Source organism: Thermomonas mangrovi (assembly GCF_028201335.1).
In the GTDB taxonomy this organism is placed as follows: domain Bacteria; phylum Pseudomonadota; class Gammaproteobacteria; order Xanthomonadales; family Xanthomonadaceae; genus Thermomonas; species Thermomonas mangrovi.
This window is the reverse complement of the sequence record NZ_JAPEVV010000003.1, coordinates 55,429-169,731: the sequence shown is the minus strand read 5'-3', so window position 1 is coordinate 169,731 and position 114,303 is coordinate 55,429. Positions and strand designations below refer to the sequence as shown.

Genomic DNA, 114,303 nt, shown 5'->3' with positions numbered 1-114,303 from the left:
CGCTGGCGCAGCGGCCGCTATGCGTTGGTGTTGAGTGACGTGCACATGCCGCGCATGGACGGCTACCAGCTGGCCCGCGCGATCCGCGAGGAAGAGGGCGCGCGCGGATCGGCACGCACGCCGATCGTCGCCCTCACCGCATCCGCGTTGAAGGGCGAGGCCGAACGCTGCCTCGCCGCGGGCATGGACGACTACATGGCCAAGCCGGTCGGCCTGCAGACCATGGGCGCCTGCCTGCAGCGCTGGCTGCCGCATACCGTCGGCGCCGCGCCCGCGACCGATGCCGACGGTGCGGCGATCCAGGCCAGCAACAACGCGCGCGCGGCCGCCGCCGAGCTGCCGCAGCTGGCGCATGCGCCGATTCTCGACCCGGCGGTGCTCGACGACCTCACCGGCGGCGACGCGACGGAGGCCCGCTTGTTGCTCGAGGATTTCCTGGGCAGCACGCGCGAAGACCTGGCCCTGCTCGAGGACCTGCGCGCCGCCGGCGACCTGCCCGGGCTGACCCGCCAGGCCCACAAGGTCAAGGGCGCCGCGCGACTGGTCGGCGCGGTGGAGCTGGCCGAACGCGCTGCGGCGCTGGAGGCTGCGGGTCGCCATGGCGAATGGGCCGCCATCCTGCCGGCGGCCGTCGATGTCGCGACCGCCGCCGAATCCCTCCGCTTGCACGTGGCCGGGCGCTGGCCCGCGCCCTGAACGCGGCCGGCGCGCCTCGCTCCCGGCTGCGTGTACGCTAGCGGCAGCCCACGACGGAGTCCGCGCATGAAGACCTGGCTGGTGGCCTGTTCCAAGGGCGGCGTCGGCAAGACCACGATCGCCACCCATCTCGCGGCGGAGGCCGCGGCCGGCGGGCTGCGCACCGCGCTGGTGGACGCCGACCCGCAAGGCTCCGCGACCCGCTGGTGCGAACGCCGCGCCGGGATGGCCTCGGCGGTGCTGCCGGTGGACGGCACCCGCAAGTCCTGGCGCAAGCACCTGCCCGATGACACCCAGCGGGTGGTGGTCGACACCCCCGCCGGCGCGATGGAGCGCGAGCTGGAGCCGTTCCTCGACGTCGCCGACGCGCTGGTGGTGCCGGTGCAGCCCTCCGCGCTCGACATCGAGGCCGCGGTGCGCTTCCTCGAGTCGGTGGGCCGGCATCCCCGCGTGCGCAAGGGCAAGCTGCGGCTGGGCCTGGTCGGCAACCGCCTGAAGCCGCATACCAATGCCAGCCAGCAGGCGATGGAGGTCCTCCGCAGTTGGCCGTTCCCGCTGGTCGCGCAGTTGCGCGACAGCCAGGCCTACGTGGTCCTCACCGGCCTCGGCAAGAGCCTGTTCGACTACCACTCGGCGCAGGTGCGCGAGCACCAGGCCGACTGGGAGCCGTTGCTGCACTGGCTGGACAAGCGCGGCTGAGCGCCGGCCGCACGCGATCGACCTGATCCACACGACCCGCAAGACCCACACAAGGACCCCGAATGCGCGACCTGATCCTGCTCCGCCATGCCCATGCCGACGCCGCCGGCGCGGGCCAGCCAGACCTCGACCGCCCGCTGTCCGCCACCGGGCGCGAGGAAGCGCGCGCGGCCGGCGACTGGCTGCGCGAGCACGGGCTGCTGCCGGACCGCGTGCTGTGCTCGCCGTCTGCGCGGACCCGCGAGACGCTGGCGGCGCTAGGCGACATCGGGGGCGCGCCGGCCACGCTGGAACCGGCGATCTACGAGGCCAGCCCCGGCACCCTGGCGGCGCTGGTCGATACGCAGCGCGATGCCGAGTGCCTGTTGCTGGTCGGCCACAACCCCGGCCTGGAGCAACTCGCCGCGCTGATGCACAGCGGGCAGTCGGGCGACTACCGCGGGATGCCGCCGGGCGGCATCGCGGTGCTGCGCCTGCCGGTGGACGCCGCGATCGAACCCGGGATCGCGGCGCTCACCCAATTCTGGTGGCCCTGACCACCCCGGCGGCTCACGGATGAGCCTGTTTCGCCTGCGCGCGGCGCTTGCGGTGGCCGTGCTGTTGCTGGTCAGCGGTTGCGCCAGCCTGGGGCCCGCGCAACGCGCCGCCGGCGCCCAGGTGGCGATCGATGCCCGCGCCACCGCGATCGACTGCAACGCCGCCGACGCCTGCGCCCAGGCCAGCCCGCTGCGCGAGCTCGATGCGCGCGCCTTCGCCGAATCCACGCCGTCAGCGCCGCGCCATTACGTGCGCATCCTCGACGAAGGCCCGGATGCGCTGGTCGCCCGCCTGGCGATGATCCGCAGCGCGCGCCGCAGCATCGACCTGCAGACCTACATCTTCGACGAGGACGACGCCGGCTGGCTGGTGCTGCGCGAACTGCAGGCGGCCGCAGCGCGGGGTGTGCGCGTGCGCCTGTTGCTGGACCAGCTGGCTGCGCTGGAAAAGGTGGAAACGGTGGCCGCGGTCGCGTCCCTGCATGCCGGGCTGGAACTGCGCATCTACAACCCGGTGCTGGACCGCGTGCGCCTGTCGATGCCGATGTACGCGGTGGCCTCGGCCTGCTGCTGGCGGCAGCTCAACCGGCGCATGCACAGCAAGCTGCTGCTGGTCGACGACGCCATCGCGGTCACCGGCGGCCGCAACTACCAGGACGACTATTACGACTGGGGCGAAGGCTACAACTTCCGCGACCGCGACCTGCTGGTCGCCGGCCCGGTGGCGCGCGAGATGGCCGCCAACTTCGCCGCGTTCTGGGCCTCGCCGCGCAGCGTGCCCGCCGAGCGCCTGGGCGACGTCGCCCGCACCCTGCGCGCGCAGGGCGCCCCGCGCCTGCAGCCGCCGGCCTACCGGCGGCCGGAGCGGGTCGCGGCCCTGGCCACCCTTGCCGACGATCCCGTGCAGGTGCGCGAGCGGCTGGTGGCCCCCGCGCTGGCGGTCGCCGGCGTGTCCTTCATCGCCGATGGCCCGGCCAAGCACCGCGACGATGCCCCCGCGGCGCAGGTGGATCCGGCCAGCGATGCGCTGCGCACGCTGATCGCCGACGCCCGCGGCGAAGTCCTGCTGCAGACGCCCTACCTGGTGCTGTCGAAGCCGGCGCAACGCCTGTTCCGCAGCCTGCACAAGCAGCCGGCGGCGCCGCGGGTGCGGGTCTCGACCAACAGCCTGGCCTCGACGGACGCCTTCATCGCCTACGCGATCTCGTACAAGTACAAGCGGCGCTACCTGCGCGACTTCGGCTTCGAGATCCACGAATTCAAGCCGTTCCCGGCGGATGCACCGATCGCCCTCGATGCCACCGGCCTCGACCTCGATGCCGCCGAGGCGGAGACCGCCGTGCCCACCCGCCGGCCCAGCCTGCGCGAACGGCGGCTGGCCAAGCGCGGCCTGCGCACGGCCCCCGACAGCGAAAGCGCGCGGCATTCGCCGTTCTCCTCGGGCGGCATGCCGGTGCGGCTGGAGCGCGCCGGGATGCGCCTGGGCCTGCACGCGAAGTCGATGGTGGTCGACGAGCGGGTCGGGGTGGTCGGCACCCACAATTTCGATCCGCGCGGCGACACCCTCAACACCGAGAGCGCGGTGGTGGTCGACGATCCCGCGTTCGCCCGCGCGCTGGCCGGGAGCATCCGCCGCGACATGGCCCCGGGCAACGCCTGGACGATCGGGCGCCGCGATTCGTCGCCGATCCTGCCGGGCATCGAGTTCACCCTCGCGCGGATTTCCGAGCGCATGCCGATCTTCGACCTGTGGCCGGTGAAGTACGCGACCAGTTACCAGTTCGTGCCCGGCCCGGGCTGCGAGAGTCCGCCGTCGCCGTTCGACAAGGACTTCCGCCGCTGCCATCAGCCGGTCGGCGACTTCCCCGAGGTCGACCTCGGCCTGAAGTGGCTGGGGGTGCGCGTGTTCACCGCGTTCGGCTCGGGCCTGTCGCCGATCCTCTAGCCCGTGCCGCGCGGGCCGCGGATGGGCCCCCGGTCCGATTGACGGCCACCCGCCCGCGCCCTAGGCTGCCGGTCTCACTTTTCGCGCGCCAGGACGCCGACCATGTCGATCACCCTGAACTTCGAGCTCAACGACCGCGACCTCGCGCATTTCCAGGCGGCCATGGAGCGCTCGCGCAAGTCCGCCGAGGGCAAGAGCGAGGCGGACATCATCAATGCCGCGACCGCCCTGCTCGACGATGCGCAGAAGGTACACATCCCGGACTTCATCAAGGCCCGCCTGCTGCGCCTGGACGACATGATCGCGATGGTCCGCGACCAGGGCTGGTCGCTGCCCGAGGCCGACAAGCAGCGCGTGCTGTCTTCGCTGGTCTACTTCGCCGACCCGCAGGACGTGATCCCGGACCATGTCGAGGTGCTGGGCTTCCTCGACGACGCGGTGATGATCGAACTGTCGGTGCGCGAGCTGAAGCACGAGCTGGACGCGTACGACGACTTCTGCGATTTCCGCGAGCACGAAGCCAAGCGCCGCGGCGTGGACCCGGCCGAGGTCGGCCGCGCGGACTGGCTGGACGGCCGCCGCGAGGAGCTGATGGAGCGCATGCACCACCGTCGCGCCCGCGACTTCGGCCATGGCTACGGCGACAGCAGCGGCTACGCCCGCGAGGGTGGCCTGCGTGGCGGTTACGCCGGGCGCGGCTGGCGCCCCGGCGTGTTCAAGTGGTGAGGTCGGATGGCGCTTGAGCCGGCCCCGGGTTGGCCGGAGGGCACCAGCCTCGACACCCTGAACGCGCGTTCCGACGGGACCCTGATGGCGTCCCTCGGGATCGTCTTCACCGAACTCGGCGACGGCTACCTGCGCGCGACCATGCCGGTCGATGCGCGCACCCACCAGCCTTACGGGCTGCTGCACGGCGGTGCTTCGGTCGCGCTCGCCGAAACCCTCGGCAGCAGCGCCGGCATGTTGATGGCCGGTGGCCATGCGGTGGTCGGCCTGGAGATCAATGCCAACCACCTGCGCGCGGTGCGCAGCGGCCTGGTGACCGGCACCGCGCGACCGCTGCACCTCGGGCGCAGCACCCAGGTGTGGGAGATCGCGATCGAGGACGCGGCCGGCAACCCGGTCTGCATCAGCCGCCTGACCCTGGCGGTGCTGCCGCGGCCGCCGGCGTCCGGCGCCGCGCCGGCCGCCTAGGCTGACCGCTCTAACCCTCGTCCGCTAAGGTGGCCGCATGAGCGCGACGTCCCCCGCCGAGCCGCTGCTGCGCGCCCTGCGCTACCTCTACCGCCTGCCGATGCTGGCCTGGCACGTGCTGGTGCACCTGCCGGTGGTGATGGTGCTGATGGTGCGTGGCGGCGCGCCGGCGCATGCGGCGATCCGCTGGTGGGCGCGCGGCCTGCTGCGGGTGTTCGGGATGCGCGTCGAGCGGCAGGGCACGCCGCTCGCGGGCGGCACCCTGTTCGTGGCCAACCACATCAGCTGGATCGACATCATCGCCCTGCATTCGCAGCACATGATGGGCTTCATCGCGAAGTCGGAGATCCGCGACTGGCCCTTGGTCGGCTGGCTGACCGCGCAGGCGGAGACGATCTTCCTGCGCCGCGGCAACGCCGATTCGCTGGGCCAGGTGATGGGTGAGATGCGCGAGCGCCTGCGCGCCGGGCGCGCGGTCGCCGCCTTCCCCGAGGGCGGCACCCGCGACGGCACCGCGCTCGGCGTGTTCCATGCGCGCATCTTCACCGCCGCGGTCGAAGCCGATGCGCCGGTGCAGCCGGTGGCGCTGTGCTACGGCACCGGGTGCGAGGCGCAGCCGATCGTCGCCTTCGCCCCGCGCGAGAGCTTCATGGCCAACTTCGTGCGCCTGCTCGGCGAGCCTGCGCGCCCCGCTCGCGTGTGCTTCCTGGAGCCGATCCTGCACGCCGAGCACGCCGGCCGCCGCGGGATCGCGCATACCGCGCGCGAGCGGGTGGCGCAGGCGATGGCCGTGGCATGAGCCTGCGCCGCAGTGCGTTCGCGCCGCCCGCGGCGCTGCGCGGGCCGCATGTGCAGTCGGTGCTGTCGTCGAGTCCGCTGCGCGCGCTGCAGGCCCGTCGCCGCCTGCGGCAGGCACCGGCCCGCCATGAGTCGGTGGTGCTCGACCTGGCTGGCGGCATCCGCTTGCAGGGCGTGGCCAGCATGCCCGACGGACGCGAGCCGCGGGCGCTGGTGCTGCTCCTGCACGGATGGGAAGGCAGCGCCGATTCCAACTACATGCGCCTGACCGCGGCGCGCCTGCTGCAGGCCGGTGCGGCGGTGTTCCGCCTGAATTTCCGCGACCACGGCGCCTCGCACCACCTCAACGAAGGCCTGTTCCATTCCAACCGCATCGACGAGGTGGTCGAAGCCGCGCAGCGGGTCGCGCAACGCTGGCCGCAGTGGCCGCTGTCGGTGGCCGGCTATTCGCTCGGCGGCAACTTCGCGCTGCGCCTTGGCCTGCGGGCGCGCTCGGCGGGCTTGCCATTGCAGCGCGTGGCCGCGGTCTGCCCGGTGCTGGACCCGGCGCGGACGATGCGGCAGATGGAGGACGGCCTGCCGATCTACCTGCGCTACTTCGAGCACAAGTGGCGCCGTTCGCTGGCGCGCAAGCGCGCGCTGTTCCCGCAGGCACACGGCTTCGCCGACGAGGTCCTGCGCTTGCGGATGCGCGCGCTCACCGAATGGATGGTGCTGCGGCACACCGACTTCGCGACCATCGACGACTATTTCGAGGGCTACTCGGTGGCCGGCGGGCGCCTGCGCGCGCTGCCGGTGCCGGCCGACATCCTGATGGCCGCGGACGACCCGGTGATCCCGGTCGCGGATTTCGCGGCGATCGCCGAGTACCCGGCGGTGGACCTCGAACTGGCGGACCACGGCGGCCACTGCGGCTTCATCGAACGCGCGAGCCTGGACGGTTACGCGGAGCGCTGGGTGGCCGCGCGCCTGCTCGACCGCGACTGAGCCGACGCGCACAGGCGACCGACGCGATCGTCGCGATCGTAGAATCGCGGCACGCCACGACAGGAGAGTCCCCATGCGCATCCGCAGCGACAGTTTCGGCCACCGCGAGCCGATCCCGGCCGAATTCGCGATGGGCGCGCCCGGCGGGTTCGGCGGCAACCGCAACCCGCACCTGGCCTGGGACGAGGTGCCCGCAGGCACGCGCGCGTTCGTCCTGCTGTGCATCGATCCCGATGCGCCCACCGACGGCGCGCTGGTCGCTGATGCCGGCACCCCGATCCCGGTCGAGCATCCGCGTGGCGACTTCGTGCACTGGGTGGTCGCCGACCTGCCGGCCGACCTGCGCGAGATCGCCGCCGGCAGCTGCAGCGACGGCATCAGCGCCGGCGGCAAGCCGGCGGGCGCGGACGCGGGCGGGGTGCGCGGGCTCAACGACTACACCGGCTGGTTCGCCGGCGATGCGGCGATGGGCGGGCAGTACTTCGGCTACGACGGACCGTATCCGCCGGCCCATGACCTGCGCGAGCACCGTTACTTCTTCCGCCTCTTCGCGCTGGACGTCGCCGGCCTCGGGTTGCCGCCGGGCTTCACCGCGGGCGACGCCTTCCGTGCCATGCACGGCCACGTGCTGGCCGAAGCCGCGCTGTACGGGACCTACACGCTGAACCGCTGAGCCGGCGTTCAGCGGCGCTCGATGGCCGACTCCACCACCATGTCCAGCACGAAGGCCTGCGACGGTGCATCGGCCGGCGGGTCCTTGATCTCGTAGCGATCCACGCGCAGCACGTTGCGTACGCCGGGCTCGTGGGTGTAACCCTCGATGGTCGCGTAGAAGTTGCCGAACGGCCCCGGGTCGCCGACCTTGAGGCCCTTGTCGTCGTACTTGAGTTCGCGCACCTGCAGGCACTGCATGTCCGGGATCAGCGGGTGGTTGCACGCCGCGGTCTGCGCCGCCACTTCGAGGAAGATGCGCTCGCCGGGACCGCCGTAGCGCGTTTCCGGCGTCGGCGTGCCGGCGAACGTGAGTTGGTCGCCCGCGGCGTTGCGCAGGGTGAGCCCGGGGGCATCGCCGGCGACCAGGCCCATCGCCAGCGGCCCCTGCAGGCGCGCGCCGGCTTCGCGGTCCAGCGCCATCAGCTTGGGATCGACGCAGGCCATCATCGTCGAGGCCAGGCGCTCCACCGTCAGCGTGCCCGCGCTGGTCGCGTAGTGGCCCATCATCCGGTTGCAGGTGTTGGCGACCGCGATGCGCCCGTCGCGGAAGTCCAGCTGCAGGGGCAGCTCGGTGCGCGCGAACAGGGCATCGATGCGCTTGCCGGACGCATCGGTCGCGTCCTGCAGGCGCCAGTGGAAGCGCGGCAGCTCCGCGGCCAGGTCGGGGGCCTGCGGTGCCGGCGGCGGCGTGGGGGCGTTCGGCGGCGGTGGCGGGGCCACGTCGGTGGCGGCCTGGCGGGCGGGGCAAGCGGCCAGCAGCAGGGGCAGCGCAAGCAGCAAGAGTCGCTTCATCGGAGGAGCCTCCCGTGGATGGCCCATGCAACGGGGCGAATCGTTACGCCCGCGTGAACGCTCAGGCGTTGGCCGGCAGCAACAGCAGCAGGGCGATGCCGAACAGCAGCCGGTAGATCGCGAACGCGGTGAAGCGATGGCTCTGGATGTAGCGCAGCAGCCACTTCACCGATACGAAGGCGGTGACCGCGGAAGCGACGAAGGCGACGCCGAGCGAGGCCCAGTCCTCCTCGCCGATGCCGCCGTGGCGCGCCAGCGACAGCAGTTCGTAGCCGGTCGCGGCGAACATCGTGGGGATGCCGACCACGAAGGCGAATTCGGTCGCCGCGGCGCGGCTGGTGGTGCCGGCCAGCAGGGCGACGAAGATGGTGGCGGCGGAACGCGACGTGCCCGGGAACACGCCGGCGACGACCTGCGCCACGCCGACCAGGAGCGCGGTGGTCCAGGAGATCGCCGTGCGCTCGCCCTCGCGCGCGGCGCGGCGCGCGGCCAGCTGCTCGGCGATGACCATCCAGAACGCACCGATGATCAGCGCCCAGGCGATCGGGCGCACGGTGTCGGGCAATTCCCAGCCGAGCTGCTTGACCAGCAGCCCGCCCGCGGCGGTGACCGCGAACGCGGCCAGCAGCTTGAAGGCGTAGTCGCGCGACTGCGCGGGCGTGGCGGTGATGCCCAGCGGGTCGTAGGGCGAGGGCGCGTCGTGGCCGGCGAACGCGACCAGCATCCCCCACAGTCGCTTCCAGTAGATCAGCACCACCGCGAGGATGGCGCCGGCCTGGATCGCCACGTTGAACAGGTCGCTGCGGTGCCCCAGCCAGCGCTCGGCGATCAGCAGGTGGCCGGTGCTGGAGATCGGCAGGAACTCGGTGATCCCTTCGATGATGCCGAGCAGCAGCGCGGCGAGCAGGTCGTTCATGCGGGCGGGCCGTCCCTGGGATGCGGCAGGATAGCGCAGCCCGCGAATGCATCAATCTGGTGCAATGCCGTCTTATTTAGCACCGTATCGGCGCAAAAATGCTGCAATGCACGATGCGAATCTAATCAAATCAATGGCTTGGGTGTTGGCACGGAGGTTGCATTAGGGAATGCATCGCCACCCCTATTCCGTCGGAGCCACCCATGTCGTTCGAACACGTCGAGAAACTCATCAAGGACAACAAGGTCGAGTACGTCGACCTGCGCTTCGTCGACATGCGCGGCGTCGAGCAGCACGTCACCTTCCCCGCGAGCATCGTCGAGCCCGCCCTGTTCGAGGACGGCAAGATGTTCGACGGCTCCTCGATCGCCGGCTGGAAGGGCATCAACGAATCCGACATGGTCCTGCTGCCGGACGCGTCCACCGCCTACCTCGATCCGTTCTACGCGGACCCGACCCTGGTGCTGACCTGCGACATCCTCGACCCGGCCACCATGCAGGGCTACAACCGCTGCCCGCGCGGCGTCGCCAAGCGCGCCGAGGCCTACCTCAAGGCCAGCGGCATCGCCGAGCAGGCGTTCTTCGGCCCGGAGCCGGAGTTCTTCATCTTCGACGGCGTGCGCTTCGGCAACGACATGGGCCACACGTTCTTCAAGATCGATTCCGAGGAAGCCGCGTGGAACACCGGCGCCAAGGTCGAGGGCGGCAACAGCGGCTACCGCCCGGGCGTGAAGGGCGGCTATTTCCCGGTCCCGCCGACCGATTCGCTGCACGACCTGCGCGCGGAGATGTGCAAGACGCTCGAGCAGGTCGGCATCGAGGTCGAGGTCCACCACCACGAAGTCGCCACCGCCGGCCAGTGCGAGATCGGCACCAAGTTCAACACCCTGGTGAAGAAGGCCGACGAACTGTTGGCGATGAAGTACATCATCAAGAACGTCGCCTACCGCAACGGCAAGACCGCGACCTTCATGCCCAAGCCGATCGTCGGCGACAACGGCAGCGGCATGCACGTGCACCAGTCGCTGGCCAAGGGCGGCCAGAACCTGTTCTCCGGCGACGGCTACGGCGGCCTGTCGCAGCTGGCGTTGTGGTACATCGGCGGCATCTTCAAGCACGCCAAGGCGATCAACGCGTTCGCCAACTCCGGCACCAACAGCTACAAGCGCCTGGTCCCGGGCTTCGAGGCACCGGTGATGCTGGCCTACTCGGCGCGCAACCGCTCGGCCTCGTGCCGCATCCCGTGGGTGTCGAACCCGAAGGCGCGCCGCATCGAGATCCGCTTCCCCGACCCGATCCAGTCGGGCTACCTGACCTTCGCCGCGCTGATGATGGCCGGCCTGGACGGCATCAAGAACCAGATCGACCCGGGCGCGCCCAGCGACAAGGATCTGTACGACCTGCCGCCGGAGGAAGAGAAGAACATCCCGCAGGTCTGCCACAGCCTGGACCAGGCGCTGGAAGCGCTGGACAAGGACCGCGACTTCCTCAAGGCCGGCGGCGTGTTCACCGACGACTTCATCGACGGCTACATCGCGCTGAAGATGCAGGAGGTCACCAAGTTCCGCGCGGCGACCCACCCGCTCGAATACCAGATGTACTACGCGATCTGACACCAGGGGCAGGCCCGGCCTCGCGCGCCGCGGGGCACGGGCGATCCACGCGCCACGGAACGGCGGCCACCACAACAGGGACGAGAGGCGCATGGCACGGCCCGCGGGAACGGGCCGATGCCGCCGGTCGCGACGCGGCCGGGCGGGACCACGCGACACGCAAGTGCGGCACCAATGACCGGGGAGGGCTTTCATCTCGATGAGGAGCCTGCGTCATGTCGTCCGATATCCGTTCCATGGGGGAACGCCGCAAGGGCGTGCAGCGCACGCTCGCGGCCCTGTTCTGCGGCTGCATGGCCGTGGCCACCAGCGCGCACGCCGGCACCACCGGTAGCGTCGCGCTGACCAGCGACTACGTCTTCCGCGGCGTGTCGCAGACCGATGGCAAGCCCGCGCTGCAAGGCGGGATCGAATTCGCCTCCGAAGGCGGGTTCTACGCGGGGGCCTGGGGCAGCAACGTGAGCTGGCTCTCCGACCTGTCGACCACCGCCGCGCCGATCTCCAGCAGCCTGGAGCTCGACGTCTACGGCGGCTATCGCGGCAAGTTCTCGGATGCGGTCAGCTACGACGTCGGCCTGCTGTACTACGCCTATCCCGGCGATTTCCCTGGCGGCTTCAACAGCGCCGACACCGCCGAGGTCTATGCCGGCCTGACCGTCGCCGCCAGCGACAAGCTCAGCCTCGGCGCGAAGTACTCGCATGCGGTGACCGACCTGTTCGGCTACGTCGATTCGAGCGGCAGCGGCTATCTCGACCTCAACGCCACGCTCGCCCTCGACGGCGGCTGGAGCCTTGCCGCGCATGCCGGCAAGCAGTGGATCGACGGCAACGGCGCGTTCGAATACAGCGACTGGAAGCTGGGCGTGACCAAGGCCTTCGACAACGGCTTCTCGGTCGCCGCGGCGTGGACCGACACCGACGCCGACGACGCGCTCTACACCAACCCGTTCGGCCACCGCATCGCGGACGGCACGTTCGCGCTCACCGTGACCAAGGCGTTCTGACCGAGGAGGCTGCATGAAACTGATCACCGCCATCATCCGGCCGTTCAAGCTCGACGAAGTGCGCGAGGCGCTCGGCGAGGTCGGCGTGTCCGGCCTCACCGTCACCGAGGTCAAGGGCTTCGGGCGGCAGAAGGGCCACACCGAGCTGTACCGCGGCGCCGAATACGTCGTCGACTTCCTGCCCAAGCTCAAGATCGAGACCGCGGTCACCGCGGAGATGTTCGATGCCGCGCTCGAGGCGATCAGCCGCGCCGCCGGCACCGGCAAGGTCGGCGACGGCAAGGTGTTCGTCATCGACCTCGACCAGGTCATCCGCATCCGCACCGGGGAGCTCGACGCCGATGCGCTCTGACCACATCCAGGAGGTTCCGATGAAGACCCGTTCCCGCGCCGGGTGGCCTGCCCGGCTGCATGCCCTGCTGCTGGTCGCGGCGTTCGCGGTGGCGGCATTCGCGACGCCCGCGCTGGCGCAGGTCGCGCCGGCTCCGGAGGCGACCCCCGCCGAGACCACGACGGAGGCTGCCGCGCCCGCCGTCGTCGAGGCTGCGCCCGCCGAATCGCCCGCCGCCGCCGTCGCCGAAGCAGAACCGCCCGCGCCCACGATCAGCAAGCCCGACACCGTCTGGGTGCTGGTCTCGGCGGCGCTGGTGATCTTCATGACCCTGCCGGGGCTGGCGTTGTTCTACGGCGGCCTGGTGCGGTCGAAGAACGTGCTGTCGATCCTGATCCAGAACCTCGCGGTGTTCTCGCTGGTGGCGGTGCTGTGGGCGCTGTACGGCTACAGCCTGGCGTTCACCGAGGGCAATGCGTTCATCGGCGGCACCGACCGGTTGTTCGCCGCCGGACTGGATGCCGCCTCGATCGGCGCGACCTTCACCAAGGGCGTGTACATCCCCGAGCTGGCGTTCTTCGTGTTCCAGGGCGCGTTCGCGTGCATCACCTGCGCGCTGGTCGTCGGCGCGTTCGCCGAACGCGTGAAGTTCGCCGGGGTGATGCTGTTCACCGTGCTGTGGTTCACCTTCGCCTACCTTCCGGTCGCGCACATGGTCTGGTTCTTCCCCGGCCCCGATGCGTTCACCAGCACCGACGCGGTGCCCGGCGTGCTCGCGAAGTCGGGCTACCTGTGGGCCAAGGGCGCGCTGGACTTTGCCGGCGGCACGGTGGTCCACATCAATGCCGCGGTGGCCGGGCTGGTGGGCGCCTACGTGATCGGCAAGCGCACCGGCTACGGCCGCGAGGCGATCAAGCCGCACAACCTCACCCAGACCATGGTCGGCGCCTCGATCCTTTGGGTCGGCTGGTTCGGCTTCAACGCAGGCTCGGCGCTGGAAGCCGGCGGGGTGGCGGCGATCGCCTTCGTCAACACCTTCCTCGCGACGGCCGCGGCGGTGGTGGCCTGGTCGGCGGTCGAGTGGATCACCAAGGGCAAGCCGTCGTTGCTCGGCGCGGCCTCGGGCGCGGTGGGCGGACTGGTGGTGATCACCCCGGCGGCCGGCCTGGTCGGCCTCAACGGCGCGCTGGCGATGGGCGCGATCGCCGGCGTGGCCTGCCTGTGGGGCGTGAGCGGGCTGAAGAAGCTGCTCGGCGCCGACGACAGCCTGGACGTGTTCGGTGTGCATGGCGTCGGCGGCATCAGCGGCGCGCTGCTCACCGGCGTGTTCGCGGCGCCCGCGCTGGGTGGCGCCGGGATCTGGGACTACGTCACCGAGACCGCGTCGAGCGAATACGCGATCGGCGCGCAGGTGTGGATCCAGGCGCAGGCGGTGCTCATCACAGTCGGCATCTCCGCTGTGGTCGCGCTGGTCGCCTACCTCATCGTGAAGGCGACCGTCGGCCTGCGGGTCAGCGTGGAAGCCGAGCGCGAGGGCCTGGACATCACCTCGCACGGCGAAGCCGCGTACGAGGCCTAAGCATGGTTTGAAGTCACCGGGTCTCCCTCCCCTCCGGCGACGCGCGGGCAGCGGCAACGCTGCCCGCTTTTTTTCTTGCATCGCCGGCGAGTTGCGGCTGCAATGCAGGCATGGACACTCGATCGCGTTCCTGCTTGCCGCTGGCGTTCGCCGCCCTCGTCCTGCTGCTCTCGGCATGCGCGCATGCCCCGCAACGCAATCCGCTCGCCGAATGGGTGCCGTCGCCGAACTTCGATGCGCGCCGGCCGCAACTCATCGTGCTGCACGCCACCGAGCAGCAGTCGGCCGCGGAAAGCCTGCACACGCTGCGCACGCGCAACAGCAAGGGGCCGGTGAGCGCGCACTACCTGGTCGGCGACGATGGCCGCATCTACCAGCTGGTCGCCGACGGCGACCGCGCCTGGCAGGCCGGCGCTGGCTGTTGGGGCACGATGACCGAACTGAACTCGGCGTCGATCGGCATCGAGATCGACAACGCCCGCGGCGAGCCCTACACCGAGCCACAGCTGGCTGCCCTGCTGCGCCTGCTCGATGACCTGACCACGCGCCTGGCGATCCCGAAATCGCAGGTGATCGGCCATTCCGACCTCGCGCCACGGCGCAAGGTCGATCCCGGCGCGCAGTTCCCCTGGCAACGCCTGGCCGAGGCCGGCTACGGGCTGTGGCCGCGCGGTCCGTTGGTGGACCCGCCGGCGGGGTTCGATCCCTGGCTGGCGATGGCCGCGATCGGGTACCCGCTCGACGATCGCGCCGCGGCGGTGCGCGCCTTCCATCGCCACTACCGCGCCCGCGACGACGGCGACGACCCGCAGGCCGCCTTCGACGCGGAGGACCTGCGCATCCTGCATGCATTGGCGCGCCAGCGGGTCGGCGAGCCCATGCCGTGAGTCGTTGCGATCGGACTTGCCGCTCCCCATGGCGGGGTCGATGAGTCGTCCCGCTCGCCGCTTCATGATTGCCTGCGCGGCGCGCACCGGCAGCACGATGTTGGTGCGCACCTTGCGTACGCATCCCGGGTTGCTGGTGCATGGCGAAGTCTGGGGCGCGCGCATGGTCGGCGTGGATGGCCCGTTGGCCGGTTTGGCGCCCGCGGATCGCGATGCGCTGGAGGTGCAGCGTTTCCGGGACCCTGCGGCGGCGATGGCGCGCTTCGCCGAGGCGCATGGCGCCGAAGCCGTCGGGTTCAAGCTGAAATACGACGAATTGGTGCGCTCGGAATGGCGCCAGGTGCGCGCGCTGGTCGAAGCCGACATCGACCTGCGCATCGTGTTCCTCGACCGGCGCGACCTGCTCCGTCGGTACCTCTCGCATCAAATCGTGTTGCGCCACACCGGGGTGACCAACGTGCCCGCGGGCGGGACGCCGCCGGCGATCCAGCCGTTCGCCATCGACATCCCGGACCTGCTGCGCGATGTCGCGGAGACGAGGCGTCGCACCCGTGAGTTCGCGGCGGCATTCGCGCGGCATCCCTCGATCCGGATCGCCTACGAAGACCTGGCGGCGGCGCCGCAGTCGGTCTGCGATCGGGTGGCGGCGTTCCTGGATGTCGCGCCTGCGCCGGTGCAGGTGGCGACCGAGCGGATCGTGCGCGAACCGCCGGAGATGCTGGTGCTGAACCACGGCGAGGTCATCGCCGCCTTGGCGGAGTCAGGCGAAGGCGTGCCCGCCACGGGAGGTCCCCACGCCTGACTTCGATGGCGTGGTGTGGTTTGCTGCCGGGCGACCGATCAGCCGCGCCCGGGTACCAGCATCGGATAGGGATTGAGCGCGGCGCCCTCCCACCAACGCGCCTCCGGGCCCAGCGCGAACACCGCGAAATGCAGGTGCGGGGCCGAGGGATCGGCATTGCCGGTCGCGCCCACGTAGCCCAGCACCTGGCCGCGACGCAAGGCCTGGCCTTCGGCGATGCCGTCGGCATAGCGCTGCAGGTGGGCGTAGTAGTACGCCCGCGTCCGCGCCGGATTGAACTGGTAGAGGGTGATGCCGCCGCGGTCGCTCAGGAACAGCTTCTCGATGCGGCCGTCGGCCACCGCCAGCACCGGCGTGCCGGCGGGCGCCATGATGTCGATGGCGTCATGGCGGCGGCCTTCCGAGCGGGCATCGTTGAAGGTGTCGTGCAGGGCCGCGGCGGCGATGCCCTGTACCGGGATCAGCAGGCTGCCGGTGGCGTCGGTGGTCGTCGCCGGCAACACGGCCGGGGATTCGGCCGGCGATGCGGGCGATGGGGGCACGGGCGGCGTTTCGATGGGCGCCACGGCGCTGGCAGGGGCGGCCCCGTCGGCCGCCGCGGCGTCGGTCCCGGGCGTTGGCGTTGGCGCGATGCCGGTGGCCGCGGGTGTGCGCGTCAGCACGAAGTACACCACGTTCGCGCCGACCAGCACGCCCAGCACGAACAGCAGCGCGCCGCGCAAGACCCCCCCGCGTGGGCGGCGAACGTCGCGCATCCTCACTCTCACTCCCGGAAGGTGACCGGGGTGCCGACCTCGACCGCGGTGGCGACCGCCTGCGCGGCGAAGTTGGTGAGGCGCACGCAGCCGCTGCTCTGGGTGCGGCTGATCTGCCCGGGCTCCGGCGTGCCGTGGATCCCGTAATGCGGCTTGTCGATGCCCATCCAGACGATGCCGACCGGCCCGTTGGGGCCCGGTGGCAGGGTCGCCGGCTTGGCATCCTTGGGCTGGCCGACCAGCAGGTCGGGGTTGTAGCGGTAATCCGGATCCTGCACCACCGAGGTGAGCTTCCAGTCGCCGATCGGCAGCGGGAAGCGGCTGGAGCCGGTGGAGGCCGGGAACTGCGCGATGACCTTGCCATCGCCGTCGAGCAGTTGCAGGGTTGCATCCGACTTGTCGACGACGATGCGGCTCGCCTTGGGCAATTGCTGTGCGGGCCGGGTGTATGGCACCACCAGCGTGGTCCCCGCCTTGGCGAAATCGGCATCCGGGTTGAGCGCGCGAATGAGGTCAGGCTTGCTGTTGAAGCGCTCGCCGAGCATTTCACCGATGTCCTGGTAGACCAGGCGCTGCATCTTCGCCTTGTCCTCGACCTTGCCCGGCGTGGGCAGGTAGGGGCCGTCGATGTCGGCCTGGGTCAGGGTGTAGGTCACCAGCACCGGCGCGCTGTCCTGGTTCAGTGCCTGCCACGTGGCCGCGTCGAGGCTGCCGGTCACCGGCAGTCCCTGTTGCTGCTGGTAGCCGCGCACGGCCTTGGCGAGGTTGCTGCCGGACAGGCCGTCGATCTCGCCGGACGAGTAATGCGCACGCAGCAGCAGGACCTGCGCGCGGAGGATGCCGGCCTTGCCGGTGGTGGTCGGGGCCGCGTTCTCGTCGCGACCTTCCGCCGCCAGCGGGGCATGCGCCTCGTCCATCGGCGCGAGCGCGCTGCCATCGGGGCCGGTGCCCCAGGCGCGCACCGGTTGCGGGCCGAGCACGGGTTGCGCGCTTTCGGTGGCCGCCACCGGAGGGGGCGTCGCAGGCGCCGGAGCCGCGGCAGGTGCAGGCGCGGGGTCGGCCGGCGGCGGGGTCGGCTGGGCGGTGCAGGCGGCGAGGGCGATGGCGGTGGCGAGGGCGCTCGGCCAACGTGCGTGTCGGGTCGGGGTCATGCCGGTCATCCGGGGGAGAGGGCCGCATCCTCTCCAGCCGGGGGCGGAGGCCGCGTGAAGCAGCGCGATGGCGTTTGCACTAAATTAGTGCAATGCGCGTGGAATCCCCGTCCCAAGCCGTGCTCGACGAGCTCGCGACCCCGGTGCTGTGGCTCGACGCCGCAGGCGCCATCGCCGGCGCCAACGTGGCCGCGACCGACTGGCTCGGGGTCGGGCTGCGTCGGTTGCTGGGGCTGGCGGCGGGCTCGCTGGAACGCGACGGCGCGCTGCTGGCGGCGGCGCTGGCGCAGCAGCAGGACGGCCCGACCCGCCTGCGCCGGATCGGCCTGGCCTTCCCGTCCAGCGAGCGCCTGCAGTTCGCCGACCTGTGGCTGGTGCCGCGCGCGGACGGCGGGCACTGGCTGGAGGCGCATCCGGTCGATGAATTCCCGGGCGACGATCCGGCGCTCTCGCTGCCCTCGGCGATGAACGCCTCGCTGCGCGGCCTGGCCCACGAGTTGCGCAACCCGCTGGCCGGCATCAAGGGCGCTGCCCAGCTGCTCGCGCGCCGCGGCGACGAGGAAGCGCGCGAACTCACCGGGCTGATCGAGGCCGAGGTCGAGCGCCTGGCCGCGCTGGTCGACCGCCTGCTGGCGCCGACCCCGCCGCGCGCGTTCGAGCCGCTCAACATCCACGCGGTGCTGGAGCGCGTGCTGCGCCTGGCCGAGGCCGACGCCGGCTGGGCGGTGCGCCTGCAGCGCGACTACGATCCCTCGCTGCCCGAACTCACCGGCGATGCCGACCGCCTCACCCAGGCGGTGTGGAACCTGGTGCGCAACGCGATCGAGGCCGGTGCCGGCAGCGTGCAGTTGCGCACCCGCATCGAGCACGGTGCGCGGATCGGCGACGACCTGCTGCCGCGCGCGTTGCGCCTGGACATCGCCGACGATGGCCGCGGGGTGCCGCCGGAATTGGCCGAACGCGTGTTCCTGCCGCTGGTCAGCGGGCGCGCCGAAGGCAGTGGCCTGGGCCTGGCGCTGGCCCAGCAGGTGGCGCGCGAGCACCGCGGCTCGCTGGTCTATCGCTCGCGCCCGGGGCATACCGTGTTCACCCTGCTGCTGCCGTTGCCGGCGGCGCATGCCGAGGAGGCGCGCGATGAGTGACGGTGCCCGCGTCTGGGTGGTCGACGACGACCGCTCGGTGCGCTTCGTGCTGGCCGCCGCGCTGCGCGAGGCCGGCTTCGCGGTGACCGCGTTCGCCGCCGCCGGCGAGGCGCTGGACGCGCTGGGTCGCGAGGCGCCGCCGGCGCTGGTGGTCACCGACGTGCGCATGCCCGGCGACAGTGGCCTGCAGCTGCTGGACAAGCTCAAGGCCGCGCATCCGGCGCTGCCGGTGGTGGTGATGTCGGCGCATACCGACGTCGCCAGCACCGCCGGTGCATTCCGCGGCGGTGCCCACGAATTCCTGTCCAAGCCGTTCGACCTGGACGACGCGGTGGCGGTGGTGCGGCGCGCGTTGCCGCGGGTGCCGGCGCAGGCGGCGGCGCCCGCGAGCGAGGCCGTCGACGACGCGCCGGCGCTGGCCGGCGAGACCCCGGCGATGCGGGCCCTGTTCCGCGCGATCGGACGCCTCGCGCAGGCGCCGCTGTCGGTGCTCATCACCGGCGAGACCGGCACCGGCAAGGAGCTGGTGGCGCGCGCGCTGCATCGCGAGTCGCCGCGCGCCGCGCGCCCGTTCGTCGCGCTGAACACCGCCGCGATCCCCGCCGAACTCCTCGAGAGCGAATTGTTCGGGCACGAGGCCGGCGCGTTCACCGGCGCGCAGAAGCGCCTGGTCGGCCGCTTCGAGCAGGCCGACGGCGGCACCCTGTTCCTCGACGAGATCGGCGACATGCCGGCCGCGCTGCAGACCCGGCTGTTGCGGGTGCTGGCCGAAGGCGAGTTCTTCCGCGTCGGCGGCCGCGAGTTGATCCGCGTCGACGTGCGGGTGATCGCGGCCACCCACCAGCCGCTGGAGGCGCTGGTCGCGCAGGGCCGCTTCCGCGCCGACCTGCTGCACCGCCTCGACGTGGTCCGCCTGCAGCTGCCGCCGTTGCGCGAGCGCCGCGAGGACATCCCGCTGCTGGCGCAGCGCTTCCTCGCCGCTGCGGCACGCCGCCTGCAACTGCCGCCGAAGCGGTTGTCGAAGGAGGCGCTCGCGCGCCTGCAGGCGCATGCCTGGCCGGGCAACGTGCGCGAGCTGGAGAACCTGTGCTGGCGGCTGGCGGCGTTGGCGCCGGGCGAGGTGGTGGTCGCGGCGGACCTCGCCGGCGCCTTGCCGGTGGGCATCGCCCCCGACGACGACGGCGCCGACTGGAAACACGCGTTGGCGGCGTGGACGCGGCGCAAGCTGGAGGCCGGCACCCCCGAGCTGCATGCGCATGCCCGCCAGGCCTTCGACGCGGTGGTCCTGGGCGCGGCGCTCGACCACGCCGGCGGCCAGCGCGGCGATGCCGCGGCGGCGCTGGGGCTCGGGCGCAACACGGTGACCCGCAAGCTGGGGCCCTCGCGCCGGGGTCGTTGAGCCTTCATCCCGCCTGAAGCCGTCCTGCGCGATCCTGCCCGCCACCGTCCCCGGAGACCCGACCGATGACCTACCGTCCGCTGGCCTTCACGATCCTGTCTGCCTCGACCCTGCTGCTCGCGGCCTGCGCCGCCGCCCCGCAACGGAGTGCCGCGCCCGCTGCGCCCGTCGCCAAGCGCCAGGCCAGCGAAGCGGCGGTCAACCTGGCCTCCGCCTCCGGCAGCCTGGTCAGCGGCCGGCTGGTGCTGGTGCCGATGGGCGATGGCCTGCACCTGCGCGGCGAGGTCGGCGGGCTGGTGCCGGGCAGCCGGCACGGCTTCCACATCCACGAGAAGGGCGACTGCAGCGCCGCCGACGCCAGCAGCGCCGGCGGCCACTTCAACCCCACGGGCCAGCCGCACGGGCGGGCCGGGCAGGGCGCGCACCACGCCGGCGATGCCGACAACCTGGTCGCCGACGCCAAGGGCGTGGCGCGGGTCGATGCCCACCTGGGTGGCCTCAGCCTCGGCAACGGCGCCGCCAACGACGTCGCCGGCCGCGCGGTGATCGTGCACGCCGCCGCCGACGACTACAGCAGCCAGCCGGCCGGTAATGCGGGCGCGCGGGTGGCCTGCGGGGTGATCCAGGTCACCCGCTGAGCGGGCTCAGCGCAGGCAGTCGTCCTTGCCGTCGGCACAGTGCACGAAGTTGACGTCGATGCCGTGCGCGCCGAGCACCGCGGCGAACTGCCGCTGGCGCGCCTGGAACAGCGCGAAGCCGCGTTCGAGCCTGGCGGCATCGGCTTCCGCTGGCGCGTTGCGCGCATGCCAGGCCACCGGGTCCATCAGCGCGATGCGCACCTCGCCGTCGCCGTAACGCGCCAGCGGTTCCGGCGCGCTGTCCAGCCACGCTTCGGCATCGGGCTCGAGCAGGGCGGCTTCCAGCAGCGTCCACAACGGCGCCAGGCCGGCGTTCTCGTACTGCAGCGCAGTCATCGCCAGCAGGTCGTGCAGGCTCAGCAGGCGGGCGTGCTCGATGCTGGCGCCCAGGCCATCCTGCAGCGCCAGCGCGAGCCCGGCGCTGGCCATGCCACGGTCCAGCAACTCGGCCTCCAGCACCGTCGCCACCGCCTCGACGCCTTCGCCCTGCAGCACGAAGGGCAGCACCCGCAGGCCGCCGCCGGCGAGCGCGGGATCGCAGTGCAAGGGCAACGGCACCTCGCCCGCGGCATCCGCGCCGAAGCCGATCGCGCGCGCGCCCTGTCCACGCCCCGGCGCGCGCTGCAGCAGTTCCTGCACGCGGCGGTGCACGGGCCAACCCGGGCGCAGCGCCTCGGCCGGATCGAAATGCGCGCCGAGCAGGGCCAGGTCGCAGCCCGCCGCCGCCGGCGCCAGCGCGACCAGGTCGCGGCCGAGCAGTTCGGCGACGTCGCCCGCGCGCGCCACCGCCAGCGCGGCCTCGCGCGGCGGCTGGCCGTCGCGCAGTTCCAGCGCGATGACGCCGTGGAAGATCGGCTCGGGGGTGGACGGCATGTGGAGTCCGGACTCTGGATGGCGGCGCTACACTCGGATTATCGATGAAACGCGCCCGCACGCGGGCCACCACGAGGTGATCCATGCAGCATGGTCGTCCTGTCGCCATCCTCGGCGGCGTCCGCATCCCGTTCTGCCGGCAGAACACGGCCTACGCCGACGTCGGCAACCTCGGCATGTCGGTGCGCACGCTGGGCGCGCTGGTCGAGGCCTACGGCCTGCACGGCCAGCAGCTCGGCGAAGTCGCGATGGGCGCGGTGATCAAGCATTCGTCCGACTGGAACCTCGGCCGCGAGGCCGCGCTGTCCTCCGGACTGTCGCCGCTGACCCCCGGCATCACCCTGCAGCGCGCCTGCGGCACCTCGCTGGACACCATCGTCCACATCGCCGGCAAGATCGCGACCGGGCAGATCGAGGTGGGCATCGGCGGCGGCTCGGACACCACCTCCGACGTGCCGATCGTGTACGGCCAGTCGCTGCGCCGGCGCCTGCTGCAGGCCGCGGCGGGCAAGACCTTCGGCCAGAAGCTGGCGGCGTTCAAGGGCTTCCGCCCGTCCGAGCTGAAGCCGGATTTCCCCGGCGTGGCCGAGCCGCGCACCGGCAAGTCGATGGGCCAGCACTGCGAGGACATGGCGAAGGAGTGGAACATCTCCCGCGATTCGCAGGACGCGCTGGCCGCGGCCTCGCACCACAAGCTCGCCGCCGCCTACGAGCGCGGTTTCTTCGAGGATTTGGTGGTGCCGTTCCGCGGGGTCTCGCGCGACAACATCCTGCGCCCCGACACCAGCATCGAGAAGCTCGCGACGCTGAAGCCGGCGTTCGACAAGACCTCCGGCAAGGGCACGCTGACCGCCGGCAATTCCACCCCGCTGACCGATGGCGCCGCGGCCTGCCTTCTGGCCACCGACGACTGGGCTGCCGCGCATGGCCACGAGGTGCTCTGCCACCTGGTCGACGCGCAGGCGGCGGCGGTCGACTTCGTGCATGGCGAGGGCCTGCTGATGGCCCCGACCGTGGCGGTCGCGGAGATGCTCAAGCGCAACAACCTCTCGCTGCAGGACTTCGACTTCTACGAGATCCACGAAGCCTTCGCCGCGCAGGTGCTGTGCACGCTGCGCGCATGGGAGGACGAGGCCTACTGCAAGCACCGCCTCGGCCTGGACGCGCCGCTGGGCCGCATCGACCCGGCGAAGATCAATCCGAACGGGTCGTCGCTCGCGGCCGGGCATCCGTTCGCCGCGACCGGCGCGCGCATCGTCGCCACCGCCGCCAAGGAACTGCAGCAGCGCGGCAAGGGCCGCTGCCTGGTCAGCATCTGCACCGCCGGCGGCATGGGCGTGGTGGCGATCCTCGAACGCTGATTTCGATCCGCGCAGGCAAGACGCCGCGTCGCGGCGACGCGGCGTTGCTGCATGCGGACGTCGCGAACGTTCAGGGCTTCAACGTCTTCCCGAAGAGTTCGTGGATGCGGCGGTATTCGTCGTACCACGCGTCCGGATGGGTGAAGCCGTGCCGCTCCAGCGGGTATGGCGCCAGTTCCCACTTGTCCTTGCGCAGCTCGATCAGCTTCTGCGCCAGCATCACCGAATCCTTGAAGAACACGTTGTCGTCGATCATCCCGTGGGCGATCAGCAGGTGGTCCTGCAGCGCCTGCGGGAACTCGATCGGCGAGGAGCGCGCGTAGGCCTCGGGGTCGAGCTCCGGCGTGTTGAGGATGTTGCTGGTGTATTCGTGGTTGTACTGCGACCAGTCGCTGACCGGGCGCAGCGCCGCGCCGGCCTTGAACGTGCCGGGCGCCTTGAACAGCGCGACGAAGGTCATGAAGCCGCCGTAGCTGCCGCCGTAGATGCCGACGCGGTCGCGGTCCACCTGCCGGTTGGCCACCGCCCAGTCGATGCCGTCGAGGTAATCCTCGAGCTCCGGCTTGCCCATCCAGCGATAGATCGCGGTGCGCCAGTCGCGGCCATAGCCTTCGCTGGCGCGGTAGTCGAGGTCGAGCACCATGTAGCCCTGGGCGACCAGCAGGTTGTGGAACATCTGCTCGCGGAAGTACTCGGGCCAGCGCAGTTCGGCGTTCTGCAGGTAGCCGGCGCCGTGCACGAACATCACCAACGGGTACTTCCTGCCCGGCTCGGGATTCGCGGGGCCGTAGAACTTGCCCCAGATGGTCCCGGCGCCGTGCCGGCTCGGCACCTGCACCGACTGCGGCTGGATCCAGTCGCGCGCCTTGAAGTCGGCGCTGCGGGTGTCGGTGAGCGCGCGCGCCGGCCCGCCCGCTGCCTCCACCACCGACAGCTGCGGCGGCAGGTAGGCCGCGGAGTGGCGCACCAGCAGGCGGCTGCCGTCCGGCGACAGCGCGAAGTTCTCCACGCCGTCCAGCGCGGTGAGCTCGCGCACCTCGCCGCCGCCCGCGGGCACGCTGCAGACCTCGTAGTCGATCGGGCGCGCGCGGTTGCAGGCGAAGTAGAAGCGGCTGCCGTCGCGCGCCGGCACCACCTGCGAGGTTTCCCAGCGGCCGTCGGTGAGCTGGGTGCGGCGGCCACCATCGAGCTTGCTTGCATCCAGCGTGTACAGGTGCGACCAGCCGCTTTCCTCCGAGAGGTACCAGAGCGTCCGGCCGTCGCGCAGCCAGCCGAATTCGTTGAAGCCCCAGTTGATCCACGCCGGGTCGGTGAGGCGGTGGCGGGGTTGCAGCGCGCCGGCCGCGGTGTCGACGGTGGCGATCCAGCGGTCCTTGTTGTCGATCGCGCGCACCATCACCGCGGCAGTGCGGCCGTCCGCGGTCCAAAGCAGGGTCGGCGCGTCGCCGTTGTCGCCACTGGTCGCCACCTGCACCGCGCGGTTGCCCTTCAGCGGCTCCTTGCCGGCGGCCTTGCGCAGCGCGGCCAGCGGATCGCTGGCGATGCCCGGCAACGGATCGAACTTGAGCTCGCGGACCTTGCCGGTGGCGACGTCGGCCAGCCATAACGCCTGCGGCTGCGGATCCGCGCGGCCGACGCGGGTGCGCACGTCCTCGAATTCCTCGTAGCCGGATTCGGTGACGTACATCGGCATCTTGCCGCCGCGGCCGGTGTCGGCGCCCTTGGCGGTGGTCGCGACCAGCAGCCAGCGGCCGTCGGGGGACAGCGCGCTGTCGACGATCTCGACCTTGCCGCCGAGGTAGATCGGCGCCGGCGCGCGGGTCGCGTCGGCCTGGCGCCAGGCCTCGGCCTGCTGGCGCGCCGCATCGCGGCGGGCGCGGTCGTCCTTGAGGGTGGCGATCAGGCGCAGCTGGCGGTCGCGCAGGTCGTCGGCGGGTGGCGGCGTGCCCGGTGCGTCCTCGGCCTTCGGCAGCGCGGCCTGCACCACCAGCCGCCCATCCCAGCGATACCACGCCGCGCCCGCGCGCCAGGCCAGGGCGCCATCGCTGCCCCACTGCAGGCGGCCGGCGCGCTCGCCGCCGCGGGTCAGCGGGAGCAGGGCGCCGGTGCGCAGGTCGCGCACGAACACGTCGCCATTGCGGACGAAGGCGCTGCGCACGCCACTGCCGTCGATCACCGCGCCGGCGTCGTCGAGGTCGGCGCGGGCGCTGCCATCCAGCAGCACCGGGGTGCCGCCGCCGGCATCCACCTGCCAGGTGTCGCGGATGCTGCCGCCGGCGCGCTTCAGCGTGTACTGGGCAGCCTTGCCGTCCCAGCGCCACCACATCGCCTCGACCGGCGGCCCGATCCAGTCCGGATCGGCCATCGCCTGCGCCAGGGTGATCGGTTCGGCGGCGCGGGCCGCGGTCGTGGTCAGCAGCAGGGCGAAGGCGAGCGGGGCGAGGCGCATGGCGGATCCGGTGGCGAAGAACCGCGGCAGCCTAGCAGGGCGGCGCTGGCGCGCCCGTGCCATCGGATGGGCGCGGCGGTTCCGCTACCTGCCGCTTTCCCGCACAATCCGGGCATTCCTCGCGGACGGCGCGATGCTGGCACACGTCTACAAGAGCCTGAAAAAGGCCGACACCTACGTCTACCTCGCCGCGCGCGACGATTTCGCGCGCCTGCCGCCCCCGCTGCAAGCGCAGCTCGGCCGCCTGCAGTTCGTGCTCGAGGTCGACCTGGTGCCGGGGCGCACGCTGGCCCGCGCCGATCCCGGCGTGGTGCGCGGCAACCTCGCCGAGCGCGGCTTCCACGTGCAGTTCCCGCCGACCATGGCGGACCCGATGCTCGACGACTGGGGCACCGATGCCTGAGCCCCGTCGCGGTCAAGGCCTGGCATGGCTGCTGGCGGGCATGGCGCTGGCCGCGGGCACCTGGTTCGACGTGGGCAGCGCCGGCCCGCTGGCCTGGCTGGCGCAGGCGCCGGCCGCGCTCGGCATCGCCCTGTTGCACGGTAGCGCCAGCCCGGGGCGCCGCTGGCGCGACCTCGGCGTGCTTGCGCTCGCGTGGGCACTGGCCTTCATCGTGGCGACCGCGCTGGCCTTCCTGCCGCTGCGTGCATTGCTGGCCGGACCCGGCTTGGGCGCGGTACTGGCGCTGAGCGGGGTGGCCGCGGCGGCCTTGCTGGTGGCGTGGCGACAATGGCCGTTCTGGCATGCACTGGAGCGCGAAGGCGGACCGCTGGGCGTGCGCTGGCAGGGGCAGGCGGCGCACGAGCGTGCGGCGTGGAGCGGCTTGCAGGTGGCGGTGCCGGTGCTGCTGCTCTTGGGCGGCGGCATCGCGCTTGCCTGGCCCGGCCTGTTGCAGGGCCAGGCGCGCGCCATCGCGGCTGCGGCCTATGCACTGCTGGTGCCGCTGGGGCATGCGCTGTTGCAGACCGCGCCTGCGCGCCTGCTGCTGCATGGCCTGCCGGTGCGCGAGATGCCCGGGCCGGCGCGCGAGGAGGCACGGCATGAGGTCGCGCCGGCCGTCGAGATCCCGATGCCGGCCCCGCTCGCCGATGCCGCCCCGTCGGTCGATGTCCCTGCCCTGACCGCCGAGCTGTATGCCGCCGCGCGCAGTGGTCGCGTCGAACGTGCGTTGCAGGCGCTGGAGGCGGGCGCCGACCCGTCTGCCGAGCCCCCCGCGGGAGAGAAGGACCGTCGCAGCCTGCCGGTGCTCGCCGCGATCCTGCCGGACCTGCGCCTGTTGCGCGCGCTGATCGCGCGCGGCGTCGACCTCAATGCCGCGCATGCGCAGGCCACGCCGTTGTTGGCCGCCACCCGCGACAGCTGGCACGGCCGCCCCGAGGCGGTGATGACCCTGCTCGCCAACGGCGCCGATCCGCGCGCGACCGATGCCGAGGGCAATACCCCGCTGCACCACGCCGCGCGCAGCTCCGACCCGGGCGTCGCCGCGCTGTTGCGCGATGCCGGCGCCGACATGGAGGCATTGAACGCGGATGGCCTGTCGCCGCTCGGCGTCGCCTGCGCCTCCGGCAACTGGCGGCTGGCCCGCTTCCTGCTCGAGCGCGGCGCGAAGACCGAGCCGGTCGGCGGGCAGCCCGCGTTGCTCGCTGCCGCCGGTACCGAGGACGACGATGCCGCGGGCGTCCAGCTCCTGCTCCGGCACAAGGCGCGGGTGGATGCACGCGATGCGCGTGGCCGCAGCGCGCTGCACGAAGCCGCCGCCGCCGGCCATGCCGGCATCGGCGCGGCCCTGCTCGATGCCGGCGCGGACGTCCATGCGCGCGATGCGGCGGGGCGCACGCCGCTGCTGGATGCCGCCCATGGCGCCTCCTTGCCGGCGCTCGACGTGCTGTTGGCCGCCGGGGCGGATCCGCAGGCTGCGGATGGCGCCGGCGCGAATGCCTTGCACCTTGCGTGCGCCGCCGATGTCCCTTCGGTCGGGCTGGTTCGACGCCTGCGCGAGCTCGGCGTCGATCCGCACGTCCAGGATGCGGATGGCCGCAGCGCCATCGACCTCGCGGCAGGCGCGGGGCGCTGGGCACTGGTGTCGCTGCTGGATCCGACCCGACCGTTGCCGGTTGCGGTGGGCGATGACGATGCGGTCGTGGCCGATCGCCCGCCGCTGCTGTTGCTGCGTGAGTGCCTGCTGGCGGGCACGGGCGATGCCCGTTCGCTCGCGCCCCTGGTTGCCCGGGCCGGCCTGGACAGCCTGCTGGTGGATGCAGAGGTCGCCGCGGACCCGGCGCGCATCGAGTGGTTGTTGCGGCACGGCGCGCACCCCGAAGCGCGGGTGCCCGGGCATCCCAGTCCGGTCGTGGCCGCGATGGCGCTCGGCAACGCCGGTCTCCCGTTCCTGGGGCGACTGTTCGCGCATGGCGGCTCACCGGCCGGTCGCAGCGGACTGGCGACCTTCCTGGCGGCATGCACGCCCGCGCAGGCTGCGAGCGCGGAGCCCTTCGCGCTCGAGCTGGTGGAGCGCGGGGCGGATCCATTCGGCGCATCCGCTGCCGGCGAACCGCCGCTGGTGCTCGCGGTACGCCTGGGCTGGCCGCGGCTGCTCGAACGCTTGCTCGGACTCGGCGTCGACCTGGATGCCTGCGATGGGCGTGGCATGACCGCGCTCCACCACGCGGCCGCGCTGGGGCGCGAGGAGGCGTTGAAGCGCCTCGTGGCCGCGGGTGCGGCATGCGACCGTCGTGCGGCGGACGGGCAGACGCCCCTCGGCCTCGCGCTGGCGGCCGGGCGTCGCGACCTCGCCGCGTGGCTGGACTGGCGCGGTTGGCGCCTGCCCGGGCGCCCCCTGCAGGCCACCGATGTGCCGGCGGCCGCGATCGTCGGCGATGCCGAGGCGGTGCGTCGCCTGCTGGACCTGGGGCTGCCGGTGAACGCGGTGGACAGCCAGGGCTGCAGCGCCCTGCTGCGCGCGGCCGGCGGCGGCCATCGTGCCCTGGTCGAGCTGCTGCTGGCGCGCGGCGCGGATCCCGCGCTCGCCGCGAACACCGGCGCCACCCCGCTGTCGGCGGCGGTCAGCATGCGCCAGCTGGAGATCGTGGAGCGCTTGCTGGACGCCGGCGCGGGACTGGAACAGCGCCTGCCGGGCGACGTCACCGTGCTGATGCTGGCGGCGGCGCTCGGCCTGCCGGAACTCGCCGCGCGCCTGCTTGCCGCGGGCGCCGACCTGCACGCGCACGATGCGCAGGGCCTGACCCCGCTGCACTGCGCGGCGTTGTACGGCTTCACCGCGCGCGAGCGCCCCCGCCTGGTCGCCCTGCTCGACACCCTGCTGCTGGCCGGCGCGGATCCGCAGGCGGTCGCCGGCAACGGCCTGACCCCGTTGCTGCTGCTGCTCGGCGCGCGTGCGGAACCCGGCACGCCGAGCACGGAGGACGTGCTGCTCGCCGGACTCGAACGCCTGCTCGACGAGGGCGTGCGCCTCGATGCGCGCGACGGCCGCGGCTTCGGGCCGTTGCACCTGGCCGCGCTGCACGGCCTGATGCGCACCGCGCAGGCCCTGCTGCGCGCGGGCGCCGACGCCAATGCGCGCGACACCCTCAACCGCACCCCGCGCGACATCGCGGTCATGCGCGGCTATGTCGACCTCGCCGCCGAACTGGTGCCCTCGGGCACGACCCCGCCGCAGGTGTCGATGGCGCGCTTCCTGCGCGATTAGCGCAGGAAGCATATCGGGCACGGACTGCGCGATTAGCGCAGGAAGCACATCAGGCGAGCACTGCGCGATTAGCGCAGGAAGCATATCGGGCACGGACTGCGCGGCCGGCGCGGGACAACGGGCCTCGCGCGCAGCGACCGGGCTTCAATCGCGGCGGTCGACGATCCGCCCCAGCGCGCCCTCGCCGGCATCCGCCTCGAACAGCTCGGCCAGCTCCCGGCGCGCGTCCTGCGCGCTTTGCAGGAGCGCGTCCTCGTCGTCCTGCAACAGGCGCTGCGCTTCCATCAGGCGGTCGTCGAAGGCGCGGAACCGCAGCGCGCGCGCCTCGGCCTGCGCGGGGTCCATGCCCAGCGCGACCAGCACGTCGCGGCCCATCTCCAGGCTGCTGCCGAACAGCTCGCGCCACGCGCGTGCGCCAAGGTCGGTCAGCTGCCACGCGTGGCGGCGGTCGCGCGCGCGCGCGAACACCACCGCATCCGGGTAGTGGCTGCGCAGCAGGCCGACCAGCCGCAGGCTGGCCTCGACGTCGTCCAGCGCCACCACGAACAGCTTCACGCCGGCGGCGCCGGCGGAGCGCAGGAGATCCAGCCGGGTTGGGTCGCCGTAATAGATCTGGTTGCCGAAGCGGCGCACGAAGTCGACCTGCTCGACATCGGGATCGATCGCGATGAACGGGATCTTCTGCGCCCACAGCAGGCGCGCCACGATCTGCCCGAAGCGCCCGAAGCCGGCCACCATCACGTGCGGGTGCTCGTCGGGGATGCGGTCGTAGTCGCGCGAGGGCTTGCCGCCCGGCTTCGGCGCCAGCCGCGAGATCAGCAACAGCAGCAAGGGCGTCGCGGCCATCGACAGGCCGACGATCGCCACCAGGCGATCGCGCTGCGGTGCTTCCAGCAGGCCCGCCTTGGCCGCCTCGCCGAACACCACGAAGGCGAATTCGCCGCCCAGCGCCAGGGTGCCGGCCAGCAGCAGGCTGCCGCGCAGGTCCAGCCGCCCCGGGCGCAGGCCGAGCCCCAGCAGCAGGGCGAACTTCACCGCCAGCAACAGGCCGGTGCCGGCGAGGATCGCCAGCGGTTCGGCGGCCACGCGCTGCAGGTCGATGCTCATGCCCACCGCCATGAAGAACAGGCCGAGCAGCAGGCCCTCGAACGGCTGGATCTGCGATTCCAGCTCGTGGCGGAATTCCGATTCCGCCAGCAGCACGCCGGCCAGGAACGCGCCGAGGCCCGCGCTCAGCCCGGCCAGCTGCATCAGCCAGGCGCTGCCCAGCACCACCAGCAGCGCGGCGGCGGTGAACACCTCGGGCATGCCGGTGCGCGCGATCACCCGGAACACGTGGCGCAACAGGTAGCGACCGCCGAGCACCAGCGCCGCGATCGCGGCCACCGCCTTCGCCACCGCCAGCCAGCCGTTGCCATCGCCGGTGCCGGCATGCGCGCCGAGCAGCGGGATCGCGGCCAGCAGCGGGATCGCCGCGAGGTCCTGGAACAGCAGGATGGCGAACGCGAGGCGGCCGTGTTCGGCGGTCAGCTCCTTGCGCTCGGACAGCAGTTGCAGGCCGACCGCGGTGGACGACAGCGCCAGCCCCAGGCCGACCACCAGCGCGGCCTTCCACGCGAGGCCCGCGCCCATCGACAGCAGCGCCAGCGCGATCCCCGACAGCAGCACCTGCAGGCCGCCGACCCCGAAGATCGGCCGCCGCATCACCTTCAGGCGCGGCAGCGACAACTCCAGCCCGATCACGAACAGCAGCATCACCACGCCGATCTCGCTGGCCGCCAGCACGCGGTCGGCATCGCGCACCACCGCCAGCGCATGCGGCCCGAGCAGCGCGCCCGCGGCGAGGTAGCCGAGCACCGCGCCCAGCCCGAAGCGCTTGAACACCGGCACCGCGAGCACCGCCGCGAGCAGGAACACCAACGCGAGTTCGAGTCCGCCGCCGTGCATGCCCAGCCTCCGTGAAGGACGTGCAGTATCGACCATTGACGCCTGCGGGCGCGCCACGCATCCTCGGGCCGCACTGGTTCGGGGATGGAACGATGGCCTCACGGAAGATGGCGATGGTGTTGGGCCTGGCGGGCTGTCTGTGGTGGGCGCCGGGCGTGGCGGCGGACGACAAGCGCGTGGTGGCGTTCAACGCCAGCGTGCGCGTGGAAGTCGATGCCGCCGGCAAGCCGGTGAAGGTGGAGGCCCCGGCCGACCTGCCGGAGGCGATCCGCGGCTACATCGAGAAGCGCGTCGCGAGCTGGCAATACCAGCCGGCGAAGCTCCATGGTGCGCCGGCGTCCGCAGTCACCTATGTGCGTGTCGGTGCCTGCGCGATTCCGGTGGCGGAGGGCTACCGTCTGGGCCTGGATTTCAAGGGCAACGGGCCGGCGCTGGTCAATCCGGGGCCGTGGTTCATGCCACCGCCGCGCTATCCCCGGGAGATGCAACGCAGGGGCGCGGAAGGCACCTACATCGTGACGTATGCGATCCAGCCCGACGGCACCACCAAGGTCGCTTCGGTCAAGCCGAGCGAAAGCACCGGCAACCGCTACGCGACGGCCTTTCGCGACGCGCTGACGGAGTGGATCGAGGGACTGCGCTACCAGCCCGAGCAAGTCGGCGGGATCGCGGTAGCAACCGAGATGTCGTTCCCGGTGATCTTCCAGCTGCGCAGTGGTAGTGGCGGCCGCGAGACCCATCGACAGGAACTCGAGTCACGCGCGTTGGCGTCGGAGGAATGCATCGCCGCGTCGATGCCGGGCGGGCCGCTGCCGATCGCGACTGACTCCCCGGTCACGGTCACTCCGGTTTCAGCAAGCTGATCTGCGCGCCGCGCACGGACCACCACGAGGAAGACGCCGAATGTCATCGATCCTGAGCGGTTTGCTGGCCTTGTTGGTGATGGCGGGCGCGCCCGCGCTCGCCGGTGACGGGGTGGACCCAACGGCGGCCGGCGAGGCGGTGCTGACCCTGCGGGTGGATGGGCAGCTGACGATCGATCCCGAAGGCCGCGTATCGGAGTACCGCGTCGAGGGCTCGCTCGATCCGGCCGTGGCGGGAATGTTGCAGCGCGCCGTCCCGGCCTGGCGCTTCAAGCCCATCCTGGTGGACGGCAAGCCGGCCATCGCGACGTCGCCGATGCGGATCACGCTTGCCGCGGAGGAAATGGCCGAAGGCTACCGCGTGAAGGTCGACAACGTGGTCTTCTGGCCGAACACCCCGGAACAGCATGCAGCCGCGGAAGCATCGCGGCTGGCGCACCCCGACATGCGGGTGGCCGGAGAGGCCCCGAGACCCCGCGTCCGGATCCTGTCGAAGACGATGCGCCCGCCCGTCTATCCGCCCGAAATGATGCAGGCGGGCGTGGAGGGCATCGTGCTGCTGTCGCTGCGCTTGCATCCGGACGGGTCGGTTGCGGAAGCCTTCGCGTCGCAATCGAGCCTGCTGAACGTGAAGGGCCGGCCGGAGATCCTCGATCGCGGCCGGATCATGCTGGAGCGCAATGCCGCCACGGCGGCGAAGCGCTGGCGGTTCACGGTCCTCGCGGAGGATGCGGCGACGCTGGCCCCGGGCGACCTCACCGTCCGCGTGCCGGTGGAGTACAGCCTGGGCCCGATGGCCAAAGGCGGGTCGCTGGCGGGGCAATGGCGACATGAGTTCCGCGGCCCGAACCGACCGGCGCCTTGGCTGCCCCCGGAGGAGGCCACCCGCGTCCGCGTCTCGGACCTGTCCGCGCGCGACATCCTCGCAGGGAGCTCCCCCTTCGAGCTCAGCGACCGCAGCGTGATCGGCAAGGCGCTCTGAACCCGCCAGATCCCGAGTGGATGCCGCGAGCGGCGACCGGCTTCGCATTCCATTGCCGTTGCCCCGCATATCGACCAGCGGAGCGAAGGCCATGCGTGGGAATCGGGGTGTCTTCTGCGTCGTATTGCTGGCATTGGCCTGCCTGCCCGCCTTCGCTGGCGACCGCGGCAGCGGGCATTTCCGCAAGGGCGACAAGCGCATCGACATCGCCCATGTCGTGGCGGTCTCCAGCGACGAGGATGCCGACCCCGCGCATGCGCGCACCTACGTCTTCCTCAGCGACGTGCCGCTGGATGCCGCGGCGATCGCCGCCGCGTTCGACCCCAGCCGCGCGGCGGAGGGGCAGTTGGGCGACCGCGCCGCGGGCTATGTGCGGGTCTGCATCGATCCCGACGGCGGCGAGTGCGGCCTGTATTTTTCGCGCAACAACCCCAGCGCGTCCTTCAATACCTCGGGATACGGCGCGTTGACGCTGGAACCGGCGCAACCCGGCCGCATCGCCGGTCGCTGGGTGCTGGCCGAGCCGGACGACTTCTTCGGCGAGACCTACGATTTCGACCTCCGCTTCGATGCGGCGCTGGTGATCCCGCCGGGGCATCCGCTGCCCGTGGATGGCGGCGATCCCGGCAAGGCCTACCGCGCGTGGATCGCGGCGGTGGCCAAGGGCGACGTGCCGGCGTTGCAGACGATGGTCGGTGGCGATTACAACGGCTGGCGCCTCAAGTCCGACACCAGGACGACGTGAAGGCTGCACTCAAGGACCTGCGCGACGGCACGCCGGTGCAGGCCGAGATCCTGCGCGGCCGCCTCGATGGCGACGACGCGGTACTGTGGGTGCAAGGCCGGGATCGCGACGAGATCCTGCGCAGGGGACGCGTGCGGATGCAGCGCGTCGATGGCGACTGGCGCTACATGGAGGCGGACCTGGACAACGTGGAGGAATAGCGCGGCTCAGGCCGGCGCGGACGGGCGTTGCGCCGCGAGCGACTTCTCCACGTGCGCATACAGCGCCACGTCGAGGGCGTTGCGCTCCAGCAGCAAGTCCATCGCGGCATCGTCGAGCGCGGGGTATTCCCCGGGGGTGACGTTCTTCCTCGGCAACGTGCCCTCGGGCCATTGCAGTTCGCCGCACAGGCCGGCAACGAAGCGGTCGAGGCGCTCATGCGTCCCGACCAGGGGGAAGAAGCGCTCGAGGTTGTGCAGGGCGCAGTCCAGCAACCACGAGCCCTGGATGACCTTGCCGACGTCCGGGGCGATCCCCGCGACCATCCGGCACATGTGGTTGTTGGTCATCTCGGTGACGCCGCTGCCCACGAAGCCGGCCAGGGATCGATCGTGGCGGAAATGCGCGGCGAAGGGCGAATCCGCCAGCGAGAGCTGGTAGCGGTAGAGCGAGACGACGCGGGACACCGGCTCGCGCAGGACGATCGCGTAACGGGGTGGCACGCCGAGGAAACGGTGCACGCCGAACGAGAAATGCCCCATCACCACGGGTGGCGACGGGGACGTGCGGAAGCGGGCGATGAAATCCAGGTTCGGGTCGACCAGGGACAGCTGCCGCTCGTAGGCGAAACAGGCATCGGGCGCGACGGCCTGCACCAGGTGCCGCAACGCCGTGCCCGCGGTCTTGGGCACGTGGCACAGCAGCAGCGGGTTCGCAGCCACGGTCGCGCGCGCCTGGGCCGGATCCCGCGGGATCAGCGCTTCATCGAGCTGAAGAACTCGTCGTTCGACTTGGTGTTCTTCATCTTGTCGAGCAGGAATTCCATCGCCGCGATCTCGTCCATCGGGTGCAGCAGCTTGCGCAGGATCCAGATCTTCTGCAGCAGCTCCGGCTCGATCAGCAGGTCCTCGCGACGGGTGCCGGAGAGGTTGACGCCGATCGCCGGGTAGACGCGCTTCTCGGTGATGCGGCGGTCCAGGTGCACTTCCGAGTTGCCGGTGCCCTTGAACTCCTCGTAGATCACCTTGTCCATCGCGCTGCCGGTGTCGACCAGGGCGGTGGCGATGATGGTCAGCGAGCCGCCTTCCTCGACGTTGCGCGCGGCGCCGAAGAAGCGCTTCGGGCGGTGCATCGCGTTGGAGTCGACGCCGCCGGTCAGCACCTTGCCGCTGCTCGGCATCACGTTGTTGTAGGCGCGGGCGAGGCGGGTGATCGAGTCGAGCAGGATCACCACGTCCTTCTTGTGCTCGACCAGGCGCTTGGCGCGCTCGATCACCATCTCGGCGACCTGCACGTGGCGCGCGGCGGGTTCGTCGAAGGTGGAGGAGATGACCTCGCCGCGCACGGTGCGCTGCATCTCGGTCACTTCCTCCGGGCGCTCGTCGATCAGCAGCACGATGAGGTGCACGTCCGGATGGTTGTACGTGATGGCGCTGGCGATCTGCTGCATCATCATCGTCTTGCCGGCCTTGGGCGGGCTGACGATCAGGGCGCGCTGGCCCTTGCCCTGCGGCGCCATCAAATCGAGGATGCGGCCGGTGATGTCCTCGCTCGAGCCGTCGCCGCGCTCAAGCTTGAAGCGCTTGCGCGGGAACAGCGGGGTGAGGTTCTCGAACAGGGTCTTGTTCTTCGACGCCTCGATCGGCTCGCCGTTGATGGTGTCGACGATGTTCAGCGCGAAGTAGCGCTCGCCGTCCTTCGGCCAGCGGATGCGGCCGGAGACATGGTCGCCGGTGCGCAGGTTGAAGCGGCGGATCTGCGACGGCGAGATGTAGGTGTCGTCCGGGCCGGCCAGGTAGCTGGCCTCGGCCGCGCGCAGGAAGCCGAAGCCGTCGGGCAGGATTTCCAGCACGCCGTCGGCCTGCACGCCTTCGCCGTGGCGGGTGAGCACCTTCAGGATCGCGAAGATGATGTCCTGCTTGCGCGCGCGGGCCACGCCCTCGCTGATCTGCAGCTGTTCGGCGATGTCCAGCAGGCGCGGCGCGGGCATGCGCTTGAGGTCGCCCAGCGAATACGCCGGGAAGCCTTCCGGCACCTGCGGGTGCGGGCGCGGCACGAAGGATTCGCCGTTGCCGTTGCCGCCATCGTCGGGCATGCCGCCCTCGCGGTAGCGGTCGCGCTGGCGATCGCGGCGGTTCTTGAAGCGCTCGCGGCGGCTCATGCGGTGGCCCTGGCCACCCTGGTCGCCACCACCGCCGTGGTCGCCGCCACTCTCTTGCGAGGGGCCGGCATCCTGCGGCGGCGGCGGCTGCGACTGCGGCTCGTGTGCAGCCGGGCGGGGCGCTTGCGGCGCCGGTGCCGGTGCCGCGGCGGCAGGCGCGGGTGCCGGGGGTGCGGCGGCAGGCGCGGGCTTGGGATCGTCGAGCGGCGGGATCGCCAGCGCATCCTTGGGCTTGGCCACGCGGGTCTTGCGCACGCGCTTCTCGGCGACTTCGCCGGCGTCGTTGGTCGGGTCTGACAAGGGGAAAACCTCGCTTGCGTTGCGAGCGCCCGCAGGCTGCGGGCGGGATCGTCGGGAGTGGATCAGTCGGGGTGCGGCGCGCCCGAGGGGCGGTGTCACGGCGCCGGGTTCAGCGGGAAACTAGCACTGGCGCGGCGTTGCGCGCAACTGGGCGCGGCGGCGGGGTTCAGCGACGGCCCGCCGGGACGCGTGCCGGCCCCGCTGACGGGGCCGGCGAAGGCGGGGTCAGAGCGCCTTGTCGATCAACTGCGCGAGCTGGGCCTTGCCCACCGCGCCGATCTGCTGGCCATGGATCTGGCCGTCCTTGAACACCAGCAGCATCGGGATCGAGCGCACGCGGAACTTCATCGCGGTGGCCGGGTTCTGGTCGACGTCGACCTTCACGACCTTGGCCTTGCCGGCGTATTCGCCCGCCAGTTGGTCCAGGGCGGGCGCGATCATCTTGCAGGGGCCGCACCAGGGCGCCCAGAAATCGACCAGCACCGGCACGTCGGATTGCAGGACGTGGCTGTCGAAATCGGCATCGGTGGCGTGCAGCACGGAATCGCTCATGGGGGGCTCCGGGAAGGGGGGGCGAAGGCGGCCGGATCGGTCGCCGGGCCCGGGAATGCTAGACTGATGGGGATGCGTCGCGGCTTTTGCAAGCGCGATGCCGTGCCGGGAACGACCAGCCCCGGACTCCTTCCCGGCAGTCTGCGCGGCTGCCCCCGTACACGCAAGCCGCCCGGCCGACGCGCCGGGCCGCTGCCCGACAGGAACGCCTCCGTGTCCGACAAGCCCCTGACCGACGTCACCTTTTCCTCCTTCGACCTGCATCCGGCCCTGCTCGCCGGGCTGGAAGCCGCCGGCTTCACCCGCTGCACCCCGATCCAGGCGCTGACCCTGCCGCTGGCCCTGAATGGCCGCGATGTCGCCGGCCAGGCGCAGACCGGCACCGGCAAGACCCTCGCCTTCCTGGTCGCGGTGATCGACCGCCTGCTCAAGCGCCCGGCGCTGGCCGACCGCAAGCCGGAGGATCCGCGCGCGCTGATCCTGGCGCCGACCCGCGAGCTGGCGATCCAGATCCACAAAGACGCGGTGAAGTTCGCCTCCGACCTCGGCCTGAAGTTCGCGCTGGTCTACGGCGGCGTGGACTACGACAAGCAGCGCGCGCTGCTGCAGGCCGGCGCCGACGTGATCATCGCCACCCCCGGGCGGCTGATCGACTACGTCAAGCAGCACCGCGTGGTGTCGCTGCATGCCTGCGAGATGTGCGTGCTGGACGAGGCCGACCGCATGTTCGACCTCGGCTTCATCAAGGACATCCGCTTCCTGCTGCGGCGGATGCCGGAGCGCACCACCCGCCAGACCCTGCTGTTCTCGGCCACCCTCAGCCACCGCGTGCTCGAGCTCGCGTACGAGCACATGAACGAGCCGGAGAAGCTGGTGGTGGAGGCGGAGACCGTGACCGCCGCGCGCGTCCGCCAGAAGCTCTACTACCCGGCCGACGACGAGAAGATCCCGTTGCTGCTGGGCCTGCTGTCGCGCAGCGAAGGCGCGCGCACCATGGTGTTCGTCAACACCAAGGCGTTCGTCGAGCGCGTCGCCCGCGCGCTGGACCGCGCCGGCTACCGGGTCGGCGTGCTCAGCGGCGACGTGCCGCAGAAGAAGCGCGAATCGCTGCTGAAGAAGTTCCAGGCCGGCCAGCTCGAACTGCTGGTGGCCACCGACGTCGCCGCGCGCGGCCTGCACATCGACGGCGTGAGCCACGTCTACAACTACGACCTGCCGTTCGATGCCGAGGACTACGTGCATCGCATCGGCCGCACCGCGCGCCTTGGCGCGGAGGGCGACGCGATCAGCTTCGCCTGCGAGCGCTACGCGATGTCGCTCCCCGACATCGAGGCCTACATCGAGCAGAAGATCCCCTCCGAACCGGTGACCCAGGCGCTGCTGACGGCGCTGCCGCGCAAGCCGCGCGAGGGCGTGGAAGCCGTTGCCGAGGACGGCGAGAGCATCAGCGAGATCTTCAAGGAAGTGCGCGAGGCGCGCGCTGCCGAGGACGCCAAGCGCGGCGGTGGGCGCAGCGGTGGCGGCGGCCGTGGCCGTGGCGAGCGCAGCGGTCCGCGTGCCCCGCGCAGTGGCGACGGCGCCGGCGAGCGCCGCGAGCGCGGTCCGCGCCCGCCGCGCAAGCCCCGGCCGGAAGGCGAGGCCGCCCAGGCCGCGGCTGCGGCCCCGGCGCAGCCGGCGTCGCCGGTGGTCGATCCCGCGCAGGCCCCGCGAGCCGAGGGCGAACGCCCGGCGCGCAAGCGTCGTCGTCGTCGCGGCGGGCGTCCGGTCGAAGGCGCGGACGCCGCGCGCCAGCCTGCGACCGAGGCCGCCAATCCCGCGTCGTCGTCGCCGTCGGCCGCGCCTGCCGGCGCGCCGTCGTTGCTCACGCGCATCGGCCGTGGCCTGAAGTCGCTGGTCACCCGCGCGCCGCGCGGCCAGCACTGAGCATCGCCCCGTCGACGCAGCGCTGGTCGCCATCGGCGGCGCGCGCGATACTGCCCGCTCGCCCGCCGCACGATCCCCCGCGATGACGGTCCTGCGCTTCGACAACGTCAGCAAGCAGTATCCCGGCGGCCACGCGGCCCTGGCCGGCGTGAGCTTCGCGGTCGAGGCCGGCGAGATGCTGTTCGTGACCGGGCATTCGGGCGCCGGCAAGAGCACCCTGCTGCGCCTGATCCAGCTGGCCGAGCGGCCGAGCCGCGGCGCGGTGCTGTTCGGCGAGCGCAACCTGGCCAAGGTGCGCGGCGGTGGCATCGCCCGCCACCGGCGCGGGCTGGGCGTGGTCTACCAGGACCACCAGTTGCTGATGGACCGCAGCGTGGCCGAGAACGTCGCGCTGCCGCTGGTCCTGCGCGGCATGAAGCGCGCCGAGATCGGCAAGCGCGTGCGCGTGCTGCTGGAGCGCCTGGGCCTGGGCGCGCGCGAACGCGCGCTGCCGTCGCAACTGTCCGCGGGCGAGCAGCAGCGGGTGGGCATTGCGCGGGCGGTGATCGCCGAGCCTGCGATGCTCATCGCCGACGAACCCACCGGCAACCTCGACCCGACCCTGTCCGCCGAGATCATGGCCTTGTTCGCCTCGCTGCCCGAGCGCGGCACCAGCGTGCTGGTGGCCAGCCACGACCTCGGCCTGGTGCGGCGCATGCGCAAGCGCGTGCTGGTGCTCGACCACGGCCAGCTGGCCGACGACATCGCGCCGGAGGACCTGGCCGATGAATGAGAAGGTCGCCGACGTCCACGCCAGCCGTTTCGGCGCCTGGCTGGACCACCACGGCTACAGCATCGTGGCCAGCCTCGGCCGCCTGCTGCGCAAGCCCTGGGCGACCCTGCTGACGATCGGGGTAATGGCGATCGCGCTGGCGCTGCCGCTCGGCCTGTGGGTGGTGCTCGGCAACGTGTCCCGGCTCGGCGGCGAGGTGCAGGCCTCGCGCGACGTCGCGGTCTTCCTCAAGCCGGCGGTCGCGCCCGCCGCCGCGGCGGCGCTGGCCGACACCCTGCGTGCGCGGGGCGATGTCGCCGGTGTCGAGGTGGTGACCCCCGAAGCCGCGCTCGCCCAGTTGCGCGCGCAACCGGACATCGCCGCGGCGATCGACGTGCTCGGCGCGGACGCCGCGCGCGCCGCGCTGCCCTCGGTGTTGCGGGTGGTGCCGCGTGGCGACGAACGACAGCTCGCAGCATCGCTGCGCACCCTCCCCGAGGCCGACCGCGTGCAGCACGATGCGGTCTGGCGGGAGCGGCTGGATGCGTGGCTGCGCTTCGGCGGCCGTGCGGTGCTGGTGCTCGCCGCGCTGCTGGGACTCGGCGCCCTGCTGGTGGTCGGCAACACCGTGCGCCTGGACATCCAGTCGCGGCGCGAGGAAATCGGCGTCCTCCAGCTGCTCGGGGCCAGCGACGGCTTCGTGCGGCGCCCGTTCCTCTACCTTGGCGCCTGGTACGGCTTGGCCGCCGGTGGCCTGGCGTTGGGGGTGCTGACCCTGGCCTGGATGGGCCTGCGCGAGCCGCTGGCCGACCTTGCCGCGCGCTACGGCAGCGATTTCGCCTTGCGCGGGCTGGATCCATTGCATGCGGGGGGCGTGCTGTTGGGCGCCGGCCTGCTGGGCTGGCTGGGCGCGGGCCTGGTGACCGGGCATTACTTGCGGCAAACACGGCCAGGGAAGGGCTGAGATGAGCGCTCAACAGGATCTGCGCCACGTGGTCAGCGATGCACCGAGGGTGATGGTGGTCGATGGCAGCAAGCTGGTGCGCAAGCTCATCGGCGATACCCTGCTCAAGGAATTGCCGGGCGCGCGGGTGGTGGGCTGCGCCGGCATCGAGGAAGCGCGCGCGATCCTCGCCGAGGGCGCGGTGGACCTGGTGACCACGGCGCTGGTGCTGCCGGACGGTGATGGCCTGGCCTTGGCGAGGAGCGTGCGCGAGGCCTCGGGGCAGGCCTACGTGCCGGTCATCGTGGTGTCCGGCAATGCGCAGGAGGCACTCGAAGCGCGCGCCTTCACCGAGGACGTGACCGACTATTTCGACAAGTCGCTGGGCCATGGCGCGCTGGCGGCGTTCATCCGCGGCTACGTCCATCCTGCCCCGATCGAGGGCGCCCGCATCCTCTACGTCGAGGACAGCCGGGTGGTCGCGGTCGCCACCAAGCGGATGCTGGAGCGGCAGGGCATGCAGGTGCTGCACGTGATCAGCGCGGAGGACGCGCTCGAGCACCTGCACCGGTTCCTCGGGCGCAGCGATGGCGACGTCGGCGCCGACCTGGTGCTCACCGATGTTTACCTGAAGGGGTTGCTGAGCGGGCGCGAGCTGCTCAACCAGATCCGCGACGTGTTCCGCTACGGCAAGCGCCGGCTGCCGGTGTTGGTGATGACCGGCGACGACAACCGCGACAACCAGGCCGCGCTGCTGCGCGAGGGTGCCAACGACCTGGTGCTGAAGCCGATCGAGGAACGCCTGCTGGTGACCAAGGCCCTGTACCAGCTGCGGCTGGCGAAGTTGCCGGAGCCGGGATCGCGATGAGGCCTAGCCCCCCATGCCCGGCCTTCGCGGGACATGGCTGACATCCGCCTCGAGTCCAGCTGGAAGGCCCGCGTCGGCGACTGGTTCGCGCGCGACGACATGCGCGCCCTCTCCGCCTTCCTGCGCCAGCGTAAGGCGGCAGGCGCCACCGTCTTCCCGCCCGGCGGCGAGATCTTCGCCGCGTTCGACGCCACCCCGTTCGACGCGGTGAAAGTGGTGATCCTCGGCCAGGACCCGTACCACGGCCCCGGCCAGGCCCACGGGCTGTGCTTCTCGGTGCGCCCGGGCGTTCCGGTGCCGCCGTCGCTGGACAACATCTACAAGGAACTGGCGCGCGACACCGGCTTCGTCCGCCCGGACCATGGCTGCCTGCTGCCGTGGGCGCGCCGCGGCGTGCTCCTGCTGAACAGCGTGCTGACGGTCGAGGCCGGCCAGCCGGGCTCGCACCAGGGCAAGGGCTGGGAGGGCTTCACCGACCACGTGGTCGACGTCCTCAACCGCGAGCGCGAGCACCTGATGTTCCTGCTCTGGGGCAGCTACGCGCAGAAGAAGGGCGGGGTGATCGATGCCCGCCGGCACCGGGTGCTGAAGGCGCCGCATCCCTCGCCGCTGTCGGCCCACCGGGGGTTCCTCGGCTGCGGGCATTTCTCGGCCGCCAACCAGTCCCTGGCCCGCAGCGGGCAGGCGCCGATCGACTGGGCCCTCCCCCCGGCGGGGGCCTTGTCCGGCGCCTGAGGCGCCCCCACGTCGCGTTCATGTGGGCCATGGCCTACTGGGGATCGGGACGCGCCAGCGTTCCACCAGCAGAACACTCGGGAACTTCCGGCGGGTTTAGCAGTCAAAGACGTCGACTGCTAAACTCGTCCACATGAGGCACGCCACCATGTCGTCCAACGCCCTTGTCGCCAACAACCTGCCGATCCCCAGCGCGATGGGCTCGCTGGAGGCCTACATCGGCGCGGTCCACCAGATCCCGGTGCTGTCCGTCGAGGACGAGCAGCGCCTCGCCGTGCGCCTGCGCGAGCACAACGACATCGCCGCCGCGCAGGAACTGATCCTGTCGCACCTGCGCTTCGTGGTGCACGTCGCCCGCGGCTACAGCGGCTACGGCCTGCAGCTCGGCGACTTGATCCAGGAAGGCAACATCGGCCTGATGAAGGCGGTGAAGCGCTTCGACCCGACGGTCGGCGTGCGCCTGGTGAGCTTTGCGGTGCACTGGATCCGCGCCGAGATGCACGAGTTCATCATCAAGAACTGGCGCATCGTGAAGGTGGCCACCACCAAGGCCCAGCGCAAGCTGTTCTTCAACCTGCGCAAGAGCAAGACCCGCCTGGGCTGGCTCAACGCCGAGGAAGTGCGCACCGTCGCCCGCGACCTCAACGTCTCCGAGCACGAGGTGCTGGAGATGGAGGCGCGGCTGTCCGGGCGCGACATCGGCTTCGATGCGCCGGACGACGGCGACGACGACCATGCCCCGCCGGCGCCGGTGAACTACCTGGTCGCCAACAACGACATCGATCCCGCGATGGCCTACGAGTCGGCCAACGACGAGGACACCCAGCTCGACCTGCTGCGCGAAGGCATGGCTCGCCTGGATGCGCGCTCGCGCGACATCATCAAGCGCCGCTGGCTGGACCCGGACAGCAAGGTGACGCTGCAGGAGCTGGCCGACGAGTACGGCGTCTCCGCCGAGCGCATCCGCCAGGTCGAAGCCAACGCGCTGAAGAAGATGAAGGCCTTGTTCGCGGCCTGACCCGCGCAAGCGGTGTTGCGATGCATGACGGCCCGGAGCGATCCGGGCCGTTCGTCTTTTTGCGGTCACCGCAAGAACCGGAGTGCGCGGGATGCGCCGTCGGCGGAAGCTGCGGTCCGCCTTCGAGGATCCGCGCATGGATTACATCGTCTCCGGCTTGCCGCTCGCACCGTTCGCCCCGCTGTTCGGGCTCGACGCCGCCGCGCTGGCGATGCACGGCGCGCGTCGCGTGGTGGCCGACGCCCGGCCCGGCTATCCGTGCCGGGTCAGCCTGGAAGATGCCGCGCCGGGCGAATCGCTGCTCCTGCTCAACTGGCGCCACCTGGATGGCGACACGCCGTACCGCAGCGACGGCCCGATCTTCGTGCGCGAGGCTGCGACGGCCAGTGCGCGGTTCCGCAACGCGATCCCCGGGCAGCAACTCAGCCGGCTGTTGTCGGTGCGTGCCTACGACGGCGACGGCGGGATGCGCGATGCGGACGTGGTCGAGGGCGGCGCGCTGGAGGCGCTGGTCGCGCGCTTCTTCGCCGATCCGGCGGTCGCATTCCTGCACGTGCACAACGCGCGGCGCGGCTGCTATGCCTGCAGGATCGATCGCGGCTGAGGCGCGCGGCCCGTCGCTCGATCGTGCTGGGCTATGCTGCGGCGGACACGCGGAGCACCCCATGGCCGACACCGACACCAGCATCGCCCTGCTGATCGACGCCGACAACGCGCCGGCCGGCAAGATCGAGGCCATCCTCGCCGAGGTCGCGCGGCACGGCGCCGCGCACGTGCGCCGCGCCTACGGCAACTGGACCAAGGCGACCCTGAATGGATGGGAAAAGGCCCTGCATCCCTACGCGATCCAGCCCGTGCAGTTGTACGACTACAGCAAGGGCAAGAACGCGTCGGACATCGCGATGGTGATCGACGCCATGGACCTGCTGGCGTCCGGGCGCATGCAGGCGTTCGCGCTGGTCAGCAGCGATGCCGACTTCACCCCGCTGGTGATGCGCATCCGCAGCGCCGGGCTGAAGGTCTACGGTTTCGGCGAGGCGAAGACGCCGGAGCCCTTCGTCAACGCGTGTTCGCAGTTCACCTACCTGGAGGCCCTGGGCGCGCGGCCCGACCCGGCGGTGCCGGAACAGGCGACGCTGCAGCCGGTGGATGGCCGCAAGCTGCGCGGCGACACCCGGCTGGTGAACATGCTGCGCAGCGCGATCGAATCGGAAGCCGACGACGAGGGCTGGGCCAACCTCGGCGCGGTCGGCAAGCAGGTGCGCAACCAGGCCTCGTTCGACCCGCGCAACCACGGCTATTCGAAGCTGGTGTCGCTGATCGAGGCGATCGGCCTGTTCGAGACCCGCCGCGTCGGCCAGGCAGTCGAGGTGCGCGGCAAGCGCAAGGGCTGAGGCTCAGCCCAGCTTCGCCGCCAGCAGCGCTTCCAGCTTGCGCTGGTCGGCGGCGAACTTGCGGATGCCGTCGGCCAGTTTCTCGGTGGCCATCGCGTCCTCGTTGTGTTGCCAGCGGAATGCGGCTTCGTCGAGCGGGGTGGGCGCTGCGGTGCGGTCGTCGGCATCGACCAGCGCGCGTTCGACGGCATCGTCCGATTGCTCCAGCGCGGCGAGCAGCTCGGGGGAGATGGTCAACCGGTCGCAGCCCGCCAGCGCCAGCACCTCGCCGGTGTTGCGGAAGCTCGCGCCCATCACCACGGTGTCGTAGCCGTGCTGCTTGTAGTGCTGCCAGATGCGCCGCACCGACTGCACGCCGGGATCGTCGGCGGGCGTCGCCGGCGCGGGCATGCCGTTGGCCAGGTGCCAGTCGAGGATGCGGCCGACGAAGGGCGAGATCAGGAACACGCCGGCCTCGGCGCAGGCCACCGCCTGCGCGAACGAGAACAGCAGGGTGAGGTTGCACTGGATGCCTTCGCGCTCCAGCCGTTCGGCGGCGCGGATGCCCTCCCAGGTGCTGGCGATCTTGATCAGCAGGCGCTCGCGGCCGATGCCGGCGTCGGCGTACAGCTGCACCAGACGGCGCGCCTTGGCGATGGTCGCCTCGGTATCGAAGCTCAGCCGCGCATCCACTTCGGTGGACACGCGGCCCGGCACCAGCTTCAGGATCTCGCCGCCGATCGCCACCGCCAGGCGGTCGCCGGCGTCGGCCAGCCTGTCGTCGCCACCCGCGGCCGCGACTGCGGCGTCGAGATGCGCCGCGTACGCCGGCAAGGCGGCGGCCTTGAGCAGCAGCGACGGGTTGGTGGTGGCGTCGATCGGGCGGAAGCGGGCGATCGCCTCGATGTCGCCGGTGTCGGCGACCACCACGGACTGCTGGCGGAGTTGTTCGAGCTGGTTGGCCACGTGCGGGATGTCGGGCGAGGGAACCGCGATTGTCGCCGATGCGCGCGCTCAGTACAGGTCGACCGGATCGACGTCGAGCGACCAGCGCACCTTGCGGGCTTCGGGGGAGGCGTGCAGGCCGGGCACGAGGGCATCGAGCACGGCATGCAGCTGCCGGCGGGCGGCGGCGGAGACCACCAGTTGCAGGCGCTGGTAGCCGGCGCGGCGCGGCATCGGCGCGGGCAGCGGACCATGCAGGACGATGTCGGGATCGGCCTCGGCGAGGCCTGCCGCGGCCCGTTGCAGGAACTGCATCGGCGGGTCCGCCTGCTTCGCCTCCGCCCGCAGCAGGGCAAGGTGGGCGAAGGGCGGAAAGCCGGCGGCTTCGCGCAACGCGAGCTCGCCCTCGGCGAAGGCGTGGTAGCCGCCGTGCACGAGGGTCTGCAGCAGCGGATGCTCGGGATGGTGGGTCTGCAGCAGCACCTCGCCGGGGCGCTCGGCGCGGCCCGCGCGCCCGGCCACCTGCACCAGCAGCTGCGCGAGTTTTTCGCCGCTGCGGAAGTCGGCGGAAAACAGGCCTTCGTCGATGCCGACCACGACCACCAGGGTCAGCCGCGGCAGGTCGTGGCCCTTGGCCAGCATCTGCGTGCCGACCAGGATCCCGGGCGCGTCGCCCAGGCGGTCGAGGTGCGCCTGCAGGGCGTCGCGCTGGCCGGTGCTGCCGCGGTCGATGCGCAGCACCGGGACGTCGCCGAAGCGCGCCTGCAATTCCGCTTCGATGCGCTCGGTGCCGTTGCCCTGCGGTTGCAGGCCGAGGCTGGCGCAATCCGGGCAGGCTTGCGGTGCGGGCCGCCGATGACCGCAGTGGTGGCATTGCAGGCGCCTGCCGTGCGCGTGCACGGTCATCGGCGTCGGCTTGTCGGGCGTGCTGCAGCGCGGGCAATGCGCGCTCCAGCCGCAGTCGTGGCACAGCAGCACCGGCGCGTAGCCGCGGCGGTTGCGGAACACCAGTACCTGGCCGCCGGCATCGATCGCCGCGCGGATCGCGCGCAGCGCCTCGTCCCCGAGGCCGGCCTGCAGCGGCCGCTTGCGCACGTCGACGATGCGCACGCGGGGTGGCGTCGCGTTGCCTGCGCGATGGCGCAGGCGCAGGTGCGCATAGCGCCCGCTGGCCGCGTTGTGCAGGCTCTCCAGCGCGGGCGTGGCGCTGCCCAGCACGATCGGCACGGCGAGCGCGCGGGCGCGCAGGATGGCGAAGTCGCGCGCGTGGTAGCGGATCCCGTCGAACTGCTTGTAGCTGCCGTCGTGCTCCTCGTCGACGACCAGCAGGCCGGCCTCGGGCAGCGGCACGAACACCGCCGAACGCGTGCCCACCACCACCCGCGCCTGGCCGCGCGCCGCCGCCAGCCAGGTCGCGGCGCGCTCGTGGTCGGTGAGCCCGGAGTGCAGCGCATGCACCGGCACCCCGAGCCGCGCGCGGAACCGCGCCAGCGCCTGCGGGGTCAGGCCGATCTCCGGGACCAGCACCAGCGCCTGCTTGCCGCGCGCGAGGCAGTCGGCGATCGCCTGCAGGTAGACCTCGGTCTTGCCGCTGCCGGTGACGCCGTCGAGCAGGAGCGGCACGAAGCCGCGGGCGTCGCGGATCGCGTCGATGGCGGCCTGTTGTTCGTCGTTCGGGCGGAACAGGGCGGCTGCATCGCCCGGCGTGCGTGGGCCGGTGGCAGGGGCGAGTTCCATCTCGATCCGTTCGACCAGCCCGCGATCGCGCAGGCTGCGCATCGTGCTGCGCCAGCCCGGCGCCGCATCGTCCAGCCAGTCTTCGCTGCGCGGCGCGTCGAGCAAGGCGGCCAGCGCCCGGGGCTTGCCGGCGCGCATCGCCGGGAACGCGGTCTCGCCGGCTTCGCTGCGACGCCAGCCGAACGTCGCGGTCTCCGGCAACGGCTCGCCCCGCCGCAACGCGGCCGGCAGCGCGGTGGCCAGCACCTCGCCGACCGGCGCATGCAGGTAGCCGGCCAGCCAGCGCAGGCTGGCCAGCAGCTCGCCCTGCAGCAGCGGCGCGGGATCGGGGAGCGCCAGGGCTTCGCGCAGGTCCACGCCTTCGGCGGCGGGGCCGTGCCCCAGCACCACGCCCACCACGTCGCGCTTGCCGAACGGCACCTGCACGCGCTGGCCGACGGCGACGGCATCGGCCGCCATCCCGCCCGGCGGCAGGTAGTCGAACAGGCGCGGCAGCGGCGTCGGCAAGGCGACGCGCAGCACGTGGACGGGCGCGGGCATGGCGCCAGTCTAGCCGTGCCGCGCACCCGGCGGCCCGCGTTCGCGACTTGCGCGCGCAAACTCGGCGCGGAGGCACGAATCCGCCGTAACCGACTGTGCGCATTGGGAAATCGTCCTTATCCACACAGGTTGTGGATAAGTCTGTGCATGGGGTGTCGGCCGACCTGCGCGGATCCCATGTCCATGCGGCTCCGCGAGGATTGGCGAAAAAAGCGCCAAAAGCATCATCGTCAATTGAATCAATGCGTTAAGCGTGAAACGTGGCGGTCACATGGCGTCAAATCCGCGTGAAACCGGGAGGGATGACGGTTTCTTGACGCCTGTGCACAACCGATTTACCCACAGGCCGCGTGGATGCTCGTGGAGCCGCATTCCGGGCGGGTGTCAAGCGTGAAGATTGCCCGTCGCGGGCCGGGGTGCGGGCTAAGATGGGGCGTGCGACCGCCCGCCCAATGACCGACCCGACCCCGACCCCACCGCAGGATGCGGTGTCCGCCTTCCTGCGCGGCGTGGAGCGGCGTGCCCGCCTGTTCGCCGAGGTCCAGTCGGGATCCGTCGAGGCCGCGGCGCGGGCGATGTCGGTGGTGGCGCGGGTGTTCGCCGGCGATGCGGGCCGCTGGCCGATGACGCACTGGCCGGTGCAGTACTGGCGGCTGCTGCTGGCCACGCCGCAGTTGCGCACGACGGAAGGCGCGCGGACGACGGCGCTGCTGCCCGCGATCGCCCGCCTGCCGCTGGCGACGCGGACGTCGGTGCTGCTGCAACTGGTATCCGGGCTCGACGATGCCGCCATCAGCGAGGTGCTCGGGGAACCCGCGGCCACCTGGCAGGGCCGCATCCGCGACGCGTTGCCGGCCGACCTCGCCGGCCAGCCGGACGTGGCGGCGTGGCGTGGGTGGCAGGCGCAGGTCAAGCAGGCGCTGGCGACTCCGGTGCCCGTCGCCGCGGAGGCGCCGGCATTGCCGGAGGCGACCGTCGCCGTGGCACCCAGCGCACCGCATCGGGTCGATGCGACCCGGCATCGCCACGTCCCCTGGCTGTGGCTCGGCGTGGCGGCTTGCGTCGCCGCCTTTGCCGCGGCGTTCTTCCTGCACCCGGTCGGGCGCGACGTGGTCCAGCGCTGGCTGTCGCCGATCAAGCGCGAAGCCCTGCCGCCCGCCGATGCGCCGGCGGCGCGCTATGACGCCACCGACCTGCGCCTGCATCCCGACCGCGACCTGCTGGCGGCGCCGGCCGAACTTGCCCTGGCCCGCGCATTGCCGTTGCTGGCCTGGCTGCAGGCGACCGCGCCGGCCGGGCTGGCGGTGGCGGCGGGCGAGGTCGCGCCCGTCGCACCCGTCGCGGTCGCGCCGGACACCGAAATGCAGCGCATGCGCGCATGGGATCGCCTGCCGCCGCGCGAACGTGGCCAGCGGCGGGGTGCCTGGGAGGCGTGGCGCAGCCTGCCGGCTGCCGAGCGGGTGGCGTTGCGCGCGGTCGCCGTGCGTTGGCGCGCGCTGCCGGCCGAGGCACAAGCGGAGTTGCGCACGCAGTTCGCCGCGCAGTCCTTCGATGCGCGGATGGGCTGGTGGCTGGGGCCGCGCATCGGCGCCGACTGGCCGCGCGTCGCGGCGTTGTTCGGCTTCGTCGATGCCGGCGAGCGCGACGCGGTCCTGCGCCTGCTGCGCACCGCCACGCCGGACGAGGTGGAGGCACTGGCGCGGCTGGCGCAGAGCACCCCGCCGGAGGCACGCGCCGAACTGCGGCGCGCGCTGCTCGCGCAGCCGGCGGCGACCCGCGGCGCCTGGCTGCTCGCGCGCCTGCAGGGCTAGCCGGTTACATCCACACCAGGCTGGCGGCGGCGGCGGCGACGATCGCCAGGCTGAGCAGCACCATGTACACCGTCCCCAGCGCCCAGTACTTCAGCAGGGTCATTGGCCAGCCCTGCGCGTACACGCGCTTCTGCATCAGCAGCAGGTAGATCGGCGCCCAGGCCACCAGCAAGCCGATGCACCAGGCCAGCGCGTCGTCCAGCAGGCCCCCATCCGACACCAGCCCCTGCAGCAGCATGCAGCCGAACACCAGCAGCAGGTCGAGGCTGAGGAAGGCGTGGCTGTGCAGCGCGACCACCACGTGTTCCATGTACAGCCGGCGCTTGAACACGAACGCGAGCTTCAGCATCAGCGCGAACAGCGGCACCAGCACGAACAGCGCGGTCGGGATCGCACCGATGAAGGCCTGCGTGTACTGCGAGGGATCGGCCTTGATCCGCGCGAGGTTCTGCTTGGCACGGCCCACCTTGTCGTTGAACCAGCCATCGACGAAGCCCGGGGCGCCCGGCAGGTGCAGCGGATTGGTGCGGGCGTCCCAGGGCTTGCCGTTGAAGTTCATCGACTCCTCGTCCGGCGGCGGCACCGGCTTGCCGGCCTTGCCCGCTTCGCGCAGGTTGGCGAGGCGACGCTCGGACTCGGCGCGGATGGCGGCTTCGCCCGCGCGCAGGCCGGCATCGGCCCCGGCCTGGCCCGGCCCGTCCGGCAGCTTCGCGCGCTGCGTCGCGAGCCGCGCCAGGGCTTCGTCGCGGCGGGCGATCACCTGCGCCTCGGTGGTCGCCGCGCCGATCGAATCGTCCTGGTCGCCGATGTTGACGTTGACGCCGGAATCGCCGTCGATCGCGAAGCGCCCCACGAAGAACGCGAGGATGCACAGGAAGAAGAACAGCCGCACCGGGGTGACATAGCGCACCTGGCGGCCGGCGAAGTATTCGGAGGTCAGCATGCCCGGCCTGGCGAACAACGGCCACAGCGTGCGCACGATGCGCGTGTCGATGTTGAACACGCTGTCCATCAGGTCGCCGAACAGGTTGCCCAGCGGGCGCACCAGGCCCTTCACCGGCTGGCCGCAGGCGTAGCAGTGCGGGCCGAGCAGGGGCGTGCCGCAGTTGCGGCAGGGGGCGTGCGTCGCTTCGGCGGTCGCGCTGGCAGGTGCGGGCGGTATTTCGGCGTGGGGCGTGGTCATCGGCGATCCGACCGGGGCATGGCGTCGAGGCGGGTAAGATGGCAGCCCGCGCGCGGCGATGCCAGCCGCGCCGCCCCTGATCGGACCCCATGGCCAGCAGCCCGCCCCGCTTCCTCGACGAAGTGCGCGCCAGTGCGCGCCTGGCCGCGCCGTTGGCGGCCGGGCACCTGTCGCATGGCCTGGTCGGCTTCGTCGACACCGTGATCGCCGGCCACCACGGCACCACCACGCTGGCCGCCGTCGCGGTGGGCACCGCCCTGTTCTGGCTGCCGATGATGGTGCCGATGGGCACGCTGATGGCGCTGCCGCCGTCGGTGTCGCAGCTCGACGGCGCTGGCCGCCGCGCGGAGATCGGGCCGCTGTTCCGGCAATCGCTGTGGCTGGCCGCGGGCCTCGGGGTGCTGCTGTTCGTCCTGCTCAGCGTGCTGCCGCTGGCGCTGGCGCCGATGGGCATCGCCGCCGACATCGTCCCCGGGGCCACCGCCTTCCTGCACGCGATCCGCTGGGGCATCCCGGCGTTCACCCTGTACCTGGCGATGCGCTACCTCAGCGACGGTTTGCACTGGTCGATGCCGACGATGGTGCTGGGCTTCGGCGGCCTGCTGCTGCTCGCGCCCTTGGGCTATGCGCTGACCAACGGCCTCGGCGGCCTGCCCGCGCTGGGCGCGGCCGGCCTGGGCTGGGCGTCGGCGGCGATGTTCTGGGCGCAGGCGCTGGCCTTCGCGCTGTACCTCGCGCGCTCGGCGCGCTTCGCCGACCTGCAGCTGTTCGCGCACCTGGAGGCGCCGCGCTGGCCGGTGTTGCGCGGGCTGCTGGGTACGGGACTGCCGATCGGGGTCACGGTGGCGATGGAAGGCAGCCTGTTCATCGTGACCGCGCTGCTGATCGGCCGCCTCGGCGAGCTGCCGGTGGCCGCGCACCAGATCGCGATCAACGTCGCCTCGCTGTGCTTCATGGTCCCGTTCGGCGTCGCCGAGGCCACCACCGTGCGCGTCGGCCATGCGCTGGGTCGCGGCGATCGCGCCGGCATCCGTCGCGCCTATGCCGCCGGCATCGCCCTGGTGCTGGGCACGCAGGCGCTGTCGGCGCTGGTCCTGCTCGGCGGCCACGATGCGATCGCCGCGCTCTACACCGCGGATTCGGCGGTCGCCGCGCTGGCCGCCACCCTGTTGCTGTACGCGGCGCTGTTCCAGTTCCCGGACGGGATCCAGGTGCTGTCCGCCGGTGCCTTGCGCGGGCTGAAGGACACCCGGGTGCCGATGTGGCTGGCGGCGCTGGCCTACTGGGGGATCGGCATGCCGGTGGGCGCCGGGCTGGGCCTGTGGCTGGGCTGGGGCCCGCGCGGCATGTGGCTGGGACTGACCGCCGGGCTGTCGGTCGCGGCGCTGTTGCTGGCCCGCCGGTTCTTGCGCAGCAGCGCGCGCATCCCCATCTCCAGCGACGCGCCATCGGTCACCGTGACCGATGCCGCATGAGCCATTCACGCCCGCCGGGTAGCATCCGGCCCTCGTCCGCACCAGGTTCCATCCGGAGTCCGCAATGAATCCACCGCGCACCCGCGGCCCCATCGCCCGCATCGTCATCGGTTTGTGGGACGCGGTGAACTTCAGCCGCCGGCTGGTCTTCAACCTGTTGTTCCTGCTGGTGCTCGCGCTGCTGCTGGCGGCGATGCTGGGCGGCGGCAAGCTGGCGCCGCTGGCCGAGCGCACGACGCTGGTGCTGGCGCCGCAGGGCCGGCTGGTGGAGCAGTTCAGCTGCGATCCGTTGAGCCGCGCCTTCGCCCGCGCCACCGATGGCGAGGACTGCCGCGAGGTGCGCCTGCGCGACCTGCTGCGCGCGCTGGAATCGGCCCGCACCGACAAGCGCGTCGAGCGCGTGGTGCTGCAGCTCGACGAATTCCAGCCGGGTGGCTTCGCCTCCGCCCGCGACGTCGCCGCGGCGATCGCCGCGGTCAAGGCGTCCGGCAAGCAGGTGGTCGCGTTCGGCGATAACTTCAGCCAGGGCCAGTACCTGCTGGCCGCGCAGGCGAACGAGGTCTACCTCGACCCGATGTCGCAGGGCGGGGTGATGCTGGAAGGCCTGGCCTCGTACCGGCAGTACTACCGCGAGGGCCTGCAGGACAAGCTCGGCGTGGACATGCACCTGTTCAAGGTCGGCACGTTCAAGTCGGCGGCGGAACCCTACGTGCTCGACGCGGCGTCGCCGGCCTCGAAGGAAGCCAGCCTGTTCTGGATGAACGACGTGTGGCAGCGGATGCTCGCCGACCTCGGCAAGGCGCGCGGCATCGCGCCGGCGGTGTTGGCCGCGCAGGTCGATGCGCTGCCGTCGCAGGTCGAGGCCTATCGCGGCGACCTTGCGCAGATGGCGCTGAAGCAGAAGCTGGTCGACGGGCTGAAGACCCGCGAGCAAGTGCAGGACCTGCTGGCCGAGCGCGGCGCGCCCGATCCCGATGCCGAGGACGGCTATCGCGCGGTCGACCTCGACACCTACCTGCAGCACGTCGACGGCGCCCTGCCGCAGGCCGACATGCGCCCGCAGGTCGCGGTGGTGGTGGCCGAGGGCGAGATCGCCGGCGGCGACCTGCCGCCTGGCAGCGTCGGTGGCGATTCGACCAGCGCGCTGCTGCGCGAGGCCCGCGACGACGACAACGTGAAGGCGGTGGTGCTGCGGGTGAACTCGCCCGGCGGCGAGGTGTTCGCCTCCGAGCAGATCCGCCGCGAAGTCGCCGCGCTGAAGGAGGCCGGCAAGCCGGTGGTGGTCTCGATGGGCGATGTCGCCGCGTCGGGCGGCTACTGGATCAGCATGAACGCCGACCGCATCTACGCCGATCCGTCCACGATCACCGGGTCGATCGGCATCTTCGGCCTGTTCCCCACGGTCGACCGCGGCCTGGCCAAGCTCGGCGTGCGCACCGACGGCGTGTCGACCACGCGCTATGCCGGCGCGTTCGACGTCACCCGCCCGCTCGATGCCGGCGTCGGCCAGGTGGTGCAGGCGGTGATCGAGAAGGGCTACCGCGACTTCACCGGCAAGGTCGCGCAGGCGCGCGGGCGCAGCGTCGAACAGGTCGATGCGGTGGCGCAGGGCCGGGTCTGGAGCGGCGAGCAGGCGAAGGCGCGCGGCCTGGTCGATGCCATGGGCGGGCTGGACGCGGCGGTCGCCGAGGCCGCCACCCGCGCCAAGCTCGGCAAGCGCGAGGGTTGGCAGGTGCGTTACATCGAGCCGGGTGCCAAGCCGTTCGAGCAATGGTTCGGCGGCCTGGTCGACAGCCGCGCCGGGCTGGCGCTGCTGCGCGCGACCGGCGTCGGCGAGGCGTTGCTGCTGCAACACGTGCAGGCGCAGGCGCCGCTGCGCCTGGTCGACCGCCTGCTCAAGCACCAGGGCCAGGCCCGGGTACAGCCGCTCGCGCACTGCTTCTGCGCGACGCCCTGAGGGTGGCCGCGGTCAGCGGCGGACGTCGAGTCCGCCGCCGGCCAGCAGCGCGTCGACGTCGCCCGCGGGCAGGGTGAACGCGTCGCCGGGCAAGTAGTGCTTGAGCGCCGCGGTGGCCTGGCCGAAGGCGAGGCTCGCGGCCTCGTCGCGGCCCGCCAGCAAGCCGTGCAGGACCCCCGCGGCGAACGCATCGCCGGCGCCGATCCGGTCCACGATGCCGCCGAGTTCGATCGGCGCGCAGGCGTGCATGCGACCGTCCCGGCAAGCCAGCCGCGCACCGAGGTGGTGATGGTCGACGCGGTCGCGGACGCGCACGGTCGTGGCGATCCGCGCCAGCGACGGGAACGCAGCGAAGGCCGCCTCGGCGGCCGCGGCGAACCGCGCATCGGGGTCCTCGTGCTCGAATGCCCGTCCCAGCACCAGCCCGACATCGCGGTGGTCGGCGAAGGCGATGTCGGCCTCGGCGAACAGGTCGCGCAGGATCGGGGCTGGCTCGCGGCCGGACGCGGCCCAGAGCGTGGGGCGGAAATTGCCGTCGAAGGAGACCATGGCGCCCGCCGCACGGGCCGCCCGCGCGGCCTCGAGCGCCGCGCGCGCCGGATCGGCGCCGAGTGCGGGGGTGATCCCGGACAGGTGCAGCAGGTCCACGCCCGCGAGCAGGGCCGGCCAGTCGTAGGCCGCGGGCTCGGCGAGCGCGAATGCGGAGCCCGCGCGGTCGTACAGCACCTCGCCCGGCCGCTGGCCGGCGCCGGCCGTGTAGAAGTACAGGCCCATGCGCCCCGCGCCCATGGCCAGCGCCCCGGTGTCGATCCCGAGCTTGCGCAGCTCGCCGGCGGCCGCGCGACCCAGCGCATTGGCCGGCAGGCACCCGGCAAGGCGGGCGTGGTGGCCGAATCCCGCCAGCGCCGCCGCGACGTTCGCTTCCGCGCCACCGACGTGCACCGCCATCCGCGGTTGCTGTAGCAGCAATTCGTGGCCCGGCGCCGACAGGCGCAGCAGGACTTCCCCGAAACACAGTACCGTCGCCATCGTCGTCGCCCGCTCCCGTTGCGTCCACGTTACCGGCCTTTGCGCACCGCAGCATGCCTTGTGCCCGCGCTTTTGCTACGGTTTTGACCAGCGGTGTCATTTTGCCGCAGGGGAAGCTAAGCAGGCGCGTTGAAAACGTCAACACCGCGCCAAGACAACCAGATGCATCAGCGGAGGGGTTCCAGATGCGCCAGGCGGCAACGACGAAAAAGACACCGGTTACCATGCTCGCGGCCTCGATCGCGATCGCCCTGCAGGTGATGTCCGCGAGCGCGCATGCGCAGCAGGCGGCCGCGGCGCAGGAGCCGGCGCAAGTCCAGGAGAAGGTCACCGAGCTGGACAAGGTGCAGGTGGTCGGCACCTACCGCGCCAGCGTCGAGAAGGCGCTCGACATCAAGCGCAGCGAAAAAGGCGTGGTCGACGCGGTGGTCGCCGAGGACATCGGCAAGTTCCCCGACCTCAACCTCGCCGAGTCGCTGCAGCGGATCCCCGGCGTGGTCATCACCCGCGACGCCGGCGAGGGCCGCAACATCTCGGTGCGCGGCCTGGGCCCCGACTTCACCCGCGTGCGCCTGAACGGCCTGGAGGCGCTCAGTTCGGTCGGCAGCAGCGACGGACAGGGCGGCACCAACCGCGGCCGCAGCTTCGACTTCAACGTGTTCGCCTCGGACCTGTTCTCGCAGCTGATCGTGCGCAAGACCGCATCGGCCGACGTCGACGAGGGCTCGCTCGGCGCGACCGTCGACCTGCGCACGGCGCGCCCCTTCGACTACGAGGGCTTCACCGCGGCCGCCAACCTGCAGGGCAGCTTCAACGATGCCGCCGACGCCACCAGCCCGCGCTTCGCCGGCCTGGTGGCCAACAGCTGGGCCGACGGCAAGTTCGGCGCCCTGCTGTCGCTGGCCTACAGCGAGCGCCAGACCCTGGACGAAGGCACCGGCACCGTGCGCTGGGCCGGCGGCACCACCAATGGCGGCTTCAACGCCAACTCACCGTTCAAGCCCGCGCTGGCGGCCGACGTGTATGCGCCGCGCTTCCCGCGTTACACCCTGATGGAGCACGACCAGAAGCGCCTCGGGGTGACCGCCTCGCTGCAGTTCAAGCCGAGCGACCGCACCAGCTTCAGCCTGGACGCGCTGTATTCGAAGATCGACGCCGAGCGCGACGAGAAGTACATCGAGGCGAACGGCCTGAGCAAGAGCGCGAGCGACGGCAAGCGCCAGATCCTCGTGCGCGACGGCGTGGTCGAGAACGGGGCGCTGGTCTACGGCCTGTTCGACAACGTGGACATCCGCGCGGAGAACCGCCACGACGAGTGGACCACCAAGTTCACCCAGCTCAGCCTGGATGGCGAGCATCGCTTCAGCGACACCTTCCGCCTCACCGGCAAGGTCGGCACGTCGAAGTCCGACCACGACAACCCGGTCCAGGCCACGGTGATGATGGACAAGCTGGACGTCGACAACTACAGCTACGACTACCGCGACAACCCCAACCTGCCGGAGTTCGACTACGGCTTCGACCCGACCAACCCGGCCGGCTTCGACTTCTCGGTGGTGCGCCTGCGCGAGAACTACGTCACCAACACATTCGACACCGGGCAGCTCGACTTCGAGTGGACGCTCGGCCCGGCGTTCACCCTGCGCGGCGGCGTGCAGGCCAAGAACTACGGCTTCGACTCCAGCGAGCGGCGCCGCACCGCCACCGAAACCATCGTCCCGACCTTCGCCGACGGCACCAAGCACATGCCGGCGGACATGACGATGCTGGCCAGCCTCAGCGGCCTGAAGGGCGCGCCCGGCACCTGGGTGGTCCCGGACTTCGCGAAGATTGCCGAACTGTTCGGGATCTTCAGCGATAGCGGCACCTTCGCGCTGTCGAACTACGCGCCCAGCGACCGCAGCGTGACCGAGCACGACCGCAACATGTACGTGATGGGCGAGTTCGGCTTCGACATCGGCTCGATCCCGGTGTCGGGCAACGCCGGCGTGCGCTACGGCAGGACCAAGCAGACCTCGTCCGGCATCGCCACCGCCAGCGGCACGCCGACGCCGGTCACGGTGACGCGCGAGTACAGCGACACCCTGCCGTCGCTCAACCTGGTCGCCGAGGTCACCGACGACTTCCTGATCCGCTTCGGCGCCGCCAAGGTCATGGCGCGGCCGGGCCTCGGCAGCCTCACCCCGGGCGTCACGGTCAGCGTCAGCGGCAGTGCGCGCACGGTCAGCGGCGGCAACCCGCTGCTCGACCCGATCCGCGCGAAGACCGCCGACCTCAGCTTCGAGTGGTACTTCGACGAGGGCGCGATGGTCGGGCTCGGCCTGTTCTACAAGGACATCGAGAGCTTCATCCAGAACACCCGCGAGACCATGGTCTACGCCGACAGCGGGCTGCCGGCGAGCCTGCTCGACGGCACCACCGCGACGGTGAACGACGAGTTCGTGTTCACCGTGCCGATCAACACCCCCGGCGGCGACCTCAGCGGCTTCGAGTTCAACTACGTGCAGCCGTTCACCTTCCTGCCCGGCTTCTGGAGCGACTTCGGCCTTCAGTTCAACTACACCTACGTGGACTCGCAGATCCAGTACCTGCTTTCGAACGGGACCCCGGCGCAGAAGGAAGACCTGACCGGCCTGTCGAAGACCTCGTGGAACACAACCCTGTTCTACGAAGGCGAGCGCTTCTCCGGCCGCCTCTCGGCCACCAACCGCGCCGACTACCTGATCCAGGTGCCGGGCACGGAAGTCGGCTTCAACAGCGCGGTGAACGGCGTCCACGGCCAGAGCGGCACCACGATCCTGGATGCGTCGCTGCGCTACAAGGTCAACGAGCATTTCGAACTCACGCTGGAAGGCAGCAACCTGACCAACGAGGCGCAGGAATCCTGGGTCGCCAACCCGAGCGTGCAGTTGCCGCTGGAGTACAGCAAGACCGGGCGCCAGTACCTGTTCGGCGTGCGCTACAAGTTCTGATGCGGGGGTGACCAGCCGCGTCGCGGGCCCCTCCCGCGGCGCGGCTCTTTTTTGCGCGCTAGAGCGTGCCGCGTTGCACGAACGGCACCCGCGCGTACAGGCGGCGTTCGCCGCCGCGCGGGTCGTCCTGCACCGCCGGGCCGGCGCCGAACACCATGGTCTGCCGCCGCTCCATCGAGTAAGGCGGCCAGCCGGCGGTCGCGCCGGTGCCCGGGTCGCCGTGCCGCGCGAGCGCCAGCAGCGCGTCGCACATCGCGTCCGCCACGCCCTGCGCCTCCGGCGAGGTGCCGGTGCGCGAGCCCGGTTGCATGAGGTTGTCGAACACCAGCGGTATGTCGAGCGTGTGGAAGGCGCGGTGCACGCCGGCGGCGTCCACGTCGCGCGGATACCAGTCGAGCTGGTAGGCCCAAGTGTTGCCGACGCCCGCACGCGCGCGCGCCTCAAGCTCCTCCACCGCACCGCGCCACGAGCGACCCGCCGTGGTCGCCGCGAAAAACACCTCGCTCGGCGTGTACGCCGGGTACAGGCGGCGGTATTCGGCGATGACGGTGGCGGGGTCGAGGTCGACGAACTGGTGGCGGCGCAAGCGCTCCGGCAGCGCGTCCCAGTCCAGCGCGTGGTGCGCCGGGACGTTGCCGAGGAAGGCGCGGGTTTCGTCGCGGGTGTTGCCCACGACCATCGGGATCGACGCCGACTGCGGTGGCGCGTCCGGCCAGAACGGATGCCGCGGCAGGGCCGTGCCATCCATCACCGGCCCGAAATACAGCGTCGTGTCCTCGACGCGCGAGGGATCCTGCGTGCGCAGGGCCTCGACCAGCGCCGCCGCGGGCAGGCGCAGCATCGCGTCGACGTCGCCCGCGCCGAGCGCGTCCATGTACAGCCGCGCGCGTTGCGCCGCGGCGCGCGGGCCGGCCGCGGTGACCTGCTGCCCGCTCATCGTCCACGCCCGGTGGAACAGGCCGCGGGCCGGCGGCATCGCCATCAGGGTGGCGATCTTCGCGCCGCCGCCGGATTGCCCGAACACGGTGACGTTGCCGGCGTCGCCCCCGAACTCCGCGGCGTGCTCGCGCACCCATTGCAGCGCCGCCACCAGGTCGAGCTGGCCGACGTTGCCGGACGCGCCGTAGCGCGCGTCGAACTCGCCGAGGAACAGGTAGCCGAAGGCATTGAGCCGGTGGTTGACCGTCACCACCACCACGTCGCCGCGCCGGCACAGCCGGCTGCCGTCGTATAGCGGGTCGCTGCCGCTGCCGGTGTTGTAGCCCCCGCCGTGGATGTAGACCAGGATCGGGCGCCGGCCGCCGTCCCGCAGCGCGGGCGTCCACACGTTGAGGAACAGGCAGTCCTCGCTGGCCGGGCCCTCGTTGCCGGCTTGCGGCGCGGCATGGGCGAACGCGAGGGCGTCGCGGACGCCCCGCCACGCCGCCTCGCGACGCGGCGGCTGGAAGCGGTAGGCGGAGGTATCGGCACCGTAGCGGATCCCGCGGAACACCTGCACCCCGTGTTCGCGGATGCCGGCGATCCGCCCGCCGCGCACGCGCGCGAGGGCGTGGGCGGGCGATGGCGCGGGATGCGCCGCCACCGGCAAGGCGGCGCCGGCCACGGCCAGGGAAGCGTGCTTGAGGAAGCCGCGGCGGTCCATGCCTTCAGCGCAACGGCTCGCGGCGCTTCAGCGGCTTCAGCGGCTCCATCGTGCCGAGGTCCCAGTCGGCTTCCACGAACGCCTGCCGGGTTTCCGCCACCTTGGGGTAGCCGCCCACTTCGTCCTGGCTGTCGATGATGTGGCCGCGGCCCTCGATGGTGTTCTCGAGGATGCGGCGATCGATGTCGTCGCGATCCCACGGGCGCGCGCCGACGTCGGCGATGACCGCGTCCTGCACGTCGGCCGCCGGCATCGGCGCCACCCCGAACGGCAGCGGCGGCGCGGACGCCAGCATGCGCGGCCGCACCGGCGCGGTGGTGTAGCGGCCCATCTGCGGCAGCGGGTTGCCGATGCGGTCGACCGCGATGTTGTCGTGCAGGTAGAGGTCGAGCGCGCCCGATCCCCCGAACATGAAGAAGGCCGACTGCATCGGCGTGTCGGGTCCGGCGCGCATGACGTTGCCGATCACCGCGAGGCGTCCGTCCTGGTAGGGATGGCCGGCCCACTCCGCGGCGATCAGGTTGTACATGACGCCGCGCTGGCCGGGGTTGTAGATCAGGTTGTTGACCACCCAGCCCTGGGTGCCGCCCTTGAAGAACGGGTTGCGCTCGTGATTCTGCGCGTACAGGTTGCCGACGATCAGGATGTCGCGCGCGTTGTCGTGGATCAGCGAACCCTTCGAATGCTCGCCCTTGGCGTGGGTGGAATGGGCCAGGCCCTCGGCGATGATGTTGCGGCTGAAGGTGATCCGGTGCGAGGTGCCGTCGCGCCACTGTTCCGGGGTGTCGCCCTTGAAGCGCGTGCCCGAGGCCGACAGGTTCTCGTCGGTGGCCCAGGTCAGCGAGCAATGGTCGACGATCACGTCGTGCGCGCCGACCGTGCTGATCGCGTCGAAATCGGTGCCGCTCATCTTCGCCAGGCCGGCATCGCCGGGACGCACGCGGATGTGGCGGACGATGACGTTGCTCGCGGCGATGTCGAAGCCCCCGCGGATGAAGGTGATGCCCGGTTGCGGCGCGGTCTGCCCGGCGATCGTGAGGTCGCCCTCGGTGATGCGCACGGTCCTGGCCCCGAGGTCGACCACCCCGCCCACTTCGAACACCACGATGCGCGGGCCGCTGGCGGCCAGGGCCTCGCCGATCGAACCCGGGCCTTCCGGCGCCAGCGTGGTCACCTTGATGATGCGGCCGCCGCGGCCGCCGGTGGCGTGCGCCGCCCAGCCCTGCGCGCCAGGGAAGGCGAGCGGTGCGGGGGTGGCGGCGATCCCCGGCAGGGCGAGGCCACCCGCGAGCGCGAGGGCGGCGAAGCCGCGGGTCAGGGCGGGAAGGAGGGGCATGCGGACTCCGTGGCGTGGGGGTTGCTGCACTGCGGATTGAAAAATGACACCGGTTTACCTTATACCGGTTCCAGGCGCGGGGACCATCTGCAGCGCAGCATCGACCAGGGGGCGGGCGTTGGGCAACGAGACGACGGTGGAAGGGTCTGCGGAGGCGGCCGGCATCGCCGGGGCGTTCCTCGGCGCGCGTCGTCGCGGCGGCAGCCTGCCGGGCTTCCCCGGCCGCATCCCGGACGACCTGGTCGCCGCCTATGCGGTGCAGGACCTCGCCATCGCCGGCTGGCCGGACCGGGTGGTTGGCTGGAAGGTGGGCTTCATCGCGCCGGAGCGCCGCGACCGTTCGGGCGACGACCGGCTCTTGGGGCCGATTTTCGCCGGCCAGTTGCAGGCGGCCGGGGATGGCGTGCGATTCCCGGTGTTCACCGGCGGGTTCGGCGCGATCGAGGCGGAATACGTCCTGCGCGTGGAAGCGGATGCCCCCGCCGACAAGCTCGACTGGACGCCGGCCGAAGCGTGCGCGCTGCCCGCCCGCCTGTTCATCGGCGTGGAGATCGCCAGCAGCCCGCTGGCCACGATCAACCAGCTCGGGCCGCGCGTGGTGGTCTCCGACTTCGGCAACAACAACGGACTCGTGCTCGGCGCGGAGATCCCCGGCTGGCAGGACATCCCGGCGTCCGGCCTGCGCGCGGAAACCGCGATCGACGGCCAGGTGGTCGGCGTCGGCGGGGCGGCCACCTTGCCCGGCGGCCTGCTGGCCGCGTATGCGTTCGCGTTGGCGCGCTCGGCGCGGCGCGGGCGTCCCCTGCGCGCTGGCGAACTGATCGCCACCGGCAACGCGACCGGGATCCACGACATCCTGCCGGGCCAGGTCGGGCGGGTGCGCTTCGAAGGCCATGGCGAGATCGTGGGGCTGGCGGTCGCGGTCCCGGGCGCGGACGGCGGAGCGCACGCATGAAGCGTCGCGACTTCCTCGCCGCGGCCGGCGGTGCTCTCGGCGCGCTCGCCTTGCCGGGCGCGATGGGCGCGGCGCCCGCGCCGCGCGTGCTCACCGCCACCGACGTGCACGTGAAGGACTACCCGACGGTCGCCGCGGTGCGCTGGCTGGGCGAGCAGCTCCAGCGCGCGACCGATGGCCGGCTGCAGCTGCGCCAATACCATTCCGGGCAGCTCGGTCGCGAGGCCGAGGCGATCGACATGGCGCGGTTCCGCGCGATCGACATCACCCGCGTGTACTCGGGCGCGTTGAACAACGCATTCCCGCTGACCCGCGCCCTGTGCCTGCCGTACCTGTTCGAGTCCAACGGGCACCTGCGCCACGCGCTCGACGGCGAGGTCGGCGCCGCCGTGCTGCGCGGCTTCGAGCGGCGCGGGCTGGTCGGCCTGGCGATCTACGACAGCGGCCCCCGCTGCTTCTACAACACCCGGCGCGCGATCGTCGAACCGCGCGACCTGCACGGGATGAAGATCCGGGTGCCGGTGTCCGACATCTTCATCCGCATGCTGCGCGACTTCGGCGCCAACCCGACCCCGCTCTCGCTGGGCGAGGTGTTCTCGGCGATGGAGACCCACATGATCGACGGCGCCGAGAACAACATCCGCAGCTTCCAGTCCAGCCGGCACTTCGAGGCCGCGCACTACTGGTCGAGGAGCGCGCATTCCTACGCGCCCGACGTGCTGCTGGTCTCGAAGCGGACCTTCGATTCGCTGGCCCCGCGCGAGCGCGACCTGCTGCGGGACCTGGGGCGCGCCTCGGTCGCGGTGATGCGGACCGCGTGGGATGCCTCGGCGGCGGATGCGCAGAGGATCGTCGAGGCCGCCGGCGTGCGCGCCAACGACGTCGACGTGGCCGCGTTCCGCCGCGCCGCGCAACCGTTGCTCGCCGAGCACGAGCGCGATCCGGCGATCGCCGGCCTGATCCGGCGCATCCGCGCGCTAGCCTGAGGACGCCATGCAGGACGACCACGCCACCCCCGCGCCCACCGCCGCGCAACGCGCGGTCGCCCGCCTGGCCCGGCTGGCCATCGCCATCGCGGCAGGCGCGATGGTCTGCCTGGTGGCGGTGCAGGGCTGGCAGGTAGTGGCCCGCTACGTGCTGAACGATTCCCCGAGCTGGACCGAGCCGGTGACCCTGCTCCTGCTCAGCACCGCGATGAGCCTGGGCGCGGCGGCCGGCGTGCATGCGCGTCGGCACTTCGCCTTCGCCTTGCTGGCCGACGCGCTGCCGCCCGCGGCGCGGCATGCGACGGCACTCGTGCAGGGGCTGGTGGTCGTCGCGATCGGGGCGATGCTGGCGTGGTGGGGCGGCGTGCTGTTCCTCGACGGCATCGACATCAAGACCGCCGGCGCCGCGATGCCGGAAAGCATCGACTACCTGCCGATCGCGATCGGCGGCGCGCTGATGGTGGTGTTCGCGCTGGCCCAGCTGCTGCCGGGCGGCGGGCAGGCCGGCGGCGTCGCGTCGCCGGCCGCGCGGGGGGACGGCTGACATGGCGATCGCGCTGTTGTTCGGGTTGTTCGCGCTGTTGCTCGTGCTGGGCGTGCCGGTGGCGTTCGCGCTTGCCGCGTCGGCGCTGGCCACCCTCGTTTATCTCGGCGTGCCGGCGATCGTGCTGGTGCAACAGGTCGCGGCCGGCGCGGGTTCGGCGAGCCTGATCGCGATCCCGCTGTTCATCTTCGCCGGCGAGCTCATGCTCCGCGGCGGGATCTCGGAGCGCCTCATCGCGCTGGCATCGGCGCTGGTCGGCCGCGTCCGCGGCGGGCTGGGGCAGGTCAGCATCCTGTCGTCGCTGTTCTTCGGCGGCGTGTCGGGATCGGCGATCGCCGACGTGTCCGCGGTGGGCGGCACGATGATCCCGCAGATGGTGAAGCGCGGCTACGACCGCGACTATGCGGTCAACGTCAGCATCACCGCCGCGCTGGTCGCACTGCTGGTGCCGCCCTCGCACAACCTGATCCTGTTCTCGGCGGCGGCCGGCGGCGGGCTGTCGATCGCCGACCTGTTCGCCGCGGGCATCGTCCCCGCGCTGCTGATGACGCTGGCGCTGATGGCCACCGGCTACCTGGTGGCGCGGCGTCGCGGGTACGGGGTCGAGGCATTCCCGGGGTGGGGCTCGGTGCTGGCGCGGCTGGTGTCCGCGCTCCCCGGGCTGGGCCTGGTCGCGCTGATCTTCGTCGGCATCCGCGCGGGCATCTTCACCGCGGTCGAGAGCGCCGCGCTCGCCGTGGTCTATGCCCTGCTGGTGACCGGCGTGCTGTATCGCCAGATGGGCTGGCGCAGCTTCCTCGACACCGTCACCCACGCGGCCCGCAGCGCCGGCGCGATCCTGTTCGTGATCGCCTGCGCCGCGGTGTTCGGCTGGTTGCTGGCCTACCTGCAGGTGCCCGCCGCGGCGGTCGCGCTGCTGCAATCGGTGGCCCACGACAAGACCACGGTGCTGCTGGTGATCGTCCTGATGCTGCTGCTGCTCGGCACGTTCATGGACCTCGCGCCGATGATCCTCATCTGCACGCCGATCTTCCTGCCGGTGGCCAAGGCCTACGGCATCGACCCGATCCACTTCGGGCTGGTGCTGGTGCTCACCGGCGGCCTCGGGCTGGTGACCCCGCCGGTGGGCTCGGTGCTGTTCATCGGCACCGCGATCGGCAAGATCGGCATCGGCCAGGCGATCCGCACGATCTGGCCGTTCTGGCTGGCCGGGCTGCTGGTCCTGCTCGTCGTCGCGCTGTTCCCGCAGGTGTCGCTGTGGCTGCCCGCCGCGCTGAAATCCTGAGCGCGCGCCGCGGCGCGCCTGCCGGCGGCTAGAATCGGACCGGGACACCACGGGCACGCCATGCCAGCCGCCAAGACATCCACGCGTCCGGCCGCCGCCGGCAAGGCGAACACCATCAACGACATCGCCCGGCTCGCCGGGGTGTCCAAGAAGACCGTGTCGCGGGTGATCAACCGCTCGCCGCTGGTGCGCCAGGACACGCGCGAGAAGGTCGAGGCGCTGATGCGCGACCTGGGCTACGTCCCCGACCCGATCGCGCGCGGGCTGGCGTTCCGGCGGTCGTTCCTGATCGGCATGGTGTACGACAACCCGACCGCGCAGTTCATCGTCAACATGCAGTACGGCGCACTCGACAGCCTGCGCGATTCGGGCTTCGAACTGGTGGTGCACCCGTGCGACAGCCGCAGCCCCGGCTACATCGACGGCGTGCGCCGCTTCGTGCAGCAGCAGAAGCTGCACGGGGTGATGCTGGTGCCGCGCGTGTCCGAGGACCAGGCGCTGGCGGACATGCTGGACGAGATCGGGTGCCGCTACGTGCGCATCGCCGCGGTCGCGCTGGACGCGCCGGAACGCATGGTGGTGACCCACGACCACGACGGCGCGGCCGAGGTCGCCGACTACCTGCTCTCGCTCGGCCACCGCGACATCGCGGTGCTCACCGGTCCCGCGCACTACCGGTCCGCGATCGAGCGCACCCGCGGCTTCCTCGGCGTGCTGGAGCGGCGCGGCATCGCGTTGGCGCCCGGGCGCGTGGTGGAGGCCGGTTACACCTTCGAATCCGGCGTGGCCGCCGCGGAGAAGCTGCTGGCGGCGACGCCGCGGCCCACCGCGATCTTCTGCGAGAACGACGAGATGGCCGCCGGCGTGTACCGGGTGGCGCTGCGCAGCGGGATCCAGATCCCGCAGCAGTTGTCGGTGGTCGGCTATGACGACAGTCCGCTGGCGTCGCGGCTGTGGCCACCGCTGACCTCGGTCCGGCGCGATACCCGCGATACCGGCCGGGTGGCGGCGGCGATGCTGCTGCAGCCCGAGGACGCGCCGCGGGCGATGGCCAGCGTCAGGCCGCACCTGGTGACCCGCGACTCCTGCCAGCCCCCGTCCTGAGCCCGGTCGTGGCGGTCGCTCGACACGTGTCGCGACGCAGAATGACACCGGTAGTCAAACTTCCGTAGAATCGTCCCCCGAACGCCCCTGCGCCGAGCGCGGCGCCTGCCTGGAGCCCCTGCATGTACTGCAAGACCTACCACGCCACCCATCCGGACATGATGGACGGCGCCAGCAACGAGCAGCTGCGCGACCGCTACCTCATCGGAAGCCTGTTCGTCGCCGACACGGTGCAACTCAACTACTCGCACAACGAGCGCTTCGTGATCGGCGGCGCGGCCCCGGTGTCGAAGGCGGTCGAGCTGCCGAAGCAGACCGAACCGGCGTCGGCCGCCGGCCATCCGTTCCTGGAGCGCCGCGAGCTGGGTGTCATCAATGTCGGCGGCGGCAGCGGCACGGTCACGGTCGATGGCGCGACGTACGCGCTTGGCCCGAAGGACGGCCTGTACATCGCGATGGGCAGCGTCGACGTCCGCTTCGCCTCCGACGACGCCGCCAACCCGGCGAAGTTCTACCTCGCCTCGACGCCGGCGCACGCGCGCTTCGAGACCAGGAAGCTGTCGATCGAGGACGCGGTGGCGCTGGAGCGCGGTGCCCTGGAGACCAGCAACGAGCGGACCATCTACCAGTTCATCGTGCCGGCGACGTGCCAGTCCTCGCAGTTGCTGCTGGGCCTCACCGTGCTGAAGCCGGGCAGCGTCTGGAACACCATGCCGCCGCACCTGCACGACCGCCGCAGCGAGGTGTACTTCTACTTCGACCTCGGCGAGAACGACCGCGTCTACCACTTCATGGGCCAGCCGGCCGCGCAGCGCCACATCGTGGTGAAGAACGACGAGGCGGTGGTGTCGCCGCCGTGGTCGATCCACATGGGCGCGGGCACCGCCAACTACGCCTTCATCTGGGCGATGGGCGGCGAAAACCTCGATTACACCGACATGCACGTGCTGGACATCTGCCAGCTCAAGTGACGCGACCCGGGAGCACACCACCATGACGCATCCGTTCAGCCTGGCCGGCAAGGTCGCATTGGTCACCGGCGCCAACACCGGCCTCGGCCAGGGCATCGCCCTGGCGTTGGCGGAAGCCGGCGCCGACATCGCCGCGGCGGGCATCGCCGCACCCCTCGAGACGGAGGCGCGGGTGGCCGCGCTCGGCCGGCGCTTCGTCGCGATCAAGGCCGACCTGTCGTCGCTGGAGCCGATCGACCGGGTGGTGCGCGAGGCGCTGGAGGGGCTCGGCGGGCTCGACATCCTGGTCAACAACGCCGGCCTGATCCGCCGCGCCGATGCGGTGGATTTCAGCGAGAAGGACTGGGACGACGTGATGAACGTCAACCTCAAGTCGGCGTTCTTCATGGCGCAGGCGGCGGGGCGGCACTTCATCGCGCAGGGCCGCGGCAAGGTCATCAACATCGCCTCGATGCTGTCGTTCCAGGGCGGCATCCGGGTGCCGTCCTACACGGCCTCCAAGAGCGGGATCGCCGGCATTACCCGCCTGCTGGCCAACGAGTGGGCGGGCAAGGGCGTGAACATCAACGCGATCGCGCCCGGTTACATGGCCACCGACAACACCGCGCAGCTGCGCGCCGACGAGGACCGCAACAAGGCGATCCTCGAGCGCATCCCGGCCGGACGCTGGGGCACGCCGGCCGACCTCGGCGGCGCCGCGGTCTTCCTCGCCAGCGCGGCGTCGGACTACGTCAACGGGGCGGTCATCCCGGTCGACGGCGGCTGGCTGGCGCGCTGAATCCCATGGGACGGATGGGGCGACGGTACTCCCTCCTCCAGGACTTCGCCCTGTCCGTCCCGCCATCCTCGCGCACGCCGCCCGCGCTGCGATTCGCCACGTTCCTGCTGCTGTCCTGCGCCTGCCTTGCGGCGATGGCGGCACCGCAGCGCGCGGCGCCCCGCGAGGTGTTCGTGGTGGGCGATTCCACGGCGAGCCAGTACGGCCCGGAGCGCGCGCCACGCGAAGGCTGGGGCATGCGCTTGCAGTCCTTCCTCGATCCCGCCGCGTGGACGGTGCGCAACCATGCGCAATCCGGGCGCAGTGCGCGCAGCTTCATCGAGGAAGGGTGGCTGGCGCCGTTGGAGCAGGCGCTGGGCGCGGGCGACGTCCTCCTGGTCCAGTTCGGCCACAACGACGAGAAGATCGAGGACCCGACCCGCTACAACGAACCCAGCGAGGCATTCCCGCGCTGGCTGCTGCGTTACGTCGCGCTGGCCCGCGCGAAGGGCGCCACGCCGATCCTGGTCACCCCGCTGGCGCGGCGCAAGTTCGAGCGCGGCAGCACGATCGACCAGTTGCTGGACACGCATGGCCGCTACTCGGCCGCGGTCCGTGCGCTCGCGGCCAGGGAAGGCGTGGGCCTCATCGACCTGGACGCCATGTCCTCGGCGTGGCTGCGCGCGCTCGGCGACGAGGCCTCGAAGCCGTTCTACATGCACGTGCCGGCGCTGGGCCAGGCCGACGACACCCACCTGCAGGCGCGCGGCGCGGTCGCGGTCGCCTGCCTGGTGGTGCGCGGATGGGACGCCATCGATCCCGCGTTGCGGCGCGACTTGGTGCGCGACATCGATTGCGGCGCGGATGCCGATGCGCTGGCCGTGCGACGCGCCCAGGCGTCGCCATCGCAGGTCGTCCACGAAGCCGCCCTCGCGCGCCGCCAGCCCGGGCCGCATGGCGGCGGCGGCGACACCACCGCCTACCCGTTTTTCGCCGATGCCCCCGGCCTCGGGTTCGTGCTGCGCAAGCGCGTGCTGCACAAGGGCGCCGGCATCGGCCTGCACCAGCACGACAAGGACGAGGTGTACTACGTGGTCAGCGGCCGCGGGCGCTACATCCTCGATGGCACGATCCGGGACGTCGGCCCGGGCGACGCCATGCTCACGCGCACCGGCAGCACCCATGCCCTGATGCAGGCGGGCGACGAGGACCTGGTGATCCTGCTCGCCTATCCCAGGGCCATGGACTGAGGCAGCTACCGGGCGGCGGCGTCCGCGGCCGCGCGTTCGCGGTCCGCGGCCTCCCCGGCCTGTTGGACCGCTTCACGGGCGCGGTCCTTGTAGGCGGTGGCGTGTTCGACGATCGCCGAGGGCGAGGCCGATCCCGCATCGGATTGCGACTGGGGCGCGGGGCGGCGTTCCTCCTCCGGCGGCTTCGGCGGCGCGCAGGCGACGAGGGCGAGCGTCGCGCAGAGGGCAGCGGTCAGGCGGATGGTCCGGGGCATGCGGGGCTCCGTGCGGGTGCGGCGATTGCCGGCGTCGGCCTATCCTACGCCCGACGCCAACGAGGACGCCGCGCATGGACCGCAACCGCTGGAGCCTGGAGGGACAACGCGCGCTGGTGACCGGCGCCAGCGCCGGCATCGGCCTGGCCATCTGCCGCGAACTGCTGGGCCTGGGCGCGCAGGTGCTGATGGTGGCGCGCGAGGCGACGGCGCTGGAGCGGGCGCGCGCGGAACTCGAGGAGGAATTCCCGGGGCCGGAGGACGCGGTGCTCGCGCTGCCGGCCGACGTCACCGACGAGGAGCAACGCGCGGAGATCCTGGACTGGGCCGCCGACCAGGGCGGGCTGCACCTGCTGGTCAACAACGCCGGCGGCAACCTCACCCGGCCCGCGCTGGACTACGGCGAGGACCAGTGGCGCGGCATCTTCGAGACCAACCTGTTCTCCGCGTTCGAACTGTGCCGCGCCGCGCATCCGCAGCTGGCGCGGCACGCGACCTCGAGCATCGTCAACATCGGCAGCGTCTCCGGCATCACCCACGTGCGCAGCGGGGCGCCGTACGGGATGAGCAAGGCCGCGCTGCACCAGATGACCCGCAACCTCGCGGTGGAATGGGCCGAGGACGGCGTGCGGGTGAACTGCGTCGCGCCGTGGTACATCCGCACCCGCCGCACCTCGGTGAAGCTGTCCGATCCCGATTACCTCGACGAGGTCCTGCAACGTACGCCGATGGGCCGCGTCGGCGAACCCGAGGAAGTCGCCTCGGTGGTCGCATTCCTGTGCATGCCGGCGTCGAGCTACGTCACCGGCGAATGCATCGCGGTGGACGGCGGCTTCCTGCGCTACGGATTCTGAGCCCGCCCGCGCATCAGTGGCCAGGCCGCGCTGCCGCGAGGCTCGATTCGATCAGCGCCACCAGGTCCGACAACGCGGGATCGCGGGGCAACTCCATCGAGCGGAAGCGGAAGCCGAACCGGTCCTCGATGTCCATCAACAGGTCCAGCATCAGGATGGAGTCGATCGCCAGGTCGGACTGGCGGGTGCCGGGTTCGAGCGGAGTCGCGGGCGTGCCGTAGCGTTCCACGACCAGTGCGCTCAGGGCATCGAAGATGTCGGTGGTCTGCATGGGCTGCCTCCGTGGGTGGGGATGGTTCATCGGGTGCCGGCTCCGTGGCGCGACGGCTGCGGCGTTTGCGCCCCCTGCAGGAGCACGAGCGTGCGCAAGGCGCGGCGTTCGTCCGCCGAGAGATGCATCGCGGCGTGCACCCAGTCGTCGACCACGCGGACGCAGGCATCGCGGTCCAGCGCGCTCGCGCGCAGGCGGATCCGCTGCACCGCGAGCATCGCCGCGTGCCGGTTCGTGCGTTCGGCGATGAACCGCGCGACGGCGGCCTCGCCTTCGCCATCCGCGCAGACCTCGTCGACGATGCCCATGGCATGCAATTCGCGGGCGCGGTAGAGCCGGTTGTTGGTCATCATGCGCTCGGCCTGGCGCGCGCCGACCCGTTGCTGCAACAGGCCCATCGCGCCGGTGCAAGGGAACAGGCCGAACACGATCTCCGGGAATCCGAACGTGCTGCGTTCCTCGGCGATGATGCGGTCGGCGCCCAGCGCCATCTCGAAGCCGCCGCCCAGCGCACGGCCCTGCACGAGGGCGATCGAGGTCGCGCGGGAGGAGAGCGCGGTCGACCAGCCGAGCATGAGCGCGAGGCAGCGCATGGAGTAGTCGTGCAACGCCACCGCGTCGCCACGGGCGATGCAGGACTCGAACAGGCGCAGGTCGCCGCCCACGCAGAAGTGCTCCGGATGCCGCGATTGCAGGACGACATGGCCCGGCCGGTGCTCCGCACCACCGCCAGCGGTGAGGCCATCAAGCAATGCCAGCATCTCGTCGAGCAGCGCATGGGTGACGTTCTGCAGGCCGGTGGCGGCATCCGGCGACAACCGGACCCACAGGACGTCGCTGCCGCCCGACGTGGTGCGATCGAGGGCGACGCGTTCGCGTGCAGCGCGGGGTGCGGGCATGTCGCCGTGGGGCATGGCGTGCATTCGCTCAGTGTGCGCTGGTGCCGGGGTGGGCGATGACCAAGGCGGCGTTGGTGCCACCGAAGCCGCAGGAAAAGCTGAGCGCATGGCGGATCCGGCTGGGGCGCGCGGCTTGGCCCACATGGTTCAGCGCGCAACGCGGGTCCGCGGTGCCGAGATGCGCGCTTGCCGGCAACAGGCCTTCGCGGGTGGCGAGCACGGAGACCAGGCATTCCAGCGCGCCAGCCGCGCCGAGCAGGTGGCCATGCACGGACTTGGTGGAGCTCACCGCGGGGGCGTCGGGCGCGGTGCCGAAGACCTCGCGCAGCGAGGCCGCCTCGATCGCGTCTCCGCCGTCCGTGGCGGTGGCATGCGCGTTGACGTAGTCGACCTGCGCGGGTCCAAGGCCGGCGTCCTCCAGCGCGGCCCGCAGGCATCGCACCTGGCCCTCCGATGCCGGCATGCCGATGTGGTGCGCGTCGCAGGCCACCCCGTAGCCGACCAGGTAGCCGTGGATCACGGCGCCGCGTGCACGCGCATGGTCTTCCGCTTCCAGCACCAGGAACGCGGCGCCTTCGCCGAGCACCAATCCTGAGCGCCGGCTCGAAAAGGGCTTGCACGACGCGGCCGGGTCCGCGCCGTCGATCGGCGACAGCGCGCGCGTCCCGTCGAATACCCCGAACAGCGGCGCCTCCAAAGGCGCCTCCGCACCACCGGCCACGGCGACGTCCAGGCGCCCGTCGGCGATCGCACGCATGGCTTCGCCGATCGCGATCGCGGACGATGCGCAGGCGCTCGCATGGGTCAGCACCGGGCCCTGGATCGCATGCCGGATCGCGACCTGGGCGGCGCCGCCGTTGGACATGATCGCCATCGCGGTGAACGGTCGCGCCTTGCGCTTGCCACCCAGCAACATGTCCGCATGCCACTGATGGATGGTCGCCACGCCGCCGTTGACGTTGCCGTAGTGCAACCCGGCGCGCGATCCATGGCGCTCGAATCCGGCGAACCCCGCGTCTTCGGTCGCCTGACGCGCGGCGATGATCGCCATCGCCTGGCAGCGATCCAGGAAGGGTTGTTCCAGTTTGGGGAATGCGGTCGAGTAATCCGCCTGCACCCGCCCGGCGGGGAAAGCGGCACCGAGCGTGGCGCATTCCATCGCGACGATCCCGGAACGGGAGGTGCGCAGCGACGCCAACGCCTGTTCCACATCCAACCCAAGCGGGCAGACGGTCCCAAGTCCGGTGATGGCGACGCGTCGTTGCACGGAACGGCCCGATGGAAAGCGGCACGCAGTATGTTTTCGGCAGGGCGTCGCCGGGAGCGGAGCATGCAGCCTGTCCGCGCGAATCCTGCGTTGATCCCATCCGCATGCGGACCAGCGCACGCGGCGTCAATGCCCGGTCGCGCGCATCGGGGACGATGCGGGAACGCGTTGGCTAAGGCGTGGTGTCGGTCGCCGGCGCGACCGGCGAACAGTTGCTGGCCTTGAGCGTCGCATCCAGGGCGGTCAACGCGGCCTGGCGCTCGCCGCGGTCGGCATCGCTGGCGTAGCGCAGGCGGAACTCGGCCTCGTCCATGCGCCGATACCAGGCCGCGCAACGCTGGGCTTCGGGCACCTCCGTGCAGGCATCCTGCTTCATCTCGCAGGCCTGGCCCATGCCCAGCGCAGCGCTGCCGTCGATCCCCACCACCTGCAGCGGTGCGCAACGGGGCGCCGGGGTCGCCGTTTCCCCCAGGTAGCGCGTTCCCTCCCAGGTCGAACACTCGAACAGGGTGGGGGGTGGCGGCAGGGTCGCGGCTGCAGCGGCGGGCGTGCGCTGCATCGTCGGCCCGGCCACCAGCACGAAGTCGCCGCGCACCGGCGGCGCGGACGCTGGCGAGGCTTTCGGCTTCGCCGCGGGCACCGGGACCGTGCGGACTTCGCCGATGCGGCGGATTTCCTGGCGCATGCCCGCGGCGCAGGGCGTGCCGTTCTGCACCGACACCTGCCCCTTCGCATCGGTGCACTTGTAGAACACCGTCGCATCAGGGGTCGCCGCTGCCTGCTGCGCCGCCGACGATCCGGGCCCTGCGAAAGCGAGGGCGCCACCGAGGCAGGCAAGCAGGGGCAGGTGCGCGCGCATGCGCCTATCTTGGGCGCAGCCATGCGGCGCGGGAACCCCGCAGCGCCCCGTCATTCAGCGCCGGGTCGCGGCGCCGCGCATTCAGGCGCTGGCGAGCAGGGCGGGGATGGCCTTCGCGCCGCGCAGCAGGCGGACGATGCTGGCCGCGGCGTCGCGGCCTTCCTGCACCGCAGTCACCACCAGGTCCGCGCCGCGCACGCAGTCGCCGCCGGCGAACAGGCGATCATGCCCGGTCTGGTAGGGGAGCCGACCGTTGCCGCCGACCTGCAGCCGGCCGTTGGCCTGCGCCTGCACGCCCAAGGCGTCCAGCCAGGCAGGCGCGCGTGGTGAGAACCCGAAGGCGATCACCACCACGTCGGCCTCGAGGATCGATTCGCTGCCGGCGATCGGTTCCGCCGCGCGACGGCCGTTCGCGTCTGCGTCAGCGAGGCGGGTTTCGACCACCCGTACGCCGCATGCCTGGCCCGCGGCATCGGCGAGGATCGCCAGCGGCTGGCGGTTGAACAGGAATTGCACGCCTTCCTCGCGCGCGTTCGCCACCTCGCGGGCGGAGCCGGGCATGTTGGCCTCGTCGCGGCGGTAGGCGCAGGTGACCTGCGCCGCGCCGAGGCGGATCGCCGAGCGCACGCAATCCATGCCGGTGTCGCCGCCGCCGAGCACGACCACGCGCTTGCCGCGCAGGTCGGGCAGCGCGAGCGCGGTTTCCCAGCCGGCGATCGGTCGCCCATCGGGCGCGTCGCCGCCAACGATGCGCCCGTTCTGCACCAGGAATGGCAGCGCCGGCAGCACGCCCGGCAGGTCCTGCCCCGGCAGCCCGCCATCGGTGTAGCGGTACGCGCCGAGGCCGAGGAACACCGCGTCGTAATCCTGCAGCAAGGTTTCGATGCCGACGTCGCGGCCGACCTCGACGCCCAGCCGGAACGCCACGCCCATGCCTTCCAGGACCGCGCGGCGGGTGGCGATGACGGACTTGTCCAGCTTGAAGCTGGGGATGCCGAACTGCAGCAGGCCGCCGATTTGCTCATAGCGGTCGAACACGGTGGCCTGCACGCCGGCGCGCGCGAGGCGATCGGCGCAAGCGAGGCCGGCCGGCCCGGCGCCGACCACCGCGACCCGCTTGCCGGTCGCCACCACCTTCGACAGGTCCGGCCGCCAGCCCTGCGCGAACGCGGTGTCGACGATGTATTTCTCGACCGCGCCGATGGTCACCGCGCCGAACTCGTCGTGCAGCGTGCAGGCGCCTTCGCACAGGCGGTCCTGCGGGCAGACGCGGCCGCACATCTCCGGCAACGGGTTGGTCTCGTGGCAGAGCGCGGCGGCCTCCAGCAGGCGGCCTTCCTGGACCAGCTGCAACCAGTTCGGGATGTAGTTGTGGACCGGGCACTTCGCTTCGCAGTACGGGTTGCCGCAGTCCAGGCAACGCCCGGCCTGGTGGCTGGCCTCGGCCGCGCCGAAGCGGCCGTAGAGCTCGTGCCAGTCGCCTCCGACGCGTTCCGCCAGCGGCACCTTCGCCGGCATCTCGCGCGGCGCATCGCGGAACTGGAAGACCTGCTTGCGACTCATGCGGCGCGCCTCAGGTCGTTGGCCAGCGCGTCCAGGCTGGCCGCCTTCGGCTTCACCAGCCAGAACTTGCCGATGTAGTCGCGGAAGTCCTCGAGGATGCGCCCGGCCCAGGCGCTGCCGGTGTGGCGCAGGTGCGCGTCGAGCAGGTCGGTGAGGTGCTGCCGGTAGTGGTCGAGACCTTCCGGCGAGATCCGCACGATGTCGATCAGCTCGTGGTTGTAGCGATCGACGAAGCCGCGGTCGAGGTCGAGCACGTAGGCGAGGCCGCCGGTGAAGCCGGCGCCGAAGTTCAGCCCGGTGCGGCCGAGCACCGCGACCACGCCGCCGGTCATGTATTCGCAGCAATGGTCGCCGGCGCCCTCGACCACCGCGGTGGCGCCGGAGTTGCGCACCGCGAAGCGCTCGCCGGCGCGGCCCGCGGCGTACAGCTCGCCGCCGGTGGCGCCGTACAGGCAGGTGTTGCCGACGATCGGCGCCTCGCATGCGACGAAGCGGCTGGCGCGCGGCGGGCGCACCACGATGCGGCCGCCGGCCATGCCCTTGCCGACGTAATCGTTGGCCTCGCCTTCCAGCAGCAGGTGCAGGCCGCCGGCGTTGAACGCCCCAAAGCTCTGGCCCGCGCTGCCCGCCAGGTGCACGGCCAGCGGCCGGTCGGGCAGGCCGGCATCGCCGTGGTGGCGCGCGATCCGCCCCGACAGGCGCGCGCCGATGCTGCGGTCGGTGTTGCGGATGGACTCGCGCACGGTGGCGCCCTCGCCGCGTTCGATCGCGCCGGCCAGCGCCGCGTCGAGGCGCGCGGCCAGGCCGTCCGGCGGCGCCTGCAGCGCCGGGCTGCCGCAGTAGGCGGCGGCGTGCGCGGGATCGCGCGCGAGCAGCTTCGACAGGTCGACGTCGACATGCTCGCGGGTGCCGCGCTGCACCTGCTCCAGCAGGTCGGTGCGGCCCACCGCCTCGTCCAGCGAGCGCAGCCCGAGCACCGCCAGCCATTCGCGCACGTCCTCGGCGACGTTGCGGAAGAAGCATTCGGCGCGTTCCGGCAGGCCGCGGAAATGGTCGCGGCGCAGCGCCTCGTCCTGGGTGGCCACGCCGGTCGCGCAATTGTTGAGGTGGCAGATGCGCAGGTACTTGCAGCCCAGCGCGATCATCGGCGCGGTGCCGAAGCCGAAGCTGTCGGCGCCGAGCAGCGCGGCCTTGACCACGTCGAGGCCGGTCTTCAGGCCGCCGTCGGTCTGCAGCAGCACGCGTGCGCGCAGGTCGTTGTGCTGCAACGCCTGGCGCGCCTCCGACAGCCCCAGTTCCCACGGCACGCCGGCGTAGCGGATCGAGCCGACCGGGCTGGCGCCGGTGCCGCCATCGTGGCCGGCGATGGTGATCAGGTCGGCGCCGGCCTTGGCCACGCCGGCGGCGATGGTGCCGACCCCGGCATGGCTGACCAGCTTCACCGAGATCAGCGCCCGTGGGTTGACCTGGCGCAGGTCGAAGATCAGCTGCGCGAGGTCCTCGATCGAGTAGATGTCGTGGTGCGGCGGCGGCGAGATCAGGCCGATGCCGGGCTTGGCATGGCGCAGGCGCGCGATCAGCGGGTTGACCTTGCTGCCCGGCAACTGGCCGCCCTCGCCGGGCTTGGCGCCCTGCGCGACCTTGATCTGCAGCACCTCGGCGTTGATCAGGTATTCCGGGGTGACGCCGAAGCGGCCCGAGGCGATCTGCTTGATCTTGCTGCGCCGCTCGGTGCCGTTGCGCGCGGGATCCTCGCCGCCCTCGCCGGAATTGCTGCGCCCGCCGAGGCGGTTCATCGCGATCGCCAGCGCCTCGTGCGCCTCGGGCGACAACGCGCCCAGGCTCATCGCCGCGCTGTCGAAGCGGCGCACGATCGATGCGACCGGTTCCACCTCGTCCAGCGGCAGCGGCGTGCCGGCCCGCTTCAATGCGAGCAGGTCGCGCAGGGCGGCCGGCGGGCGCCCGTCCACGTGCGCGGCATACGCCCTCCAGTCGGCGCGCTCGCCGCTGCGCACCGCGCGCTGCAGCGACTGCACCACGTCCGGGTTGTACTGGTGGTACTCGCCGCCGTGCACGTAGCGCAGCAGCCCGCCCTGCTCGGGCAGCGCATCGTCGTCCCAGCCGAGGTCGGCCAGTGCGCGTGCGTCCGCCTCCAGCCGCGCGAAGCCCGCGCCGCCGATGCGCGAGGGCGTGCCCTCGAAGCAGCGCGCGACCACCTCGTCCGCCAGGCCCACGATCTCGAACAGCTGCGCGCCGCGGTAGCTGGCGATGTTGCCGATGCCCATCTTCGACAGGATCTTCAGCAGCCCCTTCTTCACCCCGCGCCGGTAGCTGCGGCCGATCTGCAGCGGCTCGCCGCTGGTCTTTCCGCCGAGGATGCCGCGGCGGCCCAGCGCGTGCAGGGTCTGGTAGGCCAAGTACGGGTACACCGCGGTCGCGCCATACCCGACCAGGCAGGCGAAGTGGTGCGGGTCGCGCGCGGTGCCGGTCTCGACGATCAGGTTGACCTCGCAGCGCAGGCCGCGGCGCACCAGGTGCAGGTGCACCGCGCCGGTGGCCAGCAGCGCATGCACGGGCGCGGTGCCGCGCCGTGGCCGGCGGTCGGTGAGGATCAGCAGCTCGATGCCGTCGCGCGCGGCGTCCTCGGCTTCCGCGCACAGGCGGTCGAGCGCGGCCGCCAGCGGGGTGCCGGCATCGAAGTACAGGTCGAGGTAGCGATGCGCGGCGGCGAAGCGCGGCAGCGCCAGCAGCTGGTGCAGCTTGCGCTGGCTCAGCACAGGCGAATTCAGCAGGACGTGGTCGACGTTCTCCGGGCCGTCATGGAACAGGTTGCCCTCGCGCCCGATCTGGGTCGCCAGCGACATCACGCAGTCCTCGCGCAACGGGTCGATCGGCGGGTTGGTGACCTGCGCGAACGCCTGCCGGAAGCAATCGTAGAGTGGCCGCACGCGCTGGCTGACCGCGGCCATCGGGATGTCGTCGCCCATCGAACCGGTGGCTTCCTGCTCGGTCTCGGCGAGCGGCCGCAGCACCGCCTCCTGTTCCTCGCGGGTGAGCTGGAACAGCTTCTGGAAGCCGAGCAGGGTGGCGTCGTCGAAGGGCGCATCGGCCAGCGCCGGGTCGATCAGCTCGGTGTGCAGGTAGGTCATCCCGCGCTTGAGCCATTGCTTGTAGGGCCGGCGCGCGCGGTTGAGCGCATCGATCGCCTCGTTGTCGAGCAGGCGGCCTCCGGCCAGGTCCACCGCGATCATCTCGCCCGGCCCCAGCTTGCCCTTCGCCGCCACCCGGCCCGGCGGCAGCTCCCACACCCCGGCTTCGGAGGCGATCACGAACACGCCGTCGTCGGACAGGGTCCAGCGCGCGGGACGCAGGCCGTTGCGGTCGAGTGCGCAGGCCGCGTGCCTGCCGTCGCACATGACCACGCCGGCGGGGCCGTCCCATGGTTCGGAGTTGATCGCGTAGTACTCGTAGAACGCGGCGAGGTCGGCGTCCTTGTACTCCAGCGACTGCGTGGCCGGCGGCATCAGGATGCGCATGGCCTTGGGCAGGTCCATGCCGCCGAGCAGCAGCCACTCGAGCATGCTGTCCAGGCTCTGCGAGTCGGAGCCATGCATCGACACCACTTCGTCGAAGCCGGACACGTCCAGCAGCGGCGAGCGCCACACCCCGCGGCGCGCCTGCGCCCAGCGGCGGTTGCCTTCGATGCTGTTGATCTCGCCGTTGTGGGCGAGCCGCCGGAACGGATGCGCCAGCGGCCAGCGCGGCAGGGTGTTGGTGGAAAAGCGCTGGTGGAACACCACCGCGCGCGCGGCCAGGCGCGGGTCGGCGAGGTCGGGGAACAGCTGTGGCAGGCGGTCCGGCAGGACCATGCCCTTGTAGCCCAGCAGGCGCGGCGACAGCCCGACCACGTAGAAGTCGGGCTCATCGCGTAGCGCCTGCTCGGCGCGCTTGCGGGCCAGGAACAGCTGGCGCTCCAGCGCGTCGGCGTCGGCCTCGTCGCTCTCGACGAACACCTGTTCGATGGCCGGCATCGACGCCTGCGCCAGCCGCCCGCAGGCCGCGGGATCCACCGGCAGCGCGCGCCACCCGGCCACCCGCGCGCCGACGGCGGCGAGTTCGGCGTCCAGGCGGCTGCGGCAGGCGGCCGCGCGCGCGGCGTCGCGTGGCAGGAACACGTTGCCGGCGGCGACCGGGCCGGCGTGCAGGCCGATGCCGGCGTCGGCGGCGAGCTGGCGCACGAAGCCGTCGACCCCGTGCAGCAGCACGCCGCAGCCATCGCCGGACAGGCCATCGGCGGCGACCCCGCCGCGGTGCGCCATGCGCGACAGCGCGTCCAGGGCGATGTCGACGATCGCGCGCGAACCGTCGCCCGCGACCTGCGCGATCAGGCCGAAGCCACAACTGTCGTGTTCGCTCGCGGGGTCGTACAGAGCCCCATCCAGGCCGTGCTGCATGGTGGTGTCCGTCGGGGTGGGACGAGGCCATGGCGCACTGCACCAAGGCATCGCTTCATCCGAATAGACCACAATTTGTGCGGCGCGACAACCGCCTGCGACGGCGGAAAAACCGTTACGAAAGAAACCACTTAGCGGCATGCCGGGACGGCAGGCCGATCCCGGGCCGGATGCCCCCGGTGGTATCGGTCAGAACGGCGCGTCCTCGCGTGCCGGCTTCTTGACCACCCGCTTGCCGCCGGCAACCACCGGCTTGGCGGTCAGCACCGGCTGCGCCGGTTCGATGCCCGACATCGACTTGAACGGCTTCGCCGCCGCGGCGGCTTTCTTCGCGACCTTCGTCGTGGCTTTCTTGGCGGCCTTCTTGACCGCTTTCTTGACCGCCTTCTTCGCGACCTTGGCCGGTGCCTTCTCGGCGGCCTTCTTCGCCACGGTCTTGGCTGCCGCCTTCTTGGCGCCGAAGCCGCGGCGCGCCGGCTTGCCGGTCTCCTGCAGCAGTTGCTGGACCTCGGCCAGGGTCAGCGACGCCGGCTCGCGGTCCTTGGGGACCTTGCCGTTGAGCTTGCCGTCGCTGATGTACGGACCGAAGCGGCCGTTGAGCACCTGGATGTCGCTCTCCGCCCATTCCTTGATCACCCGGTTGCGCGCGATCTCTTCCTTCTCCTCGATCAGGAACACCGCGCGTGCGAGTTCGATGGTGTACGGGTCGTCCTCCTTCTTCAGCGAGGCATAGGTGCTGCCGCGCTTGGCGAACGGCCCGAAGCGGCCGATGCCGACGCTGACCGGCTCGCCGTTGGAGTCGCCGAGGGTGCGCGGCAGCTTGAACAGTTCCAGCGCGTCCTCGAGGGTGATGGTGTGCATCGACTGGCCGGGACGCAGCGAGGCGAATTCGAGCTTCTCGTCCACGTCCTTGTCGCCGATCTGCGCGTACGGCCCGTAGCGGCCGAGGCGGACGCTGACCGGCTTGCCGGACTTCGGGTCGGCACCGAGCTCGCGCGCGCCGGTGGCCTCGCTGCGGTCCACCGATTCCGCCTTCTGGTCCACCAGTTCCTTGAACGGACCCCAGAATTTCTCCATCAGCGGGATCCACTCCTCCTCGCCGGCCGCGACCGCGTCGAGTTCGTCCTCGAGCCTGGCGGTGAAGTCGTAGTCGACGTAGCGGGTGAAGTGCGTGCTGAGGAAGTTGGAGACTGCGCGGCCGACGTCGGTCGGGCGGAAGCTGCGGCCTTCCATTTCCGCGTACTTGCGGAACAGCAGGGTCTGGATGATCGAGGCGTAGGTCGAAGGACGGCCGATCCCGTACTCCTCCAGCGCCTTGACCAGCGCGGCTTCGGTGAAGCGCGGCGGCGGCTGGGTGAAGTGCTGGTCGGCGTGGATGCGGTCCAGCGGCACGTTGTCGCCGGGCTTCATCAGCGGCAGCTTGCGGCCTTCGTCGTCGTCGTCCGCGGTCTTGCTGTCCTTGCCTTCCTCGTACACCGCGAGGAAGCCGGAGACCACCACGGTGGTGCCGCTGGCGCGGAAGCTGTGCTCGCTGCCGGCGGCAAGTTCCACGGTCACGGTGTTGAGCGTCGCCGGGATCATCTGGCTGGCGACGCTGCGCTTCCACACCAGGTCGTAGAGCTTGCGCTCGTCGTCGGTCAGGAAGCGCGCGACCTGCGCCGGGGTGCGCAACGCCGAGGTCGGGCGCACCGCCTCGTGCGCTTCCTGCGCGTTCTTCGACTTGGTCTGGTAGGCGTTGGGCTTGTCCGGCAGCGCCTCGGTGCCGTAGTCGCGGGCGATCACGTCGCGGATCTCGGCCAGCGCGTCCTGCGACAGGTTCACCGAGTCGGTACGCATGTAGGTGATCAGGCCGACGGTGCCCTCCTCGCCGATCGCCACGCCCTCGTACAGCTTCTGCGCGACCTGCATGGTCTTGCGGGTGGTGAAGCCGAGCTTGCGCGCGGCTTCCTGCTGCAGGGTCGAGGTGGTGAACGGCGGCGCCGGGCGGCGCTTGCGTTCCTTGCTGGCGACGTCGGTCACGTGCAGCACGCCGCCGGCGGCGCGCTGGATGCGCGCGCGCGCGGCCTCCGCGTCCTCGCCGTTGGTGATGCTGAACTCGAGGTTCTTGGTGTCGCTGACGTACTTCTTGCCGTCGAGCTTGGACAGGCGCGCGGTGAAGCCCTGCGACGGGTGCGCGACTTCGGCCTCGATCGACCAGTATTCGTGCGCCTTGAACGCCTCGATCTCCTCCTCGCGCTCCACGATCATGCGCAGCGCCGGCGACTGCACGCGCCCGGCGGACAGGCCGCGCTGTACCTTGCGCCACAGCACCGGCGACAGGTTGAAGCCCACCAGGTAGTCCAGCGCGCGGCGCGCCTGCTGGGCGTCGACCAGGTCGCTGGCGATCGCGCGCGGGTGGCCCATCGCCTCCTTGATCGCGCGCGGGGTGATCTCGGTGAACACCACCCGCTGCAGCGGCTTGTCGCCGACCAGGTTGCGCTCGCGCAGGATCTCGGCGATGTGCCAGCTGATCGCCTCGCCCTCGCGGTCCGGGTCGGTCGCCAGGTAGAGGTTGTCGGCGGCCTTGGCGGCCTTGGCGATGGCCTCGACGTGCTTCTCGTTCTTGTCGATGGTCTCGTAGCGCATCGCGAAGCCGTGGTCGGGATCGACCGCGCCCTCCTTCGGCACCAGGTCGCGGACGTGGCCGTAGCTGGCGAGGACGGTGAAGTCCTTGCCGAGGTACTTGTTGATCGTCTTGGCCTTGGCGGGCGACTCGACGACGAGGAGGTTCTTGGCCATGCGGCGGAGCTTCCGAAGAGGGGATGAAGGGCGCGCGAAGGCGGCGCCCGGAGATGCCAACGCCCGGGGTGTCGGCCCCGGGCGTTCGGTCTCGTCTTATTACAGTGGAATCACGCGGGGGGGCGCCCTGTCAAGCGGCGACCCGCCCGCGGGCCCGGTCAGTGCACCGGTTCCGGCTCGTCCAGGAACATCTGGGTTTCCATCCAGGCGTAGGCGGCCTCGCTGCCCGGCTGGTTGAACAGGACCATCAGCACGACCCATTTCAGGTCGTCCAGCTCCAGTTCCTCCTGGTCCAGCGCCATCGCCCGGTCCAGCACCAGTTCGCGCTGGTCGGCGTCCAGGATGCCGTGCTGCTCCAGGAACAGCAGGAAGCCGCGCGCCTCGGTGTCGAGCTTGGCCAGCTCCGCGCCGTGGAAGACGCGGGTCGGGCCGCCCACCCGCGGTTGCCCCGGGGCAGGCCGCTGGCGCGCCAGCGCGTCCAGCCAGTCGAAGGCCTTGCGGATTTCCGCGACCGAGAAGCCGGCCTCGGTCAACTCGCCCACCAGCGGCCCGTTCTGGGCGGTCAGGTCGTCGCCCGGATGGTCGAAGGCATCGTTGGTGAAGTAGTGCTCGAAGAGGTACAGCAGGACGTCCAGGATGCTTTCTTTCATGGCCCTCGGCCTGCGCCACCCGGGCGCCTTGCACGCGATCCACTGGCTTCAGGCCCCGGTCCGGGTGTAGCGACCGTGTTCCGACGTGACCCGCCCGTCCAGCTCCCACGCCAGCAGGATGGACGACACATTGGCAGCCGTCAATCCGCTGCGTTCGACCAACTCATCCATACCCGTTGGGTCATGGCCCAGCGCCTCCCACAACCGATGGTGGTCGCCATCCGGCGGCGGCGCGTGGGTCGGCGGCCCGTGCGCGACGCCCGCCGCCACCGGTCCAAGGCTGCCGCGCAGGGTGCGGGCGAGGTCGGCGGCCAGCGGTGCCAATGCTTCCAGCACCTCGGCTGGCGACTCCACCAAGGCCGCGCCCTCGCGCAGCAGGCGGTGGCAGCCACGGGCCATGGGGTTGTGGATCGAGCCCGGCAGGGCGAACACCTCGCGCCCGGCCTCGGCCGCGAGGCGGGCGGTGACCAGCGCGCCGGAGCGCTCGGCGGCCTCGACGACCAGCACGCCCAGGCTCAGGCCGGCGAGGATCCGGTTGCGGCTGGGGAAATGCTGGCGCAGCGGGCCGGTGCCCGGCAGGTGCTCGCTGGCCACTGCGCCTTCGGCGGTGATGCGCTCCAGCAACGGACGATGGCGGACCGGGTAGGCGACGTCGGGCCCGGTCCCGAGCACGGCCACCGTCGCGCCACCGGCCTCCAGTGCGGCCTGGTGTGCGGCCCCGTCGATGCCGGCCGCCAGCCCGCTGGCCACGCACAGGCCGGTCGCGGCCATGGCCCGGGCAAAGCTGGCGGCGTTCGCGCAGCCGCCGGCGGTCGCCGCGCGGCTGCCGACGATGGCAAGCGCCGGGCGCCACAGCAGCGCCGGGTCGCCGGCCACGAACAGCAGGGCTGGCGGGCTGGCGATCCGCCGCAGCAGCGGGGGATAGTCGGGGTCGCGCCAGCCCAGGACGTGGTGGCCTGGGTCCGCCAGCCAGCGCTCGCCACGGCGCAGCGCGTCCGGGTCCGGATTGCGCAGTTCCCGTACCGCTTCGGCGGGGATGCCGTGGCTCGCCCAGTCGCGCGGTCCGGCGGCCAGTGCCGCCGCCGCGCTGCCATGGCTGTCCAGCAGGCGGCGTTGCAGGCCCGCGCGCAGGCCGCCGGCGGCCAGGCGCAGCAGGGCAGGGGCGTCGGTCGCGGTGGCTGGGGCATCGGGCATGCCGCCAGCCTGGGCCGGATACGACGACGGCGCCCTCGGGCGCCGTCGCATGCAGGGGTCGGGAAACCCCGCGGTCAGTAGGTCGCGTCGGGATGCTTGAGCTCGTAGCCGACGCGCGCCGGCTTCACCGCGCTCATGACCAGCGCGTAGCTGACCTTGTCGAAGGTCCGGAACACCATCGCGTGGCCCGCGAATTCGTCGGGCAGGCGCACCTTGCTCTCGAACAAGGTCACGTCCTCGTCGCGATCCAGGCCCGACTTCACCCGGTCGGTGACCGAGTTGCCCCTGCGCCAGATGGAGAACACGGTGCCGTTGTCGATGCCCTGGGCGCTGCCGCCCGAGATCGCGATGACGTCGTGCGGGCCGCCCGAGGTCAGCATGTCCGAGACCGCCATGACCTGCAGGCGCCCGTACTCCTGCTCCTGCTTGGGCGGATGCGGGATGAACTGCAGGTCGTAGGGCTGGGCTTCCACCGGGACCAGCCGGTCGCCGACGCGGACCTCGCGGCCCTCGCTGTCCAGCAGGAGCGTGGCCGCCATCTGGCCGCCCATGTCGCCGCGGGTGACCGTACCGGTGGACTGGGTCATGAGTTCGTAGCCGAGGAACTCGTTGCCCTTGTCGGGGAACACCACGTTGCTCCAGTACGTCTCGGCATCGCGCATGGGCTCCCCACGCGCATCGAGATCCTCGCTCTGGAAGCGGTCGCAGCAGTAGCCGGAGCGATCGACAAACCGGTAACGCTTCTCCGGCCGCACCACCAGGTAACGCTGGCCGGGGGCGACGCCGTCGAGGCCGCGGATGTAGGCGACCTGCCCGTGGCTGCTGCGCATCCGGTCCTCCTCGAGGCCCACCACGTAGGGCAGGCCGTCGAGGCTCTCCACCATCCGCAGGTCCTTGAGGAAGGGCTCGACTTCGGACAGCGACACCGCGTTGACCGGGCCGTCCGTGCGCGGGCCGGCCTGGATGCTGGCGGCGACGCGGTCCAGGTAGGCCAGGCTGATCACGTCGCCCGGATAGATGAGGTGCGGGTTCTTGATCTGCGGGTTGGCTTGCCAGATCTCCGGCCACAGCCAGGGCTTCTGCAGGAAGCGGCCGGCGATGTCCCACAGGGTATCGCCGCGCTTGACCACGTAGGACTCGGGGTGGTCGCCGCGCAGTTCCACCGCGGCGGCATAGGTGGCCACCGTCAACAAGGCGGCGGCGAGCATCGTGCGCAAGCCGCGCGGACGCACGGCCTTGCGACGCACTGCCTCAGAAACACGTTCAAGCATGGCGGCCATCTCCCCGCTCCCTATGAAAAAACCCCCCTGAAGCCGGGCCACTATAGCCCACAAGCGCGGTGCCCGGGCAAGCGGGCAGCCAGCTTGCGCGCGTTACAATCGTGGCGTCGTTCGCAGTTGTGACGCCCCGTCCAGGATTTTCCCCCATGGCCTTGCTCCCCATCCTCGAGTTCCCCGACCCGCGCCTGCGCACCCGGGCGGTCGACGTCGACCCTGCCGAACTGGCGACGCCGGCGTTCCAGGCGCTGCTCGACGACATGTTCGAGACCATGTACGAGGCCCCGGGCATCGGCCTGGCCGCGAGCCAAGTCGACGTGCACAAGCGGTTCATGGTGATCGACGTGACCGAGGACCGAAGCCGGCCACTGGTGTTCGTCAATCCGGAGATCGTGGCCAGCGAGGGCGGTCAGGTCTACCAGGAGGGTTGCCTCTCGGTGCCGGGGATCTTCGCCGACGTCACCCGCGCCGACTCCATCACCGTCCGCTTCCTCGACCGCGAGGGCCAGTCGCGCGAACTCACCACCGACGGCCTACTGGCGGTGTGCATCCAGCACGAGATGGACCACCTGCTGGGCAAGCTGTTCGTGGACTACCTCAGCCCGCTGAAACGGGAGATGGTGCGCAAGAAGCTGGCCAAGGCACGCCGCGCCGCGGCCGCCTGACCGATGAGGATCGTTTTCGCCGGCACCCCGGAGTTCGCGGTGCCCTGCCTGCGCGCGGCCGCGAACAAGGCCGAAGTCGTCGCCGTCTACACCCAGCCGGACCGCCCCGCCGGGCGCGGACGCGGGCTGGCGCCGTCTCCGGTGAAGCTGGAGGCGGTGCTGCGCGGGATCCCGGTCCACCAGCCCGAGCATTTCCGCAGCGCCGCGGCCAAGGCCGAACTGCGCGCGCTGGCGCCCGACCTGATGGTGGTGGTGGCCTACGGGCTGATCCTGCCGCAGTCGGTGCTCGACATCCCTGCCCACGGGTGCTGGAACGTGCATGCCTCGCTGCTGCCGCGCTGGCGCGGGGCCGCGCCGATCCAGCGGGCGATCGAGGCCGGCGACGCCCGCACCGGGGTCTGCCTGATGCAAATGGAGAAGGGCCTGGACACCGGCCCGGTGTTGCTGGCGCAGGCGCTCGACATCGGGCCCGACGAGACCGGCGGCCGCCTGCACGACCGGCTTGCCGACCTCGGGGCGCAGGTGCTGTCCGACGCGCTCGGGCTGCTGCGTGCCACCATCCAGTTGCCGCCGCATCCGCAGCCGGACGCGGGCGTGACCTACGCGCACAAGATCGACAAGGCCGAGGCGCGGCTCGACTGGTCGCAACGGGCCCGCGTGCTGGCCAACAAGGTGCGCGCCTTCAACCCGTGGCCGATGGCGGAGACGCTGCTCGGCGGCGAACGCGTGCGCATCCATGGCGCGGTTGCCCTCGACGAGGCGCATGGCGCCGTCCCGGGCAGCGTCCTGCGCGCCGGCCGCGACGGCATCGACGTGGCCTGCGCGGATGGCGTCCTGCGCATCCGCGTCCTCCAGCGCGAGGGCGGCAAGGCGATCACCGCCGCTGACGCGCTCAATGGCGGGTTGCTGAAGCCGCGCGAAGACGCTCGGCGATGAGCAGCGGCGTCGCCGTGCGGGTCGCGGCTGCCCGCGTACTCGACGTGGTGATGCATCGCGGGCGTTCGTTGAAGGCGACGCTCGCGGCGGCATTGCCGGCCCTCGCCGATGCCCGCGACCGGGCCCTGCTGGAGGCGATCGTGTTCGCCGCCTTGCGCCAGCACGCGCGCTTCGACGCGGCTATCGAAGCCTGGCTGGCGAAACCGCTTGGTCCGCGCGACCAGGAACTGCGGGCGTTGCTGCATGCGGGGTTCGCGCAACTGGACCTGGGCATGCCGGCGCATGCGGCGCTCGCCTCGACCGTGGAGGCCGCCCGCCGGCTGGGCCGCCCCCACCAGGCCGGCCTGGTCAACGCGGTGCTGCGCCGCGCGCAGCGCGAAGGCTTGCCGGAGGCACCGGCCGACGCCGGCTGGCCGCGCTGGCTGGCGGCCAAGGTGCGCGCCGACTGGCCGGCGGACGCCGATGCGGTGTTCGCCGAAAGCGCGCGCGCCGCGCCGATGTGGCTGCGGGTCAACCGCCGCGTGGCGTCGCGCGACGCGTGGCTGGAAGATGCGCGCGCTGCCGGGATCGCCGGCGAGGGCGTGCCGGGGTTGGCGGATGCGGTGCGGCTGGAGGCGGCACGCCCGGTCGACCAGCTGCCGGGGTTCCAGGCCGGCGCGATTTCCGTGCAGGACGGCGCCGCGCAGGCGGTGGCGGATGCACTGGCGCCGGCGCCCGGCGCGCGGGTGCTGGATGCCTGCGCCGCGCCCGGCGGCAAGGCCGCGCACCTGGCCGAGCGCGACCCCAGCCTGCGCATCCTCGCGCTGGACATCGATCCGCGGCGCGTGCGGCGGATGCAGGACACGTTCACGCGGCTCGCGCTCGCGGTCGAGGCGCGCATCGCCGATGCCGCCGCGCCCGGGGCGTGGTGGGATGGCACGCCGTTCGACGCCATCCTGCTGGACGCGCCCTGCAGCGCCACCGGGGTGGTCCGCCGCCAGCCCGACATCCTGCTGCACCGACGCGAAGCCGACCTCGCCGCGTTGCTGGCGACCCAGGCGCGCCTCCTCGACGCCTGCTGGCCGCTGCTCGCCCGGGGCGGCACGCTGCTGTACGCCACCTGCTCGATCCTGCGCGACGAGAACGCGGCGCAGGTCGACGCGTTCGTTTCGCGCACGCCGGATGCGCGGGTGCTGCCGCTGGATGACGCATTCGGGCGCGATGCCGGGGTCGGCCGCCAGCGCCTGCCGGGCGACGCGGGCATGGACGGGTTCTTCTACGCGCGCCTCGCCAAGGCCTGACCCGCGCCACCGCTAGAATCGCCGGATGACGCCCACCCGCCGCGCCACCTGGCTGTTCTGGCTGTTCGCCGTGCTGATCCTGGCCACCGGCCTGGGCCTGCGCGATCCGTGGCCGGCCGACGAGCCGCGCTTCGCGCTGGTCGCGCGGCACATGGTCGAAAGCGGCAACTGGCTGTTCCCGCAGCGCGGCAGCGAGCTGTATTCGGACAAGCCGCCGTTGTTCATGTGGTTGCAGGCGGCGTTCCTCGTGCTCACCGGCAACCTGCGCATCGCCTTCCTGCTGCCCTCGCTGCTGGCCGCGCTGGGCACGTTGTGGTGCGTGCTCGACCTCGGCCGCAGGCTGTGGACGCGCCGGATCGGCGTGTACGCCGGCTGGCTGGTGCTGCTGGCGATCCAGTTCACCTGGCAGGCCAAGAAGGCGCAGATCGACCCATTGGTGGTGTTCTGGATCACCCTGGCCAACTACGGGCTGCTGCGGCATGTGCTGCGCGGGCCGGACTGGCGGATGTGGGCGTTGGGCTGGGCCGCCGCGGGACTGGGCACGATCAGCAAGGGCGTCGGCGCGATCGCGCTGCTGATGCTGCTGCCGGCGGCGGTCGCGTCCCTGCGCGGCTGGCCCGGGGTACGCGTGCATGCGCGCGACCCGCGCTTCTGGCTGGGGCCGCTGGCCTTCGTCGCTGCCTGCGGGGTGTGGCTGGTGCCGATGCTGGTCGCCGCGCTCGGCCAGGGCGGCCCGGAATACCGTGCCTACGTGGACGACATCCTGCTGCGGCAGACGGTCACCCGTTATGCCAATGCCTGGCACCACGGCCAGCCGGCCTGGTACTTCCTCGAAGTCGCGCTGACCGCGTGGCTGCCGACCGTGCTCGCCCTGCCATGGGCGCTGCCGGCCTGGCGCCGCCGCCTGCGCCGCCGCGATGCGCGGTACCTGCTGCCGCTGGCCTGGGTGGTGCTGGTGCTGGTGTTCTTCAGCATTCCCTCGGGCAAGCGCGACATGTACATCCTGCCGGCGTTGCCGATGCTGGCGCTGGCGATCGCGCCGCTGCTGCAGGGCCTGTTGCGCCGGGCGGCTGCACAGCGCCTGCTGCTGGGGTTCGTGCTGGTGTTCGCGCTGGCCGCGCTCGGTGCGGGGTTGGCGATGCTGGGCGGCGAGCCCGGCTTCGAGCGGCGTTTCATGGAAGGCCGCGAGCCGCTGGTCGCGCAAGGGGTGGCGGCGATGCTGGTGGCGGTGGGCGCATGCGGGCTCGGTGGCGCGTTGTGGTTTGGGCGCCGTCGCGCGCACCGTGCGCTGGTGGCGATGTTCACCGTGCTGTGGGTGCTGTACGGGCTGGTCGCGGCGCCGCTGCTCAACGACGGGTCGTCCTCGCGCGGGCTGATGCGCCGGGTCGGCGCGACGATCGGCGCGGAGGCGCAGCTCGGCCTGGTCGGCTGGCGCGAACAGCAATTGCTGATGGCCGACCGCCCGGCGACCGACTTCGGCTTCAAGCGTCCCAAGCCCGAACAGTTCGCGCTGGGCCTGGCCTGGCTGCGGCAGGCGCCGGCGGCTCGCTGGTTGCTGGTGCAGGAGGCGGCGCTGCCCGACTGCGTGGACCGCGGCCTGGCGCGCGACATGGGCAACGCCAACCGTCGCACCTGGTGGCTGCTGCAGGCGCCGGCCGCCGCGCGCTGCGATGGGCGTGCCGCGACCGCCACCCCGGCCACGACGCCCGCGGACGACGATGCCGATGAATGAGGCGGTGGACGCCGTCGTCACCTGGGTCGATGGGGCCGATCCCGCGCATCGGCGCAAGCTCGACGACTACCTCGCCAGCCTCGGCCGGCCGCGCCCGGCGACCGCCGACCCGACGCGCTTCAACGACGACGGCGAGCTCGGCTGGTGCCTCGCCTCGATCCTGCGCTTCGCGCCATGGTTCCGCACGGTCTGGATCGTCAGCGACGGCCAGCGCCCGCCGCAGCTGGACGCACTGCGCGGCACGCCCTGGGAAGCGCGCGTCCGCCTGGTCGACCACGCCACCCTGTTCGCCGGCTTCGAGCGGCACCTGCCCACCTTCAACAGCCGCAGCATCATCAGCCTGCTGTGGCGCATCCCGGGCCTGGCCGAGCGCTTCGTCTACTTCAACGACGACTTCTTCCTGCTGCAGCCGGTGGCCGCGAGCGACTTCTTCCGCGGCGAGGCGATCGTGCAGCGCGGCGGCTGGCGGCCGCAGGCGCGCTTCCGCTGGGACAAGCGACTGGCGCGCCTGCTCGGGCGGCGCGCCCGCGACGACGACGACCGCGCCGGCAACCACGTGGCGCAGGAACTGAGCGCGCGCCTCGCCGGTTTCGAGGATCGCTACTTCCGCCTGTACCACAACCCGTTCCCGTTCCGGGTCTCGGCGATGGCGGCGTTCTTCGCCGCGCATCCGGACTTGCTCGAGGCGCAGGTGGCGCATCGCCTGCGCTCGGCGCGCCAGTTCAAGGGCGAGTCGCTGGCCGCGCACCTGGCCTTCGCGCAGCAGCGGGCGGTGGTCGACAACGCACGCCGCGTGGTCCAGCTGAAGCCGGCCGAGCAGGCCGGCTGGCGGCTGCGCGCCAAGCTGCGCGAGGCCGACCGCGACCCGCGCGTCGCCTTCGCCTGCGTGCAAAGTCTGGAACGCGCGACGCCGGCGTTGCGCGCCGAACTCGCGGGTTGGCTGGACCGCCGCATCGGCACGCTGCGGGACGCTGCGGGACGCTGCCGACGCTGCCGTATCCTGCGCGCGATGACGACTTCCCCGACCAGGGCGACCGACGCCCTGCGCGACCTGCGCGCGCCGTTGCTGGCCTGGGCCGCGATCGCGCTGGCCTCGATCTTCCTGCACGGCCCGGTGCCGCTGTATTCCACCCGCAGCCTCGCGGTGGCATGGGAGATGTGGGATCGCGGCAGCTGGCTGGTGCCGCTGTTCAACGGCGCGCCGTATTCGCACAAGACGCCGCTGCTGCCGTGGCTGATCCATGCGGGCTGGGCGGTGGGCGGGATCAACGACGTGTGGCCGCGCCTGCTGATGGTGGCGCTGGGCGCCGTGGTGGTCGCGCAGGCGGGCGTGCTCGCGCGCCGGCTGTATCCCGACCGGCCGCGGATGCCGGCGCTGGCCGCATGGGCGATGGCGGGGTTCTGGTACTTCTTCCTGTTCGCGCTGCAGGTGATGTACGAGTTGCCGCTGGCGGTCGCGGTGCTCGGCGGCGTGCTGGCGCTGTGCCGCCGCCGCGGCGACGCCTGGGTGCCGTGGTGGCCGGGGCTGGCGCTGGCGGTCGGCGTCGGCCTGCTGGCGAAGGGGCCGGTGGTGCTGTTGCACCTCGGCATCCCGTTGCTGGCCGCGCGCTGGTGGCATCCGCTGGCGCAACGCGAGGGCGCCGCCTTCGCCCGGCGCGCCGGGTTGGCGGTGCTTGCCGGCATCGGCCTGTTCGCGCTGTGGCTGGTGCCCGCGCTGGTGCTGGGCGATCCGCAGTACCGCGAGGCCTTGCTGGTCACCCAGACTGCGGGCCGGATCAAGGACAGCTTCGATCATGCCGAGCCGTGGTGGTGGTATGCGCCACTGTTGTTGGCGCTGATGGCGCCGTGGTGGTGGTCGGCATGGTGGTGGCGGCAGGTGCCGGCGCTGTGGCGTGAGTCCCGCCACCGCTTCGCGTGGAGCTGGCTGCTCGGCATGGTGCTGGCCTTCAGCCTGATCAGCGGCAAGCAGCCCTATTACCTGCTGCCCGACTTCGCCGCGTTCGCCCTGCTGCTGGCGGCGGCGGCGGACGCGCGGCCACGACTCGGCTGGGTCGGCGGGATCGCGGTGCTGCTCCTCGGCGGGCTGATGCTCGCGGCGCGCCTGCTGGCCGTGCGCATCGACCAGCCGTTCCCGCCGGAGCTGCTGGCCAGCGTGCCGCTGGCCGGTGCCGCGCTGGTCGTGGTCGGCATCGCGATGCTGCGCTGGCGCAGCCTGCCGGCGCAGGCGCTGGGCGTGCTGCTCAGCTTCGCCCTGCTGCACGCGGCGGCCACGCCCTTGCTCAAGGCGCAGTTCGACTTCACCCCGACCGCGCGCCTGCTGGGCGAGGCCGAGCGCGCCGGCACCCGCATCGCCTTCCTCGGCGAATACCAGCTGCAGTTCCATTTCGCCGGGCGCCTGCACGCCCCGCTCGCGGTGCTCGACGAGGCCGATGCGCGGCGCTGGGCGGAAGCCCATCCGCGCGACCTCATCGTGGTCAATACCCGCGAGGAGTGGACGCTGGCGGGCCCGCGGCCGGTGCACCAGCAGCGCTGGCGCACGCGCTGGATCCAGGTCTGGCGCGCCGGTGAATGGCGGGCGCTGCCGGCCCAGCAGCTACCACTGCAGCCGACGGCCGGCCAGCTGCGTTACCAGCCGCGCTGACAGGGCCTCGGCCGCCTCGCGCGGCAGGTGGCGCAGGTGCAGCGGCGGGCCGAACGGGGTGGCGCCGGCGGTGTCCAGCAGCAGGCTGGCCATGCCGAGGCGGCGGTCGAGTGGCGATTGCGACAGCCGCACGGCCTGCAGCTTGCCGATCTCGGCGAGGTTCCACGCCTTCGACAGCCAGCCGCTGCGCCAGGCGACCAGCCGGCCGTTGCAGGCCCAGCCGCAGGCATCGGCGATCCGCCGCGCGCGCCACAGCTGCAGGGGCACGGCGAGCAGGCCAAGCGCGCCCCACGCGCCGAAGCGCAGCGCCAGCAACGCGGTCGCCAGGAGCACGACGACCAGTCCCGGCAGCGCGATCCGCCACCACGCGCCACGATGCAGCGGCTGCCAGTCGAGCGTGTCCCAGCCCATGCCGGGCAGGAAATGCGCCAGCAGCGCGTCGCAGCGCGCCGGGGTGGCGATCGGGGCGATGTCCTTGAGCGCATGCACGCCGGCCTCGCGGCCGCGCTGGCCGCTGGCGGTGTCGACCCGCAGGCTGCGGCGGTCGAACCAGCGGTGCAGCACGCCCTCGCGCAGCGACCAGGCCTGGATGCGCCGTCGCCTGGCCGAGGCCCGCGAGCGCGCGAGCAGGCCGCGTTCGACCAGGAGGCGGCCGTCGTCCTCGCGCAGGGCGAAGCCGTGGTACTGCAGGATCGCCAGCGCCACCGACAGCAGGCGCACCGCGACCAGCGCGGCGACCAGCAGGGTCGCGGTGGCCAGCCCGATCGCCAGCGGGCTGTCGTGGGCATGCGCGCCGATGGTGCGGGTCAGCCAGCCGAACGCGAGCTTGCCCCAGCGCTCGATGAGGCTGGCGAAGAGGTCGTTGCCGGCCTGCGCCAACGCGCCGAACGCGGCGGCCACCACCAGCATCCCGCGGTTGGAGATCAGCCCCAGGCGGACCAGTTCTGGCGTCGACAGGGTCAGCAGCGGCGCGGCGGGCGCGGCGTCCGCCGCCGCCTCGCTGCCGGCCGCCTGCCCGCGCCGGCGCACCAAGGCTTCGAGCGCGAGCGCCTGGTCCATCCGCAGCACGCGCATCTGCGCCTCCGGCTTGACCCCGCCGGCGGACTCCAGGCGCACTTCGGCGACGCCGGCCAGACGGTGCAGCAGCGACTGCTGCAGGCTGACGTTGTGGATCCGCGCGAACGGGATCTCGCGCCGGCTGCGGTGCAGCCAGCCGCTGCGGATGGTGATCGCGTCGCGCCCCAGCTGGTAGCGGTAGGTGAGGTACTGCGCCAGCGATGCGACCACCAGCGCGCCCACGGCGAGCAGGCCCCACAGGTCGTTGCGGTCGCCGCGGCCGGCGAACAGCAGCACCACCAGCGGCACGATGAATTGCTTGAGCTGGGCGACCAGCACGAACAGCCACGACAGCGGGTGCAGGCGATGCTCGCGGCCGTCGCGCGGGAGCGTGCCCGGGTCGTCGATGCGCGGGTCCATCGCTACAGCGCGTCCCCGGCGTCGTCGAGCTGCCGGGCCAGCGCGTCGCGCAGGGCCTCGGCATCGGCTTCGTCCAGCCCGCGCACGGTGATCCCGCTGAGGTGCACCGCGGCGGTGTGGACCACCAGGGTGGCCAGCCGGAAGCGGCGCTCCAGCGGCCCGTGCTTGAGGTCCACGTGCTGCACCCGGCTGGCCGGGACGCGGGTCTCGCGCCACCACAGCCGGCCCTGCCGCAACCACAGGCCTTCGGCGTCCAGCTTCCAGCGCTGGTGGCGCAGGCGCCTTCCCAGCCATGCGCCGAAGCCGCCGCCGAGTACCAGGGCGAGGCCGCCCAGCCCGATGCGCAGGCCGCCGCCGAGTCCATCCGCCGCGGCAAGCGGGCCGGCGACCGCACCGATCGCACACAGCGCAAAGATCGCGGCGAGGAAGCCCGCATGCAGGCGCACCGCGCGCGCCGGCGGGGCATGCCAGTCGGCGGTCGGCGGCGCCGTGGCGCGGGGTTGATCGATCGAGGCGGGGTCGGTCATGGCGCGGGCTTGTAGGGGTTGGTCTCGCCGCTGGCCGGCGGGCGGTATTTGTAGCGCTTGTAGGTCCACTGGTACTGCGCGAAGTCGCGGCGGGCGATCGCCTCGACCCCGGCATTGAGCGCGGCCACCGCGCGCGTCGGGTCGGGATCGGCGATGCCGTCGGGTGCCTCGGCCACGTGCAGGGCGAAGCGCGGCGAGCCGGTGCCGGGCAGGCGTTCGCACCAGGCGAACAGGACGCGCGCGCCGCTGCGCGCCGCGAGCCGGCCGAGCAGGGTCATGGTCAGCGCCTCGCGGCCGAAGAACGGGGCGAACGCGCCGTCGCCGACCCGCGGCTGCTGGTCCGGCAGGATGCCGACCACGCCGCCGCGCTGCAGCCGCTTGAGCAGGGTGCGTACGCCCGCGGCCTCGGCGCGGACCTGTTCCACCTGGCCGCCGGCGTTGGCGCGGACGCGGCGCAGGAAGGCTTCGCCCGCCGCGGATTCCGGCGGGCGGTACAGGATCGCCAGCGGGGTCTTCGCGGCGAGCCACTGGTTCAGCAGCTCCCAGTTGCCCATGTGCGGGGCCGCCACGATCAGCCCGCGACCATCGGCCAGGGCGGCACCGAACAGGGCCTCGCCGTGGAGCTCGGCGATGTCGGCCAGGTTGCGCGCCGCCGGGCGCGTCCACAGGCGCAGGGTTTCGAAGGCCTGGCGGGAGGTGGTGCGCAGGATCTCCCGCAGCAGCGCCTCGCGGGCGGCGGGCGCCAGGTCCGGGCGCACCAGCTCGAGGTTGCGCCGCGCCACCCGCGCCTCGCGGCCATTGCTGGCCCGCGACAGCCAAGCCATGGCATCGGCCAGCGCGCGCAGGACCGGCCAGGGCAGGCGTGCCGCAGTCCAGGCGAGCGCGTACAACAGGGCGGCGGCGGCTTCGGTCATCGGGTCCATTGTGGAGGAGCGGCGTCGGCCGCGACCAGACCGCGGTGGCGCGCCTTCCCCGATGCCTACAATGGGCCATGCTCAGCCTCATCCAGCGCGTCTCGTCCGCCTCGGTCAGCGTCGACGGCGAGGTGGTCGGCGCGATCGGCCCCGGCCTGCTGGCGCTGGTCGGGGTGGAGCCGGGCGACGGCGAGGCGCAGGTCGCGCGGATGGCCGAACGCCTGCTGGGCTACCGGGTGTTCGCGGACGAGGCCGGCCGGATGAACCGCTCGCTGGCCGACACCGGTGGCGGGTTGCTGCTGGTCAGCCAGTTCACCCTGGCGGCCGACACCCGCTCGGGGATGCGCCCGAGTTTCACCAGCGCCGCGCCCCCCGACGATGCCGAACGCACGTTCAATGGCCTGGTTGCGGTCTGCCGCGCGCGCCATGCGGCGGGGGTGGAAACCGGCCGGTTCGGTGCCCATATGGTGGTGAGCCTGGTCAACGACGGGCCGGTGACCTTCCTGCTGCGGCCCTGACGGCGCAAGCTGAACGCGCCGGCCGGGCAGGCCCCGACCCCGGCTGGTATAATGCTGGGTTCCCTCGCGTCGTTCGACGCACCCCACCGACACGGTAGCCCGATCCATGGCCAACGAACGGCAGACAGCCCCGCAATCCGACATCAAGCTCCTGATTTCCAAGGGGTTGGAGCAGGGTTACCTGACCTACGCCGAAGTCAACGACCACCTGCCCGACGACATGGTCGACCCGGAGCAGATCGAAGACATCATCGGCATGATCAACGGCATGGGCATCGAGGTGCACGAGGTCGCGCCCGACGTCGAGACCCTGTTGCTCGCCGGCCAGCAGGCCGGTGGCCGCGAAGTCGACGAGACCGCCGCCGAGGAAGCCGCGGCCGCGCTGACCTCGCTCGACACCGAGGGTGGCCGCACCACCGACCCGGTGCGCATGTACATGCGCGAGATGGGCACGGTCGAGCTGCTGACCCGCGAGGGCGAGATCGCCATCGCCAAGCGCATCGAGGAAGGCCTCAACCAGATGATGTCGGCGCTCGCCACGTTCCCATGGTCGACCGAGCTGCTGCTGGAGGACTACGAGCTGCACAAGGCCGGCAAGAAGCGCCTGGCCGAGATCGTGGTCGGCTTCAACGATGGCGAGCCGGAACCCGAGCCGGTCCCGGTGGCGCCGGTCGAGGCCGACGATGCCGCGGAGGACGACGAGGACGAGGCGACCGACGGCGACGCCGAGGAAGCCGGTCCGACCGGGCCGGACCCGGCCGAGGTCGCCGCGCGCATGGAGGCGCTGGCCGCCGCCTATTCGCGCTTCCAGAAGGGCTACGCCAAGCAGGGCCCGGAGGCCAAGGCGGTGCTGAAGGCGCGCGCGGAGATCGCCGAGATCTTCATGACCCTCAAGCTGCCGCTGCCGCTGACCGACACCCTGGTGCGCAAGCTGCGCGACGTGGTCAACCAGGTGAAGGACCACGAGCGCCGCATCCTCGACCTGTCCACCCGCGTCGCCAAGATGCCCCGAAAGGATTTCATCAAGGCCTGGGAAGGCAACCAGACCAACCTCGAGTGGGTCGACGAGCTGCTGAAGCGCAAACAGAAGTGGGGCTCGGGCCTGCGCGACGTCAAGGACCAGGTGGTCGCCGAACAGGAGGCCACCATCGCCATCGAGAAGGCGATGCAGCTGTCGCTGGCCGACCTCAAGGAAATCAACCGCGCGATGGCCTATGGCGAGGCCAAGGCGCGCAAGGCGAAGAAGGAGATGGTCGAGGCCAACCTGCGCCTGGTGATCTCCATCGCCAAGAAGTACACCAACCGCGGCCTACAGTTCCTCGACCTGATCCAGGAAGGCAACATCGGCCTGATGAAGGCGGTCGACAAGTTCGAATACCGCCGCGGCTACAAGTTCTCGACCTATGCGACGTGGTGGATCCGCCAGGCGATCACCCGCTCGATCGCCGACCAGGCGCGCACCATCCGCATCCCGGTGCACATGATCGAGACCATCAACAAGCTCAACCGCATCTCCCGCCAGATGCTCCAGCAGTTCGGCCGCGAGGCCACGCCGGAGGAGTTGGCGAAGGAGATGGACATGCCCGAGGATAAGATCCGCAAGGTCATGAAGATCGCCAAGGAGCCGATCTCGATGGAGACGCCGATCGGCGACGACGAGGATTCGCACCTCGGCGACTTCATCGAGGACACCAACGTGATGTCCCCGATCGACGCCACCACCGACATCAACCTGACCGAGACCGTGCGCAACGTGCTGGCCGGGCTGACCCCGCGCGAGGCCAAGGTCCTGCGCATGCGCTTCGGCATCGACATGAACACCGACCACACCCTGGAAGAGGTCGGCAAGCAGTTCGACGTCACCCGCGAGCGCATCCGCCAGATCGAGGCCAAGGCCCTGCGCAAGCTGCGCCACCCGAGCCGTTCGGAGACGCTGCGCAGCTTCCTCGACATCGACTGAGCGCTGCGCCCGTCGCGACACGCAAGAGCCCCGCTCCGGCGGGGCTTCGCGTTTGCGGGCGGCGTACACTCCGGCCACTGTCAGCGAGGGAGTGCTTCCATGCGCGGGTTCGCAGCGTCCATCGGGGTGTCGTTGCTGTTGTTCGGTTGTGCCAGCACGCCGCCAGCGCGGTCCATCGCCATCGACCACATGATCATCCCCGCGGTCGCCGAAGCGGGTGGCCCGGTCGCCGCCTACGCCGGCTTCGAGAATGCCGGCGCGCCCGACCGCCTGCTCGGCATCGAGTGCGCGTGCGCGCGGTCGGTCGAATTGCATCGGGTGGTGCGCGATGCAGGCGGCGGACGCATGGAAACCGTGTGGCCACTGACGCTGCCGACCGGCCGCACCGAGGTCAAGCCGCCCGGCATCCCGCTGCACTTCATGCTGATCGACACCAACCGCCCCTTCGTGGTCGGCGAGCGCGTGCCGATGCGGCTGCGCTTCGAGCGCGCCGGCACCATCGAGGTGAGCTTCGAGGTGACGACCAACAGCCAGGATGGTTGGGCAGGCTGGGTGCGCAAGTAGGCTGGGGTGCGTCTGCTACGATGGCCCCACGGGCCTATAGCTCAATGGTTAGAGCAGGGGACTCATCGAAAGGTGCCGCCGCGCAGGAATGCGCGGACGGGAACGGGATGAATTCAGGGAACCCTTAGCGGTTCGGCCGATGGCAACCCTGAGCCAAGCCGGCGGTACACCGCCGGAAGGTGCAGAGACTACCTGGGGGCTCCAGCGCCCTTGATCACAGGCTCGAGCGTCCCGCACCCCATCCGCCTTCGATGGCGAAGGGTGAAGAGATAGTCCGCGCCGGAGGGAAATCTCCGGGAAACGCGAATCCCTTGGTTCCAGGTTCGAGTCCTGGTGGGCCCACCAACCGTGACCAACGCACGCGATCGCGGGACGGACCGCATCGCGTGCCGCCGCATCGGCCATGCACGCCTCGGCGCTGGCTAGCATCCATAGCCAACGCCACCACAGGGATGTCGCATGTCCAAGCCGCTCTCCGCGTTCGCGCTATGCGCGCTGGCGCTGCCCGCCGTCGCCATGGCCGACGAATGCGAGGCCAACTTCAAGAAGTCGGGCAACCCGATCGTGATGACCACCTACAGCAGCGCGGTCACCGTGCCGAACCTGTCGACCGGCGATGCCTTGTTGCAGATGCGCGGGATCCTGGTCGCCGAGAAGATGGACGTCATCGCCGAGAACCGCGAGGAAGGCACCCTGCTGGTCGAGCAGCGGCAGAGCGACAAGGCCCGCCCGATCCCGACCACGATCAACGTGAGCACGGTGCCGGCCGGCACCCGCATCGACATGGCGGTGAAGATGGAGCGCGGGGTGTTCTCCAAGGTCGAGCAGATCCGCCCCTACATGTGCGGCCTGCTGGCCAAGGTGAAGGGCGGCAAGGAGGGCATCGCCGCGGCCAGGCGTGGCGCGGGCGCGGACAACACCGAGGCGACCGGCAACCAGGACGTGTTCGCGTTCTCGCGGATGATCGCCAACGAGGCGAACAAGAACGCGATCGCGGTCAACGCCCGCCACAAGGGACGCAAGTACACCCTGAGCGGCCGCATCGAGACCCTGATGGAGGATGGCGAGGACTACAACCTGATCTTCGAGGTGCCGGAGATCCGCGACATGGTGATCAAGCCGTTCCCGCACGAGGCGCAGTTCAAGGTCAGCGTGTCCTGCTTGTTCAAGCCCGACCAGCTCACCACCGTGCTGGCGATGCGCGAGGGGCAGAAGGTCAAGCTCACCGGCACGGTGATGAAGTACGACAACTTCCGCCGGGTCATCTGGCTGGAGAATTGCACCAAGGCGAAGTGACGCCGCGCCCGGGCGGCCCGGCATAATGCCGGCGACCGTTCCCCGGGGGCTGCGATGACGCTGGACACTGTCGAACACGAGACCGGCGCGCAGCCGCGCTGGAGCGTGCTGTGGCTGCATGGCCTGGGCGCCGACGGCCACGACTTCGCGCCGATCGTGCCGGAGCTGGTGCGCCGCGAATGGCCGGGGCTGCGCTTCGTGTTCCCGCATGCGCGGGTGCGCCCGGTCACCATCAACGGCGGGATGCGGATGCGCGCGTGGTACGACATCCGCGACCTCGACCTCGCCCATCGCGCCGACCTCGAGGGCGTGGCCGCGTCCGTCGCCGAGGTCGAGGCGCTGGTCGCGCGCGAGGAGGCGCGCGGCGTGCCGCCGGAGCGGCAGCTGCTGGCGGGCTTCTCGCAGGGCGGGGCGGTGACCCTCGCCGCGGGCTTGGCCCGTGCGCGCCCGCTGGCCGGCCTGGTCGCGCTGTCGACCTACCTGCCGATGGGCGCGTCGCAGGCGCAGGCGGCCTGCGCGCCCCAGGCCCCAGCGCAGCCGGTGTTCATGGCCCATGGCCAGTTCGATCCGGTGGTGCCGCAGCGCGGCGGCGAGGCGGCGGCGCAGGCCTTGCGCGCGCTCGGCTTCGGCGTCGAGTGGCGCACCTACCCGATGCAGCACGCGGTCTGCGCGGAGGAGATCCGCGACCTCGGCGACTGGATGACGGCCCGCTTCGCGGCCGGCTGACGTGGTCGTGGCGGCGGGCGCGGGCTACCATGGCCGCGTCCGTGGCCTCCGGGGGCAGCGCGATGGGGACTGAACCGATGCGGGTGCTGATCGCCGACGACGAGCCGCTGGCGCGCCAGCGGCTGCGCGCGCTGCTCGCGGCCCAGCCCGGCGTGGAGGTCGTGGGAGAGGCCGTGGATGGGGGCGAGGCGGTGCATGCTTGCCTGGAACGGCGACCCGACCTGGTCCTGCTGGACATCTCCATGCCGGGCATCGATGGACTCGAAGCCGCGCGCCACATGGCGACCTGCCAGCCCCGCCCCGCGGTGGTGTTCTGCACGGCGCACGATGCGCACGCCCTGTCCGCCTTCGATGCCGAGGCGATCGATTACCTGGTGAAGCCGGTGCGCCCCGAGCGCCTGGCCGCCGCGCTGGAGCGGGTGCGGACCTTCGTTGCCGGTCGTGGCCGCCAGGCCCGGGCAAGCGCCGATGCCGGCACCCGCACGCACCTGTGCGCACGGATCCGCGGGACCTTGCGGCTGATCGCCATCGACGACGTGCGCTACCTGCAAGCCGAGGAGAAGTACGTCGTCGTGCACCATGCGCGCGGCGAGGACCTGATCGAGGAATCGCTGAAGTCGCTGGAGGGCGAGTTCGCGGACCGCTTCGTGCGCATCCACCGCAACTGCCTGGTCGCGCGCAACGAAATCCTCGAACTGCGGCGCGCGCCTGATGGCCACACGCAGGCGGTGCTGCGCCATGGCGACCATCCGCTGGAGGTCAGCCGGCGCTGCGTGGCGCAGTTGCGGGACACGCTCCGGCACCTGTGAATCGACGCCCTCCCTTTCGCGAAGCGAAGGGGAGGGTCGGGATGGGGTGCGCCGTGGACTTGCGCAAAGCGCCACCCCCTCCCGGCCTCCCCCTGCTACGCAAGGGGAGGAGGTAAGCGGCGATAATGCCCGCATGACCACGTTGCGCATCGCCACCCGCAAGAGCCCGCTCGCCCTCTGGCAGACCGAGCATGTCGCCGACCGCCTGCGCGCCGCCCATCCCGGCCTCGCGGTCGAGCTGGTGCCGCTGAGCACCCGCGGCGACGAAGTGCTGGACCGTTCGCTCGCGGCGATCGGCGGCAAGGGCCTGTTCCTCAAGGAACTGGAACTGGCCATGCAGCGCGGCGAGGCCGACTGCGCGGTGCATTCGCTCAAGGACGTGCCGATGGAGCTGGAGCCGGGCTTCGCGCTGGCCGCGATCCTGGCCCGTGCCGATCATGCCGATGCCTTCGTCAGCAACCGCTTCGACGGGATCGGCGCGCTGCCGCCGGGTGCCTGCGTCGGCACCTCGTCGCTGCGCCGGCAGGCGCAATTGCGCGCGCTGCGCCCCGACCTGCAACTGCGCGACCTGCGCGGCAACGTGAACACCCGGCTGGCCAAGCTGGATGCCGGCGAGTACGACGCCATCGTGCTCGCCTGCGCCGGCCTGCAACGGTTGGGCTTCGATGCGCGGATCCGTGCCCGGCTGGATGCGCCGGGCTGGCTGCCGGCGCCCGCGCAGGGTGCGATCGCGATCGAATGCCGGGCCGGCGACGACGCGGTGGCGGCCCTGTGCGCACCGCTGGACGATGCCGCGACCCGCGCCTGCGTCGGTGCCGAGCGCGCGATGAACCAGGCCTTGCACGGCAGCTGCCACGTGCCGGTGGCGGCGTACGCGCGGCGCGATGGCGACCGCCTGTGGCTGCAGGGGCTGGTGGGCTCGGCGGCCGATGGCCGGGCGGTCCGCGCCGATGGCGAAGGCCGCGTCGATGCGCACGAGCGGCTGGGCCGCGAGGTCGCGGAGGCGTTGCTGGCGCAGGGCGCGCGCGCGCTGATCGACGCCGGCTGATCCCGGCGTCGCGCCGGGTCAGAACGCGTAGCGTAGGTTGAGGGTGGCGTCGGTCTGGTTGCGCCCGGCGACGTCGCTGTCGCGCCGCATCTCGACGCCGGAGCTCAGCACCAGGCCGGGCTGCAGGGCGAGTTTCACTTGCAGGCTGTTGCGCAGGAAGGTGCCGTGCTGCCCGGCTTCCACCCGCGTGGTCTGCGACAGGCGCGTGCGCTCGCCGAGCGCCTGCTGCCATTCCAGTTGGCCGCGCAGGACCGGACCGGTGCCGGCGATGCCGTCGTCGGCATAGGCCTGCAGGCGGAAGCCGGTGTCGAAGGCCAGGCGCAGCTGGGTGCCGGGCGGTGTCTCCGCCTGCACGCCGTATTGCAGGCCGACGCGGGCATTGCTGCCCTGCGGCTTCATCCAGTCGCGGCGCTGCGCATCGGCCAGCAGCAGGCGGACGCCCGAGCCCGGCAGGTCCTGGCCGTCGATGCGGCGCTGGCCACCCGGGATCGCCGCCATCGCCGAGGCGTTCCACTCGCCGGACAGGCAGCGCGCCGGCTCGCAGCGCGGTGGCGCGAGCACGCGCTGCACCACCACCGGTTGCGGCAGTGCGACGGGGGCCTGGTCGATGACGGCGGGCGGCGCGATGAAGGCCAGCCACAGCAGGGGGAGCATGGGCGGTCGACGGGACGGGACGCCGCGATTCTAGCGCGGCCTCAGTAGTACAGCGTGACCACGTGCCGCGCTTCGGCGAAGAACAGCCAGCGCTCGACCACCGCGCCCAGCAGCACGATGGCGGCCGCAAGCGGCCACGCCCAGGGCGCGCTGGCAGCGTGGATGCCCGCGATCACCAGCAGCGCCAGCGGCAGCAGCGCGAACAGGGCGACGGCGACGCCACGCAGCAGGCGCGCGTGGCGGCGCGCGACCACGAACGCCATTTCACGGGTAACGAAGTTGGCCTCGGTGTGCGGGCGTTCGAACACCGCGGCCTGCCGCTGCGGCAGGCCGAGGGCCGCACCGCGGCTCGGCATCGCCAGTCCACGGTCGAGGTCGCGCCAGTAGCGCCACTTGACCGCCAGCAGGGCGGCCGCAAGCGCCACGCAGGCCCACCACAGGCCCCCGCTGGCCAACGCGCTGCCGGTGAAGGTCGGCAGCAGGAGCGCCCCCTGCAGCAGCGCGAAGCCGAGGTAGGCCGGCACCACCAGGCGGTGCGACCAGGCCGGGATCGGGCGTAGCGAGGCATAGATCATCGCGGTGCTGTACACCGTGGCCAGCGCCAGCAGCGCCAGCAATGCCGCGGCGAGCCGCAAGGCGAGCGGCGGCATGCCGCTGCGACCGGCGAGGAACACCGCGCCCATCGCCAGGAAGCAGGCCACCGCGAGCACGCCTTCGCGCGACAGCCATGAAGTGCGCCATTGAGAAAACGCGCGCCAGGCGCGTGCCGGCTTGCCGAGGTGCAGGAACGAGCTCGCCAGGCCCGCCGCGACCAGCCCCGCCGCGAGCAGCAGCCCGATCGCCCAGCCGATCCCTTCATACAGGCCCGGCGGGCCGCCGAACGCGATGCGCAGGCCCAGCCAGCACCACAGCCCGAGCCCGGCGCCGCTCAGCGTGGTGAAGACGATCACCGAGAACGCGGGGTTCATGCGCTGCACGCCCCCGGGCCGCCGCAATGCGTCGCGCATGGACGGAGGGGCCAGCCGGCGTGGCCGCGCGGCATGCGAGGAAGCCGGTCCGCCACTACTCGATCACCACGGCGGTACCGGAGGCGCTGACCATCAGCATCGAACCGCCGTCCTGGATCTGGATGGTCTCGTAGTCGAGGTCGACGCCGACCACCGCGTTCGCGCCGCGCTCGCGCGCCGCCGCGACCATGTCCTCCAGCGCCTCGGTCTTGGCCGCGCGCAGGACTTTCTCGTAGCTGCCGCTGCGCCCGCCAACCAGGTCGCGCAGGCCGGCGAACATGTCGCGGAACATGTTCGCGCCGAGGATCGCATCGCCACCGACGAGGCCGCGGTATTCCACGATGCGGCGTCCTTCGATGCCGTGGGTGGTGGTGATCAGCAGGTCGGGGGCCTTGGCCATGGCGGAGTCCTTCAGCGCTTGAGGAGGCGGTTGAGCCAGCGTGCCGCCAGGCTGGCGGCGTTGGCGGGAGTGGTGTCGGGCGTGGTCGGTGCGGCGTCGCCGGCACGCCGCAGTCGCGGCGGCAGGTAGCGGTTGGTCGGGGCGTAGCCGAGTTCCGGCATCGGCGCCACGCCGCCGCGCTCGGCGACCAGCCGCGAGACGTCGGAGTCGGGATCGCCGAGGTCGCCGAAGTGGCGGGCGCGGGTCGGGCAGGCCTGCACGCAGGCCGGCTGCCGGTCCGCTGCGTCGAGCTTGTCGTTGTAGATGCGGTCCACGCACAGCGTGCATTTCTTCATCACCCCCTCGACCGCGCTGTACTCGCGCGCGCCGTAGGGGCAGGCCCAGCTGCACAGCTTGCAGCCGATGCACTTGTCCTCGTCGACCAGCACGATGCCGTCCTCGGCGCGCTTGTAGCTGGCGCCGGTCGGGCACACGGTGACGCAGGCCGGCGTCTCGCAATGCAGGCAGCTGCGCGGGAAGTGGAGCGTTTGCGCCGGTTGCCTGGTGGCTGCATCGGCTTCCAGCTCGTAGCTGTGCACGCGGTTGAACCACACGCCCTGCGGCGACTCGCCATACGGGCGCTCGTCGGTCAGCGGGCCGGCGATGCCGCCGGCGTTCCATTCTTTGCAGCTGGTCGCGCAGGCATGGCAACCGACGCAGGTGTCGAGGTCGATCACCAGGCCGAGCTTCTTCTTCGACGGCGGCGGCAGCGCGGTCATCGGCGGCCTGCCTCGCGCCGTGCGCGGAAGCCCGCGCCGTAGCGCAGCGGACGGTCGTCCGCTTGGTCGAACCCCAGCGGCGCGAACTGCGGCGCGCTCTCGTCGCGGGCCTCGACCTTGCGGATCGCGACCCGCAGGTCGAACCATGCGGCCTGCCCGGTCACCGGGTCGGCGTTGGCGTAGTCGCCCTTCGGGGTCACGTCGGAAATCAAGTGATTGAGCAGGAAGCCCTGCCGGCCCTCCGGGGCGTCCTTCGCCAGCCGCCACGCGCCCTTGCGCTTGCCGATCGCGTTCCAGGTCCAGACCGTGTCCGCTTGCACGTTGGCGGCGAACTTCGCCTGCACGGTAATCGTGCCGTGGTGCGAAGCGACCTCGATCCAGTCCTCGTCGGCGATGCCGTGGCGCGCGCCGGTGTCCGGATGCAGGTAGAGCCAGTTGCGCGCGGCGATCTGCCGCAGCCACGCGTTCTGGCTGCCCCACGCGTGGTACATGAACATCGGCCGCTGGGTCACGGCATTGAGCGGGAAGGCCTCGCGCGAGGTCTGGTCGTGCTCGAACGGCTCGTACCAGATCGGCAGCGGATCGAAGTACGTGGCGACACGCTCGCGATGCTCCGCCGGTGGCTGGTGCGCACCGTGTCCCTGCGCCGCAAGGCGGAACTTCTGCAGGGTCTCCGAATACAGCTGCAGCACGATCGGTCGGTCGTCGGGCACGAAGCCGAAGCGCTGGGCCCATTGCAGGTAATCGCGATTGGCCATCTTGAAGTAGCGCGCAGACTTGGGCACCGGCGCATGCCAGAAGCCGCCGTGTTCGATGTAACGCTGCAGCTGCTCGGGATTCGGCGCGCCCTTGCCTTCCTGCGTGCCGTCCTCGCCGCGCCAGCCGGCCAGCAGGCCGACGCCCGGCGCGCGCTCGTGGCGGACGATGTAGTCGGCGTAGTCGCGGTACTTCGGGCTGCCGTCCGCATGCACCAGGCCCGGCAGGCCCAGGCGCGCGCCGAGTTCGATCAGCACCGACTGGAAGCCGCGCACGTCGCGCGGACGGCCATCGGCCCCGGGTTGCGTCGCCGGGTCGAACACCGGGTGGCGGATCGCGTCGCTGGCGGCATCCGCGTCGCTGATCGGGCGATCCAGCAGGCTGATCGCGTCGAAGCGTTCGAGGTAGGTGGTGTCCGGCAGCACCAGGTCGGCGTAGGCCACGGTCTCCGAGGCGTAGGCATCGGAATAGATGATGCGCGGGATCCGGTACTCGCCGTTGGCATCCTTGTCGGTGAGCCAGGCGATGGTCTCGCGGGTGTTCATCGCCGAGTTCCAGCCCATGTTGGCCATGAACATCAGCAGGGTGTCGATCTTGTAGGGATCGCCGGCCCAGGCGTTGCGGATGACCGTGTGCATCATCCCGTGCGCGGACAGCGGGTACGCCCACGAGTAGGCGTGGTCGATGCGGCGCGGCTGGCCCTGCGCATCGACGACGAGGTCCTCGGGCCCGTGCACGAAGCCCAGCGGCGCGGCATCCAGCACGCCTTCCGGCCCGCGCGCCTTGCCAGGGCGGTTGCCCGGCGGGACCGGCTTCGGGAACGGCGGCTGGTAGCGGAACGAGCCCGGTGCATCCACCGCGCCCAGCAGCAGTTGCAGCAGGTGCAACGCGCGGCAGGTGTGGAAGCCGTTGCTGTGCGCGCTGATCCCGCGCATCGCATGCATCGCCACCGGGCGGCCTTCCATCGAGGCGTGCGCGCGGCCCCAACTGTCGGTCCAGGCGATCGGCAGTTCCAGCTTGCTGTCGAAGGCGGCCTCGGCCAGTTCGCGTGCAATGCGGCGGATGGTGTCGGCGGGGATGCCGCAGCGCTCGCTCACCGCATCCGGCGCATGGCGCGGATCGAGGTAGCGATCCACGACCCGTTGGAACACCGGTCGCGCGGTGCGGCCGTCGGCCAGTGCGTAGGTGCCGACCACGGCGGGGGCGATGTCGATCGCATTCGCATCGGTCGCCGCGTTGGCCCGCGCATCCCAGCACAGCGGGTTGCCATCGGCGTCGCGGGCGAACAGGCCGTCGTCGGCGCCGCCAGGGTGGTCGACCACCAGCCAGTGCGCGTTCGCGTAGCGCACCAGGTAGTCGAGGTCGATGCGGTCGGTCCGGAGCAATTCATGCACCAGGGCGAAGGCGAACAGGCCGTCGGTGCCGGGACGGATGCCGATCCATTCGTCGGCGATCGCGCCGTAGCCGGTGCGCACCGGGTTGACCGCGACGATCTTGGCGCCGCGCGCCTTCAGCTTGCCCAGGCCGAGCTTGATCGGGTTGCTGTCGTGGTCTTCGGCCACGCCCCACAGCATCAGGTAGCGGGCGTGGTCCCAGTCGGGCTCGCCGAATTCCCAGAAGCTGCCGCCGACGCTGTACAGCCCGCCCGTGGCCATGTTCACCGAGCAGAAGCCGCCGTGCGCCGCGTAGTTCACCGTGCCGAATTGCTGCGCCCACCAGCCGGTCAGTGCCTGGCTCTGGTCGCGGCCGGTGAAGAACGCGAGTTCATCGGGGTTGCGCTCGCGGATCGGCTTCAGCCACGACACCGCGATGTCGAGCGCCTCGTCCCATTCGATCTCGCGGAACTCGCCCGCGCCGCGTTCGCCCACCCGCAGCAGCGGCTTGCGCAGGCGCGCCGGCGAGGCGTGCTGCATGATCCCGCTGGCCCCCTTCGCGCACAGCACGCCCTTGTTGACGGGGTGGTCGGGGTTGCCCTGGATGTAGCGGATCCTGCTCTGGCCAAGCGCGTTGTCCTGCAGCCAGACCTTGATGCCGCAGCGGCAGGCGCACATGTAGCAGGTGGTCGCCACGACCTCGTCGCCGGGCGAGGGCGAGAGGTCGATGGCGGGTTCGCGCGGCGCGGCGGTCATGCGGGCATTGTGCCCGCCGCGCCCCGGCCTGGACACCTCGGCGGTCGCTTACTTCGGCGGCTCGATGGTGATCGCGGGATCGTCGTAGCGCGAGTAGCGGATGCTGGCCTGCCCGGACTTGCCATCCGTGCCGCCGGCGGTCTCGATCTTGATCGGCAGGCCCTTGGGCCCGATCCACAAGGCAGTCTCGGCCTTCACGGGCTTGGTCTGGCGCACGATGTACTTGCGCGACGGTTGGCCGGCGACCATCGCGCGCCCCGCTTCCTCGGCGGTCAGGCCGTCCGCGGCGGCTGCGAGGCTGGCGGGATCGCGCCACTTCGCCAGCGTGCCGGCGGGCAGCGGAACCTGCATCGTGCGTCCCTGTGCCTGCAGGTACATGGTGTCGCCGATCACCACCTGGGTGCCGGCACCAGGCACCACCATGCGGAAGCGATCCGGCGCCACATGGTCCATCTCGCTGGTAACCGGCTTGGCCCCGGGACGCTCCACCATCGTCATGGTCGCGTGGTAGCGCTTGAGCGCCGCGAACTTGCGCAGGGCGTCGAGCACCGCATCGCGAGCCGCCGGCGTGTCCGCGGGCGTGGCCGTCGTGGCGGGGGTCGATGCGGCCGTTTCCGTCGATGGCACCGGCAGCGATGCTTGCGCCGCCTGGGTGGGACTGGCTGGTGCGGCGGGAACTGCAGCGGTGTCCTTCGACTCGGATTCCTGCGGTGGCTGCGTGCAGGCCGCGAGGATCAGGGAGAGGGGCAACAGCAACGAGAGGGTGGTCTTCGACATGGTGCGGATCCGGAATGGGGCGGGTCGTGGCAGGCACGGCGCAGGGCCGTGGCTGGCGGCATAATCCTCGCATGGACCGCTACGAACGCATCATCGCCCTGCACCGCGTGCTGCAGGCCGCGCGCCGCCCCGTCACCGTGGCCCGGCTGCAGGACGAGCTCGGCTGCTCGCGGGCGACGGTGTACCGCGACCTCGCCTTCCTGCGCGATGGCCTGATGGCCCCGCTGGTCGGCGACGGCGAGGCCGGCTTCCATTACGACAAGGCCGAGTCCGAGCGCTTCGAGCTGCCCGGGCTGTGGCTGAACTCCGAGGAGCTGCACGCCCTGCTCGCCGCGCAGCAGCTGCTGTCGCGCAGCAGCGGCGGGATGCTGTCCTCGGCGCTGGCGCCGCTGCAGCAACGCGTGGAGAAGCTGCTTGACGCGCACTCCGGCGGCAAGACCTGGCCGGTGGAACGGGTGCGGGTGATCCCGCACCGCGGCCGGCGGATGGACGAGCACGTGTTCCGGATCGTGGCCTCGGCGGTACTGGAGCGGCGCAAGCTCGCATTCGACTACCGCGCGCGCTCGACCGACGAGAAGAGCCGGCGCAACTGCAGCCCGCAGCGGCTCACGCATTACCGCGACAACTGGTACCTCGACGCCTGGGACGAGGACAAGCAGGGCCTGCGCAGCTTCTCGATCGACCGCATCTCCGCCGCGCGGCTGGCCGACGGCGTCGCCCGCGACGTCGAGGATGCCGCGCTGAATGCGCACCTCGCCGGCAGCTACGGCATCTTCTCCGGCGCGCCCAAGGGCTGGGCGACCATCGTGTTCAGCGCCAAGGCGGCGCGCTGGGTGGCCGACGAGCACTGGCATTCGCAGCAGCAGGGCCGGTTCCTCGCGGACGGGCGCTACGAGCTGAAGGTGCCGTACTCGGTGCCGCGCGAATTGCTGATGGACGTGCTGCATTACGGCGGCGACGCCGAGATCGTGGAGCCCAAGGTGCTGCGCGAGCAGATGCGCGCGATGCTGCAGCTGGCGATCTCGAACTACGACTGATGGCGGCCGCAGGCGCACCGACGATCGCCCCCGGCGAGGCCGTGGCGCTGGTGCTCGGCGCCGGCGGCGCGCGCGGGCTCGCGCAGATCGGGGTGATCGAGGCCTTGCAGGCGCGCGGCATGCGCATCGTGGCGATCGCCGGCTCGTCGAGCGGGGCGCTGGTCGGCGGCGCGTGCGCGGCCGGCAAGCTGGCCGACCTGCGCGACTGGATGCTGCGCACCCCGCGCGGGGCGATGCTGCGCCTGCTCGACCCGGGCTTCGGCCGGCCGGCGCTGTTCACCGGCAACCGCCTGGTGCGGGCGCTGCGCGAGGTAGTCGGCGAGCCGCGCATCGAGGATCTGCCGATCGAATTCACCGCGGTCGCGGTGGACCTGTTGCGCCAGCGCGAGGTCTGGTTGCGCCGCGGCGACCTGTGGGACGCGGTCCGCGCGTCGTTCGCGATCCCCGGGGTGTTCACCCCGTTCGAACTGCATGGCCGCGAACTGGTCGATGGCGGCCTGCTGGCGCCGCTGCCGATCACCGCGACCCGCCTCTCGGACGCGCATCGCCTGATCGCGGTGGACATGCATGGCTGGCCGCAGGTGCCGCCGGGCGACCCGGCGCGCGACGAGGACGATGGCGGGCGCTCGGCGCCGGGCGTGCTCGGGCGCTGGATCGACCGCCACTTCGGCGACGACGCCGATGGCGACGGCCGCCCCGACCATCGCTTCGGCCTGACCGAGACCATGTCGCGCGCGCTGGACACCATGCAGGCGCAGATCGCCCGCGTGCAGCTGGCGCTGGATCCGCCCGAGCTGGTCATCCGCATCCCGCGCGATGCCTGCCAGTTCTACGAATTCTGGCGCGCGGCCGAGCTGGTCGAGATCGGCCGGCGCGAGGCCGACAAGGCGCTGGATGCCGCCGGCTACTGAGCGTCGCAGCCGGTGAGAAGGCCCGGCCGCACCCTGCGGGCGACCCGAACCGGAGCCCCGCGATGACCCGCCAAGACCTCGATGTGCTGCTGCGCCGCGCCGTGACCCTCGGCACCCTGGCCGTGCTGCTGATCCCCGCCGCGCGCGGTCACCATGAATGGCTCGGCTGGCTGCCGCTGTGGCTGGTTGGGATGCCGTTGTCGGCGTGGTGGAGCCTGCGCGGCTTCCCGGTGCCGGCGCTCGCGCTGCGCCTGCCGCAGCGGCGCCGCGTGCAGGCCGCCCGCCGCGGTCGCCGCCCGCATGCGCGGCCGGTGCTGGCCCGGCGGGCCTGACCTCCCTCACATCGGCCGCCCGTGGGGGCTGTGCTAGCGTTCCGGGTCCCGATCCACCCGGAGCCATTCCCGATGTCCCAGCTGTCCAATGCCTGCCTCATCGCCGGCCTCGCCATCGCCGGCGGCGCCTCGGCGCAAACCCCCGGCGACCAGGATCCCTACGCCTGGCTGGAGGACGTCGAGGGCGCCAAGTCGCTCGACTGGGTCAAGGCCCGCAACGCCAAGGCCGAGGCCGAGATCGCCGGCACCCCGGCGTTCAAGTCGCTGGAGGCGGACATCCGCGCGATCCTCGATTCCGACGCCAAGATCCCCGGCGTCGAGAAGATCGGCGACCACTACTACAACTTCTGGAAGGACAAGCAGCACGAGCGCGGCATCTGGCGCCGCACCACGCTGGCCGAGTACCGCAAGCCCGACCCGAAGTGGGAGACCGTGCTCGACCTGGACGCGCTGAACGCCGCCGAGGGCGCGCGTTGGGTCTGGCACGGCGCCGACTGCCTGCGGCCGAAGTACCAGCGTTGCCTGGTCGCGCTGTCGCCGGGCGGCTCGGATGCCGACGTCACCCGCGAGTTCGACCTGGCCACCAAGCAGTTCGTGGATGGCGGCTTCTCCCGCCCGGAGGCCAAGGGCGGCCTGGCGTGGATCGACGAGGACACGGTGTACGTGTTCACCGACTTCGGCGAGGGCACGCTGACCAGCTCGGGCTATCCGAACATCGTCAAGGAATGGAAGCGCGGCACCCCGATGTCGGCGGCGAAGACGGTGTACGAAGGCAAGCCGGGCGACATGTACATCGCCGCCAGCCGCGACCACACGCCGGGCCACCAGCGCGACTTCGTCAGTCGCACCATCGCGTTCTGGAACGACGAGCTGTACCTGCGGAACAAGGACGGCAGCCTGGCCAAGGTCGATGCGCCGAACAGCGCGCAGAAGGGCGTGCACAAGGACTGGCTGCTGCTGGAACTGCGCGACCCCTACGAAGCGGGCGGCAAGACCTATGCGCCGGGGTCGCTGATCGCCACGAACTTCAATGATTTCATGGCCGGCAAGCGCGACTTCAGCGTGCTGTTCGCGCCCGACGAGAAGTCCTCGCTGGCCGGCTACGCGTGGACCAAGGACCACCTGGTCCTCAACGTCATGGAGGACGTGAAGAACCGCCTGTCGGTGCTGACCCCGGGCAAGGACGGCTGGGCCCGGTCCGCGTTCGTCGGCGCGCCGTCGATCGGCACCGTCGGCGTCGGTGCGGTGGATGCCGACGACAGCAACGCGGTGTGGCTGACCGCCACCGATTTCCTCACCCCGACCACGCTGTCGATCGCCGAGATCGGGCGCGCGCCCGAAGTGCTGAAGTCCAACCCGGCGTTCTTCGACGGCAGCAAGCACGTCATGGAGCAGCACTTCGCCACGTCAAAGGACGGCACCAGGGTGCCGTACTTCCTGGTCCGTCCGAAGGACCTGAAGTTCGACGGCAAGGCGCCGACCCTGCTGTACGGCTACGGCGGCTTCACCGTGTCGATGACGCCGACCTATTCGGGCGGCATCGGCAAGGGCTGGCTGGAGAAGGGCGGCGTGTACGCGCTGGCCAACATCCGCGGTGGCGGCGAATACGGCCCGCGCTGGCACCAGGCGGCATTGAAGGCGAACCGGCACAAGGCCTACGAGGACTTCGCCGCGATCGCCGACGACCTGGTCGCGCGCAAGGTCACCTCGCCCAGGCACCTCGGCACCATGGGCGGCAGCAATGGCGGCCTGCTGATGGGCAACATGCTGACCCAGTACCCGGAGAAGTTCGGCGCGATCGTGGTGCAGGTGCCGCTGCTCGACATGAAGCGCTACAGCAAGCTGCTGGCGGGCGCGTCGTGGATGGCCGAATACGGCGACCCCGACACGGCGGACTGGGCGTTCATCCAGACCTTCTCGCCCTACCACCTGTTCGATCCGAAGAAGGATTACCCGCCGACCTTCTTCGCCACCTCGACCAAGGACGACCGCGTCCACCCGGCGCATGCGCGCAAGATGATGGCGATGATGGAAGCGGCCGGGAAGGACGTGCGCTACTACGAGAACATCGAAGGCGGCCATGGCGGCGCGGCGAACAACGCACAGGCGGCGCACATGAACGCGCTGGCCTATACCTTCCTGTGGCAGCAGCTCACCAAGGATGGTGCCGCGAGCGATTCCGGGGACGCAGGCGGATCCAAGCGCGAGCGTCGCCCACGCGGTGCGATCTCCGGATCCCGCCTGTAACCTCGCGTGCGGGCGCCCTGAAGGGCCGCCCGCATGCGGCCCATGCCGGGTGCTTCCACGATGAACCCCGCAAGTTCCCACCCGTGGCGGCGACGCACCAGGTGACGCCGTCGCCCGACCGGAGCCCACGATGAAACCGCATGCCCTCCTGCTCGCACTCGCCTTCGCCATGACCGCACCCACCCACGCCGCCGACACCCCTACCCCGCCCGACGTGGCGAAGAAGCCGCATGTCGTGCGCGCCCCGTTCGGCGCCGAGCGCCAGGACGAGTACTACTGGCTGCGCGACGACACCCGCAAGGACCCGGCGATGCTGGCCTACCTGCAGGCCGAGAACGCCTATGCCGATGCGCTGCTCGCCCCGACCAAGCCGGTGCAGGATGCGATGTACGGCGAGATCGTGGCGCGCATCAAGCAGGACGACGCCTCGGTGCCGTTCCGCGAACGCGGCTGGTGGTACTACAGCCGCTTCGAGGCCGGCAAGGACTACCCGATCCATGCCCGCCGCAAGGACGTGGGCGGCATCGACGCGCTGTCGATCCTGCGCGCGAACGAGGCGGCCGACTTCGCCGGCGAGGAGGTGCTGCTGGACGTCAACGCACTGGCCGCGGGCAAGGACTACTTCGCGGTGGGCGGGCGCGACGTCAGCCAGGACAACCGGTTCCTGGTGTACGGCGACGACACCAATGGCCGGCGCCAGTACACGCTGCGGGTGAAGGACCTGGCGACCGGCAAGACCCTGCCCGACGCGATCCCGGGCACCGCCGGCTACGCGGTGTGGGCCGACGACAACAAGACCTTCTTCTACATCGAGAACGACCCGGAGACGCTGCTGAGCAAGCGCGTGCGCAAGCACGTGGTCGGCACCGACCCAAAGGCCGACCCGGTCGTGTACGAGGAAGCCGACGACACGTTCTACATGGGCATCGGCCGCACCCGCGACGACGCCTACATCGTGATCGCGCTGGACAGCACGGTGTCCAACGAGACGCGCTACGCGCCGGCGTCGGACCCCGCGCAGTTCAAGGTGCTGGCGCCGCGCGAACGCGACGTCGAATACGACGCCGACCACCATGG

Annotated in this window: 97 protein-coding genes and 2 pseudogenes (2 of these 99 cut by a window edge); 63 read left to right on the top strand and 36 right to left on the bottom strand. The window is 71.6% G+C overall.

The features are described 5' to 3' along the window. The 9 genes from ON759_RS07355 to ON759_RS07315 all read left to right on the top strand — a co-directional run. Positions 1-696, top strand: the final stretch of a protein-coding gene (locus tag ON759_RS07355; protein WP_271679719.1) for an ATP-binding protein. Its footprint begins 2,220 nt before the window's first position; only the last 696 of its 2,916 coding nucleotides appear in the window; its start codon lies beyond the left edge, outside the window; its stop codon occupies positions 694-696. Between the two features lie 66 nt (positions 697-762). Next, complete coding sequence (locus ON759_RS07350; RefSeq protein WP_271679718.1) at positions 763-1,395, top strand: ParA family protein; 633 nt, start codon at positions 763-765, stop codon at positions 1,393-1,395. A gap of 62 nt (positions 1,396-1,457) precedes the next feature. After that, on the top strand, positions 1,458-1,931 hold the full coding sequence (locus tag ON759_RS07345) for a SixA phosphatase family protein (RefSeq protein ID WP_271679717.1): 474 nt from the start codon (positions 1,458-1,460) through the stop codon (positions 1,929-1,931). 19 nt (positions 1,932-1,950) lie between these two features. Beyond that, positions 1,951-3,876, top strand: a complete 1,926-nt coding sequence (locus ON759_RS07340; protein ID WP_271679716.1) for a phospholipase D family protein — start codon at positions 1,951-1,953, stop codon at positions 3,874-3,876. 102 nt (positions 3,877-3,978) lie between these two features. Continuing rightward, positions 3,979-4,602: a YkvA family protein gene (locus tag ON759_RS07335; protein WP_271679715.1), complete on the top strand. Its 624-nt coding sequence runs from the start codon at positions 3,979-3,981 to the stop codon at positions 4,600-4,602. A 6-nt stretch (positions 4,603-4,608) separates the two neighbouring features. Next, on the top strand, positions 4,609-5,070 hold the full coding sequence (locus tag ON759_RS07330) for a hotdog fold thioesterase (protein WP_271679714.1): 462 nt from the start codon (positions 4,609-4,611) through the stop codon (positions 5,068-5,070). Positions 5,071-5,107: 37 nt separating this feature from the next. Continuing rightward, positions 5,108-5,869: a lysophospholipid acyltransferase family protein gene (locus ON759_RS07325; RefSeq protein WP_271679713.1), complete on the top strand. Its 762-nt coding sequence runs from the start codon at positions 5,108-5,110 to the stop codon at positions 5,867-5,869. A gap of 2 nt (positions 5,870-5,871) precedes the next feature. Next, positions 5,872-6,855, top strand: coding sequence for a YheT family hydrolase (locus tag ON759_RS07320; protein WP_271679840.1), 984 nt, complete (start codon positions 5,872-5,874; stop codon positions 6,853-6,855). A gap of 73 nt (positions 6,856-6,928) precedes the next feature. Further along, positions 6,929-7,528 carry a YbhB/YbcL family Raf kinase inhibitor-like protein gene (locus ON759_RS07315; RefSeq protein ID WP_271679712.1) on the top strand — a complete coding sequence of 200 codons (600 nt, stop codon included), beginning with the start codon at positions 6,929-6,931 and terminating at the stop codon, positions 7,526-7,528. Positions 7,529-7,536: 8 nt separating this feature from the next. Here the strand turns inward: ON759_RS07315 and ON759_RS07310 are convergent, their stop codons facing one another. Continuing rightward, positions 7,537-8,361 (bottom strand): META and DUF4377 domain-containing protein, encoded by an 825-nt coding sequence (locus ON759_RS07310; RefSeq protein ID WP_271679711.1) that lies wholly within the window; start codon positions 8,359-8,361, stop codon positions 7,537-7,539. A 61-nt stretch (positions 8,362-8,422) separates the two neighbouring features. Next, positions 8,423-9,277, bottom strand: coding sequence for an undecaprenyl-diphosphate phosphatase (locus tag ON759_RS07305; RefSeq protein ID WP_271679710.1), 855 nt, complete (start codon positions 9,275-9,277; stop codon positions 8,423-8,425). Positions 9,278-9,480: 203 nt separating this feature from the next. Here ON759_RS07305 and glnA point away from each other — a divergent pair, with 203 nt between their 5' ends. The 6 genes from glnA to ON759_RS07275 all read left to right on the top strand — a co-directional run bounded on the left by glnA (position 9,481) and on the right by ON759_RS07275 (position 15,493). Further along, positions 9,481-10,890, top strand: coding sequence for a type I glutamate--ammonia ligase (gene glnA, locus ON759_RS07300; RefSeq protein ID WP_271679709.1), 1,410 nt, complete (start codon positions 9,481-9,483; stop codon positions 10,888-10,890). A 215-nt stretch (positions 10,891-11,105) separates the two neighbouring features. Then, a complete protein-coding gene (locus ON759_RS07295; RefSeq protein WP_271679708.1) occupies positions 11,106-11,894 on the top strand; it encodes a TorF family putative porin in 789 nt (262 codons plus the stop codon). A gap of 13 nt (positions 11,895-11,907) precedes the next feature. Further along, a complete protein-coding gene (locus ON759_RS07290; protein WP_271679707.1) occupies positions 11,908-12,246 on the top strand; it encodes a P-II family nitrogen regulator in 339 nt (112 codons plus the stop codon). A gap of 19 nt (positions 12,247-12,265) precedes the next feature. Continuing rightward, the gene (locus ON759_RS07285) at positions 12,266-13,804 is read left to right on the top strand and encodes an ammonium transporter (RefSeq protein WP_271679706.1); all 1,539 of its coding nucleotides are present in this window, start codon (positions 12,266-12,268) and stop codon (positions 13,802-13,804) included. A 110-nt stretch (positions 13,805-13,914) separates the two neighbouring features. Beyond that, positions 13,915-14,691: an N-acetylmuramoyl-L-alanine amidase gene (locus ON759_RS07280; protein ID WP_271679705.1), complete on the top strand. Its 777-nt coding sequence runs from the start codon at positions 13,915-13,917 to the stop codon at positions 14,689-14,691. A gap of 40 nt (positions 14,692-14,731) precedes the next feature. Next, entirely contained in the window at positions 14,732-15,493 is a 762-nt protein-coding gene (locus ON759_RS07275) for a hypothetical protein (RefSeq protein ID WP_271679704.1), read from the top strand. A gap of 38 nt (positions 15,494-15,531) precedes the next feature. Here ON759_RS07275 and ON759_RS07270 read toward each other — a convergent pair whose 3' ends face one another. Beyond that, the gene (locus ON759_RS07270) at positions 15,532-16,248 is read right to left on the bottom strand and encodes a M23 family metallopeptidase (protein WP_271679703.1); all 717 of its coding nucleotides are present in this window, start codon (positions 16,246-16,248) and stop codon (positions 15,532-15,534) included. Between the two features lie 8 nt (positions 16,249-16,256). Beyond that, positions 16,257-17,399: a L,D-transpeptidase family protein gene (locus ON759_RS07265; RefSeq protein WP_271679702.1), complete on the bottom strand. Its 1,143-nt coding sequence runs from the start codon at positions 17,397-17,399 to the stop codon at positions 16,257-16,259. A 92-nt stretch (positions 17,400-17,491) separates the two neighbouring features. Between ON759_RS07265 and ON759_RS07260 the strand changes: the two genes are divergently transcribed. From ON759_RS07260 to ON759_RS07250, 3 genes are all read left to right on the top strand, one after another. After that, complete coding sequence (locus ON759_RS07260; RefSeq protein WP_271679701.1) at positions 17,492-18,541, top strand: two-component system sensor histidine kinase NtrB; 1,050 nt, start codon at positions 17,492-17,494, stop codon at positions 18,539-18,541. Continuing rightward, the gene (ntrC, locus tag ON759_RS07255; protein WP_271679700.1) at positions 18,534-19,940 is read left to right on the top strand and encodes a nitrogen regulation protein NR(I); all 1,407 of its coding nucleotides are present in this window, start codon (positions 18,534-18,536) and stop codon (positions 19,938-19,940) included. The genes ON759_RS07260 and ntrC overlap by 8 nt, the downstream gene beginning before the upstream one ends. Positions 19,941-20,005: 65 nt before the next feature. Next, positions 20,006-20,578: a superoxide dismutase family protein gene (locus tag ON759_RS07250; protein ID WP_271679699.1), complete on the top strand. Its 573-nt coding sequence runs from the start codon at positions 20,006-20,008 to the stop codon at positions 20,576-20,578. Positions 20,579-20,584: 6 nt separating this feature from the next. Here the strand turns inward: ON759_RS07250 and ON759_RS07245 are convergent, their stop codons facing one another. Next, positions 20,585-21,451 carry a hypothetical protein gene (locus tag ON759_RS07245; RefSeq protein WP_271679698.1) on the bottom strand — a complete coding sequence of 289 codons (867 nt, stop codon included), beginning with the start codon at positions 21,449-21,451 and terminating at the stop codon, positions 20,585-20,587. 83 nt (positions 21,452-21,534) lie between these two features. Here ON759_RS07245 and ON759_RS07240 point away from each other — a divergent pair, with 83 nt between their 5' ends. After that, positions 21,535-22,812 carry an acetyl-CoA C-acetyltransferase gene (locus tag ON759_RS07240; protein WP_271679697.1) on the top strand — a complete coding sequence of 426 codons (1,278 nt, stop codon included), beginning with the start codon at positions 21,535-21,537 and terminating at the stop codon, positions 22,810-22,812. Between the two features lie 70 nt (positions 22,813-22,882). On the opposite strand, the gene ON759_RS07235 is transcribed toward ON759_RS07240, so the two are convergent. Further along, complete coding sequence (locus ON759_RS07235) at positions 22,883-25,261, bottom strand: S9 family peptidase (RefSeq protein WP_271679696.1); 2,379 nt, start codon at positions 25,259-25,261, stop codon at positions 22,883-22,885. A 133-nt stretch (positions 25,262-25,394) separates the two neighbouring features. Here ON759_RS07235 and ON759_RS07230 point away from each other — a divergent pair, with 133 nt between their 5' ends. After that, positions 25,395-25,664 carry a YcgL domain-containing protein gene (locus tag ON759_RS07230; protein ID WP_271679695.1) on the top strand — a complete coding sequence of 90 codons (270 nt, stop codon included), beginning with the start codon at positions 25,395-25,397 and terminating at the stop codon, positions 25,662-25,664. Next, positions 25,657-28,968: an ankyrin repeat domain-containing protein gene (locus ON759_RS07225; protein WP_425608456.1), complete on the top strand. Its 3,312-nt coding sequence runs from the start codon at positions 25,657-25,659 to the stop codon at positions 28,966-28,968. Before ON759_RS07230 ends, ON759_RS07225 begins: the two co-directional genes overlap by 8 nt. A 144-nt stretch (positions 28,969-29,112) precedes the next feature. Here the strand turns inward: ON759_RS07225 and ON759_RS07220 are convergent, their stop codons facing one another. Then, on the bottom strand, positions 29,113-30,915 hold the full coding sequence (locus ON759_RS07220; protein ID WP_271679694.1) for a monovalent cation:proton antiporter-2 (CPA2) family protein: 1,803 nt from the start codon (positions 30,913-30,915) through the stop codon (positions 29,113-29,115). A gap of 11 nt (positions 30,916-30,926) precedes the next feature. On the opposite strand from ON759_RS07220, the gene ON759_RS13940 reads away from it, so the two are divergent. From ON759_RS13940 to ON759_RS07200, 4 genes are all read left to right on the top strand, one after another. Next, complete coding sequence (locus ON759_RS13940; RefSeq protein WP_271679693.1) at positions 30,927-31,778, top strand: energy transducer TonB; 852 nt, start codon at positions 30,927-30,929, stop codon at positions 31,776-31,778. Between the two features lie 40 nt (positions 31,779-31,818). Beyond that, on the top strand, positions 31,819-32,760 hold the full coding sequence (locus tag ON759_RS07210) for a TonB family protein (RefSeq protein WP_271679692.1): 942 nt from the start codon (positions 31,819-31,821) through the stop codon (positions 32,758-32,760). Between the two features lie 91 nt (positions 32,761-32,851). Continuing rightward, complete coding sequence (locus ON759_RS07205) at positions 32,852-33,505, top strand: hypothetical protein (RefSeq protein WP_271679691.1); 654 nt, start codon at positions 32,852-32,854, stop codon at positions 33,503-33,505. Then, a complete protein-coding gene (locus ON759_RS07200; RefSeq protein WP_271679690.1) occupies positions 33,502-33,705 on the top strand; it encodes a hypothetical protein in 204 nt (67 codons plus the stop codon). The genes ON759_RS07205 and ON759_RS07200 overlap by 4 nt, the downstream gene beginning before the upstream one ends. 6 nt (positions 33,706-33,711) lie before the next feature. Here the strand turns inward: ON759_RS07200 and ON759_RS07195 are convergent, their stop codons facing one another. The 3 genes from ON759_RS07195 to trxA all read right to left on the bottom strand — a co-directional run bounded on the left by ON759_RS07195 (position 33,712) and on the right by trxA (position 36,716). Further along, positions 33,712-34,425 (bottom strand): sulfotransferase family protein, encoded by a 714-nt coding sequence (locus tag ON759_RS07195; protein ID WP_271679689.1) that lies wholly within the window; start codon positions 34,423-34,425, stop codon positions 33,712-33,714. Between the two features lie 32 nt (positions 34,426-34,457). Beyond that, positions 34,458-36,164 (bottom strand): transcription termination factor Rho, encoded by a 1,707-nt coding sequence (gene rho / locus ON759_RS07190; RefSeq protein ID WP_271679688.1) that lies wholly within the window; start codon positions 36,162-36,164, stop codon positions 34,458-34,460. Positions 36,165-36,389: 225 nt separating this feature from the next. Further along, positions 36,390-36,716, bottom strand: coding sequence for a thioredoxin (gene trxA / locus ON759_RS07185; protein WP_271679687.1), 327 nt, complete (start codon positions 36,714-36,716; stop codon positions 36,390-36,392). A 213-nt stretch (positions 36,717-36,929) separates the two neighbouring features. On the opposite strand from trxA, the gene rhlB reads away from it, so the two are divergent. The 8 genes and pseudogenes from rhlB to ON759_RS07145 all read left to right on the top strand — a co-directional run. Next, positions 36,930-38,639 carry an ATP-dependent RNA helicase RhlB gene (rhlB, locus tag ON759_RS07180; RefSeq protein ID WP_271679686.1) on the top strand — a complete coding sequence of 570 codons (1,710 nt, stop codon included), beginning with the start codon at positions 36,930-36,932 and terminating at the stop codon, positions 38,637-38,639. Positions 38,640-38,721: 82 nt separating this feature from the next. Then, positions 38,722-39,411, top strand: coding sequence for a cell division ATP-binding protein FtsE (gene ftsE, locus ON759_RS07175; RefSeq protein ID WP_271679685.1), 690 nt, complete (start codon positions 38,722-38,724; stop codon positions 39,409-39,411). Next, on the top strand, positions 39,404-40,354 hold the full coding sequence (gene ftsX, locus ON759_RS07170) for a permease-like cell division protein FtsX (protein ID WP_271679684.1): 951 nt from the start codon (positions 39,404-39,406) through the stop codon (positions 40,352-40,354). The genes ftsE and ftsX overlap by 8 nt, the downstream gene beginning before the upstream one ends. 1 nt (position 40,355) lies before the next feature. After that, on the top strand, positions 40,356-41,201 hold the full coding sequence (locus ON759_RS07165) for a response regulator (RefSeq protein ID WP_271679683.1): 846 nt from the start codon (positions 40,356-40,358) through the stop codon (positions 41,199-41,201). A gap of 33 nt (positions 41,202-41,234) precedes the next feature. Next, positions 41,235-41,936 carry a uracil-DNA glycosylase gene (gene ung / locus ON759_RS07160; protein WP_271679682.1) on the top strand — a complete coding sequence of 234 codons (702 nt, stop codon included), beginning with the start codon at positions 41,235-41,237 and terminating at the stop codon, positions 41,934-41,936. 148 nt (positions 41,937-42,084) lie between these two features. Continuing rightward, on the top strand, positions 42,085-42,954 hold the full coding sequence (gene rpoH / locus ON759_RS07155; protein WP_271679681.1) for an RNA polymerase sigma factor RpoH: 870 nt from the start codon (positions 42,085-42,087) through the stop codon (positions 42,952-42,954). Positions 42,955-43,090: 136 nt separating this feature from the next. Beyond that, positions 43,091-43,558 carry a DUF1203 domain-containing protein gene (locus ON759_RS07150; protein WP_271679680.1) on the top strand — a complete coding sequence of 156 codons (468 nt, stop codon included), beginning with the start codon at positions 43,091-43,093 and terminating at the stop codon, positions 43,556-43,558. 61 nt (positions 43,559-43,619) lie between these two features. Further along, positions 43,620-44,377: pseudogene (locus tag ON759_RS07145) on the top strand (NYN domain-containing protein); the annotation flags it as partial. Here ON759_RS07145 and tal read toward each other — a convergent pair. Together tal and ON759_RS07135 are read right to left on the bottom strand one after the other, a co-directional pair. Next, positions 44,352-45,293 (bottom strand): transaldolase, encoded by a 942-nt coding sequence (gene tal / locus ON759_RS07140; protein WP_271679679.1) that lies wholly within the window; start codon positions 45,291-45,293, stop codon positions 44,352-44,354. The pseudogene ON759_RS07145 and the gene tal overlap by 26 nt on opposite strands. Positions 45,294-45,341: 48 nt before the next feature. Next, the gene (locus ON759_RS07135; RefSeq protein WP_271679678.1) at positions 45,342-47,549 is read right to left on the bottom strand and encodes a primosomal protein N'; all 2,208 of its coding nucleotides are present in this window, start codon (positions 47,547-47,549) and stop codon (positions 45,342-45,344) included. 452 nt (positions 47,550-48,001) lie between these two features. Here ON759_RS07135 and ON759_RS07130 point away from each other — a divergent pair, with 452 nt between their 5' ends. Then, positions 48,002-49,360, top strand: a complete 1,359-nt coding sequence (locus ON759_RS07130; RefSeq protein WP_271679677.1) for a DUF3106 domain-containing protein — start codon at positions 48,002-48,004, stop codon at positions 49,358-49,360. A 4-nt stretch (positions 49,361-49,364) separates the two neighbouring features. Here ON759_RS07130 and ON759_RS07125 read toward each other — a convergent pair whose 3' ends face one another. Beyond that, positions 49,365-50,543: a DUF3667 domain-containing protein gene (locus ON759_RS07125; RefSeq protein ID WP_271679676.1), complete on the bottom strand. Its 1,179-nt coding sequence runs from the start codon at positions 50,541-50,543 to the stop codon at positions 49,365-49,367. Between the two features lie 89 nt (positions 50,544-50,632). Here ON759_RS07125 and ON759_RS07120 point away from each other — a divergent pair, with 89 nt between their 5' ends. Next, positions 50,633-52,018 (top strand): MATE family efflux transporter, encoded by a 1,386-nt coding sequence (locus ON759_RS07120; protein ID WP_271679675.1) that lies wholly within the window; start codon positions 50,633-50,635, stop codon positions 52,016-52,018. Positions 52,019-52,082: 64 nt separating this feature from the next. Further along, complete coding sequence (sppA, locus tag ON759_RS07115) at positions 52,083-53,975, top strand: signal peptide peptidase SppA (protein WP_271679674.1); 1,893 nt, start codon at positions 52,083-52,085, stop codon at positions 53,973-53,975. Between the two features lie 12 nt (positions 53,976-53,987). On the opposite strand, the gene ON759_RS07110 is transcribed toward sppA, so the two are convergent. Next, the gene (locus ON759_RS07110) at positions 53,988-55,004 is read right to left on the bottom strand and encodes a sugar kinase (protein ID WP_271679673.1); all 1,017 of its coding nucleotides are present in this window, start codon (positions 55,002-55,004) and stop codon (positions 53,988-53,990) included. A 185-nt stretch (positions 55,005-55,189) separates the two neighbouring features. On the opposite strand from ON759_RS07110, the gene ON759_RS07105 reads away from it, so the two are divergent. Next, positions 55,190-57,976 carry a TonB-dependent receptor gene (locus ON759_RS07105; protein WP_271679672.1) on the top strand — a complete coding sequence of 929 codons (2,787 nt, stop codon included), beginning with the start codon at positions 55,190-55,192 and terminating at the stop codon, positions 57,974-57,976. Positions 57,977-58,034: 58 nt separating this feature from the next. Here ON759_RS07105 and ON759_RS07100 read toward each other — a convergent pair whose 3' ends face one another. Beyond that, entirely contained in the window at positions 58,035-59,618 is a 1,584-nt protein-coding gene (locus tag ON759_RS07100; RefSeq protein WP_271679671.1) for a carboxylesterase/lipase family protein, read from the bottom strand. A gap of 4 nt (positions 59,619-59,622) precedes the next feature. After that, the gene (locus tag ON759_RS07095) at positions 59,623-60,954 is read right to left on the bottom strand and encodes a pectate lyase family protein (RefSeq protein ID WP_271679670.1); all 1,332 of its coding nucleotides are present in this window, start codon (positions 60,952-60,954) and stop codon (positions 59,623-59,625) included. Between the two features lie 43 nt (positions 60,955-60,997). On the opposite strand from ON759_RS07095, the gene ON759_RS07090 reads away from it, so the two are divergent. The 8 genes from ON759_RS07090 to ON759_RS07055 all read left to right on the top strand — a co-directional run bounded on the left by ON759_RS07090 (position 60,998) and on the right by ON759_RS07055 (position 68,806). Further along, entirely contained in the window at positions 60,998-61,909 is a 912-nt protein-coding gene (locus ON759_RS07090) for a 2-keto-4-pentenoate hydratase (protein WP_271679669.1), read from the top strand. Then, positions 61,906-62,895, top strand: coding sequence for a TRAP transporter substrate-binding protein (locus ON759_RS07085; RefSeq protein ID WP_425608455.1), 990 nt, complete (start codon positions 61,906-61,908; stop codon positions 62,893-62,895). Before ON759_RS07090 ends, ON759_RS07085 begins: the two co-directional genes overlap by 4 nt. Before the next feature lie 7 nt (positions 62,896-62,902). Beyond that, entirely contained in the window at positions 62,903-63,439 is a 537-nt protein-coding gene (locus tag ON759_RS07080; protein ID WP_271679668.1) for a TRAP transporter small permease, read from the top strand. 1 nt (position 63,440) lies between these two features. Next, a complete protein-coding gene (locus tag ON759_RS07075; RefSeq protein ID WP_271679667.1) occupies positions 63,441-64,724 on the top strand; it encodes a TRAP transporter large permease in 1,284 nt (427 codons plus the stop codon). 60 nt (positions 64,725-64,784) lie between these two features. Continuing rightward, positions 64,785-65,828 (top strand): LacI family DNA-binding transcriptional regulator, encoded by a 1,044-nt coding sequence (locus ON759_RS07070; RefSeq protein ID WP_271679666.1) that lies wholly within the window; start codon positions 64,785-64,787, stop codon positions 65,826-65,828. Between the two features lie 122 nt (positions 65,829-65,950). Next, positions 65,951-66,799 carry a 5-dehydro-4-deoxy-D-glucuronate isomerase gene (gene kduI, locus ON759_RS07065; RefSeq protein WP_271679665.1) on the top strand — a complete coding sequence of 283 codons (849 nt, stop codon included), beginning with the start codon at positions 65,951-65,953 and terminating at the stop codon, positions 66,797-66,799. A gap of 22 nt (positions 66,800-66,821) precedes the next feature. Further along, on the top strand, positions 66,822-67,577 hold the full coding sequence (kduD, locus tag ON759_RS07060; protein ID WP_271679664.1) for a 2-dehydro-3-deoxy-D-gluconate 5-dehydrogenase KduD: 756 nt from the start codon (positions 66,822-66,824) through the stop codon (positions 67,575-67,577). Positions 67,578-67,711: 134 nt separating this feature from the next. Beyond that, entirely contained in the window at positions 67,712-68,806 is a 1,095-nt protein-coding gene (locus ON759_RS07055) for a GDSL-type esterase/lipase family protein (protein ID WP_271679837.1), read from the top strand. 5 nt (positions 68,807-68,811) lie between these two features. Here the strand turns inward: ON759_RS07055 and ON759_RS07050 are convergent, their stop codons facing one another. Next, positions 68,812-69,060, bottom strand: a complete 249-nt coding sequence (locus ON759_RS07050; protein WP_271679663.1) for a hypothetical protein — start codon at positions 69,058-69,060, stop codon at positions 68,812-68,814. Positions 69,061-69,134: 74 nt separating this feature from the next. Between ON759_RS07050 and ON759_RS07045 the strand changes: the two genes are divergently transcribed. Further along, positions 69,135-69,914, top strand: a complete 780-nt coding sequence (locus tag ON759_RS07045) for an SDR family oxidoreductase (protein ID WP_271679662.1) — start codon at positions 69,135-69,137, stop codon at positions 69,912-69,914. A 13-nt stretch (positions 69,915-69,927) separates the two neighbouring features. Here the strand turns inward: ON759_RS07045 and ON759_RS07040 are convergent, their stop codons facing one another. From ON759_RS07040 to ON759_RS06995, 10 genes are all read right to left on the bottom strand, one after another. After that, positions 69,928-70,185 carry an acyl carrier protein gene (locus ON759_RS07040; RefSeq protein ID WP_271679661.1) on the bottom strand — a complete coding sequence of 86 codons (258 nt, stop codon included), beginning with the start codon at positions 70,183-70,185 and terminating at the stop codon, positions 69,928-69,930. 26 nt (positions 70,186-70,211) lie between these two features. Then, entirely contained in the window at positions 70,212-71,108 is an 897-nt protein-coding gene (locus tag ON759_RS07035) for a crotonase/enoyl-CoA hydratase family protein (protein WP_271679660.1), read from the bottom strand. 4 nt (positions 71,109-71,112) lie between these two features. Continuing rightward, positions 71,113-72,351 carry a beta-ketoacyl-[acyl-carrier-protein] synthase family protein gene (locus ON759_RS07030; RefSeq protein WP_271679659.1) on the bottom strand — a complete coding sequence of 413 codons (1,239 nt, stop codon included), beginning with the start codon at positions 72,349-72,351 and terminating at the stop codon, positions 71,113-71,115. A gap of 172 nt (positions 72,352-72,523) precedes the next feature. Then, positions 72,524-73,210 carry a DUF4124 domain-containing protein gene (locus ON759_RS07025; RefSeq protein WP_271679658.1) on the bottom strand — a complete coding sequence of 229 codons (687 nt, stop codon included), beginning with the start codon at positions 73,208-73,210 and terminating at the stop codon, positions 72,524-72,526. Between the two features lie 81 nt (positions 73,211-73,291). Beyond that, complete coding sequence (locus ON759_RS07020) at positions 73,292-74,773, bottom strand: FAD-dependent oxidoreductase (protein WP_271679657.1); 1,482 nt, start codon at positions 74,771-74,773, stop codon at positions 73,292-73,294. Continuing rightward, the gene (gene gltB, locus ON759_RS07015; protein WP_271679656.1) at positions 74,770-79,227 is read right to left on the bottom strand and encodes a glutamate synthase large subunit; all 4,458 of its coding nucleotides are present in this window, start codon (positions 79,225-79,227) and stop codon (positions 74,770-74,772) included. The genes ON759_RS07020 and gltB overlap by 4 nt, the downstream gene beginning before the upstream one ends. A 189-nt stretch (positions 79,228-79,416) precedes the next feature. Continuing rightward, the gene (locus ON759_RS07010) at positions 79,417-82,005 is read right to left on the bottom strand and encodes a DNA topoisomerase I (RefSeq protein WP_271679655.1); all 2,589 of its coding nucleotides are present in this window, start codon (positions 82,003-82,005) and stop codon (positions 79,417-79,419) included. Positions 82,006-82,163: 158 nt separating this feature from the next. Beyond that, positions 82,164-82,655, bottom strand: a complete 492-nt coding sequence (locus tag ON759_RS07005; protein WP_271679654.1) for a DUF494 family protein — start codon at positions 82,653-82,655, stop codon at positions 82,164-82,166. Between the two features lie 48 nt (positions 82,656-82,703). Beyond that, a complete protein-coding gene (gene dprA, locus ON759_RS07000) occupies positions 82,704-83,849 on the bottom strand; it encodes a DNA-processing protein DprA (RefSeq protein ID WP_271679653.1) in 1,146 nt (381 codons plus the stop codon). A gap of 74 nt (positions 83,850-83,923) precedes the next feature. Then, entirely contained in the window at positions 83,924-85,057 is a 1,134-nt protein-coding gene (locus ON759_RS06995) for a LysM peptidoglycan-binding domain-containing protein (RefSeq protein WP_271679836.1), read from the bottom strand. A 218-nt stretch (positions 85,058-85,275) separates the two neighbouring features. Here ON759_RS06995 and def point away from each other — a divergent pair, with 218 nt between their 5' ends. The 5 genes from def to ON759_RS06970 are packed head-to-tail and all read left to right on the top strand — an operon-like array spanning position 85,276 to position 92,380. Then, positions 85,276-85,791, top strand: a complete 516-nt coding sequence (gene def, locus ON759_RS06990) for a peptide deformylase (RefSeq protein ID WP_271679652.1) — start codon at positions 85,276-85,278, stop codon at positions 85,789-85,791. Between the two features lie 3 nt (positions 85,792-85,794). Next, positions 85,795-86,727 (top strand): methionyl-tRNA formyltransferase, encoded by a 933-nt coding sequence (gene fmt, locus ON759_RS06985; RefSeq protein WP_271679651.1) that lies wholly within the window; start codon positions 85,795-85,797, stop codon positions 86,725-86,727. Continuing rightward, positions 86,724-88,007 carry a 16S rRNA (cytosine(967)-C(5))-methyltransferase RsmB gene (rsmB, locus tag ON759_RS06980; RefSeq protein WP_271679650.1) on the top strand — a complete coding sequence of 428 codons (1,284 nt, stop codon included), beginning with the start codon at positions 86,724-86,726 and terminating at the stop codon, positions 88,005-88,007. Before fmt ends, rsmB begins: the two co-directional genes overlap by 4 nt. 25 nt (positions 88,008-88,032) lie before the next feature. Beyond that, on the top strand, positions 88,033-89,739 hold the full coding sequence (locus tag ON759_RS06975) for a glycosyltransferase family 39 protein (protein WP_345780547.1): 1,707 nt from the start codon (positions 88,033-88,035) through the stop codon (positions 89,737-89,739). Continuing rightward, entirely contained in the window at positions 89,726-92,380 is a 2,655-nt protein-coding gene (locus ON759_RS06970; RefSeq protein WP_271679649.1) for a Stealth CR1 domain-containing protein, read from the top strand. The genes ON759_RS06975 and ON759_RS06970 overlap by 14 nt, the downstream gene beginning before the upstream one ends. Here ON759_RS06970 and ON759_RS06965 read toward each other — a convergent pair. From ON759_RS06965 to ON759_RS06955, 3 genes are read right to left on the bottom strand one after another with little or no spacing between them, the layout of a single operon-like run. Next, on the bottom strand, positions 92,333-93,856 hold the full coding sequence (locus tag ON759_RS06965; RefSeq protein ID WP_271679648.1) for a PH domain-containing protein: 1,524 nt from the start codon (positions 93,854-93,856) through the stop codon (positions 92,333-92,335). The two genes, ON759_RS06970 and ON759_RS06965, sit on opposite strands and share 48 nt — an antisense overlap. A 2-nt stretch (positions 93,857-93,858) precedes the next feature. Next, positions 93,859-94,383 (bottom strand): PH domain-containing protein, encoded by a 525-nt coding sequence (locus ON759_RS06960; protein WP_271679647.1) that lies wholly within the window; start codon positions 94,381-94,383, stop codon positions 93,859-93,861. Then, a complete protein-coding gene (locus ON759_RS06955) occupies positions 94,380-95,306 on the bottom strand; it encodes a lauroyl acyltransferase (RefSeq protein ID WP_271679646.1) in 927 nt (308 codons plus the stop codon). The genes ON759_RS06960 and ON759_RS06955 overlap by 4 nt, the downstream gene beginning before the upstream one ends. 68 nt (positions 95,307-95,374) lie before the next feature. Here ON759_RS06955 and dtd point away from each other — a divergent pair, with 68 nt between their 5' ends. The 7 genes from dtd to hemC all read left to right on the top strand — a co-directional run bounded on the left by dtd (position 95,375) and on the right by hemC (position 102,218). Beyond that, on the top strand, positions 95,375-95,815 hold the full coding sequence (dtd, locus tag ON759_RS06950) for a D-aminoacyl-tRNA deacylase (RefSeq protein WP_271679645.1): 441 nt from the start codon (positions 95,375-95,377) through the stop codon (positions 95,813-95,815). Between the two features lie 106 nt (positions 95,816-95,921). After that, positions 95,922-97,775 carry an RNA polymerase sigma factor RpoD gene (gene rpoD, locus ON759_RS06945; protein ID WP_271679644.1) on the top strand — a complete coding sequence of 618 codons (1,854 nt, stop codon included), beginning with the start codon at positions 95,922-95,924 and terminating at the stop codon, positions 97,773-97,775. A 99-nt stretch (positions 97,776-97,874) separates the two neighbouring features. After that, positions 97,875-98,339: a copper chaperone PCu(A)C gene (locus tag ON759_RS06940; protein ID WP_271679643.1), complete on the top strand. Its 465-nt coding sequence runs from the start codon at positions 97,875-97,877 to the stop codon at positions 98,337-98,339. Positions 98,340-98,798: 459 nt separating this feature from the next. After that, positions 98,799-99,635, top strand: coding sequence for a hypothetical protein (locus ON759_RS06935; RefSeq protein ID WP_271679642.1), 837 nt, complete (start codon positions 98,799-98,801; stop codon positions 99,633-99,635). A 54-nt stretch (positions 99,636-99,689) separates the two neighbouring features. Continuing rightward, positions 99,690-100,361: an alpha/beta hydrolase gene (locus ON759_RS06930; protein WP_271679641.1), complete on the top strand. Its 672-nt coding sequence runs from the start codon at positions 99,690-99,692 to the stop codon at positions 100,359-100,361. Between the two features lie 77 nt (positions 100,362-100,438). Then, entirely contained in the window at positions 100,439-101,170 is a 732-nt protein-coding gene (locus ON759_RS06925) for a LytR/AlgR family response regulator transcription factor (RefSeq protein WP_271679640.1), read from the top strand. Between the two features lie 133 nt (positions 101,171-101,303). Further along, positions 101,304-102,218 carry a hydroxymethylbilane synthase gene (hemC, locus tag ON759_RS06920; protein ID WP_271679639.1) on the top strand — a complete coding sequence of 305 codons (915 nt, stop codon included), beginning with the start codon at positions 101,304-101,306 and terminating at the stop codon, positions 102,216-102,218. Between the two features lie 18 nt (positions 102,219-102,236). On the opposite strand, the gene ON759_RS06915 is transcribed toward hemC, so the two are convergent. Genes ON759_RS06915 through ON759_RS06890 form a run of 6 tightly spaced genes read right to left on the bottom strand, consistent with a single transcriptional unit; the run spans position 102,237 to position 108,699 of the window. Then, complete coding sequence (locus tag ON759_RS06915; RefSeq protein ID WP_271679638.1) at positions 102,237-102,872, bottom strand: DUF481 domain-containing protein; 636 nt, start codon at positions 102,870-102,872, stop codon at positions 102,237-102,239. 41 nt (positions 102,873-102,913) lie between these two features. Beyond that, positions 102,914-103,879 carry a dimethyl sulfoxide reductase anchor subunit family protein gene (locus tag ON759_RS06910; protein ID WP_271679637.1) on the bottom strand — a complete coding sequence of 322 codons (966 nt, stop codon included), beginning with the start codon at positions 103,877-103,879 and terminating at the stop codon, positions 102,914-102,916. Positions 103,880-103,934: 55 nt separating this feature from the next. Then, a complete protein-coding gene (locus tag ON759_RS06905) occupies positions 103,935-104,279 on the bottom strand; it encodes a YbjQ family protein (RefSeq protein WP_345780546.1) in 345 nt (114 codons plus the stop codon). Positions 104,280-104,290: 11 nt separating this feature from the next. Then, on the bottom strand, positions 104,291-105,037 hold the full coding sequence (locus ON759_RS06900) for a 4Fe-4S dicluster domain-containing protein (RefSeq protein WP_271679636.1): 747 nt from the start codon (positions 105,035-105,037) through the stop codon (positions 104,291-104,293). Next, positions 105,034-107,922 (bottom strand): molybdopterin oxidoreductase family protein, encoded by a 2,889-nt coding sequence (locus ON759_RS06895; protein WP_271679635.1) that lies wholly within the window; start codon positions 107,920-107,922, stop codon positions 105,034-105,036. Before ON759_RS06895 ends, ON759_RS06900 begins: the two co-directional genes overlap by 4 nt. Positions 107,923-107,970: 48 nt before the next feature. Then, complete coding sequence (locus tag ON759_RS06890) at positions 107,971-108,699, bottom strand: LolA family protein (protein WP_271679634.1); 729 nt, start codon at positions 108,697-108,699, stop codon at positions 107,971-107,973. A gap of 71 nt (positions 108,700-108,770) precedes the next feature. Between ON759_RS06890 and ON759_RS06885 the strand changes: the two genes are divergently transcribed. From ON759_RS06885 to ON759_RS06865, 5 genes and pseudogenes are all read left to right on the top strand, one after another. After that, on the top strand, positions 108,771-109,736 hold the full coding sequence (locus tag ON759_RS06885) for a helix-turn-helix transcriptional regulator (RefSeq protein WP_271679633.1): 966 nt from the start codon (positions 108,771-108,773) through the stop codon (positions 109,734-109,736). Beyond that, positions 109,736-110,647 carry a patatin-like phospholipase family protein gene (locus ON759_RS06880; protein WP_271679632.1) on the top strand — a complete coding sequence of 304 codons (912 nt, stop codon included), beginning with the start codon at positions 109,736-109,738 and terminating at the stop codon, positions 110,645-110,647. The genes ON759_RS06885 and ON759_RS06880 overlap by 1 nt, the downstream gene beginning before the upstream one ends. 62 nt (positions 110,648-110,709) lie before the next feature. Next, positions 110,710-110,979 carry a hypothetical protein gene (locus ON759_RS06875; protein WP_271679631.1) on the top strand — a complete coding sequence of 90 codons (270 nt, stop codon included), beginning with the start codon at positions 110,710-110,712 and terminating at the stop codon, positions 110,977-110,979. A 72-nt stretch (positions 110,980-111,051) separates the two neighbouring features. Then, positions 111,052-113,133 (top strand): annotated as a pseudogene (locus ON759_RS06870) (prolyl oligopeptidase family serine peptidase); the annotation flags it as partial. A 223-nt stretch (positions 113,134-113,356) separates the two neighbouring features. Beyond that, positions 113,357-114,303, top strand: the start of a protein-coding gene (locus ON759_RS06865) for a S9 family peptidase (protein WP_271679630.1). The gene runs 1,216 nt beyond the window's last position; the window shows 947 of its 2,163 coding nt (coding positions 1-947); its start codon is at positions 113,357-113,359; its stop codon lies off the right edge, out of view.

Coding starts and splice junctions, on each gene's coding strand:
- ON759_RS07350 (WP_271679718.1), top strand. CDS start 763: ATGAAGACCTGGCTGGTGGCCTGTTCCAAGGGCGGCGTCGGCAAGACC.
- ON759_RS07345 (WP_271679717.1), top strand. CDS start 1,458: ATGCGCGACCTGATCCTGCTCCGCCATGCCCATGCCGACGCCGCCGGC.
- ON759_RS07340 (WP_271679716.1), top strand. CDS start 1,951: ATGAGCCTGTTTCGCCTGCGCGCGGCGCTTGCGGTGGCCGTGCTGTTG.
- ON759_RS07335 (WP_271679715.1), top strand. CDS start 3,979: ATGTCGATCACCCTGAACTTCGAGCTCAACGACCGCGACCTCGCGCAT.
- ON759_RS07330 (WP_271679714.1), top strand. CDS start 4,609: ATGGCGCTTGAGCCGGCCCCGGGTTGGCCGGAGGGCACCAGCCTCGAC.
- ON759_RS07325 (WP_271679713.1), top strand. CDS start 5,108: ATGAGCGCGACGTCCCCCGCCGAGCCGCTGCTGCGCGCCCTGCGCTAC.
- ON759_RS07315 (WP_271679712.1), top strand. CDS start 6,929: ATGCGCATCCGCAGCGACAGTTTCGGCCACCGCGAGCCGATCCCGGCC.
- ON759_RS07310 (WP_271679711.1), bottom strand. CDS start 8,361: ATGAAGCGACTCTTGCTGCTTGCGCTGCCCCTGCTGCTGGCCGCTTGC.
- ON759_RS07305 (WP_271679710.1), bottom strand. CDS start 9,277: ATGAACGACCTGCTCGCCGCGCTGCTGCTCGGCATCATCGAAGGGATC.
- glnA (WP_271679709.1), top strand. CDS start 9,481: ATGTCGTTCGAACACGTCGAGAAACTCATCAAGGACAACAAGGTCGAG.
- ON759_RS07295 (WP_271679708.1), top strand. CDS start 11,106: ATGTCGTCCGATATCCGTTCCATGGGGGAACGCCGCAAGGGCGTGCAG.
- ON759_RS07290 (WP_271679707.1), top strand. CDS start 11,908: ATGAAACTGATCACCGCCATCATCCGGCCGTTCAAGCTCGACGAAGTG.
- ON759_RS07285 (WP_271679706.1), top strand. CDS start 12,266: ATGAAGACCCGTTCCCGCGCCGGGTGGCCTGCCCGGCTGCATGCCCTG.
- ON759_RS07280 (WP_271679705.1), top strand. CDS start 13,915: ATGGACACTCGATCGCGTTCCTGCTTGCCGCTGGCGTTCGCCGCCCTC.
- ON759_RS07275 (WP_271679704.1), top strand. CDS start 14,732: ATGAGTCGTCCCGCTCGCCGCTTCATGATTGCCTGCGCGGCGCGCACC.
- ON759_RS07270 (WP_271679703.1), bottom strand. CDS start 16,248: ATGCGCGACGTTCGCCGCCCACGCGGGGGGGTCTTGCGCGGCGCGCTG.
- ON759_RS07265 (WP_271679702.1), bottom strand. CDS start 17,399: ATGACCCCGACCCGACACGCACGTTGGCCGAGCGCCCTCGCCACCGCC.
- ON759_RS07260 (WP_271679701.1), top strand. CDS start 17,492: ATGCGCGTGGAATCCCCGTCCCAAGCCGTGCTCGACGAGCTCGCGACC.
- ntrC (WP_271679700.1), top strand. CDS start 18,534: ATGAGTGACGGTGCCCGCGTCTGGGTGGTCGACGACGACCGCTCGGTG.
- ON759_RS07250 (WP_271679699.1), top strand. CDS start 20,006: ATGACCTACCGTCCGCTGGCCTTCACGATCCTGTCTGCCTCGACCCTG.
- ON759_RS07245 (WP_271679698.1), bottom strand. CDS start 21,451: ATGCCGTCCACCCCCGAGCCGATCTTCCACGGCGTCATCGCGCTGGAA.
- ON759_RS07240 (WP_271679697.1), top strand. CDS start 21,535: ATGCAGCATGGTCGTCCTGTCGCCATCCTCGGCGGCGTCCGCATCCCG.
- ON759_RS07235 (WP_271679696.1), bottom strand. CDS start 25,261: ATGCGCCTCGCCCCGCTCGCCTTCGCCCTGCTGCTGACCACGACCGCG.
- ON759_RS07230 (WP_271679695.1), top strand. CDS start 25,395: ATGCTGGCACACGTCTACAAGAGCCTGAAAAAGGCCGACACCTACGTC.
- ON759_RS07225 (WP_425608456.1), top strand. CDS start 25,657: ATGCCTGAGCCCCGTCGCGGTCAAGGCCTGGCATGGCTGCTGGCGGGC.
- ON759_RS07220 (WP_271679694.1), bottom strand. CDS start 30,915: ATGCACGGCGGCGGACTCGAACTCGCGTTGGTGTTCCTGCTCGCGGCG.
- ON759_RS07210 (WP_271679692.1), top strand. CDS start 31,819: ATGTCATCGATCCTGAGCGGTTTGCTGGCCTTGTTGGTGATGGCGGGC.
- ON759_RS07205 (WP_271679691.1), top strand. CDS start 32,852: ATGCGTGGGAATCGGGGTGTCTTCTGCGTCGTATTGCTGGCATTGGCC.
- trxA (WP_271679687.1), bottom strand. CDS start 36,716: ATGAGCGATTCCGTGCTGCACGCCACCGATGCCGATTTCGACAGCCAC.
- ftsE (WP_271679685.1), top strand. CDS start 38,722: ATGACGGTCCTGCGCTTCGACAACGTCAGCAAGCAGTATCCCGGCGGC.
- ftsX (WP_271679684.1), top strand. CDS start 39,404: ATGAATGAGAAGGTCGCCGACGTCCACGCCAGCCGTTTCGGCGCCTGG.
- ON759_RS07165 (WP_271679683.1), top strand. CDS start 40,356: ATGAGCGCTCAACAGGATCTGCGCCACGTGGTCAGCGATGCACCGAGG.
- ung (WP_271679682.1), top strand. CDS start 41,235: ATGGCTGACATCCGCCTCGAGTCCAGCTGGAAGGCCCGCGTCGGCGAC.
- rpoH (WP_271679681.1), top strand. CDS start 42,085: ATGTCGTCCAACGCCCTTGTCGCCAACAACCTGCCGATCCCCAGCGCG.
- ON759_RS07150 (WP_271679680.1), top strand. CDS start 43,091: ATGGATTACATCGTCTCCGGCTTGCCGCTCGCACCGTTCGCCCCGCTG.
- ON759_RS07135 (WP_271679678.1), bottom strand. CDS start 47,549: ATGCCCGCGCCCGTCCACGTGCTGCGCGTCGCCTTGCCGACGCCGCTG.
- ON759_RS07130 (WP_271679677.1), top strand. CDS start 48,002: ATGACCGACCCGACCCCGACCCCACCGCAGGATGCGGTGTCCGCCTTC.
- ON759_RS07125 (WP_271679676.1), bottom strand. CDS start 50,543: ATGACCACGCCCCACGCCGAAATACCGCCCGCACCTGCCAGCGCGACC.
- ON759_RS07120 (WP_271679675.1), top strand. CDS start 50,633: ATGGCCAGCAGCCCGCCCCGCTTCCTCGACGAAGTGCGCGCCAGTGCG.
- sppA (WP_271679674.1), top strand. CDS start 52,083: ATGAATCCACCGCGCACCCGCGGCCCCATCGCCCGCATCGTCATCGGT.
- ON759_RS07110 (WP_271679673.1), bottom strand. CDS start 55,004: ATGGCGACGGTACTGTGTTTCGGGGAAGTCCTGCTGCGCCTGTCGGCG.
- ON759_RS07105 (WP_271679672.1), top strand. CDS start 55,190: ATGCGCCAGGCGGCAACGACGAAAAAGACACCGGTTACCATGCTCGCG.
- ON759_RS07100 (WP_271679671.1), bottom strand. CDS start 59,618: ATGGACCGCCGCGGCTTCCTCAAGCACGCTTCCCTGGCCGTGGCCGGC.
- ON759_RS07095 (WP_271679670.1), bottom strand. CDS start 60,954: ATGCCCCTCCTTCCCGCCCTGACCCGCGGCTTCGCCGCCCTCGCGCTC.
- ON759_RS07090 (WP_271679669.1), top strand. CDS start 60,998: ATGACACCGGTTTACCTTATACCGGTTCCAGGCGCGGGGACCATCTGC.
- ON759_RS07085 (WP_425608455.1), top strand. CDS start 61,906: ATGAAGCGTCGCGACTTCCTCGCCGCGGCCGGCGGTGCTCTCGGCGCG.
- ON759_RS07080 (WP_271679668.1), top strand. CDS start 62,903: ATGCAGGACGACCACGCCACCCCCGCGCCCACCGCCGCGCAACGCGCG.
- ON759_RS07075 (WP_271679667.1), top strand. CDS start 63,441: ATGGCGATCGCGCTGTTGTTCGGGTTGTTCGCGCTGTTGCTCGTGCTG.
- ON759_RS07070 (WP_271679666.1), top strand. CDS start 64,785: ATGCCAGCCGCCAAGACATCCACGCGTCCGGCCGCCGCCGGCAAGGCG.
- kduI (WP_271679665.1), top strand. CDS start 65,951: ATGTACTGCAAGACCTACCACGCCACCCATCCGGACATGATGGACGGC.
- kduD (WP_271679664.1), top strand. CDS start 66,822: ATGACGCATCCGTTCAGCCTGGCCGGCAAGGTCGCATTGGTCACCGGC.
- ON759_RS07055 (WP_271679837.1), top strand. CDS start 67,712: ATGGCGGCACCGCAGCGCGCGGCGCCCCGCGAGGTGTTCGTGGTGGGC.
- ON759_RS07050 (WP_271679663.1), bottom strand. CDS start 69,060: ATGCCCCGGACCATCCGCCTGACCGCTGCCCTCTGCGCGACGCTCGCC.
- ON759_RS07045 (WP_271679662.1), top strand. CDS start 69,135: ATGGACCGCAACCGCTGGAGCCTGGAGGGACAACGCGCGCTGGTGACC.
- ON759_RS07040 (WP_271679661.1), bottom strand. CDS start 70,185: ATGCAGACCACCGACATCTTCGATGCCCTGAGCGCACTGGTCGTGGAA.
- ON759_RS07035 (WP_271679660.1), bottom strand. CDS start 71,108: ATGCACGCCATGCCCCACGGCGACATGCCCGCACCCCGCGCTGCACGC.
- ON759_RS07025 (WP_271679658.1), bottom strand. CDS start 73,210: ATGCGCGCGCACCTGCCCCTGCTTGCCTGCCTCGGTGGCGCCCTCGCT.
- ON759_RS07020 (WP_271679657.1), bottom strand. CDS start 74,773: ATGAGTCGCAAGCAGGTCTTCCAGTTCCGCGATGCGCCGCGCGAGATG.
- gltB (WP_271679656.1), bottom strand. CDS start 79,227: ATGCAGCACGGCCTGGATGGGGCTCTGTACGACCCCGCGAGCGAACAC.
- ON759_RS07010 (WP_271679655.1), bottom strand. CDS start 82,005: ATGGCCAAGAACCTCCTCGTCGTCGAGTCGCCCGCCAAGGCCAAGACG.
- ON759_RS07005 (WP_271679654.1), bottom strand. CDS start 82,655: ATGAAAGAAAGCATCCTGGACGTCCTGCTGTACCTCTTCGAGCACTAC.
- dprA (WP_271679653.1), bottom strand. CDS start 83,849: ATGCCCGATGCCCCAGCCACCGCGACCGACGCCCCTGCCCTGCTGCGC.
- ON759_RS06995 (WP_271679836.1), bottom strand. CDS start 85,057: ATGCTCGCCGCCGCCTTGTTGACGGTGGCCACCTATGCCGCCGCGGTG.
- def (WP_271679652.1), top strand. CDS start 85,276: ATGGCCTTGCTCCCCATCCTCGAGTTCCCCGACCCGCGCCTGCGCACC.
- fmt (WP_271679651.1), top strand. CDS start 85,795: ATGAGGATCGTTTTCGCCGGCACCCCGGAGTTCGCGGTGCCCTGCCTG.
- rsmB (WP_271679650.1), top strand. CDS start 86,724: ATGAGCAGCGGCGTCGCCGTGCGGGTCGCGGCTGCCCGCGTACTCGAC.
- ON759_RS06975 (WP_345780547.1), top strand. CDS start 88,033: ATGACGCCCACCCGCCGCGCCACCTGGCTGTTCTGGCTGTTCGCCGTG.
- ON759_RS06970 (WP_271679649.1), top strand. CDS start 89,726: ATGCCGATGAATGAGGCGGTGGACGCCGTCGTCACCTGGGTCGATGGG.
- ON759_RS06965 (WP_271679648.1), bottom strand. CDS start 93,856: ATGGACCCGCGCATCGACGACCCGGGCACGCTCCCGCGCGACGGCCGC.
- ON759_RS06960 (WP_271679647.1), bottom strand. CDS start 94,383: ATGACCGACCCCGCCTCGATCGATCAACCCCGCGCCACGGCGCCGCCG.
- ON759_RS06955 (WP_271679646.1), bottom strand. CDS start 95,306: ATGGACCCGATGACCGAAGCCGCCGCCGCCCTGTTGTACGCGCTCGCC.
- dtd (WP_271679645.1), top strand. CDS start 95,375: ATGCTCAGCCTCATCCAGCGCGTCTCGTCCGCCTCGGTCAGCGTCGAC.
- rpoD (WP_271679644.1), top strand. CDS start 95,922: ATGGCCAACGAACGGCAGACAGCCCCGCAATCCGACATCAAGCTCCTG.
- ON759_RS06940 (WP_271679643.1), top strand. CDS start 97,875: ATGCGCGGGTTCGCAGCGTCCATCGGGGTGTCGTTGCTGTTGTTCGGT.
- ON759_RS06935 (WP_271679642.1), top strand. CDS start 98,799: ATGTCCAAGCCGCTCTCCGCGTTCGCGCTATGCGCGCTGGCGCTGCCC.
- ON759_RS06930 (WP_271679641.1), top strand. CDS start 99,690: ATGACGCTGGACACTGTCGAACACGAGACCGGCGCGCAGCCGCGCTGG.
- ON759_RS06925 (WP_271679640.1), top strand. CDS start 100,439: ATGCGGGTGCTGATCGCCGACGACGAGCCGCTGGCGCGCCAGCGGCTG.
- hemC (WP_271679639.1), top strand. CDS start 101,304: ATGACCACGTTGCGCATCGCCACCCGCAAGAGCCCGCTCGCCCTCTGG.
- ON759_RS06915 (WP_271679638.1), bottom strand. CDS start 102,872: ATGCTCCCCCTGCTGTGGCTGGCCTTCATCGCGCCGCCCGCCGTCATC.
- ON759_RS06910 (WP_271679637.1), bottom strand. CDS start 103,879: ATGCGCGACGCATTGCGGCGGCCCGGGGGCGTGCAGCGCATGAACCCC.
- ON759_RS06905 (WP_345780546.1), bottom strand. CDS start 104,279: ATGGCCAAGGCCCCCGACCTGCTGATCACCACCACCCACGGCATCGAA.
- ON759_RS06900 (WP_271679636.1), bottom strand. CDS start 105,037: ATGACCGCGCTGCCGCCGCCGTCGAAGAAGAAGCTCGGCCTGGTGATC.
- ON759_RS06895 (WP_271679635.1), bottom strand. CDS start 107,922: ATGACCGCCGCGCCGCGCGAACCCGCCATCGACCTCTCGCCCTCGCCC.
- ON759_RS06890 (WP_271679634.1), bottom strand. CDS start 108,699: ATGTCGAAGACCACCCTCTCGTTGCTGTTGCCCCTCTCCCTGATCCTC.
- ON759_RS06885 (WP_271679633.1), top strand. CDS start 108,771: ATGGACCGCTACGAACGCATCATCGCCCTGCACCGCGTGCTGCAGGCC.
- ON759_RS06880 (WP_271679632.1), top strand. CDS start 109,736: ATGGCGGCCGCAGGCGCACCGACGATCGCCCCCGGCGAGGCCGTGGCG.
- ON759_RS06875 (WP_271679631.1), top strand. CDS start 110,710: ATGACCCGCCAAGACCTCGATGTGCTGCTGCGCCGCGCCGTGACCCTC.